Source organism: Planococcus sp. 1R117A, assembly GCF_051417975.1.
Taxonomy (GTDB): Bacteria; Bacillota; Bacilli; order Bacillales_A; family Planococcaceae; genus Planococcus; species Planococcus shenhongbingii.
Window position 1 is genome coordinate 1 of the sequence record NZ_JBPRLO010000007.1, and the last position, 115,343, is coordinate 115,343.

Genomic DNA, 115,343 nt, shown 5'->3' on the forward strand with positions numbered 1-115,343 from the left:
ACCATGAACGCATCAAACAAAAATTGGCCGGCATGAGCCCGGTGAACTACCGGATTCATGCCAGCCAATCAGCTGCATAATTGAAACTCTAACTTTAAGGGGTCACTACCAAATGGGTCACTTTTTTTAAAGTGTCTACCATTTGGGGTTTAGTTCAGAAATCGTCCTACTGTTCTTTTTATTGCCTATCTTTTTTTTTCGGAAGTCATCGTTTAATGAAATCAAAAAAATAATAAAATAGCAAATATATTTAACGGAATAGTTCAAATACTGTTAATTAAAAGGTATAATAGGAAAAAAGAGGAGGGGTTAGCGTGCTTTTAACTGATTTTTTGCAAGCATTTTTGGTTGTCTTGCTGGTCGGAATGGTCGCTAGTATCGGTCTCTATTGGCAGAACAGAGAATTCTATTTGAACAATCGAACACTCATCCGGAAAATCTATTATGTTTCGGTCGTCGTGGGCGGTGTTGCACTATGGTCAGCAAATAATTTCCCATTCAATACCATTAAGGAGTTTACGGCATTGGCAGCAGGGATTGTCATCATCGATTTGTTCGTTTTCCAGACTCCCGATGTTACAAAATTCATGGTAGGCGAGTTTAAGGCGGACGAAATCAAAGAAAATATCAACAAAAAAGCTTTTGCAGTTGAAAAGATAAGCGAAAAGCTGATGAAACTTAATGAATCCTTGGTGTTGCTCCAAAATGATTGGGAATTGGAACGCTTTGATTATAGTTATGAAAAGTACATGCGGAACTTGACTGATTATTTGAAGACGTTTATGGATGAATTCGGTATGGATTTGTACCCCTATCAAATTGATGCGCCTGATGATAGAGCGCAATTGAACAACGCCATTAAAGGTGTCTACCGGAACATCATGAGTGACCTAAATTTCACCATGCGGGATGTGGGAATGAGTGAAAGCCAAGCCGTTGATACCCTGGAAAAAGGAGAGAGCATTGAAGTTTTCCAGAAGGGGGATTCGCATGTGATTTTCCCCTATTTCGGAAAGTACTTCAATATTCTCTTTGTAATATCCTCACGAAACAACGACGAACTGAAAGATGATGGTACACCTTCTGGTACGGTGACAGGAATCGTTAATGGAGCAGATGCTTCCTTACTCTTGAATATGATTTATACGTTCGATTTGTGGCTGGATGGTTTCATTACGGAACAACAAGTCATCCATCCAGAAATGTTCTTAACTATAACGGAACAAAACGATGCCAGAATCAATTAAAACCTTGGACAACAAAATGAATCAAAGAAAAAAGGAGTGTGAAAAAAATGTCACCACGGAAGTCCTCAATTAATTCTGGAAACGGGAATGGCAATACTTCAACTACGAAAATCACGATTCCGCCAGTTAATCCGCACCAGCGACCGACTAAAATTAAGATGAACCGGTCACTTGGTAAAATGAAAGAGGAAGACCGGGACTTGCTAAGGAAATTACGCTAATTCGAATACCAAAAGGGAAGGTGGCAAAAGCGCCTTCCTTTTTGTCATACGAGCAAAGAAATCACCTGTTCTCCTTTGTATCTTAGGGCCACACGATACATAATCGGCAAACGTCATTGGAAGAAGTTTTTTGATTGTGCAGAGAAAGGGGAGAGGCAGGGTGGAAGTGACATGGCAAGCAATGGTCATCCTGGGGATGTTGCTCATCGGTATCCTCGTAAGTATTGGGCTGTATGCATCGAACAGCCTGTTCTATGACAAGCACCAGACTGCCATTCGGAAAATCTACTATGGGGTTATCTTAACAATTGGATATTTGTTATGGGCAACGAAAGCATTTCCCGTCAGTGAGATAGTCGGACTGACGCTGTTGGTCATAAGCATTGTGGTCATTGACCTGTTCGTCTTTCAAACGCCGGTCATCACAAAATTCTTGAGCCAGGAATTCAAGCCGGTGGAAGCGGTGAAGACGATTGAGAATACCGATGAGGTACTTGTTGCAATCCATGAGAGGATTTTGAACGTTAATCAAAAAATGCCAAAAGCAGGTGGGAATCAGAGGACGGCATCAGCTCTTGGTCAGACGGTTTACTTGCCTCAAAACTTTAACTTTGGCTACATGGATTATGAGGACTTTATTATTCTCAACTTAGAGCATTTTTTGGAGGAATTCCACCTCTCAATGCATGCGTACCCGGTAGCCTCTACAAATGATTCGAATGACTTTTTCGAAAACATTAATCGTGCCTATGATGATATTCGTTACGATTTTGAATTCTCTCCCCTTCATGAAGGGGTAAAGACGCATCAGGCAGTTCAAAAGCTTTTGGCTGGAGAAAGTGTCATTAACGTCAAAGACAAGAAATCCTTTATCCTGTTGCCCTTTTGGGGACTTTATTACAACACATTATTTGTTATCTACACACCAGCGGACAAAGAGGAAACAACGCTTCATTTAGCCGATGTCCCACTCATTTTGAATCTTCTCTATGTACTTGAACTGTGGCTCTATTCATATGAATGCTGTTCGAAAGGGGAAGTGGTGATTCCTCAAAATCCAACCAAAAATGAACCGAACGATAATGTGAATTCAGATAGCAAGGACCCGTCAAACATAATAGAAGACCCCTAACAATAGAAGAGTAGGGAACACCTCGTAATGAACGGTGAAATGATAAGTTGCCAAGTGAGCAGGGAAAAATCCAAACAAAGGAGTTGAGGATGGTGAATAAAAAAGAGCAGAAAGAAGCGTCGGAAGAAAGAAAAGAGAGACATTTAACTAGGAAACCTATTAGACACTGGTTAGACATTGTAAACAAGACAAACGCCAAAACCCCTCCCATTGACCCACCTAGAAACCCGAACCGACGATTGACGGCCATTAATATGGAACGTTCCATTGCACGAATGCTGGCAGAACACCGGGAGGTTATCCGTCGGGCGATGCGATAGAAAGAAGGAAAGAGGGGGCGGAAATAGCGCCTTTTCTTTATGTGCAATAATTTGCTTCGTATAACTAAAACTCTAAAACAAGTTTGGGACGGCAAACCGTGCTCCTGAATAGCGACTTGAATCGTAATCAGTTTTACTAAACAACTGCAATGGATAGCCACTCCCAGTGGATTGGGCATGGCATTTCGCCTATGCTCTCTTATAATTAAGAAAAAGTGAGAATGAATGGGAGAAAATCGATAAGTGGATAAAGAGGGTTATCTCACTTCCAGTACATGTACAACTCTCCTTAAAATTAAATAGATAAAGTATTAGTTAGTTTATCATTTCATAGCAGTATTGATTTTAACGGATTTTCGATATGTTTTCGTACCTTCTTATGTTTCTGTATCACAATTGGATGCACATCCAGTGTTTTGAATAAGTGCATGTACTTTTTAAAAGTTGCTGCTGATTTTCTCCTCTTGACTGTGTCGATAGAGCCATTAGTAATATTATCGAGCATAGATTTTAATACTCTCTTTTCCGTGCTTTTTAGTGAAGAGGCACTGATTACCTTTTCTGCTTGTGCAAGTGTGTAAAAGTCAGAAGCAGGAAAAACATCGAGAATATATTGCTGCATGTAGTGTCGATGCATTTCTTTCTTAAAATAAAAATCTAAATGACGTGGTATCTCGTGATTTCGTTCTCTGCCGTAAAGATGAGGTTTCCGAACAGATACCTCAATACGGAGGACGTTTTCTTCATAACTTTCTATTTCCGCATTTGCGCTTTTCCGATCCGCTTCCTTATCGTAAATAATTCCTGATACACCCTTGGAAGAGTGATAACAAGAAGTCTTGAAAGCTCTACGAATTCCATTATCGTCAGTATAATGTGTCTTTTTAATTTGCCTGTTCCGTTTAGATTCGACTTTGTTAAACAAGTCGATGACCAATTGCCGTTCAATGCTATCCGGAATGACTGCGTCATACCGATAATCAATTCTTTGCAAAACATGATTATTGAAATCAGCATTCAATCCAAAATGCTTTTGAACGAACATATTGGAGCGTCTTTTTAAATCGGTTAAATCAGATTCTTCAATAATGTGTTTTCCAAGCAGTTTGATAGCTTCTATATGAAGGGAGACACACCAGCCATGAGTTTCATTATTAAATATCTTGGTCACCTTAATTCCTTTTTCATTTGGCAAAACCAGTGAATCGAAGTCAACTCCATGTTTGTTTTGAAAATGCAACACATTGTGGGTTTTAATCTTTACGAACAAATCAAACGTATGCAACATTGAACATTCCTACTCTAAGCTTGATTGATGGTATCTGCTAGTTCGGGGTGAATAGTTTGGGAGAGCTTAAACTGTTGGTATTGTTGGTTTTTCATAGCTTAACTGTTCTCCAAACTGACCATATTTATTTGTATTTGCACGGAATCGGAATTCCTGCGGTTGATAGTGAAATTTAAATAATTAATCTCCATCCCTCAGACGGAGTGATGGAGATTGTTACTTTACTTGTATTTTTTGATAAAGTCTATTATTGCTTGCGTTAGCACGTCCTGAGTACGGAATTGAGGGAATTTCTCTTTTAGTAATTGTTGGAACTCCTCTAAGGTGCTGTTTTTTATTTTTACTGTTTTGCTGGTAAAGGGACTGTCAGTTTGAAAAATAGAAGAATCGAAGATAATCTGTCTAGAGTTACTCTCTTCAATAACCTCTTCAATAACCTTTTTAATAACTTCAGCATTGGCGAGCAAGTAATCCATGAATTCTTGTGAGTCATCTTTTGAGTTATGCTCTTTTTCTTCCATAGGAATGTATTGTTTCTTAACCCTGGAGTAACTGCAGCCACTTTTTTTCATTAGAGCAGAAATTGAGGAAGAAGAGATTCCTATCTATTTGGCAATTTCTTCGACTTTGCTCCCGGTTTCTTGCAATCTTTGATTTACCCATTGTAATTGTTCGGTACTTGATAAATTCCTGAACTTGACCTCATTCATGCTTGAGCTGTCTTCAATAATATTGTTTTTCATTGCTATCTCCACCTTTCAGAATATGTGATAATATATGATAGACAATAGAAATTATTTTATTCCTAAAAAGTACTTACCTAATTTTTATATTTTTTCGGTGTGGAGAATTTTTTCTTTCAATATTAAAGAGTTACTACTCAGAGACATCAGGTTTTGTTAATGAAACTAAAAGAAAAAATAGAGGGAGTTAATTGCTCATAGTTTGCTCATAGTTTAGCGTTTAAATTTTGATGGACTTTTTGAAATGATATGAAAAAGTTTGCCGTCTTTTAACTAATTGTAAAAAATAGAACCTTTTGACATGTTAATTTGGTAAAAAAAGAGAAGTTTAGATATAATTACTTTTGAAAACTATTGAAAACTTCACTATACAATGGGCGGCATGATGTAATACAGCTCCAAAAGTTTAGAGCGCCAACTCCTTATAAGGAGTTGGCGCTTTTTGTGTATGAGAGTATAAATAGAAGAAAACGACCCTAGGCTGTACATCGAGCAGTCCAGTCTCAGCTAACAGTGAGGTATGACATAACGAATGGGCAAACTCAAGACTTAATTCTGCCATAATCATTTCCCATTCACCGTTTGCCGGTTTCAAATGTTTTTATCTCCATACTTGATCGTTTTATAATACAAAATAAAGATAAGGACTATTTTTTCAATCTCCTATTGGACTGTTTATAGTACAATTCATTGATGCAAGCATAAGAAAATATTGGAGGCAGCACTTTGGATACCATTACGCATACCTTATTCGGACTCACATTGTACGGAACAGTAGATAAAAGTAAAATGGATAAAAATCATAAACGTGCTTATTTAGTGACAGCGGTAGGGGCAAGCTTAATTCCCGATATCGATGTTATTTCCCGATTGTGGGATACTTCAGGGCAATATCAGATGTGGCATAGAGGCATCACACATTCTATTTTCGTGACACCGCTCTGGGCAGCCTTGCTCTTTTTGATTTGCGCTGTCATTTTCAAAACAAAAGATAAAAGGTTATTTTTTCTTGGATGGCTGGCCGTGGTTATTCATGACACTAGTGATCTGTTTAATGCGTGGGGGACCGGTTATCTGGAACCTTTTTTAAATGACCGAATTACCTTCGGAACCATTCCCATTATTGATTTGGTGTTTTGGACCATTATGGGAATCGCTTTTGTTTTATCGAAAAAAAACAAGCAAAATTCGCCTTACTATTTCAAAATGGCTTGGTTATTAATGAGTCTTCACCTCATTATTCAAAGCATTCAAGGGTTCCTCATCTACAATCAATATAATGAAAAATATGATCAGGTCGCTCTATCTGCGGATTTTATTCCTTGGACCTATTCAGTCATTGTGAAAAAAGATGATACCGTGACTATTTTTCAGGACAATTTGTTCCAGGAAGAAAAAGAACGATATGTTTTAGTTTCTGATAAAGGTGCTGATCTTGACTACTTATTCTCCCGACGCCCTGAAGCGAAAACACTTTATGAATGGTCGCCTTTTGTTGTTGTAGTGGATGATGGGAAGAGACTGGGGTTATATGATCCGCGTTTTTACCGTGATGGACAGTCGTTTCTATATGAATATATTGAAAGATAAATCAAGTAGGCTCGCCTAATGATGATTCTATTTCTCAAGTCATTCATAAACAGCGTTCTGTATAAATCAGTCTATATGAATATATAAAAACAGCTGGAATAATAACCACTAAAAGAGAACTCTTAACCCCTGATATGACGGGATTAGAGTTCTTTTTGTTTTTGCTCTCATACCTATTCGCTTGTATTTTGGAAAAGCAGTTATTATGTACGGTGAAAAATGATACACTTACACTATTGGGCAATTTAGTTGAAGAGTCTTACTTTTCTAACTGATATTCAAAAATATATGTAGTTTGTTTAATGTCAAGATCAACCAATTTAAATAAATTATGATAATAATCGAGGTGCTTTATGGCGATCACGTTGCAAGAGTTGCAGATGTATAAAAATTTTGATGAGCTGGCTAGTGATGTGCTGGATCTGGCAAAAGAAATTTTGCCAGATCAATTGATTTATTTAACGTCTTTCAGCGATACCCAGCAAATTATCTTAAAGCTTTCAAATTATGATACAAGGATTCTCTTGACGGAAGGAATGATGATTAACCTTAGCGACACGGTTTGTAATCGGATTGATTTTGAAAACAAACAACCATTAGTCTATGAAGACATTAGGGAACAAACTTGTCCAAGTGACTTAAAAAATACACTTGAGAGTGTCAATGCTAAGTCGTATTTGGGCATTCCTATTTCTTTTATTGATGGAGAGCGGTTCGGGACATTATGTGCAGTGCACCATGAGCAAAGCCGATTTGACGAGAAGAGCATCACCTTGCTTCAAAGAATAGTCAGGATGTTTTCTTACTATTTGGTTCTGGAGCGTGTTGCCTATCGTGATTCTTTAACGGAACTATACAACAGACATTACCTTTCCAGATTTTTTGAAGACCATTCTGAATCGGGGGGAGTGGTATTCTTTCTTGATTTGGATGGATTTAAAAAGGTCAACGATATACACGGCCACGATACCGGAGACCTAGTGTTAAAGGAAGTTGCGTTTAAGCTTGAAAAATTTGCAGATGAGTACAACGATGCTTTTGCGGTCCGGTTAGGGGGAGACGAATTTATCGTTCATTTTCCGCATATATTGAGCAAAGAGGAAATGAGTGAACGGGCGGAACATGTACTCGGCTGTTTAAGTAAATGGGATGCCAACTATCAACTCTCCACAAGCGTTGGAATAGCCTCTTATCCTGGCGGGAGCAAGAATGATTTAAACACCGTTCTTAAAAATGCGGACGAAGCCTTATATCGAGCAAAAAAAGCAGGAAAGAATACGTATAAAATCTATTAATCGGTATCTTTAGACCTCTCTATTTAAAGAAACAGCCAAAAGACCGTTAATCCTTCAGTGGATTAACGGTCTTTTTAATTTTTTCTCCAACTATTGTGAGGTTAAAAAGTAAGTTCAAATCATGTCAGTCCATTTAAAACTTCTTCTATATATGACAGCTGTCACTGGGAGCCTATTCATTTGTCCTGTACGTTATCCATAGAAGAGCCGTTACTGATATGGAGTGGCATTTAAAGGAGAATATTTATGATGAAAATAGCTTGGATTACGGACACAGCTGCCTAACTGGATGAAGCGTTCATTCAACAGCATGATGTGTACGTTCTGCCTCTTAGCGTTGTGTTTCCTGATGGCGTGTACAGAGAGTCGAACGATCTTACCCAGGAACAATTTTATGAGAAATTACGCTTAGCGAAAGTCTCTCCCAAGACCTCGCAGCCTGCAATTGGAGAAATGGTTTCCTTATATGAAAAACTGCAGTCCGAAGGATACGATTTTGCAATTGCATTACACTTATCAAGTGGGCTTTCGGGCACATTTGAAAGCGCACAGGCAGCCGCGAAGATGACAGACTTCAACGTGTATCCGATTGATTCCAAAATCGGTTCTTTTCCAATGGTTAAAATGATTGAAACCGGCACTGAGCTGTTCTCAGAAGGCAAAGAAGTGGAAGAAGTTGTGGCAACGATCAATGAAATGGCTACTAAATCACACTTATCCTTTATTCCCTCAAGTCTGAACCAACTGCATAAAAGTGGGCGTGTTTCCGGAACACAGACATTTTTGAGCAATGTACTGAATATCAAATTGGTCATTACGTTTGAAGAAGGCAAGCCGGTCATGAAAGAGAAAGTCCGTTCAAATAAGCGGGCAAAGAACCACGTCGTTTCTGCACTGCGCACCGGTATGGCTGCAGGAACTGTATCAGAAGTTGCGGTAAATCATTGCAATAATGCAGCTGATGCAGAAATCTGGAAGAACGAGCTCTTGCAGGAGTTTCCTGAACTAAAAGTACAAGTGGTTCCACTAAGTGTTTGTGTAGGCGTGCACGCGGGTGAAGGGACTACGGGATTGAGCTGGGTTGCTTATTAAGCGGATGAAGTGGTAGGCATTCATGGATTAAACCAATTTTCATGAAAATTACGGATCTAAGATTTTGATATGTGCCAACTCTTTTCCCGAGAGTTGGCGCTTTTTGTATAGAAAAAATGGACACAGCCTGCGATAAAGAGAGCTTCTAACCTCCGTCACTTTCCATAAATGGGCGGCTCGTGTAAACTGTATAATGCTAAGAAAAAATGTGATGATTTCCTACTTATAGTTGATATATTTTATTTTCAATATAGATGCACTAAAGATTTTTGGATGAAGAGCTTGCCTTGCATCCTGTAATGAAAGGATTGAAAGTTAAAGATGAAAGAAAATTTTTGGCGCGATTTGCCGCGGCCGTTTTTTATTTTAGCGCCGATGGAAGAGGTCACGAATGTCGTTTTTCGCAAAGTGGTGGCGAAAGCGGCTCGTCCGGACGTGTTTTTTACGGAATTTACAAATACGGAAACTTACTGCAATCCGGAAGGCATCTTTGAAGTAGAAGGACGCCTGACGTTTGAAGAAGATGAACAGCCGATCGTGGCGCATATATGGGGAAATAAACCCGAGCAGTTCCGGGAAATGAGCATCGGCATGGAGAAACAAGGCTTTAAAGGAATCGATATCAATATGGGCTGTCCGGTCCCGAACGTAGCGACCAAAGGAAAAGGCAGCGGCATGATCCGCTTTCCGGATAACGCAGCGGAAGTCATCCAGGCCGCCAAAGCGGGCGGATTGCCCGTCAGTGTAAAGACGCGTCTTGGCTATAGCCATGTAGATGAGTGGAAAGGCTGGCTGTCGCATGTCTTGAAGCAGGACATCGCCAACCTATCGATCCATCTGCGCACGAAAAAAGAATTGAGCGCAGCACCTGCACATTGGGAACTGATTCCGGAAATCAAGGCTTTGCGGGATGAGCTGGCGCCGGATACGCTGTTGACGATCAATGGCGATATCCCGGATTACCAGACAGGCATGGAGCTTGCCGACAGATACGGCATCGATGGCGTCATGATCGGACGCGGAATTTTCCAGAATCCATTTGCCTTTGAAAAAGAGCCGCGTGAGCACAGCACCGAGGAATACCTCGACCTCTTGAAACTGCAGCTGGATCTCCATGATCAATATTCTACAGAAACAGAACCGCTGCCGTTCAGGCCGCTGCGCCGTTTCTTTAAGATCTATGTCAGCGCAATTCCGGACGCCGAGGAATTGAGAAATCAATTGCTGCAGACAGAGTCGACGGATGAAGTGCGGGCTTTGCTTCATGAATTTGAGCAAAGAATCGCAGTTGGTTGAAAAAAGCCAAACCGTTTAAATGAAGCTTCCGAGAAGACCTTTTGCAAGTTCTATGAACTTGCAAAAGGTCTTCTTTTTCACTTTGATGAAGCTGCAGTAATGAGTTGTCCCATCAACTTATATAGCTTAAGAGAAGGGTCAAAAAATGAAGAGCGAGACATGTTTATTGATGAAGATATGGGGGGAATAATGATATTACAAACAGTTTCGCTCCAAAACTGGCGCTTTTTTTGCGTCAAGAAACGAGACGTATTGTTGAATGAATTACAGATTGTGGAGGTAAGAAAAATGAATCAAACAAATCAAATAAAAGCCATGGAAACACGCACAAGAGATAGTCAGGTTGTTTTTTTCAAAAGCCAAGAGGAATTTGCGAAAGCTTTGAGAGAAGGAACAGGAGCAGGCGATGAAATCGGTTTTGCAGAAGAACTAAGAGAAGATGAGTAACGAAGAGAGGAAGCTTCTACAGAAGGAGCTTTTTCATTTTCACAAAAACCATCTTATCAAAAAAAGCCTTCCATCAGTTCGGTGAACTGATGGAAGGCTTTTTTTCTGTTTCATAAGTTTTTAGCGAATGTCTACATTAAATTTCTCGCCTCGGCTCATGAATCAAAAAAAGTATTATAAAGATAGACCGCTAGCTGGACTTTCAGGTAATCCTCATAATCGCTGAAATCCATCTCCAGAATATCCTCAATTTTTTTAATGCGGTGATAAAGCGTATTGGCATGGATATGAAGTTCCTTGGCAGTAGAAGTCATGGAACGATTATTCTGTACATACGCGAAGAGTGTATGCAGCAGGTCGTCCATTTTTTCCTGATCAGTCCATAACAGGGAAAAGGTCTCCCGTAAAAATAAGTTGATTTCTTCAGGGGGATGTTGCAAGAAAAGACGGCTGATTCCAATATCTTGGTAATGAAGCAGGCCTTTTTTATTTTGTTTTTTTAAGTGAAGCAGGGATTTCTCCGCTTTTAAATGATTTTCTTCCGCTTGCCCGGGATAGTAATGTCCAGTGCTGATTCCTGCACGGGCTATTACTGGAAACTGTTCATTCCACCATTTTATGCTGCTTTCGATTGTTTTTGAAATATTTGTTTCACGGCCAGCATCTGGAGCAGAAGAAAAAAAGGTGATTTTGTTATTGTAGCTGAAAAGCAGGCTGTTTTCTAAAGGGAGTTTCTCTTTCAGATATGTTAAAAGAAGCAATGCATCGTTTTCAAGAGAATGCAGGTCAGCATTTCCATCTAATTCAATCAATGCGGTTTGAAGAAAATAATGATGATGGATCCCTAATTCCTTTGCAGCAACCTCAGCCTGCTGAGGATTTCTTGTTTTTAAGAATTGATGATAGGTTTCATAGGTTTTCTTATACATGATTTCAGTCTGTGATCTAAGTTTCATAATCTCAAGGGCAAGGATAGGTACTCCTTGTTCAATAATAAGTTTATCAAGTTGTGATAGAGGAGAGCTTCCTTCGACAGCCAGACAGCCTAAAAAAACGGACCCTGATCTAATCGGATAAATATAGCAGTCAAGCTGAACTGTGTCACAAATGGAGACATACGCCGGCTTCGTTTTACTAGCGAAGAGAAAGAAGAGATCATCTAGACTGTTGCCGAAATGCGGAATGTGTTGTGGAAAATGGCTTCCTTCCAAGTAATCCGCATAGACCAGCTCCTTTTCCATCAGTTTATTCATTTCATTAATAATGGTAGGTAGCCCTTTTTTCTGAATGGATAATTCGGTCAGGTGATTATGGATGCCAGTTCGCTTTTCCAGCAATGCGTTGGTTTCTTTCAGCTTTTGGGATAAATGAGTGACTTCATCCAAACTTTTATGTACTTCTGTGTGAAGCTGGGCATTATGAAGGGCAATAGCTGCTTGGGAAGCAAAGCTTTGTAAGAGAAGGATATCTGTTTCGGTGAGGCCATCTTCGATAGCAAAACAATGGAAGGTCATAACGCCAATCCGTTTTGTTCCGAATGAAACAGGGACGGATAAAACAGACTTAATGTTTTCGTTATTAGAATGTGCCTGATCAATCAAGTCAAAATTCTCTTTACTTAAATCGCTCATATTATTATAAATTTCTTTCCGAGTAGTAATTAACCGGACACAGCCATCTTCGAAAACTTTCCCTGTAATCGACTCCCCGACATTTACTTTAAAGAGGTTAATATTCTCATTAAAGCCGACAGGCGTCTTGATGATTAACTTATTTGAAGCTTCATCATACAGCTGGATATATCCGGCCTCTGCAGTCTCGAGAATATTTAAAGCAAAATGCATGATTTTCTTTAGCACTTCATCCAACTCAAGAGTCGAGTTCATGGCATGAAAGCTTTCCATTAAATTCAGGATGTGATCCTGCGCTTTTTTATTTTCTACACTCAATTGTTGAAAAAAGGATTCTTTGTTCTCCATATCTTACCACCCCCATTGTTGAAACCAACAAATAATGCGCGGGTATTCTGTTGAATTCCACATTGACGCGCATAACTAAAATTATATAGTATTTAATGAATAACGAAAAGTTAAACTATTCAATTTTGGAAACGCTTTCTAATCGAGGGAGGAAAAGAAGTGATGGAACAAACAGCTTACAAGGAATTAGAAAATATATTCGAAGATCTCGTGAATATTAGACGGGATTTACATATGTATCCGGAATTGTCGTTTGAAGAAGAAAGAACGCCGGAAATCGTTGCCAACTATTTGAGGGAATGCGGCCTTGAGGTGAACACGGAAGTAGGGGGACGCGGCGTTACGGCTTTATTAAAAGGCGGGAAACCTGGAAAAACGGTTGCACTCCGTGCTGATTTTGATGCGTTGCCAATTCAGGATGAAAAAGATGTTCCTTATAAATCAAAAGTACCGGGTGTTATGCATGCGTGTGGCCATGACATTCATACTGCGTCATTGCTTGGAGCGGCATTTGCGCTTAGCAAAGTAAAAGACCAACTTCATGGCAATGTGCTGTTTATCCATCAGTTCGCGGAAGAAGTCATTCCTGGCGGTGCAAAAACGATGATTGAGGCGGGGTGCCTTAAGGATGCAGATGTAGTTTACGGCGCTCATGTTTTATCGAACCTTCCGGCAGGGCAGATCCTCTTTAAAGAAGACTATATGATGGCAGCTGGCGATAAGTTTGAAATTATTATAAAGGGAGCCGGCGGACATGGATCCTCGCCGCATCTGGCAATTGATCCAGTCCTTATTGGAAGCCAAATTGTTATGAATATCCAGCACATTGCAGCGAGCCGCATCAATGCGACCGATCCAGCTGTTATAACCGTTTGTTCGTTCGAAGGGACGAGTCAATACAATATTATTCCCGATCAAGTGATTTTATCGGGAACAGTCCGCACCTTTTCCAAGGAAGCACGGGAGCTTGCCGAAAAGAACATCAGAAGAGTGGCGGAGGCTGCTTGCAGCGGTGCAGGTGCAGCGTGCGAAGTGAGCTATGAATATGGCTATCCTTCCGTACGCAACAATTCGGAAGAAGCGCTCCGCGTCAAACGTGTTGCTGAAAAGATTGCAGGAAAAGAAAATGTTTCGGAATCCCCTTTGCAGATGGCGATGGAGGATTTTGCCTACTATGTCCAAGAGAAGCCGGGTGCTTTTTTCAATGTAGGAGGAATGAATCCTGCTATTCAAGCAATCTACCCTCACCATCATCCAAATTTTGATGTAGATGAGCAGTCCATTCTGTTAGCGGGGAAAATGTTCATTTCACTCGTGAATGATTATTTAAACAGTTCACGCTAACCTCTTCAAAAAGAACTTATTTGCTATAAGGATATTCAACAGGAGGATGATTTTATGCAGAATACTGAAGTCAAAAATAAAAAGAGGCATATGATTCTTGCATTGCTGTTTTTAGGATGGATTTTATCTTATCTTGACAGGATGGCCATGAATGTCGGAATTGTGGAAATTGCCAAGGATTTTAATCTCAGCCCGACTGTTATGGGAGTTGTACTGAGCAGTTTTTTTGCGGGCTATGCTTTAATGCAATTGCCGGGCGGCTGGCTTGCGGATAAATTCGGATCCAGAAAAGTCATTGCGATTGCCATTTTGTTATGGTCATTATTTACGGTTTTAACAGGTATGGCCTGGTCTCTTATGTCGATGATACTGATCCGTTTTATGTTCGGTCTTGGAGAAGGGGCATATCCTGCGGCCAGTTCCAAAGCGATATCTGATGTCTTTCCCAAGGAAGAGCGGACGAGCGCCCAGACCATCATGATGTCTTCCAATTCACTTGGCGGAGTGATTGCGCCTTTAATTGCTACACCACTGCTGGTATGGATTGGTTGGCAAAACCTCTTTATGGCCATAGGAATAGTAGGCGTTTTCGTTGCCGCTTTGCTTTGGTATTATTTAAAGCCGGAAAATATGCAGATAGAAGCTGTTAAAGAAGAAGCAGGGCCAAAAGCCACTTTTAAAGATGTTTTGAAGATTCCTACCAGCTGGCAGTTGGCTATTATGTGGTTCGGTGTAAGTACAGTCGTCTGGGGACTCATTTCATGGATGCCTTCTTATCTTGTAAACGTGAGAGGCTTGGATATCATGTCCATGGGGATGCTTTCGGCAATTCCGGCGCTTGCTGGGGCAATCGGTGTTATTATCGGTGGACAATTGATTAAGTCTTTACTGAGCGGAAAAGAAAAATACCTTGCCATCGGAAGCTTTATCATTATGATTGTCTCTCTTTATTTATTATTTAATGCTCCATCTGTTGCCTTAGTTATTACGTATCAAACGATATGTATGTTTTTCCATGGTCCGATTGTGGCTACCATATTCGGCCTTCCGCATAAAGTTTTTTCAAAGAACGTCATCGGGTCCACTTTCGGTATGATCAATCTTGGCGGGATGATTGGGGCATTCCTTGCACCTATGGTTATGGGGTATTTAATTGACGTTTTTGATGGATTATATGTATCTGCCTTCGTTTATATCATTGCTTGTGCTGTTTTGGGCATCATAGCAGCAGCAGGGCTTCATCCGAAGAATGATCTTTTAAGCGAATCTTATGCAGTAGCCAACAACAAAACTGTATAATATCAAAACATAATCTGTATTATTCTTCCCAAATCAGGGTCATTATTTTCGGAAATGTAAGAAACAACTATAAAAAAAGCGTCAATTCCTTAGCTGGAAATGGCGCTTTTTTTTGATTGCTTCATAAGAGGGAAGCCAAAAGGGAAGTACATATATTTCCTTTACACTTCTTAATATGTTATTAATACCCACTTTATAGTCACTGCTTATAATTAGGTTGAACTTAAATAAGGAGTGGTTGAATGAAACGGATGGTTACTATTTTAGCAGTAAGTATGGCGGCGGCATCCTTTACCGGACCTGCACTTGCTGCTGAACACGGAGAAGTGAGCAAGGTGATTTCGAAACAAGAACAGCAAAAAATGGTGAACGTAGCACATCGTGGAGCTTCTGGACATGCACCTGAGAATACGATGGAAGCCTTCCAAAAAGGATTTGAAATGAAGGCGGACTATATTGAAATTGATGTTCAAATGACGAAAGACGGGGAGCTTGTCGTGATTCATGACACCACTGTCGATCGGACAACTAATGGAACTGGCAAAGTGGGCGATTTAACGTTTGAAGAAATCAGACAGTTGGATGCGGGCAGCTGGTTTAGTGAAGACTATGCTGGTGAGAAGGTTCCTACCTTTGAGGAAGTATTAGATGCGTTTCGTGGAAAGGTCGGTATTTTAATCGAGTTGAAGGCACCAGAACTTTATCCAGGAATGGAGGAGAAAGTTGCGGATGCTTTGATTGAAAGAAATATGGATGTATCGAATAACGGGAAAATCATCATCCAATCCTTTAACCATGAATCCATGAAAAAATCTAAAGAACTTTTGCCGAATCTCTCTCATGGCGTTCTGGCAGGAGCGAGCTGGGCCAATGTAACGGAAGAACAATTAGATCAATTCGCTGCTTATGCTGATTATTTCAATCCCACTATGAACATTGTGACGGATGAATTGGTCAGTGATGTTCATGAAGCGGGGATGAAGATTTATCCATACACTTCAAGATCACAAGAACAAGCTTTACGTCTATTCGATTTAGATGTTGATGGAATCATTACAGACTATACGGAGCATGTCTACTATCATCCTGTAAAAAATAAATAATTTAATAGTGGGAAAGCTAAACAGAGAATCCTTGGTTTATGTGAAACGTTTTCGAAAACAGAAAGCATCGGTGCTTTAAACCGATGCTTTTTTTATCATCGAAATAAGTATCTTGTGCCCATCCGTGCTATAATGAGGAACTTAGGATGATGACGGCATTTGCTCCCGATTGAATGGACGGCCAACCGCCTACCAATAAACTATAGAGGTGTAACAGAATGAATAAACGATGGACGATCGATAAAATTAGAGAATTCGTAGAAAAGAATTCAGACAGCACATTGTTATCAACGGAGTACCACGGTTTTTCCCAAAAGCTGCTGTTTAAATGTTCATGCGGCAACAACTTTGAAAAGACTTTCACGAAATTCAATAAGAACAACCAGCGCAAATGCGATGTATGCCAACCGCCAAGAGAATCACGTGAAGCAAAATAAAGGCAGCGAAGCACCAATTTCCATTCCATGGAGATTGGTGCTTTTTATTTCAGCAAAAGAAAAGGCTGTTCTGCAGCAGAACAAACTGCTGGGCGGCCTTTTGCTTAATAATTCAATTTCGCTTTCCACTTCAACGAGAACAAGCTGGAAGAAGCGACCACTATACTGCAGCTTGTAAAAAACGGCCGAGGCGCAGCATTTACACCGGAAACTTCGACTAATTTATATGAAGATAAAATCAAGCATCTTAAAATTATAAATGGAAAGTGTATCCATACAATCGGCTTGCTGAAGCACAAGTATTCCTATCCGACCAAAATTTCGCAGGCGTTTGTCATTCATGCCCATGCTTATTTTCAACAGATGACAGCAGCGAATAAGAAAACGTTTTAAAGGCCTTGTTTTACGGATACTTACTCCTGGTGTAATATTTGATTATGTCCAGGCACACCTTGCAGCGCTGCTTAAGATGCAGGCCAGCAAACCATTTGAGAAAGTAGGAGTCCAATAATGACAAGTTCGATGCCAAAACAAACAATCGACCGCAGTTCACCTATCCCTTTGTACAAGCAAATCAAAGAGATATTGATTAAGGAGCTTCAAGCAGCTTCCGGCGAAACTGGGCGGCCTTTCAGTACCGAGCATGAACTAGTTGAACGGTTTCATGTGAGCCGGGCGCCTGTTCGCCAGGCATTAAAGGAGCTTACAGATGAAGGGTATGTTTACCGGGAACGGGCGAAAGGCACTTTCCCAGTACAGGAAATGCCGGCACGGCCTCCAGGGCTGGAGCTAGGAGGACTGGTTGCTTACCTTCGTAGTCAAGGGTTGGATTGCAAGTCGAAAATATTGAATGTGGACCGTGTAGTGCCGACTCAACAACTTTATAAGATTCTCCGGCTGGATCCGGGTAAAGAGGTATTAAAAATTTCGCGTTTAATCTTGCTTGAAGACAAACCGCTTGTCTGGACACAGACTTATCTGCATGTGCCAGAAAAATTCCACCCAACTACAGAAGAACTGAAAGAAACCAACAGCATTTTTGTGCTTCTCGAAAATGAACAAGGCACTCATATTTCCCGTGAGGACCATCAAATTTACGCTTCCGTTGCATCCGAAATGGAGGCGGAGATTTTGGAGCTAGAAGACAAAGATCCAGTTCTTATTACAGAAACTAAATTATACACACGCACCGACCAATTGATTGGTTGGAGAAAAGCTGTCCATATACCGAACGGATATAAATTATCATTTTCAGTAAATCGCTGATAGAAATAGTAAATGCATAAGAGCAACAGATGCTGGACCAGCATTAAAGCCTTTCATTTTACTTGAAAAAATTAAAAGCCTATAAATAGCTAATAAAAACACCCCGTAAACGCGAGCGCAATGTCTCATGTTTGCGGGGTGTTTTCATTCATCAAGTCTTAACGGAATGCTGCTTTAAACTCACCAGTAACTTCCTGATGGCCATTATTGGAATCGAATGATTGTTGTTGCTCCAACTCAAAGCGATCCATGATTGGAATATCGTTGACTGAGAACAGGTAAGCGTCTTTCGTTGCTTTATGTTCATACCAAGCCCAGTTCGGGATCACAAAGTAATCGCCGGCTTTCCAGTCGAAGCGTACGCCGTTGATGACGGTATAGCCTTCGCCTTTATGTGCATGGTAGACAGTTGAGTGGGTATGGCGCAATGCTTGTGTATGCATACCAGCAGGAAGGTGCTGCATGCGAGTTCCTAAAGTAGGAGCTGCCGATTTTCCTGTTGATGGATTGATGTATTCAAGTGCAAAGCCGTGGTGCTTGTCCGGTTCATATTGCATTAAGCCGTTGATGCCGTCTACTGTGCGGCTCCATTTATAGTTTGCAAGCGGAGCAACCGTATATTTATCGTCTCCTACAGGGCGCATCATGCCGCCGCGGTAGCGAACTTCTGAGAAATTATCTGGAACTTCAGGTTCTTGAAGACCGCCTTCATATGGTTCAAAGAAAGTCCCGCCGATTGAATACAGAGTAGGGATGTCGAGTGCATCCATCCACAGCATCGGTTCTTCGCCTAAATGCTCATGACCGTGCCACAAGTTTTTAGGAGTGGTTAAGAAATCTCCTTCTTCCATGAAAATGCGTTCGCCTTGAACGATTGTGTAAGCGCCTGTCCCTTCAGAAATGAAGCGCAGTGCAGATTGTGAATGGCGGTGAGAAGGTGCTTTTTCACCTGGAAGAAGCATCTGGACAGCGGCATAAATGGTTTGGGAAGTTGAAGCCCAGCCCCAAGGTTTGCGGTAAGTCAAGCCAGGGTTTTGGAAATAAAGCGCACGGCGTTCTCCGCCACGATCAGGGGTGAAGATTTGGCATGCTTCCGCCATTTTTGCATCAATCAATTCTTTTGACCATAAATAAGCTTCAGCTTGTGGCTTCGGTGTTTTGTTCATGATTTCAGGAATTGCTTCCCAAAGAGGCCCTAAGTTGTATTGAGCAATTTCTTTGTTATAGTCTTTCACTGTTTGACTTTTCATAAATTCTGCTACTTCTGGAGATACTCCGGCCATTTTACTTCGACTCCTTCTGTAAGTAGATTGATTTGAAGCTTAGTATAAAATCCCGCAAGATAGCTGTTCTTGCGGGATAATGGAAACCGTTGGCTAATGAATCTCTTATGCGTTAACTAAAGTAGTTGATGCAGTAGCGACTTTGTTTTCAAGTGCGCCGACTTTGTCGATTTCGATGCGTACAACATCTCCGTCTTTCAAGAATTGCTGAGGTTTCATCGCGACGCCGACTCCACCAGGTGTACCTGTCAATACAACATCGCCAGGCTCAAGTGTCATCAGATTAGATAGGAAAGAAACTAATTTCTGAACAGAGAAGACCAGGTTAGCTGTATTTGTTTTCTGGCGAACTTCTCCGTTTACAGTCAAGACAACATCCAAACCAGACGGATCTTTCAATTCGTCCGTAGTAACAAGGTAAGGACCCATTGGTGCAGAGCCGTCTACTGTTTTACCTTGCAGCCACTGCAACGTGCGGCGTTGAATGTCGCGGTAAGTCACATCGTTTGTGATTGTGTAACCGGCTACATAATCCAGCGCGTCTTCTTCAGAAACATTGCGTGCTTGTTTGCCGATAACGAATGTGAATTCTGCTTCGTAATCAAGCTGCTCTGAAATTGGATAGAACGGGATATCGTCTTCCGGACCTAAGATCGTGTTCGCAAATTTCGCGAAAATTACTGGATGAGTCGGCAATTCGCGGCCCATTTCCAGAATGTGTTCACGGTAGTTGTGTCCGACACAAATGATTTTTCCAGGATTGATGACAGGTGCTTCTACTTTTACTTCTTCAAGCTTGTAAACAGCTTTTTGAGCAGATACAGAAGGATTAGCTAAGATGAAATCTACGGCTTCTTGCGCCAATTGAAGCGACTTTTCTCCGCCTTGATATAATTCATCCGTTGTAGATGGCACGTAAGCGTGTGCAATTTCTTTGTAACGATATTCACCAGCTGCTTGCAACTGCGCTTGGTAAGCTAAATTTAAGTCAACCACCTGCTCGTCTACAATTGCACCAGCACGTGTTAAGCCATTATGTGTATAGTTAATTAATTTCATGATAGACCTCCTAATTATCTAAATAGAATACTTAGTTCTCTATTTATAGAAAACATAAACCATTTGTGCATACAATGTCAATACTTTTTATAAATTTTCTGTTTCTTCTGAAAAAATCATGTGGAATAATTGGATAGCTTTTTTGAAAGCGCAAGCATTTTCTGCGCATTCGGGTGGTGATGGTTTTGTGGAATCAGATTTTTATAACCAACAGCTGTAATTGCTGCTACTAATTCCTGTTGATGATTAAATACCGGCACGCTGCAAGATGAAATGTGTTCAATGAGCGGTTCTGTTTTAGCCGCGAACAAATGCTCTTTGACTTGTTCCATTTCTTTCATGATTGCTAATTGTTCATGAACAGATAAAGTTTGACTGGATTGATTGATCCACTTGTTTAACTGCAGCCCTTCTTGGAACGCATAGAAAATATATCCTGTAGATGAAAGAAGCGGCAATGTGGTTCCATGCTGTGCGCCAATATCAATTCCATAAGTAACGCTCCAGATTTCTTTTACCAGCGGACCGTCTATAGAAGGAAGTGCAATTAATGCGGTCAACCCTGTTTCTTCTGCGAAAGCTTTCATATACGAATCAGCGATCTCAATAAATGATGTATCACCTTGGGCCATATTGCCGATTTCAATCAGCCTGTTGCCCAGCGTATATGTATTGGTTGCAGAATCACGATGGAGAAATCCAGCTAGAGAAAGAGTGGTCAAGTATTTATGGATATTGCTTTTGGTCATATTGGACAGCTGTTGAATTTCTGTGAATTTCATTGGCCTGCGTTCTTTCGCAATCATTTCCAGAACATCCAACCCATTCTGAAGCGATTGGATAATTGCCGGCTTTCTTTCTTCCATTTCGTTTTCCTCCTTTCTGTTCAATCCCTTTGCAAGCATAAAAAAGAGAAAGAACTGATCAAAAAGATAGAAAATTTATATTTCTTATTGACAATCATAACAGAAAAGCTTAAAGTTTTCGTTAATAAGAAACTTAGTTCTCTATTTGTGGATTAAATATATTTCGGGAGGTTTTCAAATGGAAAAAGTAAGCGATGTCATTATTGTAGGTGGAGGAATCGGCGGCTTGGCGACAGCGCTTTCAATCGTTCAGCGCACAGACAAGTCTGTAACAGTTATGGAGCAAGCGCCTGAATTTGGCGAAGTGGGAGCAGGAATTCAGTTAGGGGCAAACGCTTTATATGTGTTGGATCAACTTGGTGTAAAAGAAGAAATCGAGAAAGTCTCAGTTTCTCCTAAACGCTTGGTCTTAAAAGACGTTTATACTGCAGAAGAGCTGGCAGTTTTGGATTTGACTGAAGGATTCCAAGAGCGCTTTAAACAGCCATACCTCGTATTGCACCGCTCAGACTTGCACCGTGTGTTATTCGAAGAATGTAAAAAATATGACCGTATCACATTCATGAACAATCAGATCATCCAAACGGTTGAACAAGCAGAAGGTCAAGCAAGCGTCACAAACCAAAATGGCGAAACGTATAACGCGGAAGCTATCATCGGTGTAGATGGCTTGAAATCCAATGTCCGGAAAATGTTCTCTGATGATGAGCCGATTTGCTCTGAATACGTAGCTTATCGCGGAACAATTCCGATTGAAGAAATCACAGCAAAAGGCGATGTCGCTATGGACGATGTCATCATGTGGATCGGGCCGAATCTTCACTTGGTTCAATATCCGGTACGCCGCGGTGAACTTTATAACCAAGTGGTCGTCTTCAAAACATATGATTACAAACCGGATGGCGATTGGGGAACACCAGAAGAAATGGTGGAGCGCTTTAAAGGAGCTCATCCTCTTGTTGAGAAGGCATTGGAGTTTATTTCTACACAGTTCCGCTGGGGAATGTTCGATCGTCTGCCAATTGAAAACTGGACAGAAGGCAACGTGACGTTGCTCGGCGATGCGGCGCACCCAATGCTGCAGTACTTGGCGCAAGGTGCAGCACAGGCACTTGAAGATGCTTTTGTCTTAGGGGAAGCACTGGAAACAGAAGCGACTTATAACGAAGCTTTCACTAAATACCAAGCTGAAAGACTGCCACGCAGTGCTATGGTTCAAACGTCTGCACGCAAATGGGGAGAAATCATCCATGCAGAAGACGAAATCACAACACTCTTACGCAATACGATTTTCAGCCAGCATAAAGCAACTGACTATGAAGTAGCCGATCACTTATACAATTATTTCAATGTCCGTAAAAACGAAGTAAAAGCTTAAAAAAATAAAAAAAGAGAAAGAGGGATCATTCCTCTTTCTCTTTGTATCCATAGATGGCAGACATTTCTTTGCTCATTGAAACAATGCGTTGAATGATTTCTGAATCACTTTCATGAGGGATATCTTCTGAGAAGCCGACGACAGAAAAAGAACCGATCAGTTCACGTTTATAGTTCAGGATTGGAAACCCGAGAGACGATACATGGCGGATAAGTGGTTCGTAGGCGTATGTATACTGGCTATTTCTTATCTGTTTCATCTCATTCTGGAACTTGGAAATGTCGAAGTTTTCGATTGCTTGCTGCTCTTGTTCAATCCAGTTAGTCATTTCCATTGAATGGGCGTAGGCGGCAAAGATTTTGCCGGATGACGAATAAAGTGGCAGTTTGGTTCCTACTTGCGCGCCGATATTCAGCCCGTAATTGGTATTCCAGATATTTGTAATAATCGGTCCCTCATTCACCCAAGTAGCGAAGAGTGTGGTCATACTGGTGATTTTGCTGATTTCTTTAAAATAGGGAGTCAACCTGTCGATGAAATCAGCATTTTGCAAAGCGGCAGTGCCGTATTGCAGGAATTTATAACCAAGAGAATAAGAACCGCGCCTTTGATCCCGGTACAATAAATCCATTTGCGTTAATGTATTTAAGTATTTGTATAGATTGCTTTTGGAAATGCCGGTAACTTCTTGAATATCGGAAAACTTCAATGGAAGATCGCTTTGGGCAACGGCATCAATGATTTGAATTCCCAAAGCTAATGAGCCGATTGTTGAATTGCTGGACATGAAATTCATTCCTCTCTCTTTGTTTAGTTGCAAAGCATTAAAAATAACGGTTTACAACCGGAACTAAGGAGTATTTTACAGTGACTATTGAAAAATTGAAAGAAAGTGCAACAAACATCAAATCAACGATTAGCCAAATGGTCAGCATATTGGAAACGACAGAAACATCTTTATTATATAAGAAGCCTTCTGCAGAAGAATGGTCTGTTATGCAAATTGCCAACCATGTCATTGAAGCAGTAGAATTCTGGGCAGCCGATTTGGAAGCGCTATTGATTGTCCCAGGTGCTAAATGGGGACGTAATCATGAACATGTAAGACGTTTGGCAGCAGTTGAAGAAAAACAGGTTGAGGCTGTTTCCAAAGAAGAAGCCGTTCTCTGGCTGCAATCTCTTGTTCCACTTACAGAAGATGCATTTGAGAAAGTTCAAGAAGAAGACTTAGCGAAAACGGCACCAAGCTATAACCCGAATTTTGACGGCAAACCACTATCGTTCCTGATTGACCATCTGATCGTTAAGCATTTAGAAGGCCATTTAGGCCAGATGGAACGCCACTTAGAAAAAGTGCGAGTACAGGAAGTAAAATAAGTTAATAAATTTCAAGTATAAACACATGCTTTTGCTTCAGGGCTGCCGAGAAAATCTCGGTGGCTTCTTTCATTTTGATGCCTTTTATCAGTGAACAGTTGTTAGGTATTCACCTACGAGCAACAAAAAGAAGAAGCCTGCATCCAATAACAGATGCCGGCTCATTCTTTTTTAAAACTAATTCTTACGGATTAATCACAAGGCCATCTTCAGCAGCCACAATTTCTCCTTTAAAGTTCGCATCTGAAAATGACTTCTTGACGTGTTCAATGTCTATTCCGCCCAAGCCAATATGGGTCAGAACAGCTTTCTTGGCTCCTGCATCTGCTGCCATTTTGGCGAGTTCTTGTGTAGTTGCATGAGATCCTTCTAAGCCGTCCCTTAAGTTTTTAGCTGCTTTTTCGGAAAGAGCTGAAAAAGTCCCGGTCATCATACCATCCAGCACCAGAATATCTGCACCTTTTGCAAACGGTGCAAGATTATCGGTATAAGCTAAATCTCCTGAGATTACGACACTTTGGCCGTCTGCCTCAAAGCGGTACGCATAAGTTGGAGCAGTATGCGGAACGGGAATAGCCGTGATTTTCACGCCATCAAGTTCCAAGCTATGGTGTTCTTCCGTAAAATCAGTGATGTTCACATTCGTCAGTGCCCCGTCTTTTGCCGTGCCTAAACTTGCGCGGTACTCCAAATCTTCTTTGAAGAAATTTATGGTAGTATCATACAGGTCCTGGACTTGCGGCCCGACTAAATTAAGGGCTCTTCGTCCATCGGACCCTTGCCAACCGTCAATGAAGAACGTCCAGAAATCACCGTTATGGTCAACATGCTGATGGGTAAACAGCATATTCGTAATTTTTTCAGCAGGAAGGCCAAGCTCCAATAAAGTGCTGGTTGTATTGGCTCCACAGTCGACTAAGAAATATTTGTCTTTAAACTGAACCAAGGTGCTCGGGGAATTGCGGCCGATTTCCGTTAAGGGATTGCCTGACCCGACCGTCACGACGCGAAAGCCCTCTGGGACTGTTGCAAACGCAGAGGTTTTCCCTTTTTGCTGACCGGCTGAAGAACCATTGCTGCCTTTTTTATCTTTTATTTCCATGGCTTTTTCTTTCAATTGGCCAGTTAGTTGTAAAGCTTTCTCTTTTGCTTGGTCCAACTTTCCGGTGCCATCAGAATTGCCGCCCGAAATTTTTTCTTTTACTGTGCTTTGCAGTTCTTTCCCGCTTTTTGGAGCTGCAAGAAGTGCTGCGGCTGCGCCAACCAGTGCTCCGGTTATTACGCCTGATGTGAAACTGCCGCTTGAGTTGCTTTTGGCAGCGTCCGCTGTTCCGGCGATTTTGCCGGCGCGCTGAAGGCGTTCTTCTACTTCTTCGACAATTTCATTGACGCTGCGCCCACGGGTTTCCACGAGTGAGCCTTCTATACGCGAACCGGCGAAAACATTCTGATTCCGTACAACAATCGCGTCGTAATCGATTGCTTCTATTGTTCGCTTTACCATATGTGCCTGGTATCCTTTTTTCTTCAAGGCACGCTGAACGTCTGTAAAAGGATGTTCAACTGCAATTTTTACCATATTATCAACCTCTTTTTTTATTTTTGTAATTTTATTCTCTACCCTGAAACTGCCTTTTTTAAAACATTTTATCTCAGTGCACGAGGTCCATTCTTAGTACAGGGTTGAAAGTAAACCAAATTGACTTTCCCAATCACAATCTGTATATTAGGTTGCGAAGAAGTTGATGGGAGTGAATCGTTTGAGTTCGAACTCTGAATTACAGAATTTAGATTTGATAGATTTATTGAGTGAACGGCATAGTTTAGTGCGTGGAATCTCGGAGAGAGCCTGGAACAGCCAAAGTGACATTTATATTTCGAACTCGGAATGGTATATCATGGCAAGGATTTATAAAAAGCAGCCGACCATTTCATATATCACAAAAAATGTAGAAATTTCCCGGCAGGCGATACATAAATTCATCAAAAACCTGGAAGCCAAAGGGCTCGTTGAAATTAATAATGTAGAGAACAACAAGAAAGAGAAGTGGATCCAGTTAACAGCATGGGGGGAAGAATGCTATGAAAAGAACGAAGCGCTGAAAGCCCAGCTGGAAAAAAGAATTGCTGATCAGATTGGTGTAGAACAAGTACAAGTCCTTAAAGACATATTAAAATTGGATTGGGGAATTTAATCCGCCATCCATAAAAAGGAAACCCCCGATTTGCCGAGTTATTCGGCAAATCGGGGGTTTTTAAGTTACTAATTTTCATGGATCAGTTTTGTTGCCATTGCATTTATTTCTTCAAATGTCGTATTTAGAGAAATGGCTAATTCCTGAAAGAGGATAGACTGTGCGGTGTTCAGATATTTATGGTCTCGCTCATAAAGGTTCCTGTTTTCCTTTTTGGCTTCAATTTTTTTACGCATCAGCGTATTGACCGCTCTGGCAATTTCTTTTCGGTCACCTGTATTAAGCAAGTCTGTAAAGAAGGCAAGGCGCTGGTTGGAGTTATCATTCCACTCCATCTCGGGCTCTTTAAATGTTTCAATCAGCTGCATCGCTTCATCTTTGTGAAGCATCTCCAGCATCACCACTTTATCATTGTCGACGGGTGTACTGATTGTTACACGCTGGCTATTTTCCAACGGGTGCAATTCGTAATACTGTTTGGTAATGCCTGAAACGGTCTTTTCGTTAATATCGTCAATTCTGCAAATGCCGTGTACGGAATAAATAATCAAATCCCCAATATTAAACATTTGGTCCTCCTAACAAACATTATCAATTCTTTTAGCAATCAATTCTTTTAATGATAACAGAAAATTTTAAAATTGTCAACTAAGTTGATGAAAAACAGAAAAATTAAATATTGTCAACTAGGTTGACATTTAAAGAAAAATTTTGTTATAGTAAACCAATCGCTGATGACACAAAGGTGCATGATGGAAAAATCACGTTGAATCAAGTCATCTGAAAATGAAGAAACTTCCAGTAGCGCTTTTCCGTTTGAAAGCGAGTATTTCATCAGCAAGGCCAATTTGATTAGAGGAGTATGAATAAGTGACTACTACACAAACAGCAACAGGTACGAAAATTAAAGAGCAAATCAAAACAGGCCCAATCATGGCAGCCCTTTTAGTGGCAGGCTTTGTCGGACTTTTTAGCGAAACGGCATTAAATATCGCTTTGGGAGATTTAAGCCAGATATTTGGCGTCAACGCGACAACGGTCCAATGGTTAGCAACAGGTTACTTTTTAACGTTAGGGATATTAGTGCCAGTGTCCGGTATCTTGATGCAAAAATTCACCACACGCCAAATGTTTATTACTTCAGTTGTGCTGCTATTAGGCGGTACAATCATCGCTGCATTAGCACCTGTATTCAGCGTATTACTGATCGGCCGTATTATTCAGGCAGCTGGCTTAGCCATCAACTTGCCTTTAACACAAAATGTGATTTTCACCATCTTCCCGCCAAATAAACGCGGAGCGGCAATGGGGGTCATGGGATTAGTTATGTTGGCTGGACCGGCTCTCGGACCAACAATTGCAGGACTTATTTTAGATACATTATCTTGGGAATGGATTTTCTGGGTGACAACACCGTTCTTATTGTTCTCTCTTATTTTCGGACTTGTTTATCTTCCGAATGTTAATGAAATCCGTAAAGTTTCAATTGATGCATTATCTGTCATCCTTTCGACCATCGGATTCGGTGGAGTGGTGTACGGAGTCAGCATGGCCGGTGAATCCGGCTGGACAAGTGCAACTGTTATGGGGTCAATCATCATCGGGCTTCTGGCAATCGTTCTTTTTGCAGTCCGCCAAATGAAGATGGAAAATCCGATGCTGAACTTAAGAGCATTCCGTTATCCACTTTTCGTCCTTGGAGTGTTCATGAGTTTCATCACGTTCTTTAATATGCTGTCAATGCTTGTGATCTTGCCGATGTATATGCAAATGGCGCTTCTAATGGCTGCTTTTGCAACAGGCTTAGTGCTTCTTCCAGGAAGCTTGCTGAACTGTATACTAGCACCGTTTATCGGACGCTTCTTTGACAAATACGGGCCGCGTGCAATTATCACACCGGGCACGATTTTAGTCGCAATCGGATATGTCCTGTATGCACAATTTGGCACAGCGACGCCTGTTTGGCTGATTGTCGTGACCTTCATCATTATGATGCTTGGAGTCGGGGCCGTTCTTGCTTCTGTTCAGACGAACACGCTGAACTCTCTGCCGAAACGTTTGTACCCGGATGGCATCGCAATCACTCAAACGATCCAGCAAGTAGCTGGAGCAATCGGTATTGCAGTAATGGTCTCGCTTATGGCCGCAAGACAAGGAAGCTTATTGGCAACAACGTCTGCAGCACCCGCTGAAGCCGCAGCCTCAGGATCGTCGCTTGTCTTTACTGTCAGCTTAATCTTTGCCATCATTAATGTTGTGCTGTCGCTATTCCTTAAGAAGCCAAGCGCAACTATTAACTGATTTAAATAGAACTCACAGCTTTCAATTTGTTTGAGAAAGGAAGTAAGAAAAATGGCGAATAATTATCAAAATATTGTCGTAGCAATAGACGGTTCAACAGAATCGGAATATGCTTTCCGCAAATCCATTGACGTGGCAAAACGCAATGCAGGTTCAGTGTTGAACCTGGTCAATGTGGTAGATACAAGAGCCTTCGAAGCTTATGACCGCGCCAGCATTGACAAAGCCCAAAAGATGTCGGAAGAAATGTTGAATGGCTTCAAATCGAAGGTGGAGTTTCAAGGCATTGAAAACGTAAAAGCTGTCATCGAATACGGTTCTCCGAAAACGGTGATCACAAAAGAACTTTCTGATTTAACCGGTGCGGATTTGATCATTTGCGGAGCAACCGGAGTGAGCGGCGTTGAGCGTTTCCTTCTTGGTTCTGTGTCGGAAGCCATCGTCCGTTCAGCTAAATGCGATGTTCTGGTCATTCGCACACCTGAGTGAATGAATTAAAATTAAATTAATCTCTATCAGCCAAACCCACCCGTAAAGTTCCATTTTACGGGTGGGTTTTTTAGTTAGGATGGTATTCACTTTAAGCAAGGAAGTGGCAGTGTTGTGCATTTTGTTGCCGCTTTACTTAATATTGATCATTCCAAGGTTAGAAGCAGTCGCACCTTTCTTGAAGACTAATGAAACCTTCACCAAGCGAGGCGTGCCTAAAGCGTCCGAGCGGCTTTTCTAATCGACAACCTCGTCGCTTACACTGCCCCGCTGGAGTCTCTGGTGCAATGAAAATCAACCGATTCTTTTAGAAAATTATCTATTATAAACAGTTTAAAAGATAAAAAATTACAGTTAATGTTAAAAGAATACTTATGATAGCGCTTACATTAAAATTTAGCGGAATTATACTAAATATGAACTTAACTTTCATAAAAGGAGAGGGGTAAGAAGATGAGAAAGAATTCAAAGGGTTTCTTGTTTTTGATGATTTTGGCTATATTCGCTTTGGTAGCTGCTGGATGTAATGGAGGCGGTGGAAGTGGAGAAGAGGGCTCGGGTTCAAGTTCAGGCGTAGATATCGGAATTGTGCTGCCGACAAAAGATGAACCGCGCTGGGTGCAGGATGAAGAGCGCTTCAAAGCAGCTTTAGCCGACTCGGATTATTCAACGGAGATTCTGTTCAGCCAAGGGTCTTCAGCAAAAGAGAAAGAGAACGTGGAAGCGCTATTGAACAAAGGCATTAAAGTGTTGATTATCACGCCGCATGACGGCGCAGCCGCTGCAGCGGCAGTTGAGGCAGCGAAACAGGATGACGTAACCGTTATCGCTTATGACCGCTTGATCACTGATACGGATGCAGTGGATTATTATGTGACGTTCGATTCATTAGCAGTAGGTGCTGCACAAGCGCAATATTTACTGGACAACGTGGAAGGTACGGGTGTACCGCTTTACTTGTATGCAGGAGCTTCTTCAGATAACAACGCATTCTTATTCTTCCAAGGTGCATGGGAAGTGCTGCAGCCAAAGATTGCAGACGGCACATTTAAAATTGCCAACTCCAGCCAAGCGGAGGCATTAAAAGATACGAAAGAGCTTGACCGTGACCAATTGAGCCAAATCATCGGCCAAGTAACAACCAACTGGGATCCGAACGAATCGAAAAACAAAGCTCAGACCCACCTGACTTCCGTCGGCGACGATATGAAAGGCAATGTAGCAATCTTGGCACCGAATGATGGAACTGCGCGTGCCATTGCGGACGTGTTCGCTTCAGACGCTGCAGTGACTGATTACTTGATTACAGGGCAAGACGCTGAGAAAGCATCAGTCCAGTACATTCTTGATGAAAAACAATCGATGACCGTATTCAAAGATGTCCGTACACTGGTGGAAGACGCAATGGGAATGGCTGTTGAAGTTTTAGACGGCAATACACCTGAAACAACCGGTTCTTACGATAACGGAACAACAGAAGTAAAAGCGAAACAAACACCTGTAATTGTAGTAGATAAAGAAAATGCCAAGGAAGAATTGATTGATTCCGATTACTACAAAGCAGATGAATTTACAGGCTTAGAGTAAAAAATAACATAGGGCGGAAGAAATAGTGATAGAAGCATCTATCACTATTTCTCCATTCCTTGGTGTTTGCGCAAGGGAGGCGAAGAAATGAGCGACTATATTCTGGAGATGAAAAATATATCCAAGTCATTCACCGGTGTAAAAGCTTTGTCAGATGTGAATTTCAAAGTGGAACGGGGAGAAATCCATTGCTTGATCGGAGAGAACGGCGCTGGCAAATCGACGCTCATGAAAGTCTTGAGCGGTGTTTATCCTTATGGCACATATGAAGGCGATATTGTGTTCGAAGGGAAAGTTCAGCAGTTCAATGAAATCAACGACAGCGTTAAAGCCGGTATCGGCATCATTTATCAAGAGCTTGCACTGTTTCCGGATTTGACGGTCTATGAAAATATCTTTGCCGGCAACGAAATCCGGAAAGGCCCTTTTGTGGACTGGAATGAAACGATTGTCCAGTCTACAAAATTACTGCAGAAAGTGAAATTGAAAGTGGATCCGGAAACCTTGATCAAGGAATTAGGTGTAGGAAAACAGCAATTGGTTGAAATCGCCAAATCGCTCAGCAAAGACGTGAAACTGCTGATTCTTGATGAACCGACAGCTGCTTTAAATGAAAACGACAGCGAAAACTTATTGGAATTATTGAAGGAACTGAAAAGCCAGGGAATCACGTGCATCATGATTTCCCATAAATTGAAGGAAGTTATTTCAATCGCTGACAAGGCGACAATTTTGCGTGATGGCAAAACCATTATCACTTTGGACGCCCATAAAGGAGAGCTTTCGGAAAGCATCATCATTAAAAACATGGTAGGCCGTGAAATTGAAGATATCTTTCCAAAACGGCCAGACAAGAAAATAGGAGAGACTGTTCTTCAAGTAAAAGACTGGTCGGCGTATGATCCGGAACTCGCACGCCAAGTGGTGAAACACGCCAATCTGGAAGTGAAAAAAGGGGAAATCATCGGCATTGCAGGATTAATGGGATCTGGCCGCACAGAGCTTGCATTGAGCATTTTCGGCAATCCGAAAAACTATAGGCTGCAAGGCGAGCTTCAGGTCTTCGGGAAACAGCGAACACTGAAACATACAAGCGATGCGATTAAGGCGGGAATTGCTTATGTCACCGAGGACCGTAAAGGAAATGGGCTGTTTCTGATCAAAGACATCAAGAACAATGTCACGGCAGCGCATCTGAAAGGAATTTCGACAAGAGGCGTTCTCAATTTGAATGAGGAAGTGAAAGTTGGGACAGACTATAAAAACTCACTGCGCATCAAAGCGAATTCGCTTGAGCAGGCGGTTGGAAAACTGAGTGGAGGCAATCAGCAAAAAGTATCGCTCGGCAAATGGTTGTTTACCGGACCTAAGATTTTGATCTTGGATGAACCGACGCGCGGAATTGATGTCGGCGCGAAGTTTGAGATTTATACCATTATGAATCAGCTGATCAAAGAAGGATTGAGCATCATCATGATCTCATCAGAATTGAATGAAATCATCGGCATGAGCGACCGCGTCTATGTCATGGCGGAAGGAGCCATAAAAGGTGAATTAACAATAGAAGAAACGACTCAGGAAGCTATTATGGAACTTGCGACGCAATAGGGGGTAGGAATAATGGGGTTTTTAGCAGAAGCAAAACACCTGATCAAAGCGAATATCCGCGATTACGGCATGTATATCGCATTGCTGGTTATTATACTGACGTTCACTTTTATGACAGACGGTTTGTTCATGTCTTCACGGAACATCAGTAATTTATTGGATTCAACAGGGTATATTGCAGTTCTGGCAGTGGGAATGACGCTGGTCATTGTAATCCGGCACATCGACTTGTCGGTCGGATTTCTAGCAGGATTCTTGGGTGCAGTCGCCGCAATTTTCCTTTCGCAGATGGGAATGTCCGTATTTCTGGTGATTCCGCTCGTATTGCTATTTGGCGTAATTATCGGCTTGTTCAATGGATTTTTAATTGCAAAAGTCGGCATTCCAGCCTTTGTGGCAACACTCGCCGGGATGCTGTTTTTCCGCGGCGCGTTATTGAATGTCACTGAAGGCACCGGGACGATCATCGTCAATGACGAGGGCTTTAATGCACTTGGCAATGGATTTATTCCGTCGCTCATGGAAATCAACGAACTGCACCTATTATCGTTGTTGGTGGGACTTGCAGGGATTTTGCTGTATATCTACAGCGAGATTTCCAACCGCCGCAACAAAGCGAAGTATGGGTTCGAAGTGGTTTCCTTTAAGATTTTCATCGTGAAGCTGGTTTTTGTATCATTTATTATCGGTTACATTACCTGGATTCTTGCCGGTTATAACGGTTTTTCCTGGACGGTCGTCATCATGCTGCTGGTCGTTGTCGTGTATCATTTCCTGGCGACAAAAACAGTGCTTGGACGTAATATTTACGCCGTCGGGAGCAATCCGGAAGCCGCCCATTTGAGCGGCATCAACGTCACGAAAATCACCCTCTTCGTTTTTGCTTCAATGGGGATGCTTGCCGCTCTTTCTGGCATCCTGTTCACTTCGCGGCTGCAATCGGCAACGACTACAGCGGGCACACTGTTTGAGCTGGATGCCATTGCCGCAGCTTATGTCGGCGGGGTTTCTTCAGCAGGCGGTGTCGGGAAAGTGACCGGTGCCATTATCGGGGCCATCGTCATGGCTTCACTATCGAGTGGCATGAACTTGCTCGGAACGGGGATTTCCTATCAATACATGATCCGTGGCGGCGTTTTAGCTTTGGCTGTAATTTTCGATGTACTGACAAGAAAGCAGCGGGCTTAAGTTTAATAACTTTAAAAAACTGAGAGCATCTCATGGTGTAGATGCTCTTTTTATATGCCGGTTAAGTATTGTGAATTTTCTGTCAAGTGATATGATGAAAGCAATTAGCATGTTGAAAAGGAGCTGCACAACATGAGAAAAAAAGTCATAGTTGTCCTTTGTATGCTCTGTGCGGTTTTAGGTTTTTTTACTTTTATGTCAGCTGGAAAAGCATTCCGTTCGGATTGGCAATTGCCTGCTGCTGTTCCTGAAAATCAGGAAAGTTATCGCCTGGTTTTGGTCACCCAGGAATTGAAAACGCCGTTCTGGAATCAAGTGGGTGCAGGAGCAGCCGAACAAGCCGGAAAAGAAGGCGTTAGTTTGGAAGTGTGGGGAAGTTACGGCAATGATTCCGATGAATTTTTAAAGCAGATTGAAATTGCACTTCATTCAAAAGTGGATGGTGTGGTCGTTCAAGGACTTGATACAGCGGAATTCAAAGAACTGACGAAAATCAAAGCGGCATTCTACGGAATACCGGTAATTACGATAGCTAACGACGTGCCAGTCGCGGAAAGTTTGCGGAAAACGTATGTGGGATCTGACCATTACCAGGCAGGAAAACTGCTTGCTGAGCAATTGGTAAAAGATATGGGAAGTGAAGGGCAGGCCATCCTATTGAGCGATGTCGAACAAGCTTATAGCCAACAGCAGCGCATGCGCGGAATGGATGAAGTATTGAAGGGTTATCCCAGCATATCCACAGTTATGGTAAAAAGCGGAAATTCAGATGAAGAAGTGATTGAAGCGACTCAAAATGTGCTCAACCAAGTGCCGGAAGCGGATGCTTTCATTGCGCTCAACGCCAACCATGTCGGCACGATGATGCAGGAAATCAGCCGGCGTGCCAAGCTTGAACCGTTTCATATTTATTCGTTCGATGACGGTGCCGATATTTCCGCCTTGCTCAGACATGGAGGCTTGGATGCCGTTATTGGCCAGTCACCGGAAAAAATGGGTCAACTGAGCGTCGAGCTGATGATGAAATGGATAAAAAACGAGGAAGTCCCGTTAAATCCCGATGGTTATTTCACGGATATACGGATTCTGGAAGGGGTGCGTGAACGCCCATGAATACGATCCAGAAAAAGATTTGGGTGCTCGCTTCCGTAGTTCTTGCCATCATGGTCGCCATCTGGCTGACACTGACTTTTTACAATCAAAAAATGCAGACGCAGTACAACGACATTTTGCAGCGTTATTTGCAAATGAATGAAGTGACCAGTGCCAGCCAGGAAATAGTGGCAGACTTAAACCGTTATTTGATGATCCCAACCGATGGCAATAAAGCACAGCTTGAAGAAAGCCGGGAACGCCTGCTCACGGTCCAGTCGACGGTATATGACCTCCGCAATGTGGAAAACGAATTAACACTGACCAATTATAGCCACTTGATTGACAGTTTTATTGAAACGGTGGACCGTTCGGTGATGTTCCAAGAGCAAGAGGAAGCTGAATCGGCACTCGCTGAATTTGCGGAAGCTACCAGCATTTCGATGTATATTTCGGAAATGACGCTGACGATTTTTGATACCGAATTGAAAACATATGAACGTTTTTACCGCGGCATCATCGACCAGTCAACAGAGCTGGAAAAACTGGGTTTCTGGCTGCTGTTATTGATTACTGCCTGTTTGCTGCTGTTTACGTATTTGTTTTCCATCAGCATCACCAGACCGGTGCAGCAATTGACAAAAGCGGCCAATGAGTTGGCGAAAGGCCATTTTGACCAGCCTATCAAAGTTGATTCGAACGATGAAATTTCATTTTTGGCCAAGACCTTTGACCATATGCGCGGCAATATCAATACATTGATTTTGGAAATCCAGAAAAAAGCGCAACTTGAACGGGAACTGCAGGAAAGTAAATTATTGCTTCAAGAAAGCCAGCTGCGAAACCTGCAAAACCAGATCAACCCGCATTTTCTATTCAATACCTTAAATACGCTATCGAAAAAGGCTTATTTGGATGGAGCGGAAGAAACGAGCGATTTGCTGGTCAGTGTTGCCGGGCTGCTCCGCTACAATTTAAAACGGATGGACCGGGCAGTTTCTCTATACGAGGAAGTTTATGTGCTGCAGCAATACATCGACATCCAAAAAGCACGCTACAGCGACCGGTTGCAGTTTCACGCGGAAATAGAGGAATCTTCGCTGGGTTTCCAGATTCCGGGTCTGACGCTTCAGCCATTAATTGAAAATGCCGTGATCCATGCCATCGAGCCGGAAGAAGACGGCGGCCAAATCTGGTTCCGCATCCAGGAAGTCGAAGATGAAATCTGGATTGAAATCGCAGATGACGGACAGGGCATGGACGAAGAAAAACAGCGCCAGCTGCTTGAACAAGCTGTTGTGTCGAAAGAAGGGCATTCGACTGGCATCGGTTTCAGCAATGTGCTAAAAAGGCTTCAGCTTTTCTACGGCCGTGAAAACCTGGTGGAAATTGACAGCGGTATTGGAAAAGGGACAAAAATCACGTTAAAACTACCAAAAGTAAAAGGGGCACAAAATCATGGTCAAACTTCTCATAGTGGATGACGAACCGATTGAACGTGATGGAATGCAGGCGATTCTGCAAAAAACCTATCCCGATTTCGAGTTCAGGCAAGCGAAAAATGGAAAATCGGCAATTGAAATAGCTGAAACCTGGCAGCCGGATTGGGTATTTATGGATATCATGATGCCTGGCATGACGGGGCTGGAGGCGATAGAACAGATTCAGCAAAGCCGCCAGGACATCCAGTTCGTCATGGTCACGGCTTTTGATATGTTCGATTATGCACGCCAAGCCATCAAACTGGGCGTCAAAGACTATTTGCTGAAGCCGAGCAAAGCCAGTGAAATTGTGGCGACAGTGGGCAAGCTGCTTGAACAGCAGCAGCAAAAAGAACAGGATACTGCAGCGCGCCAGCAGGAACAGGATGCTTTCCAGCGGGCATTGAGCATAGTCGAAACGGATGTCGTGACTCAATTGCTTTTTGACCATGTCCATGAAGTGCATATCGATATGCTGGTGGAAATGCTCGAAATTAAAGCGGCCAATGAAAAGTTCGTCATGACCGTGCTGATTCCAGAAGGCTGTGAAAGTTCGTATTCGACGATTAAAGAGCATATCCGGCAAAAGGGCAACGCCTGGGTCGGGGCATTATACGGCCGCCAGCTGCCGATTATCGTATTTCGAGAAAAGGGAACGTCATTCCGCTTGCAGGCGATTCGGCTGGCTAAAGACATTTTATCGATTTCAGTAGAGTGCCAGCCGGAAGACTGGTTTATAGGCATCGGCATCGAATGCGATTCGTTGGAAGACATCCGGAATTCCTATCAAAAATCGCTGATAGCGACAATGGATTTGGCTATCCCTTCAAGATACCGGTTTTATTCCGATGTGCTGGTCCTTGATACAGTAAGCGATTCCGCTTTTATCAAACAGCAGGAAAAGAAACTGTTCGATTATGTCCGGTTAGGAGAATGGGAGTGCATAGATCAAATCGTATACGACTTGATCCGGCGTTTCGAACAGCAAGGTGCGAATGTCGTTCTTGCCCAGCAGCGGGTACTTGAAGTGCTGTGGATTACTTCCCGCGTCATGGAAGAAATGGGCGTGGAGGCGGCAGCGCCTTTTTACTCGGTCCAGGCTCAGGATTACCGCCAATTGTGTGGCGATACAAAGCAATTGCTGGAAGGGATGAAGCAGTTGTATATGGGCCATTGCGGGCGGCTCGAAGTGGACAAAATCCATCAGATCAAACAATGGATCCGGGAGCATTCCGATGAAGACATCTCCTTGGATACTTTAGCGAGAAAAGTCGATTTAAGCCCGATTTACATCAGCAAGATGTTCAAAGAAAAACTGGGGGTCAATTATATTGAGTTCCTGACAGCCTGCCGGATGGAGCGGGCAAAAAAGCTGCTGTCCGATCCCGAAAAAAGCTTGAAGGAGATTTCAATTGAAATCGGCTATCATGAACCGAATTATTTCAGCAAGGTATTTAAAAAAATGTACGATGTTTCACCGAAAGAATACCGCAAAACGCTTTTGGGCATCAAGGAAGAGTAGGGAGGAAAAGCCCATGGAGCCTATCTGGTCCCGAATGGTCAAATTGCTGGGTGTCTTATTCGCTGCATGTTTGCTGGCAGCTTGTAACGGCGGTGAACCGGAAGCGCAGAAAGAAACGCTGGTTCCCTCGGAGACAGAAAAAGAAGGTCCAATCAAAATCGGATTCTCAATGGACACATTAAAAGAAGAACGCTGGCTGAAAGACCGGGACTTGTTCCGGAAAGCGGCTGAGGCTCGTGGGGCGGAAGTGGAGATTGTGGCGGCGAACGGCAATGACGCTCTTCAAATCTCCCAGGCAGAAACGCTGATTCAAGGAGGCATCGATGTACTGGTAATTGTGCCGCACAATGCTGAAGCTACAGCAGCTATCGTCCATAAAGCGCATAAGGCAGGCATCAAAGTCATCGCCTACGACCGCCTGGTGAAAAACGCCGCCATTGATTTATATGTATCATTCGACAATGAACAAGTAGGGAAGCTGCAGGCACAGGCAATTTTAGAAGCCGTGCCGAAAGGGAATTATGTCTATATCGGAGGCGCCCCGACAGACAATAACGTCCATTTGATCAAGAAAGGCGTTCTTGATGTACTCCAGCCGGCTATCGACCGGGGAGATATTAAAATCGTCTATGATCAATGGACCGAAGATTGGGCACCTAAAAACGCCTTGAACAATATGGCCGAAGCACTCAAAGCCAATAACAATCAAATCGACGCAGTGATTGCCGCTAATGATGCAACTGCCGGCGGCGTTATCAAAGCTTTGGAAGCGCAAGGATTGAGCGGGGAAATTCCAGTCGCAGGCCAGGACGCTGAACTGGCGGCGGTACAGCGCATTGTCACCGGCACGCAGACCATGACCGTTTACAAACCGATTCAGAACCTGACCACACAAGTGGCGGAGCTCGCAATCCAGCTGGCCAAAGGCGAAGAAGTCATGACATCGGTCAGCGTCAATAACGGAAAAACCGAAGTGCCGTCGATTTTGCTGGCGCCTACGGCAGTAGATGCCGGTAACTTGGTCGATACGGTCATCGCAGATGGCTTTCATTCGAAAGAAGAGGTTTATCAAGAAGCAGGAAAGTGATTAGCAAAAAGAGCCTTTCATCAGTTAAGCCCTTTGATGAAAGGCTTTTTATGCTATTATTAGGGGTGGATATAGGGTATAGGTTGAATGAAAAAAGGATACTTTTAGATGCCGCTTCGGCCGCAGGACTTTAATGATGAGCCATCGGCCTTAAAACATATGCTCCTGCATCGCTACGCTAGCTTCGTCGCAAAACCATTGGCCTCACAACCCTCGGCCAATGGCTTCGCAGCTAAAATAGTTGGTTCAACTTATATGGATAGAAATTTGGGAAGTACGCAATAGGAGGATTTTAAATGGATAATAATGACTTACTGATTAGATTAAGGTACGCCCTTGATATAAAAAACAGCGATATGGTGGAGATTTTCAAACTTGGCGGTGTTGAGCTGACGAAAGAAGAAGTGCTGAAAGTGCTGACGAAAACGCCGGAAGAAGAGGATGTTAAAGAAAGTGAAGATCATATCCCTTTGGATAATGCCATGCTGGAGTCTTTTTTAAACGGCTTGATCGTCCACAAAAGGGGCAGACAGGAACCAAAACCGGGACAGCCTGAACAGCCGCCGTTGACAAACGAACCTTCCAATAACCTGCTGTTGAAAAAAGTGAAAATCGCTTTGCAGCTGACAAGTGATGACATGCTCGACATCTTGAAACTTGCCGGCGTCACTGTTTCCAAAAGCGAAATGGGTGGAATCCTGAGAAAGCAGGGGCATAAAAATTACAGCATCTGCGGCGACCGCTATGCACGGAATTTCCTGAAAGGGCTGGCTTTGAAATATAGAAAATAATTGCATCATAAATCTCATCTAACTGACAAGCAGCGATTTGGTGAGAAGAAAAGAGTTGCTGAATGTGTTTATTCAGCAACTCTTTTTTATTTTGCCAGGCTGGCAGAACCATTAAATGATTTCATCAATGCCGTTCCAGAATTCCTCTGATTCTTTAGACCGCGATAAAGGCGGCATGGATGGTCTTCCCGGAATATTTTATAGACTCCTTCTTGATTGCTCATTATAATTAGAAAAGTGGAAATTTTCATTATTTTCGTATAAACACAAGGAGTTAGTTGGGGTAAGGTTAAAAAATGCTTAAACGTTAATAAGTTTGTCTAATAAGGAAAGATGTTAACTAAAGGAGATCAATGATATGAAATGGCTGCCTACACGCAAAAACAAAATTGAAGCTTTTTGGAGATGGTTCGAGAAGAACGAAGAGACCTATTTTGAATTGGCTGAAGAAAATCGGGAAGAGCTGTTTGATGAACTGCAGCAAAAGCTTCAGAAAGTGAATAAGCACCTCGTTTTTGAGTTCAGTGCAGAGCCGGAAAACGGAAAACGCGAATTCATTATCAGTGCAGACGGTATGGTCGAGGCTTTTGATGCTGTGTTTGATTTGCAGGAAGCAGCGCCGGAACTTGAGCGTTTCGAAATCATTGCGTTCAGGCAGCCTTCACTGGAAGAATTCAGCGTCCATTACGGAAACAAGGAATTGACGTGGGAAGATGTTTATTACACCGCTCTACAGGATATAGAGCAGGAAGAAGTCAATATGATGCTGTATATCAAAGGGCTGACAGAGGAAAATGAAGAGGAAATTATTCCGCTCGTCTTCATCCTTTTAGACTCGGTGATTGGAGAATACAATACGGGGGTGCATGTGGGAAGAGTTGAGTTCCATCCGTTTGAAGCGCATCCGAATGCCCGGCCGCTTCATACGTTAAAAGAATTCTTTCCGGTGGAGAGCAGTTGAAATCCAGTAAATGATCAGGACATAAAAGCCCTAGGAAGGACTGAAGTGGAGAAATCAAATGCTTTGGATGAAATAACTCGCGTAAAGCTTTTTTACTGACAGGAAAATCATGCCCGATGTCGTATATAAGGTAGTAATGCAAAAATGGAGGTGCTGTAAGATGAGGAAGAGAGTGGCGATTTCACTTTCCGTCGTTGCTGTGGCCGCGTTATATAAAGGGGCGCTGTGGAATTTCAGCAGCCAGAGCAAGAAACAAATTGAGCAGCAGCTGGCAAAAGTGCCGGATGCAGAGCCGCAAAAAGTTACAGAAGAGATGCTGAAGCAGCTTCCGGCACCTGTGCAAAAATGGCTGGCAAATGCAGGGATCGTAGGAAAGGACCAAATCCGCACTGTATTTCTAAGGCAAACTGGCTGGATGAGGTTGAAGCCGGAACAGCAGGAGTGGACAAAAGCTGAAGCTGAACAGACCATTACAACTGATCCGCCGTCATTCACTTGGACAGTGAAGATGAACATGCTGCCTTTTATCCAAATCGTGGGCCGGGACAGTTTCGAATCTGGAAAATCTGAATTGCTCATTAAAGCGGCGGGGCTATTTCCAGTCGCCCGAGAAGCGGATAATGATAAAACCGATCAATCGGCATTGCAGCGTTATTTAATGGAAGTGTCCTGGTATCCGACCGCCGCCATCAGCCCTTATATTACATGGGAAGAAATTGATGGAAACACGGCTAGGGCGACAATGGATTATCAAGGGGTATCAGGTTCAGCGACCTATCATTTTAAGGAAGACGGCGAGCTGGAAAAAATTATCGCTCTTCGGTATAAGGACAGCAGCCCAGAGGCGCCTCTTGTACCTTGTGTTGCCGAAATCAAAGAACATCACAGCGCGGGCGGGATTAAAGTTCCTTCTAAAATCGAAATCACGTGGCAATTGGAAGAAGGAGATTTTACTTGGTACAAATTCGAAGTTCATGCAGCAGAGTTTGATCCAATACAAGCGGCAAAAAATACACCGCTTTGAGAAAGTTAACACTTCAACACAGAAAGTTCTTTCTTTTTCGACAAATCAACTTGACCTGAGGCCTGGATACAGTTACGATTTAAAGATATAAATTGAAAATTCAATCAGATGGACTCCAACTGCCTGTTAAAATGGAATAACAACTGAATAGTGAATTCTTATCGAGAGAAGTCGAGGGACTGGCCCTATGAAGCTTCAGCAACCAGCCATGAATGGTCAGGTGCTAATTCCAGCAGGCATGCAAATGTCTGGCAGATGAAAAGGAACGAGTTTATTAATCGTAAAGCCTTCTTTTTCAAAGATGGCTTTTTTTGTATATTTAGGAGGCGAAAGCATGGGTTTATTAGATGAGCTAAAGACGAGAATATTGACGGCAGACGGAGCAATGGGAACGTTATTATATTCATACGGCATTGAATACTGCAACGAGGAATTGAATTTGCAGCGGCCGGAAATCATCGAAAAGATCCATCAGGAATACATTCAGGCCGGTGCAGATATCATCCAGACCAATACGTATGGCGGCAATGCCTTGAAACTTGCGCGTTATGGGCTGGAGCATCAAGTGAAAGAAATCAACGAATCGGCAATCCGCATTGCAAAACGGGCGGCCGCTCCGGGCGGGCAATTTGTCTTTGGGACAATCGGCGGCATCCGGGGCATCCGGAAAAGCGATGCGACTTTGCAGGAAATCATCACGATGGTGGACCAGCAAGCAAGCTATTTGCTGGCAGGAGACCCGGATGCCTTGTTACTTGAGACATATTATGATTTTGAAGAACTGGCTGAAACCGTTACCCATCTACGGAAAGTGACCAATGTGCCGTTGATTGCCCAAGTGTCCATGCACGAGCCGGGCATCTTGCAAAACGGCCTGGCTTTGAATGACGCCTTGCATCAACTGGAAGAATTAGGTGCAGATATTGTCGGCGTCAATTGCCGGTTGGGGCCTCACCATACGATTCAGGCGCTGGAAGAAGTGGCGTTGCCGAAAAAAGCTTACCTTTCGGCTTATCCGAACGCCAGCTTATTGGATCTTGAAAATGGCCGGGTGGTTTATGAATCGGAAGCAGATTATTTCGGACGCGCAGGTTTATTATTAAGAGAAGAAGGGGCACGCTTGATCGGCGGCTGTTGCGGCACGACGCCAAAACACATCGAAGCGCTAAAAAAACGCATCGGCAATTTAAAACCGATTACTGAAAAAGAAGTAGTTAGGAAAAAGCCGATTGTCATTCGCGAAGCAGAAGCACTTGAAGAGGCTCAGCTTCATGAAAAAGCGAAAACGGAGCGTACCATTATTGTGGAATTGGATACGCCGAAACATTTGGATATTACAAAATTCATCGAAGGGTCAAAAGCGCTGAGTGCAGCAGGAGTAGACGCAGTTACGATGGCGGACAATTCACTTGCCTCTCCAAGGGTCAGCAATTTGGCGATGGGCGCCATTTTGAAACACCAGGAACAAATCCGTCCGCTTGCACACATAACATGCCGTGATCGGAACTTGATCGGCTTGCAGTCGCATTTGATGGGACTGGATGCCCTCGGAATCCATGACATCCTGGCAGTAACGGGAGATCCGACAAAAGTGGGCGATTTTCCTGGAGCGACCAGTGTTTATGATGTCTCGAGCCTGGAATTGATCCAGTTGATCAAAAAGCTGAATGAGGGCATTTCATTTTCGGGGAAACCGCTGCGCAAAAAAGCGAACTTCTCCGTCGCCGCTGCGTTCAACCCGAATGTCCGGGTGCTTGACCGGGCAGTGTCGCGTTTGGAGAAGAAAATTGAAAGCGGCGCGGATTATTTCATTTCGCAGCCGGTTTATACGAAAGAGAAAATCATTGAAATTTATGAAGCGACCAAGCATCTGGATACGCCGATTTTCCTCGGAGTAATGCCTTTGACGAGCATCCGCAGTGCCGAATTCCTGCATAATGAAGTGCCGGGCATCAAGTTATCGGAAGACGCGCTCGAGCGGATGCGCGCTTGCGGCGATGATAAAGACTGGGCCAGCGCAGAAGGCATCCAAATCGCCAAAGAACTGATTGATACAGCAGCGAAATTATTCAATGGCATTTACTTGATCACGCCATTTTTCCGCTATGATATGTCTTTGGAATTGATCGATTATATCCGCCAACTTGATAGACAGAAAGAGAGCGATCGCAGCCATGTCCAAACAGCTAATTGAACAACTTGAAAAAAGAATTTTAATTATTGACGGAGCTATGGGAACGATGATTCAGAATGCTGATTTATCAGCAGAAGATTTCGGCGGAGAGCAGCTCGACGGCTGCAACGAGTATTTGAATATCGTCCGTCCGGATGTGATCGAAAGCGTCCACTATGCTTATTTAGAAGCGGGCGCGGATATTATCTGTACGAACACATTTGGCGGCACACCGATCGTGCTGGATGAATACGATCTCGGCAGCCGGGCAGCGGAAATCAATCGCCGGGCGGTGGAAATTGCGAAACGCAGCACAGCCGCTTTTTCAACTCCGGAATGGCCGCGTTTTGTGGCAGGTGCAATCGGCCCGACGACAAAAACCTTATCCGTGACGGGCGGCGTAACATTTGATGAAATGCTGGACAATTTCTATGTGCAAGCGAAAGCGCTCGTCGAAGGAGGCGCAGATTTGATTCTTTTGGAAACGAGCCAGGATATGCTGAATGTCAAAGCGGCAACGATCGGTATCAAGAAAGCGTTTGAAGAAACCGGCATCGAGCTTCCGATTATGGTGTCCGGAACCATCGAGCCGATGGGGACGACGCTTGCCGGGCAGAGCATCGAAGCGTTCTATATTTCAATTGAACACGTCAAGCCGCTGTCAGTCGGTTTGAACTGCGCGACGGGCCCTGAGTTTATGACGGACCATATCCGTTCTTTAGCTGAACTGTCGGATGGCTATGTCAGCTGTTATCCGAACGCCGGGCTTCCGGATGAAGAAGGCCATTACCACGAGACGCCGGAATCTTTGTCGAAAAAACTGCGCGGATTTGCCGAAAAAGGCTGGCTCAATGTAGTCGGCGGCTGTTGCGGAACAACGCCGGCCCATATTAAAGCCGTCAGGGAAGCTATGGAAGGGTTAGCACCAAGAAAGCCGGAAGCAGCCGGACATGGCCATGTGATTTCTGGCATCGAGCCGCTGCAATACGATGAATCGATGCGCCCGTTGTTTATCGGTGAACGCACGAATGTCATCGGTTCCCGTAAATTCAAGCGGCTGATTATCGATGGCCGATTTGAGGAAGCTTCTGAAATTGCCCGGGCACAAGTGAAGAACGGAGCGCATGTCATCGATATTTGTTTGGCAAACCCGGACCGCGATGAGCTCGAAGATATGACAAACTTTATGAAGGAAGTTGTCAAAAAAGTGAAAGTCCCGCTTGTTATTGATTCCACGGATGAAGCCGTCATCGAAGCGGCCTTGAAATACTCACAAGGAAAAGCAATCATCAATTCGATCAATCTGGAAGACGGAGAAGAACGGTTTGATGCCGTTATGCCGCTCGTGAAAAAATACGGCGCGGCCGTTGTGGTCGGGACAATTGACGAACCGGGCATGGCTGTCACGCGCGAACGGAAGCTTGAAGTTGCTGAACGATCATATGATTTATTGGTCAATAAATGGGGGCTTGCGCCGGAAGACATCATTTTCGATCCGCTTGTATTTCCGGTCGGAACAGGGGATCAGCAATACATCGGTTCCGCGGTGGAGACCATTGAAGGAATCCGCCTGATCAAGCAGAAATTTCCGCGCTGTCTGACAGTTCTCGGCATCAGCAACGTATCGTTCGGCTTGCCACCGGTCGGCCGCGAAGTGCTGAATGCGGTTTACTTGTACCATTGCACGCAGGCTGGGCTTGACTACGCCATCGTCAACACGGAAAAACTGGAGCGTTACGCTTCAATTCCGCAAAAAGAAATTGAAATGGCCAATGAATTGCTGTTTACGACGACGGATAAGACCTTAGCCGATTTTACGGTGTTTTACCGTGATAAGAAAAAGGAAAAGACCGAAGACGATATTCCGAAAACAGTTCCTGAACGGCTTGCCTATTATATTTTGGAAGGCACGAAAGAAGGGCTCATTCCGGATTTGGAAAAAGCGCTCGAGCTGTACGATACACCGCTTGACATCATCAACGGTCCGCTAATGGAAGGCATGGCTGAAGTGGGCCGCCTGTTCAATGACAACCAATTGATTGTGGCGGAAGTGCTGCAAAGCGCCGGCGTCATGAAAGCGGCGGTTTCCTTCCTGGAAGGGTTTATGGAGAAAAAAGAAGACGATTCCGGCAAAGGCAAAATTGTCCTGGCAACAGTTAAAGGCGATGTTCACGACATCGGTAAAAACCTGGTGGATATCATTCTCAGCAATAATGGCTATAAAGTCATCGATGTCGGCATTAAAGTGACGCCAGCGACGTTGATCGAAGTGATCCGGAAAGAAAAGCCGGATATGATCGGCTTATCCGGGCTTCTCGTCAAATCGGCCAAGCAGATGGTCATCACAGCACAGGACTTCAAGGAAGCAGGCATTGATGTGCCGATTCTGGTTGGAGGAGCAGCATTGTCACGGCGCTTTACTGAAACCAAAATCGCCGCTGAATATGACGGACCGGTCATTTACGCAAAAGATGCGATGCAAGGCTTGGACCTTGCCAACCGTTTGCAAAGCGAAGCCGGGAAAGAAGTGCTGTTGGAAGAGCTGGACGCCCAGCAGGAAAAACGCAAAGTGTCGGAAGCCGCAAGAGAATCGAAACAGGCAGTGGCGGTAGCAGTCCGTCCGGTCAAAACGGTCCGGGAAGATGTGCCGGTCTACGAGCCGAACGATTTGCGCCGGCATGTGCTGAAGGATTATTCAGTGGCCCATCTGTATCCGTACGTCAATATGCGAACATTAATCGGCCACCATCTCGGTTTGAAAGGCTTCAGTGAAAAATCGCTTGCGCAAGGCGACCAGCGGGCAGTGGAACTGCATGAACTGGCGACCGGATTCTTGCAAGCCGGATTGTTAAAGCCATCCGGCATGTATCAGTTTTTCCCGGCACAAAGTGATGGCGACGACGTCATTATTTATAGCCCAGCGGATGCCAAGACTGAAATTGAACGCTTCACCTTCCCGCGCCAGTCAGCTGAGCCGTTTCTATGCCTCGCGGATTATTTGAAATCCGTCGACAGCGGCGAAATGGATTATGTCGCGTTTATGCAAGTGACGGCAGGGCACGGTGTACGTGATGAAGCGGCTCGTTTGAAAGAAGCCGGCAAATTCCTTGAAAGCCATGCGCTGCAAGCGACAGCACTGGAGCTGGCAGAAGGTTTTGCAGAGCGCATCCATCAGGAAATCCGCGATCAATGGGGCTTCCCGGATGCCACTGACTTCTCGATGCGAGACCGTTTCGCGGCGAAATACCAAGGACAGCGTTTCTCATTCGGCTACCCGGCTTGTCCGAATCTGGAAGACCAAGCGAAATTATTCGGCTTGATCAAGCCGGAAGACATCGGTGTCCAGTTGACGGAAGAATATATGATGGACCCGGAAGCTTCTGTGTCGGCGATGGTTTTTGCCCATCCGGACGCACGGTATTTCGTGGTGGATTAATGGAACAATGAAAAGAGGATGGTTTGTCTGCTGGATTGCGGATAAGCCATCCTTTTTATGGTTTTTTTGTGCCAGTTGGGCATAAAGTGGCCGAGGATGGGCATAACTCTCATAGAGTTGGGCATAAACTTAGTAAAGTTGGGCATAAACAGGGTGTACTTAGGCATAAAAGTGAAATTCGAGACATTTACTGCGACACTGGTTCGTTTTCCAAACAAAATACAGCTTACTATGCTTCGGCCGATTGCTAAGGCAGGGGGTAGGCCTGTAATTGTCGAAGTGAACGAGTAAGAGGGAAAACGAGCAAGTGATCGAGCCTTGTTGCCAAGCGAGTCTCACTGAGGGGGCATGTCCTATAACTTTGAAAGGCAGTGAAGCAAAATGGAAGTGGAACAGCGTTTATTCGGCTATAAGGAAAGGCGTCCGGTGACCTTGTACACCATGAGGAACGCCATTGGTTTTGAAGTGTCATGCATGGACTGGGGCTGCATCATTACAAAGATTATTGCACCTGATCAAAGGGGGAACTTGGAGAATGTGGTGCTGGGTTTTGACACATTGGAGGAATACGGCGACAATCCGCATTTTTTAGGAGCAGTGGCTGGACGTTTTGCCGGCAGGATCAAAGGCGGCGCATTTACACTTGAAGGCCAGGACTATAAACTTGCCGCCAATGCCAACGGCCATCATTTGCACGGAGGGAATCAAGGTTTCAGCCATAAGTTATGGAAGTCGGAGTTGATGCGAAATGAAAGCGAAGCCGCCATCGAGTTTTCCTATTTGAGCCCGGACGGGGAAGAAGGCTATCCTGGGAACCTTGAACTGAAAGTTACATACACGATCCGCGATGATGCCAATGATTTGATCATTTCTTATTCGGCCGTTTGTGATAAAACGACTTTATTGAATGTGACCAATCACAGTTATTTTAATTTGAGTGGAGATTTGAAACAGGATATCTTCAATCATGAACTGACAATAAATAGCAATAAATTCCTTGAGTTGGATGCTGAAAAAATTCCAACAGGCGAATGCTTGCCGGTCGACGACTCGGTATTTGATTTCCGAGATGGCAGGAAGCTGCAAGACGGAATTGATCCGCAGAGTCCGTTGGCTGGCGGCGGATATGATCATCCATTTCTATTGGACAGCAGCCAGCGAAAAGAAATTGTGCTGGTGGACAAAGAAAGCGGGCGCCAACTCGTTGTCGAAACGACAGAACCGGCCGTTGTCCTTTATACAGGCAACCGCTTGGGGCTTTGCCTCGAAACGCAAGGATTGCCGGATTCAATCCATCACCCGCATTTCCCTTCAGCGATATTGAAGAAAGGTGAGCGGTTTAACAGCGAAACCCGATATTCATTTGGAGTCATCAACCGGCAGCCGTGATTGCCGGAGAAAAGCGTCAACTTCTGCTGCTGAAGTTGGCGCTTTTTTGTTTTATTGGATATGTTAGAAGCAGGAAAAGCGCGTTAGGAGGAAACAATGTGCTACATGAACTAGACAACTTTGACCGTCTCGCGGATTTTGACAATGTCCTTGTCGTAGATGAAGACGGCAAAACCCTTTATTATGATTTGGCTGATTTGAATGTATTGGCAAAACTGGGGCACCGGCCTGAAGATTTCTTGGGAAAGAAAATCACTTCTTTTTATACCAATCTGACTGATGACAATAGCACTGTAATGAATGTGCTTAAAAAAGGCACCGCTGTGACAGGTGTCTCACAAAAAATGATGACAAAGACGGGGAGCATGTTCATTTCCAAAAGCTCGACATACCCGATAAGCGAAAATGGCAGAGTGGTAGGAGCAGTAGAGTTTTCGAAACATTATTATTCCAAAGAAGATATGCAATATCTTGACCAATACAACAGCCATAAAGTATACCGGAAAAACAATACCGGCTATACGATTGACGATATCATCACTAGAAATCATAAAATGCTGAAGATTAAAGATAAAATGGTCCGGATTGCCAAGCACAATTCAACTGTCCTGATTTATGGCGAAACTGGAACAGGTAAGGCAGTGATCGCACAAGCGATCCATAATCTCAGCAACCGTTTTGCCAAACCCTTTATCTCCGTTCACTGCGGAGCCCTTCCGGAGCATTTAGTGGAAAGGGAATTCTGGGGAACAGAAAAGAATGAAGCTGCTGGCATTGAAGAAAGTATCGGTTTTTTTGAGCAGGCAGAAGGAGGGACGCTGTTTCTCGATGAAATTCATTCTTTGGATCCGCATTTGCAGGCCAAGCTGCTGAATGCCATTGAACAAAAAAGCATCCGCAAAATTGGAGGCGCAACAGATGTCCAATTGGATATCCGCATCATTTCCGCGACCAATGAAAATCCGGATCTGCTGATTGAACAAAAGCGGATGCGTGAAGATTTGTACTATCGCCTCGGGGTCATTCAATTAGAGCTGCCGGAACTGAAAGATAGGAAAGATGACCTTGATATGCTGGTTTCCCGTTTTATCGCATTTTACAATGAGCGGATGGATATGAATGTTGAAGGCATTGAGCCGGAAGTGCTGGAGTATTTCCGGACTTATAATTGGCCGGGCAATATCCGGGAACTTAAAAATGCCATTGAAACAGCCTTCAATACAGCAGAGGATAAGCTCATCACATTAGAGGATATTCCGCCAAGAATTCGCAAAGCTAATCATTTTTCAGGATCAACGGAGAATAAAAGGGCTAATATGGATTTGAAAGAAGTCGTCGATGATTACGAAAAATCGATTATCTTAACGGAATTGCAAAAATCGAATGGCGTTATAGCGGAAGCGGCACGAAGATTAGGCGTTTCAAAACAAACTTTAAAATACAAATTAAGCAAGTACGAATTGCGGTAAAAATTTTTTTACGAAAGAGGGGAAAAAACTTCCCCTCTTTTTTTCTTTGTACAGGATTGTATATAGTTAAGTTCACAGACAATAGCGATAGTTTAATTGGCTGAATTTATGTGGGAAATTGATTTTATTGAAAGCGATTTCAGCTGGAAAATACAACATAGAGGATGTGTTTAGCATGAGCAAGACAATTCAGCACAGTATCATTCTTGGATTTGCGTTATTCGCTTTATATTTTGGAGCGGGAAATCTGATTTTCCCACCTTCTATCGGCTTGGCCAGCGGAAGTGAATGGCTGCCTGCTTTAATCGGATTTGCAGTAACAGGGATTGTACTCCCGCTTCTTGCAGTCATCGCAATTCTAAATGCAGGCGGGGATTTTGAGAAATTGACGAAACCGATTAGTTCGTGGTTTTATATTGCCTTTAATCTTTTATTGATGGTCGGCATTGGATTGTTTGTGACGCTGCCGCGGATGGCTGCAACCACTCACGAGCTGGGAATAGCTGTTCAGTTCCCCTCACTTCCGCCAGTGGTAACCATCGTGCTGTTCTTTGCAATCAGTTTTTATTTTGCGATGGATCAGTCACATGTCATTGAGAAAATCGGAAAATTTTTGACCCCGCTGCTCGTCATTATTTTGCTGCTCATCATAGGCAAAGGGCTGTTCTCTCCGCTGGGCACACCGGTAGTGACAGGGGCGGAAACGCCATTCTCAAATGCCTTTATCAGTGCTTATCAGACAGGCGATGTTATTACGGGAATTTTATGTGCACCGATTTTCATTGCCGCCATTGCCGGCTTTGGTTATCAGGGTAAACAAGCCCGCAAAATAGCATTGACGGGTACATCCATTGCAGGGGCAGGGTTGCTGGTTGTATATGGCGGCCTCTTGTATATCGGAGCAGGGGCCAGCGAGGCATTCCCTTCCGGAATCTCTGATACGGTCCTTGTTTCTCAAATCGTCGAATCTCTTTTAGGTGATGTCGGTACAACTGCGTTAGCTATTGTAGTTGCACTTGCATGTCTGACATCGAGCATCGGCGTAATAGCGGTAATAGCAGAATTCCTGGCTAAACTAACTGAAAACACAATCAGTTACAGGCTTTGGGTGCTAATAATTGCTGTAATAGGCACGGGAATTGGGTTGCTTGGCGTGGAGAGAATAATCGACTATACCATGCCGATTTTCACGGCGCTTTATCCGGTGGCAATTGTTCTTGTATTTCTCGGAGTCTTTAACAAATTCATCCCGCATGCAGGAGGATATCGTGGGGCAATTTTACTTACATTCATTGTTAGTTTTGCTGAAACTTTAGTGTCCATCGGTTTCCAAGTTCCGCTGCTTGAACAGCTGGTCAGTATGCTGCCATACAGTACGCATGGCTTTGCTTGGCTAGTACCGGCAATTGTCGGGTTTATCTTAGGAATTCTAATACCGGCCTTTATCCAAAATAATGCCGCAAAGCGAGCAGAACCAGTAGAAGATGCAGAAGCAGAATAATAGAGCGAATCTTGATTCGTCGGGAGGTTCTTGGCCTTTTACTTTCGCTTAGAACGAAAAAGAACAAGCAGATTCGAAAGGGGAAATTACATGTCCAGTCAGCAGCAAGTCATCTATGAAAACGGAAAAATATTTACTGCAGATCCGATGCAACCATATGCGGAAGCAATGGTGGTGGAAAATGGAAAGATTCAATGGATCGGTTCGCAAACCGACAGTGAACACGTGGAAGGGCAGCGGGTTGATTTAAAAGGGCAGCGGGTCATTCCTGGAATCGTTGATGCACATTTGCATCCGGTATACCTGGCGAGTGCAGCAAAAGAAATTCCATGCACGGCTCCTGTCGTCAATTCCATTGCGGATCTGCAAAATGAAATCCGAAAACAGCGGGAACTTCAAAAGCCAGGTGAATGGATTCGAGGCTGGGGCTATGATGAAGGGAAACTGGCGGATGGCCGTTCTCCAGTAAGAGAAGATCTGGACGAGGCAGTAAGCGATTCTCCGGTAATCATTACTCGGACTTGTGCGCATATCATAGTCGTCAACAGTAAAGCGCTTGAAGTGGCTGGAATCACAAAAGATACGCCGAATCCACCGGGGGGACAGATTGACCGCGATGAAAACGGAGAACCGACAGGCACGTTCCGGGAAAGCGCACGATTTTTGGTCATGAACAAAATGCCTCAAATGCCTGGTGCGGGACATGCGGAAGCAGTTGCCGAAATAACTCCGTTCCTGTTTGAGCATGGCATTACATCCATTACGGAAATGATGGCCCTGGCTTCTCCGATGGATTATCTGGATATGTATAAAGAAGCACGTTCCAATGGCTTTGCTCAACGGATTTCCATCTATTATACGTTTGAGGAGCTATTGAAAATACAGCGGCTATCAAAAGAAACTACAGACCGAACACAGCCGGTTTATATTGGAGGCATTAAGCTGTTTGCCGACGGCAGTGTTTCCGGCCGGACCGCCTGGGTCAATCCGGAATTTCTGGGAGCAGATGAAAGTTATGGCCTCTCGACCATTTCGAAAGAAGAGCTTTTAGCTGCAGCAGCGATGGCGAAAGAATACGGAGTCCAGCTTGCGGTCCATGCGATGGGAGAGCAAGCGATTGACCAAATTGTCGATGTGTTTGCGGGAGTTGACAATTGGATAGAAGACGGCCCGTCTGTGCGCATCGAACATGCCGCATTGCCCACACCCCATGCGATTCGAGTGGCGGCTAAAAAAGGAATCGCGTTTGTGCCGCAGCCGATTTTCCTTTTCGCCGAAATTGAAAGCTATGTAAACAATTTAGGAACAGAGCGCACAAAGACAGCTTATCCGGTAAAATCCATGCTTGAAGCAGGGATTTCGGTAGGATTTTCTTCTGACGCACCGGCAACGGCATGGACAGATCCGGTTGATCCATTTATCGCCATCCAGGCCGCTGTTACACGAAGCTCATATAACGGTGCTGATAACGGGCAAGATGAAAGAATCTCTGCTGAAAAGGCGGTCGAGCTTTATACGCGAGGCGCGGCTGAAGTGGCCCGATTTCTTGAAGTTGGGCAATTGAAAATTGGCTATTTTGCTGACTTTTTGGTCCTGGACCGAGACATTTTTGATGTGGCTCCTGAAGAAATCGGTGAAGTGAAAGTCGAGCAAACGTATTCAAATGGGCAACTTGTATATCAAAAAAAGGGAAATGCTGTTCTTTCTAATTAAAAAACTGGAGGTCTTCCAATGGTGAAAATCAATCTACAAAAATCTTTCGAGAATGTGAAAGTGCAAGTAATCGAATGGAGACGTTATCTGCATCAATACCCTGAACTGTCATTTAAAGAAAAAGAAACTTCGCAGTTTGTTTATGATACGCTGCAATCTTTCGGCAATCTTGAAATTACGCGCCCGACAGAAACAAGTGTTATGGCAAGATTGATTGGTGCACACCCAGGTAAGACATTGGCAATCCGGGCGGATATGGATGCCTTGCCCCTCCAGGAAGAAACCGGTTTGGAATTCCGTTCTAAAAGAGATGGCGTCATGCATGCTTGCGGGCATGACGGCCATACTGCAATGCTGCTGGGAGCAGCAAAAATCCTTTCAGGCATGAAGGAGGATATTAAGGGAGAAGTCCGTTTCCTGTTCCAGCACGCGGAAGAACAATTTCCCGGAGGCGCCATTCAAATGGTGGAAGCCAGTGCCATGGAAGGAGTCGACTGGGTGATTGGGGCGCATTTAATGTCGACAGATGAAATTGGCAAAATCGGTTTGGCGAATGGCCCCATGATGGCTTCAACCCATGCCTTCTGGATTACCGTCAATGGCCAAGGCGGCCATGGAGGCATGCCACACGATACGATTGACAGCATTGCTATCGGGTCACAAGTCGTGACCAATCTTCAGCATATCGTTTCACGCAATTCTGATCCGCTTGATCCAGTTGTATTATCAATCGGGAAATTCAGTGGCGGCGAAGCGGGCAATGTTATTGCCAACTCAGTGGAAATCGTTGGAACCATTCGTGTCTTTGCTGATAAATACCGCGATATCATGCCAAAGCTTGTCGAACGTGTCGTAAAAGGGGTTACGGAAGCGCACGGTGCCAGTTACAGGCTGAAGTATGAAATCGGCTATTTGCCGGTAGTCAATGATGAGGAAGTGACGGCGGTCATTGAAGAAACGGTTCACGACCTTTATGGCAAAGAAGCTGTAGAATACTGCAAACCGAGAATGGGAGCGGAAGATTTTTCTGCTTTTCAGCAAGAAGCGGCTAGCTCGTTTTACACGATTGGAGCCGGCAATAAAGAAAAAGGAATTGTTTACCCGCACCACCATCCGCGTTTTACCTTTGATGAAGACGCAATGGAATATGGCGTTAACATTTTCGTAAACGCTGTTTTTAAGTTCTTAGTTTAATCAAGGCGACCGAGATCTGAATGAGATTCGGATCTCGGTAAAAATTTACATAGATAGTTCAGAATTTTCGTTATTCGATTGTTAGGAGCAAAGGGGAGAATGGGATGGCAATTAACACGGAGTCGGCAGAAAAATACAAATTAAAGGAAAAGAAAGCTTATAAGCTTCCTCATGTTTACGTGATTTTATTCATTATGATGTTATTGGCTTTTGTGGCAACGTATTTGATACCAAGTGGCGCTTTTGAGAGGACAGCCACCGAAACCGGTGCTCAAATCTTAGTCCCGGACACCTTCAAGTATACAGACGCAAAAAGTGTAGGTTTTTTTGATTTTCTTCATTCCATTCCAAATGGGATGGTTCAAGCGGGAGCTATAATCTTTGGCGGTTTAATGATGGGTGGGTTAACGGCGGTTTTGGATAGAACAGGATTGCTGCCATTATTAATTGGCAAGATCAGCTCAGTATTAAAGTCGAAAACCATTCTTGTAGTGCCTGTGTTGATGATTCCGATTGCTGTTTTTACAACTATAACCGGAGCCTTGGAATTGATTTTAATTTACATTCCGATCATCGTGCCGATGGTCATAAAGATGGGATTTGACCGCTTTACTGGAGTCGCCATTCCGATAGTTGCAGCAACAGCCGGTTTTTCCACCGCTATTACGGCTCCCGCGACATTAGGGCTTTCCCAGCAACTGACGGAATTGCCTCTTTATTCAGGTTCTGGATACCGTTTGATCATTTTTATCATCATGACAGGAATCGGTATTGTTTACGTGTGGCGCTATGCCAGCAGAGTGCAGAAAAAGCCGGAGCTTGGCCTGACGTATGGTGATGGAATGGATGAACAATTTAAAAATGCGGATACCGAAGAACTGCCAAAAACTATGACGAAGCGCCAAAAAGCAGCTGTAGCAGTATTGGCAGCCGGTTTTGTCGTCATGCTCTACGGATTGCTGCAATGGAAATGGTATTTCATTGAATTGGGCGGCTGGTATGCTTTTCTGGGAATAGCAATTGGGTTGATATGCGGCTTCTCGCCAAGCCGCATCGCCGAGTTTTTCCATGAAGGATTCAAAATGATGTTAATGGGCACTTTGCTTATCGGGTTGGCCCGTTCAATTTCAATCATTCTTGAACAAGGTGAAATTTTGGATACGGTTGTCCATTTTACCACTCAGCTTGTAGGCTTTATGCCAGCAGAAATTGCTGCTATTTCCATGTTGATTGTACAAGGCCTATTCAATTTCCTTGTGGGTTCAGGAAGCGGACAGGCAATGATTATGATGCCGATCATGAGCGGCTTATCGGATGTTCTGGATGTCACACGGCAAACTGCAGTTCTGGCTTTTCAATTCGGTGACGGGTTTACGAATGTCCTATATCCGACTTCCGGGGTTCTGTTGGCTACGCTTGCATTAGCACATGTATCTTACGGAAAATGGCTCAAATTCATTATTCCGCTAATGTGTCTGTGGCTTGCGTTAAGTGCTGTCTTCCTCGTCATCGCCCAAACGATTGGCTGGGGCGCAAATTTGCAATGAACAATCGATTTCCGTGCAGCTTTTTTCAGGAGTTCAATGGTTTTCTAAAGCAATTGTTTCTAAGGAGAATCTCCCGCATGTTAAACTACTAGCAACTAGTTAAAAAAGGCGGGAGTCAAATGATTGCGTTAAACATTTTGGATTATTCACCGATTGATGAAGGCGGGACAGCCCGCGAAGCTTTGCTGCAGACGACTGAACTGGCAAAGCTTGCGGAACAGCTTGGCTATAAACGGTTTTGGGTTTCAGAGCACCATAAAGTGATGTCGGTTGCAGGAAGCACGCCGGAAATGCTGATGATGCATCTGGCAGCTTCAACGTCTTCAATCCGGATCGGTTCAGGCGGTGTCATGCTGCCCCATTACAGCGCCTATAAAGTCGCTGAGAATTTCCGCATGCTTGAAGCGCTCTATCCGAACCGGATTGATCTTGGAGTCGGACGCTCGCGCAGCTATCTTAAAGTCAATCAGGCGCTGAACGGCAATAAGCGCATTCCGTATGATCAGCAAATAGAAGACTTGCAGCAATATTTGACTGATGCGAATGAATTGATTGCCACACCGGTTACTGAGACTGCGCCTGAGATGTGGGTGCTCGGGACTGGAACAGGCAGTGCCGAACTCGCCGCAGCAAATGGAACGGCATATTCCTACGCTCATTTTGCGCGGCCTTTTGCATCAAGTGTGGACGTGGTGGAAACATATCGCAAAAGATTCCAGCCATCAAAACTGCTGGAACAACCAAAAGTGATCATTGCCGTGTTTGCCGTCGTCGCGGAAACAGCGGAGCAAGCGGAAGACATTGCGAAAGCTTTTGATTTGTGGCTGTTATTTGTGGAATCGGATATGCCGCCTCCTTATTACCCGTCCATTGAAACTGCGAAAGCCCGGGGCTTCAGTGCGGGCGAGCAGGAAAAAGCAATGAAAAACCGGAAGCGCATGATTATCGGTGATGCCGAAACGGTGAAGGCGGAAATTGAACGCATTGCGGGATTATATGATGCGGATGAAGTGATGATCATCCCGAATGTCTCAGGAGTGGAGAATCGGATGAAGGGGATCAAGTTGCTGGCCGAGGCTTTCGGACTCACTGCGAAATGAAACCATTTTTCTATAGCTGCGTATTATGAGTTAAACCGGTAAAGGGGAGATGGCTGGTGAAAAAGAAAGAGAAGAAGGACCGCTGGTGGATATGGGATGTGTTCGAGTTCTTTATCGGTGTTTTAGAGATTTTTTTGTATATTCCCCGGCTCGTCATTCGTATCGTGCGGGAGCTGTGAGAAATTAAAAAAGCGTTCAAAGCGGCAACCCGCTTTGAATGCTTTTTCTTTTCTCAAAATCAAGACTTACGCAGAAAAACTCATAGCGAAAAACAATAAAATATTGCAGATTTAATTAGTATTTCAAAATAAAACAATTGGTTGATGTCTACCGAAACGTCTGCAAATATAACTTTTGCGTTTAAAAGCAATGAATAATTTAATGTTTTTTCTATATAGGTTTTAAATTTTAAATCAGCAGCCAGCACTCAAAAGAAGGCAAAAAATTTTTTCTTTAGCGAGGCAAAGGCGAGGCAGTAAAAGCTATGCTGTTTCTGGAATAAGCCAGGAAATTGCCACTTCAAAGGAGATTCTTCTGCCATCACGGCTTTTACCCGGATTCTTTAAAGATAAATTCTATAGAAATCCTATTCCTCGTTGTCGAGCAAAAATGAAATATAAGGAAAAACATAAGAAGAATAATTCTTGAATTTTTCCATGTGTAAAAAAGACTTAATTTCACGATAATAATATTCAAAAATAAATTAAGAATATTCCTAAAATTAAAAAAGTCAATATTGACAAGGTTATGCTCCTTATATACTATACAAGGAAGCGCTTACAGTATTATTTTGCGATGAAACGAGGGAAATCGTAATGGGAAAAATTCTGGAGATAGAAGGATTGCATTTACAGTTTGGTGGAGTAAAAGCATTAGATAATGTCAGTTACCACATTGAAGAAGGAGAAATTTTCTCGCTTATTGGACCTAACGGAGCTGGAAAAACCAGTATGCTTAACTGCATTAGCGGACTTTATCAGCCAACTGAAGGATCGATCCTTTTTAAAGGACAGGCATTGACCAGCCTAAAACCATACAAACGGACATCCCTTGGAATAGCCCGTGCTTTCCAAAATATTGCCTTATTTGCCCATATGTCAGTCCTCGACAATATCAAATTAGGCCGGCATGCCTTAATGGATTCAGGATTATTCAGCGGTGGATTATATTTCGGGAAAGCTTCAAAGGAAGAAATTGTTCATCGGGAAAAAGTGGAGGAAGTGATCGAGTTTTTAGAGCTTCAAGATATTCGGAATGTACCGGTAGGAAAACTGCCTTATGGAATGCAAAAACGAGTTGAAGTAGGAAGAGCGCTCGCTCTCGAGCCGGAACTTATTCTTCTCGATGAACCGATGGCTGGGATGAACAGTTCCGAAAAAGACATGATGGCGCGAATGATTCTCGATATGCATGAACTAAAAGGCATGACGGTTGTGCTGATTGAACATGATTTAGGAGTAGTCATGAATTTGTCCCATCATATTGCCGTATTGGATTTTGGGAAGCAGATTGGTTTTGGGACGCCAGAAGAAATTCAAAAAAATCCGGCGGTCATAAAAGCCTATATCGGAGAAGAAGCCATTTAGGAAGGAGGCAGATGTGAAATGACATTGCCAAAGCTATTAGCAAAGCGCGCTGCTGAAATGAAAAATGGAGTGGCTCTCAGACAAAAACATCTTGGAATCTGGAACGAAGTCAGCTGGGGGGAATACCAGAAAAACGTAGAAATGCTGGCAATTGCCTTATCCACGGAGTTTAAATTTAAACGAGGCGAAACACTGGCGTTGATTGGCGAAAACCGCCCGCATTGGCTTTATTCACAAATAGCGGCCCAAGCACTCGGCGGGGTTTCGGCAGGCATCTATCAAGACTCTCTTCCGGCACAATTAATTTATTATTTAAATGACTGCCAAGCGCGGATAGCGATTGTAGAAGATCAGGAGCAAGTTGATAAACTGCTGGAAATCAAAAATGACCTTCCTTATTTAGAGCATATTATTTTTTGCAATGGACAAGGCTTGCGGCATTACAAAAATGACTGGTTAACCAGTTTTGATGCATTGCTGGAAAAAGGTGCAGTGTTTATTCAGGAAGCACCAGCATTTTATAGCAGCGAACTTGAGTTTTCCAAGCCTGAAGATACAGCCATTATTGCTTATAGCGCCTCTGCTACCGGCCATCCTAAAGGTGTTAAATTGTCCCACAGCAATTTGATTGCAGCTGCACAGAATTTGGACTCTGTAGACAAAATGAAGGGGAAAGATGATTATTTTTCGTTTTTGCCGCTTTCCTGGATCCACGAACAGGTAATTAGCATAGTGGCTCCGCTATTGACTGGAATGGCAGTAAACTTCCCGGAAAAACCGCATACCGTCCTTACGGATTTAAGGGAAATTGGTCCGCAGACTTTATTGGCGCCTCCCCGGGTTTACCAAACCTTATTGTCGAATTTTACCATACGTATTCAAGGAAGCAGCTGGCTCAAAAAGAAAGTATATCTGACTTTTAAAAAGTATGGCGATAAGGTGATTAAAGCCAAACTTCAACATCAAAAAGTGTCAGCAGCCGATAAACTGATGTATGGAATTGGTGATTGGCTGGTTTTCAGTGCCATTAGAGATCATATGGGATTTGGGCGCGTCAAACGGGCTTACATAGCAGGAGCGACTCTTGAACCGGAAACCTATTGTTTTTTCCACAGCATCGGAGTGAACGTGAAACAGACATACGGTGCAACGGAACTTGCCGGCATTGCCTTTGTCCAGCGAGATGAAGATCTCCAGTTGAATAGTGTAGGCAAACCGCTCCCGCATACGGAAATGAAAGTTAGTGAAAAAGGCGATATCTTTGTTCGGAATGCAGAGGCTTTTGCGAAAAGCGAAAGTTCAATGCAACAGGATGGCTGGATTTCACTTGGTGATTGCGGCAGATTGGACGATTCAGGGCATTTATACGTATTGGACCGGAAAGAAGACATTATCACATTAGCGAATGGCGAACTTGTTTATCCAAGCATGGTCGAAAATAAACTCAAAGCCAGCCCATATATCCAGGAAGCAGTATGTTTTGGCGAAGGCAAGCCATACATTACAGCAATTTTAAACATCGATTTGAATAGCGTTGGGAAATGGGCGGATAAAAACCGCCTTGTTTATACGGATTACTCAGACCTGGCACAAAACCCCGAAGTTATTGAATTTATCAGCAAAGAAGTCAGTGAACTGGGCAAAGAACTTGAGGGCGGAGCAGCCGTGAAGAAGTTTGCCATCCTCCACAAGCAGCTTAGCGCAAATGATGATGAAATGACGCGGACGCTGAAAATCAGAAGAAACTATATAAAGCAGAAATACGGTTCACTCATCGAAAGTTTTTACGGGGACAGCGTAGAGGCGGGAACCGGCAAAAACACGTCAGAAGATGATAGCAGCTTGACTGGCACAATCCGTCATCAGGTTGTGCAATAGGAGCTTAAGTGGGGGTGGAGAAATGACGTTTTTTATTCAGATGCTTATAACCGGAATTGTAGTAGGAAGTATTTACGGGCTCGTCGCTTTGGGCTTTGTGTTAATTTATCGTGCAAGTGATGCTTTGAATTTAGCGAACGGGGAGTTTGTCATTATTGGCGCTTATATCTGCTTGACGCTTATGACGGCGTATCAAGTTCCGTTTATCATCGCATTGGCGATTACTTTGGTGTTCAGCATGCTGCTGGGGCTGCTTGTCGAACGGCTGGTCATCCGGCCGCTCCAGAACGCCCCGGTCATTTCCGTCATTATGGCGACCATTGGGTTGTCGAGCTTGCTGGCAGGGCTCGTGCACATGATTTGGGGGCACCAGACGAAGAAATTCCCGCTGATCTTTCCGGCAACGCCGCTGGAAGTGGGCGGAGTCATTATTACGCCGGTTTACCTGTGGTCTTTCATTATCGTAATCACTTTGCTCATTCTGTTCTCTGTATTCTTCAAGTTTTCGAAAATGGGAATCGCGATGCGAGCGGTGGCGGATGATAAGCAAGCGGCTTCTTCAATGGGAATCAGCGTCAAGAAAGTGTACGCCATTACCTGGGCGATTGCCGCAGTTGTCGCAGCTGTAGGCGGAGTGCTGCTCGGTAATATTAACGGAGTCAGCCCGACAATGGCAACCATCGGTTTGACTGTGCTGCCCGTGGTTATCCTTGGCGGGCTCGACAGCATTCTTGGAGCCATTGTCGGTGGGTTCATCATCGGAATTTTGCAAAGTATGGCGGGGGGATACTTAGACCCGTTAATTGGCGGAGGACTGAAAGAAGTAGCGCCCTTTATCGTCGTTCTTCTTATATTAATGATCAAGCCGTACGGGTTATTTGGCCGGGGCGGAACAGAAAGGGTGTAACGCGATGCGAAATCCGTTTGTCAATGAAAGCGGTAATTATAAAACAAGCTATGCCAAAGACATGAAATTATTCGGATCGAAAAGCGCTGCATTAAGAATGTTTGCGCTAATTGCACTTGCACTGCTGGTTCCGCTGTTTACGTCAAATTATGTTATAGGATTGCTGACGCTTTGCACAATTGCTTCAATCGGCGCAATCGGACTTAATATCCTGACGGGCTTTACCGGACAGATTTCTATCGGCACTGGAGCATTCTTAGGAGTAGGCGGCTATACTTCGGCGATTCTAACCTCCACTTACGGACTGAGCTTCTGGGTTGCGCTTCCTCTTGCCGGTTTAGTAACGGCGGTTGTCGGCGGTTTGTTCGGGATTCCATCGCTTCGTTTGAAGGGATTGTATCTGGCGATTGCAACGCTCGCTGCGCAGTTTATCATCATCTTCATCATCAGCCGCTGGACCAGCGTCACTGGCGGAACAGGAGGGATGTCGCTTAGCCGCCCGACGGCTGGACTGTTCTCCTTGTCGAGCAATACAAGCTACTATTATTTATGCATCGTTATCTTGATGCTGACCGCGCTGTATGCGACCAATTTGGTCCGGACGCGTACTGGACGTGCTTTCCTGGCAGTGCGGGATCGTGATGTAGCTGCGCAAATCATGGGCATCAACTTATTTAAGTATAAAGTCATGGGCTTTGCCATCAGCTCTTTCTTTGTCGGAATCGCCGGTTCTTTGTTGGCTCATTACACGATGATTGTCAGTCCGGAGTTCTACGGCATCAGTGTTTCAATCGAATACTTGGCAATGATTTTGATCGGCGGGCTCGGCAGTGTCATGGGTTCCATTTTGGGAGCCGTCTTTATCACTCTCTTGCCGGTAGGCTTGACGATGATTATCGACTTCATGGTGCTGTATTTGCCAAGTCTGGGACAAATTTTGTCTTCATTCCGGGAATTCGTCTTTGGCATAGTTATCATCCTGTTCTTAATTTTTGAGCCTGGGGGGCTCGCCTCCATGTGGACCAATTTAAAAAATTATTTCAAGTTATGGCCGTTTTCTCATTAACAAAGGTTTTTCTGAAACTGCAATGTCCATCATGCCGTTTCGTCCACATAGCTATATAAACACAAAGGGGGAAGTAAATTGAAAAATAACAGAATGAAAGCGATCAGTGTATTACTCGGATTATCATTGGTTCTTGGAGCTTGCGGTGAAGAAGCTGCGACAAGCGGAGGCGGCGCAAAAGAAGGGGAAAGAACGGTAACGATCGGTTCGTTCTATGACATTACCGGTGGAACCAGCGATACAGGAACTCCATATTCTGAAGGTCAGGAAGACTTCTTCGCAAATTTAGAAAAAACGGGCGGCATTGAAGGCCTTCATATCGAACATAAAGGAGAAGATTACGCCTACGAAATTAGCGAAGCGCAGCGCCTTTATCAGACTTATCGAGATCGCGATGGCGTATCGGCAATCCTTGGATGGGGAACAGGCGATACGGAAGCCCTTCGCAAGCAGGTAGCAACTGATAAAATTCCTTTCATGTCCGCTTCGTACTCTGAAAGCTTGAAGGATTTAAAAGAAAGCCCGTACAACTTTTTCGTAGCTGCTTCTTATTCGGATCAAGGCCGTATGGTGTTGAACTGGATCAAAGAAAATCATAAAGGAGACAATCCAACGGTTGCTTTGCTTTACAGCGATACAGGGTTCGGACGCTCTCCAATTGAAGACATCAAAAAATACGGCGAGGAAATCGGCGTTGAAATTGTAGACGAGCAAGTCATCGAATTATCAGCAACAGAAGCTCAGTCTCAATTATTGAACATGGAAAAGAAAAATCCGGACTATGCGATTATCCAGCAAACATGGGGAGCGACTTCAACCATTCTGCGTGATGCAAAAACGCTTAAAATCGATACGCAGTTTATCGGCTTGAACCAGGCGGCAGGCGAAGGTTTGGTTGAGCAAGCCGGTGAAGTATCAGAAGGCTTTATGGCAGTACTTACACATTCCCTTCCATATGAAGACGTAGAAGGGATGAAAGAGTACAAAACCTTCTTGGAAGGCGATGGCCGATCAATCGAAGACATCAACATGCAGCATGTGGCAGGCTGGGTAGCTGCAAAAGTAATGGTAGAAGGCATCAAAGAAGCGGCTGAACTGAAAGCGGAAGGCGATATTACCGGAGAAGATGTTCTAGCGGGTCTTGAATCCCTTGATAACCTCGACCTTGGTGGATTAGCTGCACCGGTAACGTTTAGTGAAGAAAGCCACGCCGGCACAAACCAAGCACGCCTCGGCAAAGTGGTTGACGGTAAATGGGAACCAATGAGCGATTACTTAAGCGCTGAAAAATAAAATACCTATAAGGAGAGTATCTAGGTACTCTCCTTATCTGTTTTCATTAAAGGAAGGGGGAGTTGGATGCTTCGGGTAAATAATATAGAAGCTGTTTATTCCAAGATGATTCTTGCGCTTAAAGGGGTTTCCCTCGAAGTGCCGGAAGGAAAAATTGTAGCGCTGCTTGGCAGCAACGGCGCCGGCAAATCAACGACGTTAAAGTCGATTTCAGGGCTGCTTGCCGGAGAAGATGGACTGATCACGGACGGGACGATTGAATTCAAAGGACAGAAAATCAACGGAATGGCCCCGGATGCCATTGTGAAAAGTGGAATTTTTCAATGCATAGAAGGCCGGCGCGTCTTTAAAGATTTAACGGTTGAAGAAAACCTCATGGCCGGCGCCTATACTCGGAAAGACCGTAAAAACATAAAAGGGGATATTGAGAAGATCTATGAATACTTCCCGAAATTAAAAGCGCTTCAAAGCCGGAAAGCGGGTTTTCTGTCAGGCGGCGAACAGCAAATGCTGGCAATTGGCCGAGGCATCATGGCGAAGCCAAAGCTGCTGCTGCTGGATGAACCATCACTTGGAATCGCACCGTTACTAGTGGAGGAGATTTTCAAGAACATCAAAAAGATCAACCAGGAAGAAGGCATGTCCATTTTGGTTGTAGAACAAAATGCCACGGTAGCTTTATCGATTGCCGACTACGGCTACATTATGGAAGGCGGCCGTGTGGTCATGGAAGGCGCAGTGGAAAACCTTTTGGCGAATGAAGAAATCCGGGAACATTATTTGGGGATCGGCAAAGAAGGCGAAAATAATTTCAAAGAAGATAAGATGTACAAACGGCGCCAGAAAATGGTTTGGTAATAACAAGAAAAACACTCAGCGGAGTTTGAATCCAGTGAGTGTTTTTTGTTTTGGAGAATTTGGTTTTCGCTGCTTAAATCAGTTAAATTCAGGATCAGCAACTTTCACCAGCATTTTGCCGATATTGGCGCCTTCAAAAAGCCCGATAAAGGCGTCCGGCGTATTGTCGAAGCCTTCGACAATCGTTTCTTCAAATTTCAATTTGCCTTCCTGCAGCCACTTGGCCATATCAGCAGAGCCTTTTTCAAATCCCGCTGCATAATTGCCGACTGTATAACCCTGGATCAACGAGCTTGTTTTGATCAGTGCAGGCTGGATGCGCGGACCCACATCTTCTTCTTTATTATAGGAAGAAATGGCGCCGCATAAAGGGATGCGCGCATTCTTATTCAGTAAGTTGATGACGGCATCTGATACCTCACCGCCGACATTGTCAAAGTAAACATCGACGCCATCAGGCAAAGCCGCTTTTAAGTCATCCTGGAAGCTGTCTTTTTTGTAGTTGACCGCATGGTCGAAGCCCAGTTCATTTATCAGGAAATCGATTTTTTCATCAGAGCCTGCGATGCCCACCACTTTGGTTCCTCTGATTTTAGCAATCTGGCCAACAGCCGAACCGACGGCTCCTGCTGCGCCGGACACCACGACCGTTTCACCGGCCTGCGGCTTGCCGATATCGAGCAAACCGAAATAAGCGGTCAGCCCGGTCATTCCCAGAATCCCGAGGTACGCAGTGACAGGGGCGATAGAAGTATCGACTTTACGGATTTTCTCCTCTTTCACCATACTGTACTCTGCCCATTTCATGTAGCCGGTTACGACATCTCCTGGTTTGAAAAGTTCGGACCTGGATTCCACTACTTCAGCAACCGCTCCGCCGATAAGGGCTTTATTTAATGGAAAAGGTGCAATATACGATTTGGTATCCCGCATGCGCCCGCGCATATAAGGGTCAACGGATAAATACAATGTTCGCACCAGCACCTGATTTTCTTCCGGTGACGGCATATCCAGTTCCACAAACTCAAAATCTTCTTTTGATGGCAAACCTTCCGGACGGTTGGCTAAATGAATTTCTCGTTGCTTAGATGGGATCACGGCAATTCCTCCTTCATTTTCTGAATGGAATGTATTGGCAAAATCGTAACACTCCCGTTGGGATGGGGTCAAAGATTTTGGTACAAGAGCAGCGTTTTGATGCATGGAATTTACGGGTAGAGTAAAAGATGTAATAAATCATCTTTTTTAGCTTAGGCAGCGGATTTTTGTTCATCAAACAGAAATGGAGATGAGTGGAGCGTGGAAAACATGAAAACAGCCATCATTACAGGTGCAAGCAGCGGGATTGGGCAAGCCACAGCAAAAGAAATGGCAGCGAAAGGATTTGCGGTCATGCTGGCGGCAAGAAGGGAAGACCGGCTGGTGGAACTGAAAAATGAAATCGAAAAAGCTGGCGGACGGGCGGAATATCAAGTGACCGATGTCAGTTCAAGAATTGAAATGCAGTCGCTGGCAGATGCCACGCTTGCCCAGTTCGGCCAAATAGATGTCTTGGTCAACAATGCCGGCTTGATGCCATTGTCTTATTTGAATAAACTGAAGGTCGACGAATGGGATAGAATGGTCGATGTCAATATCAAGGGCGTGCTTTACGGCATTGCGGCGGTTCTTCCTTATATGGAAGAACGAAAAAAAGGGCATATTATTAATGTCGCATCCGTGGCGGGGCATGTCGTTTCACCGGGAAGTGCTGTTTACAGTGGAACAAAGTTTGCGGTACGTGCCATCACGGAAGGGCTGCGCAAAGAAATCGATCCTTCCCATGAAATCCGGGCGACGATCATTTCTCCGGGAGCGGTAGCGACGGAATTAAGAAATACGATCACGGACGAAGATGTTCTGACCAATTTTAAAAGCAGAAGCGGCGTAGAACCGCTGCAGTCAATAGATATTGCCCGCGCTATCGTCTACGCAGTCGACCAGCCGCCGCATGTCGACGTTAACGAGGTGTTGATCCGGCCGAGGCAGCAGCCGAATTGATAGTAAATAAATTTCTGTTTGGCATCTAATGCGGGACTAAGTTTAGGGAGCGGTTTTCAGGTGAATGAACGGTGAACGCAGATAAACGATTTTGAGCGCAGATAAAAACATGCTGAACGCTGATAAATCGATTTGAACGCAGATAAACTTTTCTAAGCGCAGATAAAGCCTCACGCACCCCGAAAATCAAATGCAGGACATTTGATTAAATGACAGTTTACAGCCCGTTGCAACAAGTTTAAAGTTTTAGAAGGCAGTAAAATAATGATTCGAGCGGAAATGGAGCGGTAAACACAATGGCAACAACGAAATCAGCAATTATCACAGGCGCGAGCAGTGGAATCGGGCAAGCGACGGCAAAAGAATTAGCATCAAGAGGATTTGCTGTTATGCTGGCGGCACGGCGCGAAGAACGTCTGGTTGAATTGAAAAACGAAATTGAAGAAGCAGGCGGCCAGGCTGCATACAAAGTGACGGATGTCACTTCAGCTGAAGACATGAAAGCGTTAGCGGAAGCAGCCATTGAACAATTCGGCCAAATTGACGTGATGGTCAATAATGCAGGCTTGATGCCGCTGTCTTATATGAACAAACTGAAAATCGAAGAATGGGACCGGATGGTCGATGTCAACATCAAAGGCGTACTGTATGGCATCGCTGCTGTACTGCCGTATATGGAAGAGCGCGAAGAAGGGCATATTATCAATATTTCTTCGGTTGCAGGACATGATATTACGCCGGGCAGCGCGGTGTACAGCGGAACGAAATTTGCGGTCCGCGCCATTACCGAAGGGCTGCGCCAGGAATTGAGTCCGGCGATGAACATCAGAGCGACCATCGTCTCGCCGGGCGCAGTCGCAACTGAATTGTCTGATACGATTACCGATCAAGATATCCTGGACGGATTCGCAAGCGGAAGTCCAATGAAGTTTTTGGAAGCGGAAGACATTGCCCGAGCCATCGGCTATGCAGTCGAACAGCCGAATTATGTGGACGTAAACGAAATATTGATCCGGCCAAGACAGCAGAAATAACAACAGCTTACTTATGAAGGCACGAATTTTCTAATGAAACTAGAAAATTTCGTGCTTTCTTTTTTTATATAATTTGCAGTAAAAAGCCTGTTGCTCTGCTTTTGGTGAATCTATTTCATATTACTCATTTTTCTCAATATTTTAAGAGTGCTTGATTTTGAAAGCACTTTCACATATAATTCTACTAAACCGATTTACTAAACCGATTTATCAAATCTTCATTTCAATATAAAGTGTGTGAGAGGGGTAATTGAGTTGTCGAAGACTTTTAGTGTTTTTACATTGGGTGATGCGCTGATCACGTTCAATCCCTCTGAGACTGGACCATTGCGGTATGTTTCTGCTTTTACCCGCAAAGTGGGCGGAGCAGAATTGAACTTTGCCATTGGGTGCGCACGTTTAGGCTTGCATACCAAATGGACAAGCCGTTTAGGCGGAGATGAATTCGGCCGTGTCATTTATAATTTTGCACGCGGCGAAGGCGTCGATATGGCGAATGTCGAGTTTGTCGAAAACTACCCGACATCATTGAATTTCAAGGAAATCCGTGAAGACGGATCCGGAAAAACGTTTTATTACCGTTACCAGTCGCCGATTTTGACGATGGAACCGGAAGATATTACAGAAGCGATGTTCGAAGAAATCGATTTGATTCACTTGACCGGCGTTTTCCTGGCAATCGATCCGAAAAACCTGGCCATTGTCAAACGGGTGCTGGAAATTGCGAATGAAAAAGAAATTAAAGTATCGTTCGATCCGAATATCCGATTGAAGCTGTGGACGCTTGAACAAGCAAAAGCGGCGTACCAGGAAATCTTCCCGTATGTCGATATTTTATTGACCGGGCTGGATGAAATCGAAATGATTATCGGTGATGCTTCTGAAGCAGCGCTGGAGCAATGCGCGATCGACTTCAATATTGGCCAGCTTGTCATCAAAGACGGCGGCAACGGAGCACGGCTTTACCAAGGTCAAACCTGGTATACGAAAGAAGCGTTTAAAGTCTCGCCAATCGATACCGTCGGAGCGGGAGACGGCTTTGATGCCGGCTATATCTACGCTATGCTTCACGGCTACTCGCCGGAAGATACGCTTGAGTTCGCAAACGGTGTGGGTGCGCTTGTGACAACCGTATCAGGAGATAACGAAGGACTGCCTTACCTTCAGGAAGTAAAGGCTTTAATCAGTAAAGAAAAAATCATTGAACGTTAAATAAAGGAGGAATCCCGATATGTTGAAACACGCTATCCTATCCCGGCTGACAGAAACGAAAGTGGTCGCAGTCATCCGCGGCAGCAGTGCAGAAGAAGCGATCGAGTTGTCGAAAGCGGCAGTGCAAGGCGGCATTCCAGCCATTGAATTGACTTATACAACTCCTCAAGTGCAGAAAGTTTTTGAAGCTTTGGGTGAAGAAGACGTTTTGCTTGGGGCAGGATCGGTACTTGATCCGGAAACAGCGCGACACGCAATTTTAGCAGGAGCGAAGTTTGTGGTCAGCCCGCATTTCAACGAAGAAATTGCGACTGTCTGCAACCGTTACGGCGTTCCGTATTTGCCGGGCTGCATGACCATCCGTGAAATGGTCAAAGCTTTGGAATCCGGGAGCGATATCATCAAATTATTCCCGGCGAACAATTTCGAACCTTCCTTTATTAAATCGGTCAATGGACCACTTCCGCATGTGCGGATCATGCCGACAGGCGGCATCAATTTAAACAACATCCAGGACTGGCTTTCAGCAGGAGCAGTCGCAGTCGGAATCGGCAGTGATCTGAACAAAGCATATGCAGCAGGCGGATTTGAAGCAGCTGTAGAACTGAGTCAAAAATACATGCAGCAAAGCGTGCAGTAAAAGGAGTGGCAACGATGAATATGACATTTCGCTGGTACGGCAGAGGCAACGACACCGTAACTTTAGAACATATCAAACAGATTCCGGGTGTAAAAGGAATTGTCTGGGCACTTCATGACAAACCCGCAGGAGCAGTCTGGGAAAAAGAAGACATCAAAGCTGAAGTGGAATACATTGAATCCCACGGCTTCCATATAGATGTAGTAGAAAGCGTCAACGTCCATGAGTCCATTAAATTGGGCAATGCAGAACGCGACCAATACATCGAAAACTACAAACAATCAATCCGCAACTTATCGGAATTCGGCGTTAAAGTGATTTGCTATAATTTCATGCCGATTTTCGACTGGACACGCACTGAAATGTTCCACCCGCTTGAAGACGGTTCAACAGCACTGTTCTTTGAAAAAGCGAAAGTGGACAGCATCGACCCGAAAGAACTGGTCCGCCAAGTCAGCGAAGCGTCCGATTTGACGCTGCCAGGCTGGGAACCGGAAAAGCTGGACCGCATCACGGAATTGTTTGATGCCTATAAAGAAATCGACGAAGCGAAGCTTTGGGAGAACTTAGCGTTTTTCCTTAAAGAAATCATTCCGGTTGCAGAACAAGCCGGCATTAAAATGGCGATTCATCCGGATGATCCGCCGTTTTCAATCTTTGGTCTGCCGCGCATTATCACAGGCGCAGAAAGCTATGAAAAATTGATTGAAATTTCGGATTCACCATCTAATGCTTTCACAATGTGCACAGGTTCCATGGGAGCGAGCACCAAAAATAATATGGTTGAAATTGCGAAGAAATACGCAAACCGCTCACCATTTGCCCATATCCGCAACGTGAAAATCTACGACAACGGCGATTTCACGGAAACGTCTCATTACACACAAGACGGATCAATTGATGTCAAAGGTGTTGTCAAAGAATTGCATGACCAGAATTACACAGGGTATGTCCGACCGGACCATGGCCGCCACATCTGGGGCGAAGTTTGCCGCCCGGGCTACGGTTTATATGACCGGGCGCTCGGTATTATGTATTTGCTTGGTTTATGGGATGCTTACGAAACCAAAAGAATGGAAGGTGCAAAATGATTCCAATTCATGAAAATCTTCAAGGCCGAGTAGCAGTCATCACTGGCGGAAGCGGCGTATTGTGTTCAGAAATGGCGCGTGAACTGGCGCGCCAAGGCGTCAAAGTCGCCATTGTCAACCGAACGGCTGAAAAAGGCGACGCGGTTGCTAAAGAAATCACGGAAGCTGGAGGAGCTGCTTTGGCCATCCAGGCAGACGTCTTAAACCGCAGTGACTTGGAAAAAGCGAAAGACGCCGTACTCAACGAGTTTGGCAAAATTGATATTTTGATCAACGGAGCAGGCGGGAACCACTCGGATGCCATCACTGGACCTGAACTGCACGATGAACAAGCGGCAGGAAAATCTTTCTTCGACTTGGAAGAAAGCGGTTTTACCAATGTGTTTTCTCTGAATTTCACTGGCACATTTTTAGCTTGCCAAGTGTTCGGCAAAGAATTGCTGAAAAGCGAAGCTCCAGCCATCGTCAATTTATCATCAATGAGTTCGTATGCACCTTTGACAAAAATTCCAGCGTACAGCGCAGCCAAAGCATCGGTCAATAATTTCACAATGTGGATGGCGGTTCATTTCGCTGAAACCGGTTTACGCGTCAACGCCATTGCACCTGGCTTTTTCAAGACTACCCAGAACAAAGATTTGCTGGTGGACCAGGATGGCAATCTGACTGCACGATCACAAAAAATCCTTGCTGCTACACCAATGAAGAAATTCGGTCAGCCTGAAGATTTGCTTGGAGCGCTCCTGTTCCTGGTGGATGAATCGTATTCTTCCTTTGTAACCGGTACAACATTAGCGGTTGACGGCGGCTTTATGGCTTATTCAGGAGTCTAGGCTTATGGCGAGAAATGTAACCATAGCTCAAGTAGCTGAACAAGCGAAAGTTTCGAAAAGCACCGTCTCCCAATTTTTGAATAAACGCTATGAGTACATGAGTGAGAGCACGCGCCAAAGAATTGAAGCGGCAATTGAAGAGCTCAACTACCACCCGAATATTATTGCGAGAAGCTTGAAGCAGAAATCGACGTATACGGTAGGGGTCATTGTCGCCAATATTCTTCATTCGTTTTCAACGCAGATCTTGCGTGCCATTGAAAATAATTTCAATGACAACGGCTTCCACATCATCATCTGCAACGCTGATGATGAGCCGGAAAAAGAACGGAATTACATCGAGATGCTGTTGGCGAAACAAGTCGACGGGCTCATCATTTTTCCGACCGGCGGCAACCTTGATCTCTATGAACAAATGAAGCAGCGGAATTTTCCGGTCGTTTTCATGGACCGGAAAATTGACGGGTTAGAAATTGATACCGTCATGCTTGATAACCACCAAGCTGCGAAACTGGCGGTTGATGCTTTTGTTGAAAGCGATTACAAGCAGATTTCCATTATTACAACATCGATTATCCGCAACACAAGCCCGCGTGTCGAACGTATTGAAGGCTATAAACTGGCGCTCGAAGAACATGGTCTTCCGGTGCGGCCGGAATACATCCGGACAGCGGATGCCGAACAGATCCAAGGGGTATTGAAAGAGCTGTTCGCGTTACAGGAACCGCCTGAAGCCATACTTGCCGGAAACGATATTGTACTAATTGAAGTGCTGAAATACATGAAAGACCATCAATTGAAGATTCCCGAAGACGTCGCTGTCATCGGCATCGATGAAGTATCTTTCGCGAGCTTTTACTCACCGCCGCTGACGGTGGTGACACAGCCGACAATTGACATGGCCAACAAAGCCACTGAATTGCTGCTGGCACAGATTAACTCAAAAAACAAAACAGCCAGAACTGCCATACATCGCTTGCATCCTAGTTTAATAAAGAGAAGTTCTTGTTAACGTGCTTGGAAATGGGTTTTTTGGTTAAAGAATAGGTGGAAAAAGGAATGGATTGGATTATTGATTCGCTGCCGATTATCTCGGTAGCACTAGGCGTAGCCTTGCTGTTGTTCTTGAATATGAAAGTGAAACTGAACAGTTTTCTTGCGTTACTGATTTCTGCAATTTTTGTCGGGATTTTAAACGGCTTAAGATTGCCTCATATTGTTGAATCTATAAAAGACGGTTTCGGCAGCACACTCGGAAGCTTAGCGCTGATTATCGGGTTGGGGGCTGTTCTTGGTAAATTGATGGTCGATTCAGGAGCTGCTCAGCGTGTAGCTTCGACTTTATTGAATAAATTCGGTGTGAAAAATATTGAATGGGCGATTCTGATTGTCGGCGGAATCTTCGGGATTTCCGTATTCTATGAAGTGGCTTTCATTATTTTAGCCCCGCTTGTCATCAGTATTGCCATTGAAGCAAAAGTTTCGTATATGCGCCTTGGGATGACTATGGTTGCCGCTGCTACAATGGCGCACAGTTTGTTCCCGCCACAGCCAGGCCCAACCGCACTTGTCGCTGCGTATGGTGCGGACATGGGTATGGTTTACATACTTGGAGTAGTAGTATTTGTGCCTGCAGTTATTGCGGCAGGAATCATCTTGCCGAGATTGCTGCGCAATCTGGATAAACCGGTTCCGCCTCTTTTGAAAAAACCGAAAGAATTTGCGGACGATGAAATGCCTGGCTTTGCTATCAGTATTTTGGTGCCATTATTGCCGGCTATCATTATCACAAGTGCTACAATCATCAACTATTTTATTGAAGAAGGAACGCTGATCCACGATATCGTCAACTTCTTCGGAAGCGCCGAAATCTCAATGCTTCTTGCTGTATTGGTTGCTATTTATGTCTTCGGCCTTCGCCGCGGACGCAAAATGCATGAAGTCATGGATTCGTTCTCAGGGGCAATCTCAAGCATCGCCATGATCATCTTGATTGTCGGTGCCGGTGGTGCCTTCAAACAAATCATTTTGGATTCTGGTGTCGGCGATTACATCGCGACGATGATGCAGAACACAAGCGTTTCACCATTGATCATGGCTTGGGTTATTACAGCCATCCTGCGTATTGCAACCGGTACAGGCGTTGTATCAGCTATTACCGCTGCAGGTATCGTAGGTCCGATGATAGATACATTTGACGTTAACCCTGTGTTGATGGTGCTTGCAACTGCTGCAGGAAGTAACACGATCACTCACGTGAACGATGCGTCGTTCTGGCTGTTCAAAGAGTACTTTAACTTGTCGATCAAAGAGACATTCAGAACTTGGGGTCTTCTTCTATTGACCACTTCTCTTGTGGGTCTTGGAGTTGTCCTGCTTCTCAGCTTGTTTATCTAATCGAAAAATGTCCGTCCTGCTTTTTGCAGGGCGGGCTTTTTATATGGTTTGGAACTCGATTCCTTTAATAGCTTGAAATCGTTGGCAAGAAGAATTAATAGAGTTCACAAAAGGGGAAAGGTGACTGGCAGTCTAAAGGAATAAATTGAAATAAAAAAGCTTCACTTTCTTCAGTCAACATTGAAGAAAGTGAAGCTTTTTTACTTCTCATTAAGGTGTGGCTTCTAAAATTTTAGGATAATAACGCATAGCCTAAGAAACCCTAAGTTAAGAAAAAAATAGAGGAAGCGGCTTATCTTCTTCTCTAGAAAAGAGTGGAGGCTTTCAAAAGAAGAAGTTTAGCAGCTTCAAAGATAGCAATGCCGGTAATTAAGCTTGAAAGTTTGAGAACTTTTATAATTAGTCGGAATTTGGCATAAGAATTGCAATATGTGTAGTAAGGAATTTAATGAAAGGAGGAAAAGTTTTCTTCAAGGATAAGGATGGCACTGATAACAAAAGAAACTTATTAAAGGAGGATTTATTTTGCAGACAACAGAAAAACTATCGGCATTTGAAAATGAACTGCGGGCAGATGTTTCAAAAAAAGGCCTCATGGAGTTTACAAAAGAAATTGCGAAAGAAGTTCGACTTTCAGGATCTGAAGAAGAACTAAGAGCATTTGAATATGCAAAAAGCCAATTAGAAAGTTTTGGGCTGCAAACGGAATTGCTGTTCAGCGATGCTTACATCTCAATTCCGTTGAGCGCTTCGCTTCATGTTAACGGTAAGGAATTTGACTGTATCACTCATGCAATGTCGAAACCCATCAAGGACTTAGTAGCTGAAATTGTTGATCTAGGCAATGGTTCGGATGAATTATATCAGTCAAATAACGTTAAAGGAAAAGTTGCTCTGATCGATGGATTAGCAACTCCGGCAGGCGTTCAAAAAGCAGCTTCATATGGTGTAGCAGCCGTACTTTTTGTGAATGCCAGATATACGCATGAAATGATTGTGTCTCCCGTTTGGGGTACTCCGGTTCCAAAAACATTTTCCTATTTGCCAAATACTCCAGTGGTTTCCGTAAATTTTGAGAATGGACAATCTATCCGAAAAGAGATTCAAGATAAAAGAAGTGAATGCAGAATTTCAACAGAAGTAGATACCGGTTTCCGTTCTATTCCAACGTTGACAGCCGAAATCAAAGGAAGCGAAGAGCCGGAAAAATTTGTCATGTTCAGCGGCCATATTGATTCCTGGCATTACGGGGTTATGGACAACGGGACTGCCAATGCAGTGATGTTAGAAGTAGCCAGAATCCTTTCCCAGCATCCAGAAAAATTGAAGCGCACACTCCGGCTGGCATTTTGGTCCGGGCATTCTCATGGGCGTTATGCAGGCTCGGCCTGGTATTGCGACACTCATTGGGAAGAGCTGCATGAAAACTGCGTTCTTCATGTCAATGTGGATTCGGTAGGCGCAAAGGATGCCGTTGTTTTAACGGAAGCGAATTGCATGAAGGAAACGCAAGGTTTTGCAAAAGAAGTGATAGGCACATTAACTGGAGAAGAATATGAAGGTTCCCGGTTTGGGCGTGCAGGCGATCAATCATTTTGGGGAACCGGTACACCTTCAATTTTCATGGGGCTATCTGAACAAGTACCTTCTGATGAACCGGCGGCTGCAGCTTTTAAGAACTTATTCGGCGGAGGAAAAGCAGGCGGCTTTGGCTGGTGGTGGCATACCACTGAAGATACGATCGATAAAATTGATCCAGACTTCTTAAAACGGGATTGTGAAGTTTATTTGATACTGGTTTATCGGGCTTTAACCAATCCATTAATTCCGGTCAACATACTGGAAGGCGTAAAAGAGATCGAAGAGGGGTTAAAAGAATGGCAACAAAAAGCACAGGGAAGATTCGATTTGTCTGTTGCTGTTGAACGGGCACAGCAATTGAAAAAGGCAACTGAGAAATTCCAGCAATCAATAGCTGGATTGGAGAACGAAGACAAAGAACGCATTTCGTTGGCAAATGAAACCATAATGGAACTTTCCCGAATTCTGGTCCCTTTAAATTATGTAAAAGGAAACGTTTTTGATCACGATTTTGCACTTAAACAGCCGATCATTCCAAAACTTGCTGAGTTGGATCAATTGCTTCAAGCAGACAAGGATTCGAATGAGTTTCAGTTCCTGTATACCTCTTTGCTTCGGAGCAGAAATGAAGTGAATTTTGCTTTAAAGAAGGCAAGCCAGGCTGTGGAACAAGCGCTTGAGCAAATAGTCTAGGGGATAGCCGGAAGGATCTTAGTATTTATGCAGAAAGCAGTGATGAGATGCTGATAAAGAAAGTTGAAGTAAAGCTGATCACAACCCCTTTCAATGTGAAGTTTCGGACAAGCTATGGGGCTATGCCGACCAGCCAGTCCCATATCATAGTCAGAATTACTGATGAGGATGGGGCGATAGGGATTGGTGAAGCGTCCCCGCTTCCTTTTTTCACAGGCGAAAGCGCTCAAATGATGAAACTGGCAATTGAAAGGGAACTTGGTCCTGCAATCATCGGAGAAAATGTGTTTTCAGTTGAAAAAATCCATCAAAAAATGAATGCGGTGTTATATCCGGCGACTGGAGCGAAATCTGCTGTCGATATGGCGCTGTGGGATTTGAAAGGCAAAAAACTGAATGCCCCTGTTTATCAATTGTTAGGCGGTGAACAGAAATCCGTTCCTGTCGCCTATGCTTTAGGGGAAGACGTTCCTGAACAAATGGAAAGGATGGCCCAGCAAAAAGCCAAGGAAGGATTTCGGACGATCAAAGTAAAAGTGGGTCTGAATCCTGAAAAGGATATTAAAACGATTAAAAATATCCGTCAATCTGTAGGAGAGGAAGTGCAGATCCGGGTAGATGCAAATCAAGGTTATACCGTAAAAGAATCATTAACCGTATTAGAAGAAATTCAAGACCTTGCAATTGAATACATGGAGCAGCCGGTTCCTTACTGGAATACCGATGGCCTTGCTGAGGTGCGGAAATATTCAACTATCCCGATTATGGCTGATGAAAGTATTCATTCCATTCATCAGGCAATGGAGTTAAGTAAAAAAGGGGCTGTCGATCTTTTTGGCATAAAGCTGATCAAGTGTGCCGGCATCACGAATGCTTTGAAAATTGCTCATATAGCAGAAGCAGCGGGAATCGATTGCGTATTAATCAGTCCTTGGGATACACAGCTTGGCACTCATGCAGGAGGGCATCTTTCCATGATCTTTTCTAACAAATATGCCCAAGAGCTTGTCGGGCCTCATTACCTGACGGATGACCCATTTGCTTCAGATGTTAAAAAAACCAGTTATGCACCAACTAATCTCCCAGGGTTTGGCGTAGCGGATACTTTCACGCATTTGATGGAAGAGTATTGAACAGATGAAGACCTATCAATGGGTGGTTGTCGTCTTTGTCAGCATGGTGCATTTTTCAGCTTTCACGCAAAGGATGGATATTGTTCCGTTCCTTGTAGACTTAAGAGATGTCTATGATGTTGGATATGCGGAAGTGGGAGGACTTGCTTCAGCCTTTTTACTTGGATATGCTCTTTTTCAAATTCCTGCAGGCATGCTAGCGGACCGTTACTCACCGAAACTGCTTATCTTTATCGGGGTCTCTGTCATGTTTGCAGCGTCTCTGCTATTTGCGGTTCTTGAGGTGTTTTGGCTAGCGCTTGTTCTTAGGTTCATCATGGGCCTGTCTTCGGCGATGTTATTTTCACCGGGAATAAAACTGGTGTCCACTTTTACTCCAAGTGATAAAAGAGGCGTTAGCATCGGGATCATGGAAGGCGGAGCAGGGCTAGGGATGTTAATGACCTTAACCGTGTTGCCGATTTTGTCTTTGTATGTTGATTTTCGGATTTTATTTATTTTTTTATCATTTCTGCTGCTTGTGCTTTTGATCTCGTTCCTGTTTTTGCCTGCATATAACAAGAAAGAAGTTGAGGCGGAAAAGCAAAGTGAGGGATCCCGCTTAAAACGTTTGAGCCTTATTGAATTGATAAAAAAGCCAATTGTTCTGAGATTGGTCGGCATTTCATTTTTCGGTCTTTTTGGCCTTCATGGGTTTATAACGTGGTTGCCGACTTACTTGGAAACGCTTGGCGGATTTTCCAAGAATCAAGTGGGTGGGATCATGGCAGTTACGATGATCAGTCAAATTATTATGGGACCAGTATCGGGAAAAGTATCCGATTGGATGGGGGAAAGGAGAACGACATTAATTGCCGGTTCCATCATGATGGCTGTCAGTTCAGTTTGGTTATTGGCATTCAAAGATTCAGGGATTTACTTTGCTGCTGTTTTGATAGGAGCAGGGATTTCCTGGGCGATGGCTCCGATGTTGACGATTGCGTCAGAACTGATAAAAGAAAGCGAAGGAGCAGTAATTAGCATCATCAATACAGTTGGCCAAAGTGCTTCCGCAATATCTGGTTATGTGTACGGTTTAATCTTTGAGTGGACTGGCCATTTTCAATGGATTTGGTTTTCGTGTTTGCTGATGTTCACCATACGTATTCTTCTTTCTTTAGGAAAACTAGAGGAAAAGGGCAGTGGAACTTCCAGGGAAGAGACGGAAAATGCGTAGATTATCCACTAAACAATCTTCATCAATCGAATCAGTAAGGGGAGGAACGGAATGAAGAAAATAATAGCAATGACCTTGCTGTTTTTAAGTACTTTTACTATACCTGCATTCGCGGCTGAAGCACCGCCAATATTGGAAAAAGGCATTATTGAAGTTACTGTCGGTTCAGAGGGAAGTGACGTAACTGAGCAACTAACACTTACAAACTTGGCAGGTTTTCCAGATGGCACTGTCGAGCATGTATTCACCAATTTAGGATCAACTTCTGACTTAACAATTACAGCAGAGGGGGAAGAGTTGGATTTCGAAGTGGTTGAAGATGAAATTATAAATAAGGTGATTGTAACCCTTCCGGAAGGAGCTGGGGATGGATTTAGTTACAATATTTCTTACTCCTATACAGGATCAGAAAACCGGATTCCAATAGTCATACCTGCTGCGAGTACAGATGGCAATGGGAACGATGTTTTACTGCGGGTAACGATTCCGGAAGGCCAATATTTGCAAAGCTCCTTTCCGATAATTGATGTGGGAGAAACAGGAACTTTAGAAGAGTACATGATGAATATTCCGAATTTTGTCAATCTGGAAATAAGTTCTTCTCCTCCGGGATTTTTAAATCCTATTAACTTATGGACGATATTTGGCTTAGTGATTATTTTGGGCTTTATTGGAGCTATGGCATATAGCCTGTTTAAACCGGCTAAAAAGACAGGGGGGTCAGTCAATGCTTGATTTTGGGCTACCATTTGCATTCTTTTTGGTATATGCAGTGCTTTTTATAGGCGGATATTTCATTTGGGCAATTCGGAGCGAAGAATAAAAGGGAAATGAGGGATGGCAATGTTTGATGTCAGTACAACATTTTATGTCGTTTTGGTCATTTATTTCATTGTAATTCTTGGGATTGGCTATATCTCTTTCCGAAAAAATAAAGATACGGAAGATTTTTTGGTAGCTGGCCGATCGATCGGTCCGGTTGTTGGCGGAGCCGCATTTGCAGCTACCCAGATGAGTGCTGGTACATTTGTGGGAACTTTAGGGATCCATTATCTAACCGGTTCCAGCTATATATGGATTTGGCTTGGCATGTGGACAGGATGGCTGATTGCAGCTACAGTCGTCGGCCCTAAATTTCAGGCGTTTAAAGGAAAGACCGTACCGGATTATGTGGGAAAACGATATAACAGCAAAACGGCTCGTGGAATTTCGGCTCTTTTGATTGTTACAGCATACACCATTTATTTGACTGCACAATATCAAGCCGGCGGGAATGTTTTTCAAACGGTATTCGGGCTTCCGTTCTTTTGGGGTGTGTTCATCACGATTGGTGTGACATTAATCTACACGATGTTCGGTGGTATGAGAGCGACAGCTTATAGTGATTTTGTTCAAGCGATCGTCATGGCAGGCTGCTTTTTTGCTGCCATTCCTATTTTGCTCATCCAAGCGGGAGGAACTGAATTTGTCGGTGACTTTTTAGGTACGTTCAGCCCTAATATGCTGACATGGCATTATGGCTTTATCGATTTGCTTGGGTTTGGAGCGGCATTCGGTTTATCAATATGTGTGGCTCCGTATGAGTTGGCAAGAATGTATACGTTACGCAGCCCTAAAACGGTAAGACTGGCAGTCGGTGTTTCGATGGTGTTTCAAGCAATTATTGCGGTGTCAGTTACAATTGCGGGAATGACTATTCGGGCAATGTACCCGTATATGAGCACTCCAGATATAGCTTCTACAATAATGGCCATCAATATTTTACCGCCAATTGTCGGTTCGTTAATCATTTTAGCCATTATCTCAGCTATTATGAGTACGGTGTCGGGAATTATGATCGTATCGGCTTCTGCAATTTCCCATGATTTTTATGCAACCATGCTCAAGCCGCATGCATCTGAAAAAGAATTATTGCGGGTGAACAGATTAGCGGTATTGGTCCTGGGAATCATTCCTGTATTTTTAGCTTTAAGGCAGATTGATTTGGTTCAATTTATTGTTATTTTGCAAGCCTCGCTTTCGGCCAGCTTCTTTTTTGCTACAGTGCTTTTTGGATTAAACTGGAAGCGCGGGACAGCAGCTGGCGCTATTGTTTCCATGGTGGGTGGTTTTACTACAGCGTTGTCCTGGTATATCGCAGGCAGCCCGTTTGGAGTGAATGAAGTTATTCCTGGTGTAATTGTCAGCAGTATTTTATACGTAACCGTTAGTTTGTTTACAAAACCTGTGCCACAAGAATCGCTGCGGCCTTTCTTTAAAGATATAACTTAATATTATTAATAACATAAAGTGAGGGATTTTATGGGAAACGGTGTAGTGCAAACTGTTGAAAACTTAAAATCGGAACTTGTCGAGTTTTTACAGCAAATGGTTCAAATTCCTTCTGAAAACCCGGAAGGCAGTTATGTAGAAATCAGCCAATTTCTAAAAGATAGGTTAACGCAATGGGGATTTAAAGTAGAGGTCATTGAAGTGCCGGAGGAAGAAGTGAAAAATTCAGGCTTACAAAAACCAAGAAAGAATATTATAGCTACGATTGAAGGGAAACAGGAAGGGCCCCATATATTGTTTAATGCGCATTTGGACACTGTGCCAGCAGGAGATCCGTCTTATTGGACCTATCCGCCATTTTCCGGAGAAATTGTTGAAGGAAAATTGTATGGGAGAGGAGCCACAGATTCTAAAGGTCGATTGGCGGCATACACGATGGCGGCATTGGCACTGAAAAAATCAAATATTCCTTTTAATGGAAAAGTCTCGATTGTAGCAACTTGCGATGAAGAAACAGGAGGTGCTTTGGGAGCCGGGTATGTAACAAATAATAAACTGATTGAAGGCGACATGGTCGTTGTGGAAGGATACAGCAATCAAATCGTCCGGGCAATGGCCGGGGTGCTGCAATTGAAAATTGAAACAGAAGGCATCCCGGCACACGCAGCATTCAAATGGAAAGGCAAAAATGCGATAGAGAAAATGGCGAAAATCATTCTAGAATTGGAAAAGCTCCAACAAAACCTGGAGAAAGAACTTTCTTCCATCACTGGTATGAGGCATACGACCGTGAACATTGGTGTTATTGAAGGCGGAACCAAGATAAACGTGGTTCCTGGAACTTGTCAAATAGAAGTGGATTTCCGGGTCATTCCTGAACATACTTTGGATGAAATTTATAATAGAGTACTGGCAATCATTGAGAAACTTCAAAATGAAGATCCGGAACTGAAAGCGAAAGTGACTCGAATTTCAAGTTTTGAAACAGATCCAACCGTAACAAGTGAAGATTCCCCATTGATCAACCAAATTCAAGAGGCCAACAAAGAAGTAAACGGAAAGAGTTTGCCGGTTGTTGGTATGCTGGGCCAATCGGATTCCCGGTGGTTTATCCAAAACGGAATTCCGGCAATCAATTTTGGTCCTGGAACAAACGATAACAACTTGCATGGCTACGATGAATTTATGGATATCGACGACTTGGTTCAAACGACAAAAGTGCTGGCTGTATTAATCAAAAATTATGTTGGCAGAAACTCTTTTGCAGAAAAAAGGCACTGACTTCGATTCCTTGATCTGAATTTGAAACTTACAGGAGGAGAAAGAATGGCTTCAAACCAGTACGAAAGTTTTAGCAAAGAAAGTGAAGTCCCAGCAACAATGCGTGCAGTTGTTATACGAGAGCATGGCGGTCCTGAAAAACTTTCTATTGAAAACGTACCAACGCCAGTGCCAAACCAGGGAGAAGTTTTGATAAAAGTAGAAGCAACTGCCTTGAATCATTTAGATGTTTTTGTAAGGGAAGGCTTGAAAGGACCTGGCGTCCATCCCATCCATCTGCCCCATGTGTCAGGAGTGGATATCGTTGGGCGTATCGTTAAATACGGCAAGGACAAACCAATGCATAGGGAATTGCCCGAAATAGGCGATCGAGTAGTGATCAATCCTGCGATTGGCTGCAATGAATGCCGGTGGTGCCGAATGGGAGAACCGAGCATGTGCCCGAATTACACCATATTGGGAGAGCATAGTTGGGGTGGTCTGGCAGAATATGTAGCAGCTCCTGCCCGGAATATTATGAAAGTCCCTGATCATATCTCTTCAGAACTTGCGGCAGCGGTGCCAGTAGCCTACACGACTGCTTGGAGAGGAGTGATGACAGTAGCCGGTGTCAAACCTTCCGACCGTGTATTGGTAGTAGGAGCGTCCGGTGGACTGGGATCGGCGCAAGTCGAAATTGCGAAAGCTGCCGGGGCAACTGTCATTGGAATTGCCAGTACAGAAGAGAAACGCAGGAAAGTAATTGAAAAAGGTGCAGACGAAGTGTTTGACTCTACCGGTGATTGGCAAGCGGATGTCATGAAATGGACAGATGGAAGAGGAGTCAGCATCGTTTTTGACTCGGTTGGCGCTCCTACAATGAGACAGAGCCTCAATACATTGGAGATGAATGGCAAACTGGTTCTTTCAGGTGCCACAGGTGGGGACAATCCGGATCTCAGTATTCGTGAGATCTATCAATGGCATAGAAAAATACTGGGAGCGCCTTTAGGAAATTGGGAAGATTTCTTACAAGTGACGGAATTGGTTTGGAAAGGGAAATTAAAGCCCAGCATTCATTCGGTCTACCCGCTGGATGAAATTGCAGAAGCCCAGATTGCTTTGGAAAAAAGGCGACACTTTGGAAAAATCGTTATCAAAGTAAGCCCTAATTAAAAAACGTGGTCTTAAAAGGTTTCTTTCAAGAACCTTTTAATGGCCGCGTTTTTTTAATTAAGTAAATCTAGGTATACCAGCGTTACGTTGACTATAAACGTCGTATAGTTTAAAATATTCAGTGAATTATGGACGGAAGGAGGAGATAGCTTTGAAACGACCTAAATTATTATTAGTCACTAAATCTAGACAAACGTTTGAAGTTTTTCATCAGCAATTGACCGAGTATTTTAAAGACGATGATTTGCAGATTGTTTCCTTGAACGAGGAAAACTGCCGCGACAGCGACCTCATACTGCTTTCGTCAGAAAAATTGATGGACACTCAAAAATTTCCTGCTGAAAAAACAATCGTTTCAAGACGAGGACTGGATATTTCAAAGCTTGAAGACTTGGTTAAATTGCCTTCTGATTCCGAATGCATTGTGGTGAATAATTTGCTAGAAAATACGGATGAAATCATAGATTTGTTGAAAAGCCTGGGGTTTGAATTCAATATGCATCCCTATTATCCAGGCTCCAATCAAAAAATAGAAGGAATAGATACTGCTATTGTGCCCTCAGTCATTGAACTTGTTCCCCCTTATATAAAAAATATCATTGATATTGGCATTCGCCCCCTGGATTTTTCCACTATTATAGAAGTTTCAATAAGACTAGGTTTAGATAGCGAAAAAGTGAATTCGCAATCGACTCGCTATGTAAAAGAAATTATCTCATTAAGCCAGAAGCTATCTTCTTCATTGGATATCGTGAAGAACTTGAATCACGAATTGGAAGCGATTTTTAATACCGTTCATGATGGCTTAATAGCGACAGATGACCATGGCCATATTCTTAAAATAAATAAAGCAGCAAAAGATATTCTAAATTATTCGAATCCGGAATCGATCCTTGGAAAAAATGCACCATTACTGTTTCCAAGGCTTTTTATTGAAAACAAAAAGAGTAAGGACCTTAAAGAAACAGCAATAGTAAATGTCAATGAGAAAAAATTGGTGGTAAATAAAAGTGAAATAGTCGTTAATAATAAAAAAATTGGCGAACTGACAGCATTTCAAGATGTCACACGGATTCAGTATTTAGAGAAAAGCATCCGGAAGGATATGCAGAAAATCGGCTTTTCTTCAAGATATACAAGCGAAGACATATTGGGAAGCAGCAGAAAAATCAAAGAAATAATGAATGTAGTCGAGAAAATAGCGAAAACCGATCATACAGTTATGATTCTCGGAGAAAATGGAACAGGCAAGGAATTATTTGCGCATTCCATCCATGATTTATCAGCGCGGGGTGATGGCCCACTGATTCCGGTGAATTTTGCTGGCTTGCCTCAATCATTAGCCGAAAGTGAACTTTTTGGTTATGAAGATGGAACATTCACTGGCGCAAAAAAAGGCGGGAAACAAGGGCTTTTCGAAATCGCCCATAACGGGACAATCTTTTTGGATGAAATCGGAGATGCTCCTCTACACATACAAACTTTATTGCTGCGGGTGCTGCAGGAAAAACAAGTGATGCGCGTAGGTGGAAGGAATTTAATACCTGTTAATGTCAGGGTAATTGCGGCAACAAACAAAGACCTCAAGCAATTGGTGAAAGAAGGAAAGTTCCGGGAAGATCTTTATTATCGGCTGTTTGTTCTGCCGATTCGTGTCCCTCCTTTAAGAGAGCGAAAAGAAGACATTCTCGATTTGCTCCATTATTTCATTGAAAACAATTCAACAGCAACTCCAGAAATTTCTCCTGCAGTGATAAAAGAATTGCTCGACTACGATTGGCCGGGCAATGTGCGGGAGCTGATAGGAGTCGTGCAATATATGACAGCAGTAATGGAAGATAATTGCATAACGCTAAACGATCTGCCTGAACAATTTAAAGAAAAGATGGATAAGGAAGAACGGCAAGAGAACGATCTATTGACCGCGCTGCAAAAAGAAGGGGATTTAAAAGAATTCTATGTGATTTTATCGAGTTTAAGCCAAGCGAAAAAACAGATGAAGAATATCGGCAGAGGAAAAGTTGTCGAGAACGTGATGACCGAAGGCTATAATCTCACAGAACAAAAAGTGCGAAAACGAATGGCGATACTGCGTGACCATGGGTTAATCTACTGCGGAGTTAAAGGGAAAGGAAGTAAAATCTCAGAAACTGGGGAAGCGTTATTAAAAATGCTGGAACCTACTTTGAAAGTATAATCTTGAATCATAGAAGACCAGTGCAAATCATTTTGCACTGGTTTTTGTTTTGGCCTAAACAGGTCTTTCCCAGGGAGTGCATAAGTTCAGAACACCCTAAGAAAACCTAACAAACCTAATTTAAACCATAAAGCATTCATGAACAGCTTCGGAAGCTCTTATTTCACAGAAAATGCTTTGGCATAGTTTTTGCATATTTTATAGAAGTAAAGGAGGTAGAACGGGATGCCCGCCTTATTAAAAGAACAAGAAAAGCTTTTCCTGGAAGAAATTAATCTGAATGTGCCAGGAACTGTCTTAAACAAATTTCTTACGCTAATCAGAGAATCAGGCAGTGTAGACGAGAAACTTGCAGTCGATTTTTTTACCAGCTATTTAGAAGAGTGGCAAGTCACTTATGAAGTGTACGAACCGGAACTGTATGTCAGTATCCCGGAAAGAGCGTATTTAAAAACCACTTCTCCATTTGCGAAAGAATTTAACGCTAAGACGCCTTCTTTTTCTGCGATTACCGGCCATCAAACCGTGTCAGGGGAACTGGCCTATATGGCTAAGGATTTTATGGTCGTGGAAGAACAAAATATTTCAAAGAAAATCGTCCTGACTGAAGGATATCCTACACCTGAAAAGGTTCAACAGTTTACTGATTTAGGAGCAAGAGCTCTTGTTTTCATTAATCCGGGTGAAACGATTCATGAAGGGATATGCACGCCAATCTGGGGAGCTCCTGATCTAGACAATGATGACACCGAACCAACCATAGCTGTGCTGGCTGTCAACAAATCCGATGGAGAGGAATTAAAAGAATGGGTTGCGAAAGGCAATGTGACAGCTGATTGCCAGACACATCTTGAGCAAGGTTGGAAAGCATGTCCAATAGTTGACGCATTTATCGAAGGTACAGAAGAGCCTGATAAATACGTCCTGCTCCATGGCCATTTGGATTCCTGGCATGAAGGGATAGGAGATAATGCAACGGGCAATGCAGCGCTGCTGGAAATGATCCGGATCTTTCAAAAAAATAAAGACAAGCTAAAGCGAAGCATCCGAGTGGCTATTTGGACTGGGCACTCAACTGGCAGCTATGGGGGCTCGACATGGTTTGCGGACCAATTTGGACTTGAGATTGAACAAAACTGCATTGCACAAATCAATTGCGAATCGCCTGGATGCCGGTGGGCGACGTCTTATGAATGCATGACATGGACCAGTGAAGCGGAAGATTTCTGCAAAGAAGTCATCAAAGATGCTGTTGGCCAAAAAAGCAAAGGCTCAAGACCGCTTCGTGCAGGAGATTATTCATTCAACAATATCGGAGTTACTTCCTATTTCATGCTTTCCTCGGCTATCCCGAAAGAAGTAGTGCGAGATAAAGGCTATTATTCGGTAGGCGGATGTGGAGGCAACATCGAGTGGCATACGGAGCAAGATTTGATGCATGTGACTGATTTGGATATCTTAACGAAAGACATCAAAGTTTACCTAGTCGGAGTATTAAGAGCAGTCAATTCCTCCATTCATCCATTTAATTTTGCAGCTACTGCGAAAGAATTTAAAGACACACTTCAGTTTTATCAAAGACAGGCAGGGAAGCATTTTGATTTTGGCCTATCGATGCAGGAAGCCGGCAATTTAGAGCAAGAATTGCTTGTGTTTTATAAAGAAGTGGAACGATTAAGGGAATTGCCCGCAACAGCTTCTGAAGTTCAAAGAGCCAACGCAAAATTAAGAAAGTTAGCAAGAATACTCATTCCGATTAACTTTTCCAGAATGGGCAAGTATCGGCATGACCCTGCTTTAAATGTTCCGGCATTGCCCGACTTAGCTCCTGCGGGGGAATTCGAACAACTTCAAGAAGGTTCCCACGAACATACAGTATTGAAAACACATTTGAAGCGAGGAGAGAATCGGGTGGCATCGGCAATTCGGGAAGCAAGGGAACTTGTAAACCGGCCGTAGGAAAATAACAGTGCAGGAGGTGAAAAGATGGATAAAAGAGTCGCGGTTATAACCGGTGCAGCTTCCGGCATTGGAAAAGGCATTGCCGAAAGGTTTGCTTCTGGCGGAGATCATCTCTTATTGGTGGACATCAATGAAACTGCGCTTGATCAAACAAGAAGAAAATTGTTACAGGAGTATCCCGAGGTAAAGGTCCAAGTTGCCTCAGGGGATTTAACATCACCGGAATTTGTCGAACAAATTGTCGAGCAATGCAAAGAATCATTCGGAACAGTAACGGTATTAGTGAATTGTGCCGGGATTTTTCCGAGTACACCTTTTTTGCGGATTTCCCGGAAAGAATGGAGTGGTGTAATTGATTTGAATTTGTCCGCAAGCTTTTTTTTAACGCAAGCGATTACCAGACTGATGATTGAAAGAAAGCCGGAGAATGCCAATATCATCAACATAACTTCTGCTGCCAGTGAAGTGGCGCGCCCAGGGGTAGCACATTATTGTTCTTCAAAAGCTGGATTGAAGATGCTGACACAAGTACTGGCATTGGAACTTGCCCCTCACCAAATAAGAGTCAATGCGGTAGGGCCAGGCCTTGTCGAAACGGAAGCCTTGCTCAATACGCTGATCACTGAAAAAGCCATTGAAGAGCACAAAGAAAAAGTGTCTTTTGCACCGTTGAACCGAACCGCACAGCTTTCAGAAATTGCAGCTGCCGTCTATTTTATTTCGAGCAAGGAAGCTTCTTATATAACGGGGCAAAATTTATTGGTGGACGGCGGTTATTCGGCCGGAAGGGTTTTTAAAAGCTTTGCAGCAAAGGGAGATGAAATGTCATGAAAAAAGTTAAGTATGCCGTTTTGCAAGCTGTTGCGGCACACATTGAAAAAAACCACAATCAAATGCTTCACTACTTACAGACGATTGTTGAACACGAATCTTTTTCTGCAGATAAAGAAAAGCTGGATCAATTGGCTCTTTGGCTTTCAGAGACTTTTGAAGAACTAGTTGGCGGAACATCAGAAATCATTGAGGTACAAACGTACGGAAATCACGTGAGATGTGAATGGGGACAAGGAGAAGGGCAAGTATTGATTCTTGCTCATTTTGATACCGTTTGGCCAATCGGGACATTAAACGAAATGCCATTCCGCATCGAGGGAAACCGAGTAAGCGGACCAGGTGTATTTGATATGAAAGGTGGGCTGATCCAGGGCTTGTTTGCATTAAAAGCGCTTAAAGATACGGGCATCAGCCTCGATAAAAAAGTGGTGGTCTTTTTTGATTCGGATGAAGAAATCGGCAATCCAAGTTCCCGTCCTTATATAGAAGAAGAAGCAAAGAAAAGCGATTACGTCTTTGTGCTTGAACCCGGCATGACGCTTGAAGGAGCATTAAAGACTTCTCGGAAAGGCGTAGGGATTTACCGATTGGAAGTGACGGGAATTCCTTCCCATGCCGGAGTGGACCCGGATAAAGGAGTCAGTGCAATCGATGAATTAGCCAGACAAATCCTAAAACTGCATGGAGAAACCGATTTTTCAACGGGCACAACAATAAGTGTCGGAAAAATTTCAGGAGGAACAGCCACCAATGTCATAGCAGAAAAAGCGGTGGCCGAAATTGATGTCAGAGGGAAAACAGCGGAAGAATTGGAAAGAGTCCACAAAATGCTCCTCAATTTAGAGCCGTTAAAAGAAAAGACCAAGCTGAAAATGACAGGTGGAATCAACCGGATGCCTTTGGAGCGAACAGAAAAAGTGCAGGAAATGTTTGAAACAGCCAAGCGCATTGCGAAAGAACAGCTCAGCTTTGAGTTGATGGAAAAAGAAACAGGAGGCGGAAGCGACGGCAATCTCACCGCCCCGTTTGCAGCTACTCTCGATGGACTTGGCGCTGTAGGAGACGGAGCGCATGCCAATCATGAACACTTGCTGCTCGACCGGATGAACGAACGCTGCGCTTTGCTGGCGGGCCTTCTGATCCACTATGCGGGAATACGGGAAAAGAGCTGAATATCTGTTATTGCAAAAGGAGAAAGGAGGCAAGTGATGACCATCACAATCATTGGAGCAGGAGCAATTGGCGGTGTCATCGGAGCCTATTTGATTCGCTCGGGGGAAGAAGTAGTGTTTATAGACCGGGATAAAGTTCACGTCGATGCGATGAATAAAAAAGGGCTGACCATCCAAATGAAAGATGATTCTTTTACGGTGGAAGCAAAAGCCTATACCGTTGAAGAGTTTTTGGCGGCAAAGTTGCCGGTGGAAACGATATTTTTAGCAGTCAAAGCACAGCACACAAAAGAAGCTATAGAACCTTTCAAACCGTTGATGAAGCCTGATTCTTATGTAGTGAGTTTTCAAAATGGGTTATGTGAATACGATATAGCAGAAGTGGTAGGGGCGGATCGGACCGTCGGCTGTTTCATTAATCTATTCGCAGATTATATGGAGCCGGGAAAAATTGAATACGGGGGTGTGGGAAGTTTATATATTGGCGAAATGGATGGAACGGTAAGTGAGCGGGTGCTAGATTTGAAAGAGCGGCTGCAAGGCTGGGGGGAAGCGAAAGCGACGGACAATATTTTCGGTTATTTATGGAGCAAACTTGCTTACGGAGCCATGCTCACTGCTACAGCCACTACGAATGAAGAAATAGCGGATTTTTTTGCCGATGCAGAACTGCATCCCGTTTTGAATGCCATTGGAACGGAAGTGTTAAGAGTTGCGGAGAAGCAAGGGATAACGGCAGAGCCATTCGACAATTGGAATCCGGCCTTGCTGTATCCCCATAAAAAAGAACGGGAATTGCAAACCAGTTATTTTCAGTTAGCTGAACGCTTGAGGAGTTATACGAAAACGAGGACAGGGATTTGGAGGGATTTAGCGGTTCGCAAGCGAAAAACCGAAGTGCCGCAGCAGTTGAATCCGGTAATCCGAATCGGGGAAGAGCACGGGCTTGCGATGCCGCTTACACGTAAACTTCTTTCGCTTATCCAGGAAATCGAAAACGGGGATAGAGAGATGAGCATGGGCAATATAAGGGAATTAGAAGCGGTGATGCAAGAAAGCGGGATTTATTAGGCAGTAAAATAGATTCTCTATTTATATAGAGTGAACCGATCATCTTCTTTGCCGACATTCCGCAAAACAGCTTCGCTTGCCGCGGGCGAGCGCCAAGCCTCCTCAGTCGCTTCGCGCCTTGCGGGGTCTCGGCTGTCTCGCTATCCCGCAGGCAAGACATTAGCCGAAGCCTGCGAGGCTAATGTCTTTGCGACGAAGCAGCGAAGCGATGCAGGAGCAGTATGTTTTCCTCCGCTGGTTTGCTCCATATCTAAGTGAGCAATCATCAAAAAGCAATCTGAGTGATCATCTCTCTTCTAGAAAGCTTATCCAGCGCAGGCGCGTCCACGGGCGAGGCGGAGCAATAAGACGAGTGCTCTTCTCGGCTTATTGTGTGAGCCATGCCCAAAGCGACCGAAGCGGTATGTACAAGTTGTTTTCTTTTTTCAACCTATATAGGGTGTTTTAATAACCTATTAAACCACAAAAACACCCTAAAGCAGTTGGACGCTATTATTCGTTTGCAGTTTCTTTAAGATTTTTTTGGCACGTTACTTGCAATGATATTTAACGAACAAGCTTAAAAAAGGAAGGGGAAGTTATTGAATGGCTAATCTAGCGAATACTGAACAGGAGAAAGGTTTATTGGACGAAATCAATCTGGAAGCACCAAAAGCGATTTTAGAAAGGTTTAGTACGTTGATCCGTGAATCTGGAAGTGAAGATGAAAAGATTGCCGCTGATTTCTTAACCGATTTTTTAAAAAAATGGGAAATCCCGCATCAGGTTCATAACCCGGAATTGTATTTAAGTATTCCCAAAAAATCGTATTTAAAAGTAACAGCTCCTACTGAAAAAGAATACCGGGTCAAATCACCTTCTTTTTCTGTCATTACTGGAGATGAAGCAGTCAGTGGTGAGCTTCTTTACATTTCGACCGGTTATGCGAAAGGGATCAATGATATTTTCGGAACAAAAGTGCAGGGAGACCTGGGTGATTTAAAAGGAAAAATCGTTTTGACCGAAGGGTATCCAATGCCAGGAAAAGTACAGGAATTTGCCGATATGGGAGCTACGGCCATCATGTTCATCAGCCCAGGAAACAATATTCACGAAGGGATCTGCACCACGATTTGGGGAGCTCCTGATCTCGATAATGTGAAGAATGAGCCGAAGATTCCCGTGCTTGCAATCAATAAGCCTGATGGCGGTGAGCTGATTGAGTTAAGCAAGAGCGAAAAGGTGACGCTGGAGTTTAAGACGTTTTTGGAGAAAGGATGGTTCAACTGCCCAGTTATCGATATTTTTATCGAGGGAACAGAAGAACCGGAAAAATATGTTCTTTTGCATGGCCATTTGGATTCCTGGCATGAAGGAATCGGGGATAATGCTACAGGAAATGCGGCATTGATTGAAATGGCCCGTATCCTATATAAAAACCGAAGCAAATTAAAAAGAAGTGTTCGCATTGCTGTCTGGACAGGGCATTCAACCGGGCGTTATGCAGGGTCGACATGGTTTGTGGATCAATTCGGATTGGATTTAGAAAAGAATTGCATAGCGTCTGTGAACTGTGACTCTCCAGGATGCCGCTGGGCAACTTCCTACGAATACATGATGTGGATGAGCGAAGTTGACGAATTCTGCAAAGATGTAGTGAAAGATGCAGTCGATCAGCCTTCAGCGGGCAAGAGACCTTTGCGCGCCGGTGATTACTCATTCAATAATATCGGCATCACTTCATTTTTCATGCTGTCTTCGAGTATTCCGGAAGATATGCTGAAAGAAAAAGGATATTATCCGGTCGGAGGCTGTGGCGGAAATATTGAGTGGCATACAGAAGAAGATTTAATGCATGTGGCTGATTTGGATATTTTGGTGAAAGATATCAAAGTCTACCTGACAGGGGTAATGCGTGCTGCTAATGCAACCATTCATCCTTTCGATTTTACACGCACAGCTGATGAGTTCACAGAAACCATTCAATCTTATCAAGACGCAGCAGGGACTCATTTTGATTTCACGTCAGCTTTGGACGAAGTTGCTAAGCTGCGGGAAGATCTGGCAGTTTTTTATCAAAAAATCTCCAAATTGCAGGAATCAGATATTTCTAATCCAGAAGTGAAACAAGCGAATAAAGTTATTGGAAAATTAGCGAGAATTTTAATTCCAATCAATTTTACAAAAAGAGGCAAGTTCTGGCACGATTCGGCATTGAATGTGCCGGCTCTTCCAGATATTGCACCTGCGCTTACCTTCGGACAAACACAAGAAGGTACACATCAATATAAAGTATTGAAAACCCATTTGATGCGAGGGCAAAATCGGGTGATTTGGGCACTTCAAGAAGCTAGGGAAGTTCTTTCTTATTCACAATTATAAAACGATTAAGGCTCATCAAAATGAGGTGAGGAAGAATGGCAGGGACAGGCGAAGAAGAACTGGTGTTTAAATCGATTACGGAAATCGGGGACTTATACCGCAGCAAAAAAGTCTCGCCGGTTGAAGTGACGAATGCCGCGTTGAAGCGGCTGGATGAACTCAATCCAAAATTGAATGCGTTCATTACAGTTATAGCAGAAAAAGCTCTTCAAAAAGCGCATGAAGCGGAAGATGTTTTTATGAAAGGTGAAACAGCAGGAAAACTATACGGAATTCCGATTTCAATTAAAGATATTTTTCGGACAAAAGGGATTAAGACAACGGCCGGTTCCCGCATCTTGAAAGATTATATTCCAGATGAGGATTCCGCGCTTTATAACACCTTGAATGATGCTGGGGCAATTGTTTTTGGCAAAAATCATATGCTTGAATTTGCGTATGGTTTTGTCCATCCCGATTATGGACAATGCAATAACCCATGGGATTTTAACAGGACTGCTGGAGGATCGAGTACGGGATCTGCATCGGCGGTCGCAGCGGGAATAGGCTTTGCATCAATCGGTACAGACACAGGCGGTTCAATCCGCCTGCCATCTTCTTTTTGCGGAATTGTTGGCTTGAAACCGACGTATGAAACTGTTTCAAGAAATGGCTTGTTGCATCTTTCGCATTCTTTGGACCATATTGGCCCGCTGACGAGAACGGTCAAAGACAACGCCATCGTATTGGAAAGCATTGCTTCGAAAAAAGTAAATTACGACGCAGTTTTTAGCGGCTCCATCAAAGGGCTGAAAATTGGTGTGATTCGTTCTTTAACGGATTCCCGCGCTCATCCGGAAGTCTCGACTTTAGTAAATGCCGCATTTCAGCAGCTTGGCGAATTAGGCGCTGAAATGATGGATATTGAAATACCCGGAATCGATGCAGTAATGGAGATTGCCTTTCCAATCCTGTTATCTGAAGCATCTTTCTACCATAAAGGCTGGTATCCGGAACGGGCGTCTGATTATGCGGTAGGAACAGCTGGGAACTTAAAAGAAGGATTCAACGTGCCGGCAGTAAGTTATTTAGAAGCTTTGGCACAAAAACGGGCTTTTGCAGAAAAAGTGAATGCCGTATTTGACGATTTTGATATTCTGGTTTGTCCAACGTCACCGAGTCCAGCAACCGAGCGTGACCCTACTTTTGAAGATACAACGTACGATTACACACAGCGGACATTGCCATTTAATGTTTCAGGCCATCCGGCAATCACGGTACCGGCAGGAGTAACGCCTTCACAAAATTTGCCGGTAGGCATTCAATTTATTGGCCGCTATTTTGATGAAGCGACGATTTATCGTGCAGCCGATGTTTTCCAGACAGTGAATGGAGGCTATAAAATCCCTTATCCGCTGGCAGTCGGAAAATGAAATCAATGATCATAAAGTTGGCATGGAATTTGCATATATAAAAGAGTAAAGGAGGTGTTTTCTTGAAAATCGTTTATGTCATACCAGGGCCGCTCAGCCGAACGGAAAAAGGGCGTTTAGAAATGGCCAGAAGGCTCGATGTATTGAAATCATATGCTGCTCCTGGCACTCATGTCGATATCGTCGACATTGAAGAAGGCCCTGCATCGATAGAATCATTGTATGAAGAATACCTAAGCATTCCGAATACAGTCAGTTGTATGCATGAAATGGAAAAGCAGGGTTATGATGCGGCTATTTTAGGGTGTTATGGAGACCCAGGGCTGGATGCCGTCAGGGAAGTGACTGAAAAAATGGTGGTGGTTGGCCCGGGGGAAGCCGGTGTAATGGCAGCAGCCATGAGCGGCTATCGCTTTTCGATTATCACCGTTACCAATAGCATGGTCAATCCGCTATATCATTTAGTGGAGAAAGCTGGAGTCGGCAAAAAGCTGGCTTCTGTCCGGGCGATTGAAGTGCCAGTATTAGAACTTGCAGAAGAAAAAGAGAACACAGTGAGGAAGCTTGTGGCAGAAGGCAGAAAAGCGATTGAAGAAGACAGGGCAGATACCTTGATTCTAGGGTGCATGTCGATGGGATTTTTAAACGTGGCGGAAGAAATGTCGAACGAATTAGGGGTGCCTGTTATCAATCCGGGCCGTATCGCCCTTAAAATGGCTGAAGCTTTAGCCGGAGCGGAAGTAACCCATTCAAAACGGGCTTATCCCTCGCCTCCGAAAATTTCTTCAGGAACGGTCAGCTCTGCCAAAGACTTGATGGTCAAAAAAGAAATATTGATGGAGCAAAAAAATCCAGGAATGTTTTGATATAAACATAGAAAAAAGGTAGTCCAAATGCCAACCGGAAGCAGTCGTTAAATGCTAAGCCTTATCAATGAAAATAAAAATTGAGGTGGAAATTATGCAGGAGATAATGGGGTTGTCAATTTCTAACTGGGCGATTTGGGTGACTATGGCTGTTTTTATCATCGCATATTTTGCATTAACAGAATTCCTCAGTAAAAAGGAGGAGAAGAAGTAATGGTTATCGCGATCCTTGTAGTTTATATGGTTTCTGTTATAGCGATCGGCTGGTATATGAAGTCCCGCGTCCACAATGAAACAGATTATTTAGCAGCTGGAGGAAAGCTTGGCGTTTGGGTTGGGGGAGCGACTTTGGCGGCGACTCAGATGAGTGCAGGTACCGCAATTGGTTCCGTAGGTTTTCATTATCAAGTAGGATACAACTACTCCTGGATCTGGATATCCATTTGGGCTTCTTGGGTAATTATGGCATTATTTATCGCCCCTAAGATGAAATCCTTTTTTAATACGCATCGTGCATTGACCATTCCCGACCTGCTTGGAACACGTTTTGAAAGCAATGCCATCCGAATTATCTCGGTGGTTATTTTAATCATTTGTTTTGGGATGACGATTGTAGCGGAACTGGTCGGAGGCTCTTATTTATTGAACGTAGTATTTGGACTGCCGGAAACTATAGGAGTTCTGATTCTGGCAGGGGTTTTCATTCTTTATACGGTATTAGGCGGTCTTTTTGCGATTGCTTATACGGATTTTCTTCAGATGATGGTATTTGCCGTCGGCTTTTTGGTCGCTGTTCCGTTTGCCATATCGGCAGCTGGCGGGTTCGGTGTGATGAATGAGAAGCTGGCAGCTATTGATCCAAATATTGTAGCTAATGGCATGCCGCCGGGAACTTTGACGGCCGTTTGTATTTCGTTCTTCATCATGATGATCGGTTATCCGATTATCGCGATCCGTTTTTATTCAATCAAAGACAATAAAACAATCAGACGCGCGGTCGGGGTTTCTTTTATCTTCCAAGCGATTATTGCAGTTTCCGTTAGCCTTCTTGGTGTCAGTGCGCGAATTCTTTATCCTAATTTAGCAACACCTGACTTGGCCAGTTCAACAATTGCAATGGATTTATTGCCTGCTGTACTCGGTGGTCTCCTATTAGCGGCAATTCTTGCAGCCATCCAATCGACGGTCAGTGCCATCTTGCTTATGTTAGGAAGCGGAATTTCCCATGACATCATGAAAGTGGTTATGAAAAGAAAAATGTCTGAGAAGCAGCAATTAAAAGTGACGAGAATTGTAGTGCTGATTATGGGCTTATTGCCGATTCCATTCGCTTTAAACCCTGTTCCATTAATTCAGCAAATCTGGATTAATGCTGCAGCCATGATCGGATCTTCTTTCGCAGTCTCTATCCTTTTTGGCCTCTATTGGAAGAGAGCTACCACTGCAGGAGCGATTACATCGATGGTAGGCGGTATAGTAAGTGCGGTTATCTGGTTATGGTTAGGAAATCCTTTCGGAATTGAGGCAGTATACATTAGCGTGCCAATCAGTTTGTTAGGAATGATTATCGTCAGCTTGCTGACCAAGCCGGTGTCCAAAAAAGCGTTGGAGCCATTTTTCAAGGATGTTGGAAGTACACCTGGCAACGAGACAGTCATGAACTATTCGAAAAAGCCATTATGAAAAGTTGAAGAGGAGGGATTCTCTTGCCCATCAACAATATAAAAGATTTATTATTTGAATCAATCGAAGAAATTGGCACACTTTATAGAAAAAAAGAAGTTTCTCCAGTAGAAGTGACAGAAGTGACTTTAGAGCGGCTGCATGCATTAGAACCTAAGTTGAATGCGTTCATCACGGTACTAGCCGACCAGGCGATGGCGCAAGCCAAAGCGGCGGAGGGTGTTTTTGCGAGCGGCGGAGAAGCGGGGAGACTGGTCGGCATTCCCGTATCGGTCAAAGACATCTTTATGACAAAAGGAATCCGGACTTCTGTCGGTTCCCGGATTCTGAAAGACCATGTTCCCGATGAAGATGCCTTTGTTTATACAGCCTTGCTAGAAGCGGGGGCTGTCATCATCGGCAAGAATAATTTGCTTGAATTTGCATATGGATCCGTTCACCCGGATTACGGTCAATGCAATAATCCGTGGGACGTCAACCGTACGGCAGGCGGTTCAAGTACTGGCTCTGCTGCTTCAGTCGGAGCTGGAATCGGTTTTGCCTCTATCGGAACAGATACAGGCGGATCAATCCGGGTCCCGGCTTCTTTTTGCGGGATTGTCGGATTAAAGCCGACTTATGGTACAGTGCCATCACAAGGATTATTCCCTTTATCCCAGTCGATGGACCATATCGGACCGTTAACAAGGACAGTACGCGATAATGCGGCTGTTTTAGAATACATTTCTTCCATGACATTCGATTTCAATTCCACATTTTCTGGAGACATTAAAGGCGTCAAAGTAGGCGTCATCCGAGCTTTGATGGACACGGTCACCAATCCGGAAGTCTTGTCGTTAACAGCTGAAGCAATTGAGCGTTTAAGAGATTTGGGAGCTGACATTCTAGAAGCGGATATCCCGGGGATTGAGAATATTGAAAGCGCAGCATTAGTGCTCGTTTTAGCGGAAGCATCAGCCATCCATAAAGAATGGTATGACACAAGAGAAGCTGATTATAATCCTGCCACTTACGCCAATTTAAAAGCCGGTTTTGGCATATCAGCGGTGAGTTATTTAGAAACACTGGAGAAACAGAAGCAATTCAAGAAACTGGTTGATGAAGCTTTAAAACAGGCAGATGTCTTGGTATGCCCAACCATGGCCTACCCAGCTACGGAGAAAGATCCCTCTTTTGAAAATGGAGATATCGATGTGTCGCGGCGTACCATTCCTTTTAATTTTTCAGGACACCCTGCTATATCGGTACCTGCAGGAAATACAGCATCAGAAAATTTGCCTGTGGGTCTTCAAATCATCGGCCGTTACCACGACGAGGGCACTGTTTACAAAGTAGCCGATGCTTTTCAGCAAGCGGCTGGCGGATACAAGCTACCGCCCCTCTGAATTTTAAAAGCTACGCAGAAGCCTAGAGCTTTTGCGTAGCTTTTTTTGATGTTTGGTAATAAAATTAGAATATTGAGACTATATTGTAGGGGTGTGTTACAAAATACCCTTTGAAAAATCCTGGAAAGTTATTTTAGGAATATTGTACTCGACGAGGAGGCTTGCTATGGAACTTGTTCTTCATCAAAAACAAGAGCTTAACCTGATTATGACATATAAGTTAAGGCAAGCTATTGAACTTTTACAGTATTCAACTTATGATCTTTATCAGTATTTGATGGAACAAGAAATGGAGAATCCTTTAATCGAATTGAAAGAGCAAAAAAGTTCTGATCTATACGAAAGGACCTTAAATAGAAGTTCAATCACTAGAAGTACTTCGGCTTCAGCAATTGAAATGAAACAAAGCAAAGAAGTGTGTATGAGAGATAAATTGATGCAGCAAGCCAAGATTTTCTATAGAAATGTACAGGACCTCAAAGTGATTGAATACATTATTTACAATATGGATGACAATGGGTACTTGGATTTTGCTGGAAATGAACAAGAACTTTCAGCATTATTCAATGAAAACGAAATCAGCAGAGGAATTCAACTTCTGCAGGCGGTCGGTCCAGCGGGAATCGGAGCAAGAAATCTAAAGGAGTGTTTGCTGCTTCAGGTAAATGATGAATTTCTTGATAAAGAATTAATAGAATGTCTCATTGAGAATTTTTTGGAGTTACTGGCCAATAAGAAATGGGAAGACATTGCAGCCCGGATGGGTATACCTTTAGGGAAAGTGAAAGAAATCCATGAATTGATGCTGACTCTTAATCCTCGGCCATGTTCGTTTATTTCAGATTTTTCAATTCAATACGTAAATCCTGATATTATTGTGCAGCATAATGGTAAAAGCCTTGCTTTTTATCTGAACGATGGTTATTTGCCTGAAATCCATTTTAACGATCAGTATTCAAACTTGTTAGGCAAGGACGATGAAACAGCCAAGTATCTTCAAGAAAAATATAAAAGCTATCAATGGTTATTAAGCAGCATCGACAAACGGCGCCAGACAATCAATAAGATCATGCAAGTGCTCATAAAAAAGCAAGAACGATTTTTTGTGGAAGGTTTTATTGCATTGGCTCCTTTGACATTAAAGGAAGTTGCGGAAGAAATCGAAATGCATGAGTCTACAGTGTGCAGAGTAACGATGAACAAATTTATTCAAACGCCTAAAGGAACTTTTGAACTTCGGGCATTATTCACTTCTAAATTAGAAACTTTGGACGGAAGTTCTATCGCTCAAACAAAAGTGAAAATGCTTTTAAAAAGCTTAATAGAAGGAGAGAATAAATGCCAACCTTTATCCGATCAAAAAATTACGGATTATTTTAATGAGGAAAAAGGCATAAAGGTAGCAAGACGTACGATCAGCAAGTATCGGGAAGAATTGAACATCCCTTCTTCAAGCAGAAGAAAGGAGCTAACTATAAAGTGAGGATTTATCTGAATAATGAACACCTTCTGACTCGAATTGATTTACATCTATTCGATGGACTTCAGGAGGTGTTTTTTATGGGGCCTAAAGGAGCCTCATGAGTTATTCAGATTCCTTCAAAGCTTCTTCTGTAAAAGGCGAAAAAGAAAACGCATACATTTTTTCGTCATAAGCTCGGATTGGTATAGACATCTATACATATTAACTTTATAGTAAAAATTAAGACTAAGAAAAAAGAGGTGGATTTACTTGTTCAGTTTTTTGCAGAAAATCGGGAAATCATTGATGTTCCCAATCGCAACATTGCCGGCAGCAGCCTTGCTTTTGCGCTTTGGCCAGGATGACTTGCTCGGCATTCCGTTCTTATCAGCAGCGGGAGCGGGAATCATTGATAATTTGGCCATCATTTTTGCCATCGGGATCGCTTTCGGGCTTGCCCATGACAGCAACGGCGGCGCGGCGCTTGCGGGTGCGATTGCTTACCTGGTATTGACGTCCGCTATTGTAACAATCAACGAATCGATCAATATGGGTGTATTTGCCGGGATTCTTTCCGGAATCATCGGGGGGCTTTTATACAATAAATTCTATAACGTAAAATTCCCGGCGTGGCTGGCATTCTTTGGAGGCCGGCGATTTGTCCCGATTATAACAGCGGCGACAATGACTGTATTGGCAGGAATATTAGGTTATGCATGGCCGCCGGTCCAGGAAATGATTGACGGCGCGGGCGACTGGATTTTAAACGCCGGCATGTTTGGAGTGGGGGCATATGGCTTCTTTAACCGCCTGCTTTTGCCTACTGGCTTGCACCATGTCATCAACACAATTGTGTGGTTTGATTTTGGAACCTTTACAGATGCAACGGGAGAAGTTGTGCGCGGTGAGATCAACCGTTTCTTAAAAGGAGACCCGACAGCAGGGCCGTTCCTTTCCGGCTTCTTCCCAATCATGATGTTCGGGCTTCCGGCAGCTTGTCTGGCGATGTATGCAGCGGCTAAAAAAGAACGCAAAGCAATCATCGGCGGGATGCTGTTCAGTATCGGTTTTACTTCTTTCCTGACAGGAATTACTGAACCGATTGAGTTTTCGTTCATGTTCTTATCGCCATTATTATACGTAGTCCACGCTTTATTGACAGGTGTTTCGATGATGGTCGCATATGCACTGGATGTCCATCACGGTTTCGGATTCTCAGCGGGAGCCATCGACTTTGTCCTAAACTACGGACTGGCGACGAATCCACTTGTTTTATTAGTGATGGGCCTTGGAACCGGCGTTATTTACTTTGCAATTTTCTACTTCCTGATTGTGAAACTGGATTTGAAAACGCCTGGGCGTGAAGACGAAGACGCTGAAGACGGCAATGCAGATACAGGCAATAAAGGAATCGATATCAGAGCTTATCACACGATTGAAGCACTAGGCGGCAGCGACAATATCGCGGCAGTCGACTACTGCACCACTCGTTTGCGCATGACCGTAAAAGATGCGGATAAAGTAAACGAGAAAGACTTGAAGCGCCACGGCGCAATGGGGCTGATGAAAATCAATAAAACGAATGTCCAAGTGGTCATCGGGACAGCTGTTGAGTTCTTGGCGGATGCTATGAAGAACCGTTTGGCAAATGGCAACCCGACACCAGAAAGTCTGGAGGTGCCGGTTGAAGAACTGTCAACAGAGGCGGAGCTGGTCAAAGAAATCCGCGCAGAAGATTTTGGCATGCCGATTGACGGAGAAATCATTCCATTGAGTGAAGTGCCGGATGAAGTATTTGCGAAAGAAATGATGGGACCGGGGTTTGGCATCATTCCATCAGGAAACACGCTTTATTCACCGGTGGACGGCCGGGTTGTCACTGTGTTCCCGACCAAACATGCCATTGGCATTGTGACAGACACGGGAGTCGAAATCTTGATCCATGTGGGTCTGGATACGGTGAAACTGAACGGCGAAGGCTTTGAGACATTAGTGGAACAAGGCCAGCTTGTCCAGCGCGGCGATGCGTTGCTGAAACTGAATCTTACCTATCTTGGGGAAAATGCACCTTCTGTTGTAACTCCGGTCATTTTTACAAACTTAACGGGCCAGGAACTTGAAGTGTTGAAAACAGGTCTACAGACACAAGGAACAGTTTCCATCCTGAAAATTCAATAATGATCGAGAGAAACTTTGAATTGAGGAGCTTTATTCCGCTATTTAAAGTAAATCCAATCAGACAAAACAAAACCAGGAATGTCATCCGTGATTTTCCTGGTTTTTCGTAAGGAGAGGCATTTTAATGAAGAAAATCATTTTAATTTCCAATATTACCATTGCCGATTCGGTGGAAAAAAGCTTTCTCGGAGACATTTTGCTGGAAGATGGGAAAATCACCGAAGCAGCCTCGTCGCTCCCAAAAAATGCTGATATCCACATAGATGCATCCGGCAAGAACTGGACAGTGGTCCCAGGGTTTATTGATGTGCATATCCACGGGGCTGCGGGATTTGATGTGATGGATGCGACAAAAGAAGCACTCAGCGGCATGGCCAGTGCATTGCCGCGAGAAGGTACGACGTGCTTTTTAGCGACAACGATGACACAATCAAAGGAGGCAATCTCAAAAGCATTGCAAAACGCCAGCTTTTTTCAAGCGGAAGAAACGCAGGCAGAAATGGTGGGCATTCATCTGGAAGGGCCTTTTATTTCAGAGAAACAACCCGGTGCACAGCCGGTTGAACATATTACACCACCTTCTGAAGCGCTTTTTCAGAAATGGCAGAAGTTGAGCGGAAACCGCATTAAACTGGTGACGATGGCTCCGGAAACGGAAGGCGGCATCCATTTTATTGAACAAGTGACAGCAGATGGCGTGCTGGTGTCTATCGGACATTCAGATGGCACTTGGCAGGAGATGCAGCAGGCGCTTCAAGCAGGAGCAAGCCATGTAACACATCTCTACAATCAAATGAGTCCGTTTCATCACCGGGACCCGGGAGTCGTTGGAACAGCTCTGACAGAGGATCGCTTATCAGTGGAAATCATTGCTGATTTTATCCATAGCCATCCGAAGTCAGTTGAGCTGGCTTTTCGGCAGAAAGGGGCAGAACGCCTCATTTTAATCACCGATGCGATGCGGGCAAAAGGGCTTGAACCCGGTATATATGATTTGGCAGGGCAAGACGTTCTGGTAACCGAAACCGATGCCCGCCTTAAAAGCGGAGCTTTGGCCGGAAGCATTTTAACGATGGACACAGCATTGAGGAACGTCCAGTCATGCACGGGCTGTTCGATTTCAGAACTCGTGGCGATGACATCTGCGAATGCGGCAAAAGAGCTGGGCTTATCCAATAAAGGCAGCATCAGAGCAGGAAAAGATGCGGATCTTGTCATTTTAGATGAAAGTCTGAATGTTCAAATGACTATTTGCCGGGGGACGATTGCATACATCAAGGAGGGACATCATGAATATAGAAATAGTTGAAAATTACGATGAAATGAGCAAGCTCGCTGCTGAAATAGTGGAAAAGCAGGTCGTGAAAAATCCACGTTCAATTTTAGGGCTGGCTACCGGTTCTACACCGATGGGGCTTTATAGCAATATGATAGAGGGATTCAAGAACCGCGGAATCTCGTACAAGCAAGTGCGAACCATCAATTTGGACGAATACCTGGGGCTGAACCGCAATCATCCGAACAGCTACCACAGCTTCATGCATGAAAATTTATTCAAGCACTTGGATATTCAGATGCGCAATACATATTTGCCGGAAGGGCAGGCTGCTTCTGTAGATGAAGAATGCATGCGCTACGAAGCGCTCCTCGATCGGATCGGGCCTGTGCATCTGCAGATTCTTGGTATGGGAACGAACGGCCATATCGGCTTTAACGAACCGGGGACTCCTGAAGACAGCCTGACGCATTGCATCGAGCTGGATGAATCGACCCGAAACAGCAATGCACGCTTTTTTGATTCATTGGATGAAGTGCCAACCCATGCCATCACGATGGGAATTGAATCTATTTTGAAAAGCGATAAAATCCTTTTGCTGGTATCCGGAAAGGAAAAAGCACAAGCTGTAAAAATGTTGATGGAAGAGCCGATAAGTGAAGATTTTCCAGCCTCGTTTTTGTGGAAACACGAAGACGTAACGTTTATTGTTGACCAGGATGCTTATCATCTGGTGGAAACAGAAAGGCAGTGAATGCGGTGCTAGACAAACAGTCGCACATACCGATGTATGTCCAAATTGAAGAAGAGCTGAAGCGCCGGATCGAACGGGGCGAATTTCCTATTGGGACAGCCATCCCATCGGAACGTGAATTAACAGAGCTGTTTGGCGTTAGCCGCATGACTGTGCGCCAGTCTGTCACCAATTTGGTGAACGAAGGTTTACTGTATCGGGAAAAAGGCCGTGGCACGTTCGTGGCTTCGCCTAAAGTCGAGCAGCCTTTAAATGGTTTGACCAGTTTTACCGAGGACATGAAAGCGCGGGGATTGACACCGAGAAACAAAGTCATTAATTTTAAAAAAGGGTCGCCCGAGCCGGATATTGCCAAGGAACTCCAGTTAGGGCATGGCGAGGAAGTCTATACAGTCGAACGGATCCGCTATGCCAATGAAAAACCGATGGCGATTGAACGGACGTATCTTCCAGTCAAGCTGTTCCCACAGCTCAGTGAGGAAGCGCTTGCCGGATCGCTGTATTCCCTTATTGAACAGGAGCAGAAACTGGCCATCAGCCACGCTTCGCAGCGGATGGAAGCGGCGCTCGTTAAACAGGAAGAAGCAGAACTGCTGCAAATCGGCATGCCGGCAGCCATATTGATCATCGAAAGAGTCAGTTATTTGGCAAGCGGCGTGCCTTTTGAAGTGGTCCGCAGCACATACCGGGCGGACCGCTATAAATTCATTACCGAAATTCAACGTTAAAAAAGACGAAAAGGAGAATGAACATGATTGAGAAAAACTATACCATTACCAGCGAAGAAGGGCTTCATGCACGTCCGGCTTCTCGGCTTGTCCAAGTCGTGTCACCTTTCACTTCTGAAGTGAAACTTGAATTCAAAGACAAGCAAGTAAACATGAAATCAATTATGGGCGTTATGTCGCTCGGCATTTCAAAAGGCAAGGAAATCAAAATTGTGGCAGACGGCAAAGATGAAGAAAGATTAATGGCCGCTGTCGATGAATTGATTGTCGGCGAAGGTCTGGGAGTTTAAACAGCTATGCTGAATTCGTATTTTGAGAAGGTACGGGAAAGGCTCGCGCTTGTTGAAGAGCAGGAAAAAGCGGTCATGATGGAAGCTGCCGGGAAAGTGGCAGCTGCTATTCAACACGGCGGCATCATCCAGCTGTTCGGCTGCGGCCATTCCCATATCCTGGCCGAGGAAGTTTTCTACCGGGCAGGCGGGCTCGTACCGGTCAAACCGATTTTCATCGAACCGCTGATGCTCCATGAAGGAGCCGTCCGCTCATCTCGATTGGAGCGGAGCAGCGATTACGCAGAAGATCTGCTCGAACAACAGGATTTCCGGCCGGAAGATGTGGTCTTTGTGATGTCCACCTCCGGGCGTAATCCCGTACCGATCGATTTTGCGCTGGCGGCCCGTGACAAAGGTGCCTTTGTCATCGGTCTCACATCACTCGAATACGCAAACAGCCAGCCTTCAAGGCACCAAAGCGGCAAGCATTTGCATGACGCGGTAAACCTCGCTATTGATAACCATTCAGTAACAGGCGACGCTGTCCTCAAAGCGGAAAATGTCAAAGTCCCTTTTGGTCCGACTTCGACTGTAGTAGGGAGCGTCATCTTAAACGCCATCTTTGCAGAGGCCATTCAGCAAATGGCAGACAACCATTTTGAGCCGCCCGTGTTCCTCAGCGGCAATATCGACGGCACCGACGATCACAACAACCGGCTGATTGAAAAATACCGGGAGCGGATAGCAGTGTTGTCTTAAAATAAAATAGCCGGTTTCAAGTGAAAACTTGAAACCGGCTATTTTTTATTTACCAGCATGAGAAAAGAAGTTTTTGTTAAAATTACTGAATTTATTAAAAATACAGAATTTTCGTTGTATTAAAAGGGAGTCTAAACTATACTTTTGATATATACAATTAATGAAACGTCGTTTCATTAATTGAAACGAAATTGAAAGCGCTTTATCACTTGAATTAAAATCTAACGAAAGACGGTGAAGAAATGATTGAAACCCGCATAACGGAAATGTTTGGCATTGAGTACCCAATCATTCAAGGCGGTCTTCAGGGACTGGGTACTTCTAGACTCGTTTCAGCAGTATCTGAAGCTGGAGGATTAGGTTTGATTACTGCTGGAAGCTACGCGAATAAGAAAGACATGCTGAAGGATATTGAAAAGGCAAGATCGCTTACTTCTAAACCTTTTGGCATGAATGCAGCAATCGGCATTCGCCGGCCGATGGATGAGTTTATCGAAGGGGCGATTGAAGCAAAGGTTCCAGTGGTATTTACATCAGGCAACAATCCACATCAATACGTGGAGCAGCTGAAGAACAACGGCATCAAGATAGTGCATGTCGTCCCATCTGTCCGCTTTGCTAAAAAGGCGGAGTCAATTGGATGTGATGCGGTTGTCGTAGTCGGCTATGAATGTGGCGGGCACCCAGGACAGGATGATATCACGACGATGATGCTGACACAACGGGCTGTGCAGGAACTGTCGATTCCCGTCATTGCGGCTGGTGGCATTTCGACGGGAAAAGCGGCATTGGCAGCCTTTGCTTTAGGAGCTCAAGGAATTCAAATGGGCACACGGTTTTTAACATCTAAAGAAGTTGGCCTTCACCCACTTGTGAAGGAACAAATTTTGAAGTTGCAGGAAACAGACACCGTCCTCGTGAAAAAGTCTATCAGGAAAACGGCCCGGGTTATGAAAACAGAAAATGCCCTTGCTTTGTTGGCCCTTGAAGAAAGCGGTGCACCACTTGAGGAGATTATGCCATTTATCAGCGGTGACTCATACCAGCAATTAATCTATGAAGGGAAACTTGATAAAGGGGTAATGGCTCTTGGCCAATCAATCGGATTAGTTAATGAGTTAAAAACGGTCAATGAGATTTTTGAAGAGATTATCACCGAATACAATGAACAGTTGGATTTTTTATACGGGGCACGAAAATCACCACTGAAAACAGTTTTTTAGGGAGAAGGGATGAGATGCCCAGATTTACTTTGCTGCTGAGCATGTGTTTTTTATATATCCTCAGTTCTTTTGTGGCGAGCAGTATGCTTCAAAACCTTTACGTCCTGTTGGCGGTAACTGTATTTATCTTATTTTGGCTGCTGCTTGATAAAAATCCGAAAATCTTTACGGCCGTTTTATTACTATTTGGGATGGGCATCCATTATTCAACTAGTGGAGGAGGCATGGTGTTGTTTCAAGGGATTACGCAAAACATGCCGCTGCTGTCCATCCTAATCTTGGCTCCGCTTTTGTCAGTTCCATTAAAAAGAGAAGGGGTCATCGGCAGCACTGTATCCTATCTGGATAAACTGAAAAGTAATCAACGCAACTTCTTTTATGGCCTGTCAACGGTTACCGCTGTAGTTTCACCTATCTTAAATATGGGGGCTTTGCGGATTGTCCATGGCTTTGTAGAAAATATCAAAGTCGCTCCAAAAACTTTGTCGAAATCTTATTACATCGGATTTGCACCTGCAGTCATCTGGTCTCCTTTTTTTGCCTCTGTGGGGATTGTGATTTTTTATCTGGATATTACATATGTATCGTATTTGCCGGTCGGTATTGCATTTGCTTTACTTCAGATGATTTGCGGAATTCTCTTGTTTGGACCCCACGCCTCTAAACAAGTGGAAACAGAAATAATCGGCTCTTCCGAATCAAGAACTGAACAGAAAAAGCATGTGTTTATGTTGCTGAGCTATGTCATCTTCTTAATTGTCCTGTTGATCGGTATGGAGCAGCTATTGCACAAATCGATGCTGCTGCTTGTGTGCATCGTCTGCCTGATTGTGCCAGTGTCTTGGTTTATGCTCCGAGGTACAGTGCAGATTTTTAAGAAAGAACTGTGTTTGTATAAAGATAAAATGCTGACTCAGACAAAAACGGAAATCTGTCTGTTTTTGAGCGCTGGGGTCTTTGGAAATGCCATCTCGCATACTCCTGTCAAATCAGGAATCGAACAGGTGATGCAATGGGCTACTTTGCAGTCGGTTGGAATTTTATTTTTGTTGATCGTTGCTTGTGTGACGTTGTTTGCCATGCTGGGTGTGCATCAAATTATCACTGTACCACTTATTTTAACCTCATTGATTTCTGGTGATATTTATATCCACCCTTCATTGATCGCTTTCATGTGTATCTTCTCTTGGATGCTGTCATCCGCGCTCAGCCCTTTAAATGCACTGAACATTATTGTTGCTGCCAGTGTGAAACGAAATGGAATGATGATCGCCTATAAATGGAATGGAGCTTATTTGTTGTTTATTTCTTTGTTGGGGCTCACATACGTTTATATTTTAAATTATGTGCTAAGCAACTAAAGTGATTTGGCAAAAAGAAAAGGGAGTGAAACGATGAGAAATTTCTCAGTGATCGGTTCAGGAATTATGGGAAGGGGCATCGCATATACGGCAGCTTTGAGCGGATTTGACGTTATTCTTCACGATATCAAGGAATCAGCCCTTGAAAACGCCAAACAATACATCCAGGAGGAGATGAAGAAAAGTGCTGAACGCGGATACATCAAATCTGGAGACGCAGAAGCAGCATTAAAAAGAATCACCTACACAGAAAGTTTTGAAAAAGCCTCTCAGCAAGCAGATGTTGTAATCGAAGCAGTTCTTGAAAAAATAGAATTGAAGATTGATGTTTTCAAGCGTTTAGACCAGCACTGTCCACCTCATGCATTATTAGCTACCAATACCTCCACGATGAGTCCGACAGAAATCGGCGCTCAAATATCCCGCCCAGAAAAGCTTGTAGCTATGCACTTTTTCAACCCTGTCCACAAAATGAAATTAATCGAGATCATCAGAGGGTTAGAAACCTCTGATGACACTGTTGCCTTGGCAAAAAAAGTCGGTGAAAAACTAGGGAAGGAAACAGTCGAAGTCAATGAGTTTCCTGGTTTTGTCACCAGTCGCATGAATTGCCTGATCGGCAACGAAGCGATGAATATGCTCCAAGAAGGTGTAGCTTCAGCAGAAGATATTGATAAAGCCTTGAAGTTGGGGCTGAATCATCCAATGGGTCCGCTTGAATTAGCCGACCTGGTGGGACTTGATACACGGCTGCGCAATATGGAATACCTCTATCACACTTTAGGGGAAAAATATCGCCCTTGTCCATTATTGATTAAATACGTCAAAGCAGGCAGGCTTGGCAGAAAGTCAGGTTCCGGTTTTTATGATTATGGAACAAGGCAAGGAGGATGACCATGTTTCACAATATCTTGCTTGATTTTAACGAAACCTATGCTTTGATCACTATTAACCGGCCTGAAGTCAGAAATGCTTTAAACGCAGAGACATTGAAGGAAATTGAAGAAGCAGTGGACCTTTGTGAAAGCAATCCGACAGTGAGTGTCATTGTATTTAGAGGAGCCGGGGATAAATCATTTGCTGCTGGAGCGGATATCGGCCAATTGAGAGAGCGTAAAATGCTGGATGCTTTAGCACCGGGCATGCAAGCTACGTACAAGAAAATTGAAAACTGCAGTAAGGCAACGATTGCAGCCATCAATGGCTTTGCTCTTGGCGGCGGTTGCGAGCTGGCACTGGCATGTGATTTACGTGTAGCAGCGGAAACTGCAAGAATCGGGTTGCCGGAACTGAACTTAGGAATTATTCCAGGCGCTGGAGGGACACAACGGCTTTCGCGCATTGTCGGCAAAGGGATTGCTCTTGATATGATTTTAACAGGAAGAATTATCAGTGGAGAGGAAGCTGAACGCATCGGATTGGTGTCAGAAGCCGTTCCTCTCGAAAAATTGGATTATCTTGTTGAACAAAAAGCGAAGGCAATTCATGCAAAAGGACCGATTGCGGTGAAATTGACAAAAATGGTCGTGAACCGTGGGTATGATATCGACCTGGAAACAACTTTGCTGATTGAAAAGATGGCGCAGACGATCGCTTTTGGCACAGAGGACAAAGTGGAGGGAACTGCCGCTTTTATGGAAAAAAGAGTTGCGCAATTTAAAAACCAGTAAGAAGCAATACAAATTTAAGAGGCGATGTACGGACTGCCTCACCATTTATAAGAAAAGGAGTGAAGTGATTTGAACAATCCGGTGATTATTGCATCTACACGAACAGCTATCGGAAAAATGGGTGGTGCCTTAAAAGATGAACTTGTAGATTTTTTAGCTGCAAAAGTAATTGATGAGGTAGTGAAACGTGGATCCTTCGATAAGCAAGCCATTGATGAAGTCATTATTGGCCAAGCAAAACAAAGTGCGGATTCTTCCAATTTGGCTCGTCTTGCTCTTTTGCGCGCGGAACTTCCAATTGAAACGACGGGATATACAGTGCACCGGCAATGTGGTTCCGGCTTGCAGGCCATTAACAATGCCGACCAGCAAATCCGATTGGGCCTGTCGGATGTCGTTGTGGCAGGCGGAGCGGAAAGCATGAGCACGGCACCCTATTACATGCGGAACGCCCGGTATGGATATGGTGCTGGAAATGCAATGTTGGTTGATCCGAATACAGAAAGCCAGCCTCGTTCCCAACCGATGGAAGTATATGGCGATTTGACGATGGGCTTAACGGCTGAAAACTTGGCGGTCCAATATGGTATCAGCCGTATGGAGCAAGACGAGTTTGCTTTTCGGAGCCAGGAGTTGGCTGAAAAAGCGATTCTTTCAGGATATTTTGTGGAAGAAATTGTGCCCTACGAAATCAAAGCGAGAAAAGAAGTGATAATTTTTGATCGAGACGAACATCCAAGAAAAACGTCAGTCGGGAAAATGGCGAATTTAAAAGCAGTTTTTAAAGAAGAGGGAACTGTTACGGCAGCTAATGCCAGCGGAAGAAATGACGCAGCCTCTGCTGTATTGATGATGTCGGAACAAAAGGCGCATGAATACGGACTAAAGCCTAAAGCGCGGATCGTTGCCCAGGCAGTGTCGGGTGTATCACCGGAAATTATGGGAATTGGACCTGTGCCCTCTACCTTGAAGGCATTAAAAATGGCAAATTTAAATTTGGATGATATTGGCTTGATTGAATTAAACGAAGCTTTTGCGGCGCAATCGCTTGCCGTTATTAAAGAACTTAATTTGGATATTGGCCGTGTCAATGTAAACGGGGGAGCCATTGCACTTGGCCATCCAATTGGTGCATCCGGCAGCATCCTGATGACAAAACTGCTGCATGACATGGAGAGAAAAGGTGAAAAATACGGTCTCGTCACTTTATGCATGGGTGGCGGGCAAGGCATAACAACGATTGTCGAGAATCTACAGGTATAGCTGAAACGAAGAATGAAATGATTGAATTCAAATTTATGGCATCACGAATACTTGGAGGAAAAAAGATGAATCAAAGTGTAATCAAAGCCCTGCAGTTAATGGAATATTTTAAAGAGCATCCTGAACTGACGCTGGCCGAATTGGCCGAATTGGACAAGATGCCAAAACCAACAGCTTACCGCCTAATTTCTTCTTTGGAAGCAAGTGGATTTTTGGTGAAAACGAAGAACTCCAGCCATGATGTTAAATACCGTCTGGGACTGAAACTTTTAGAACTGGGAACTTATGTTGCTGAGTACATGGATTATAGAAAAATTGCATTGCCTTACATGGAGCAATTGAATCGTGAATTAAATGAAGCTGTCCATTTGGCGATCCTTGACGGCGAAGAAGCAACATATGTAGAAAAAGTGGAAGGACAGAATTACATTCGGCTCAACAGCAAAGTGGGTGGAAGACTGCCGCTGTATGCAGGCTCCGCGCCAAAATTACTATTGGCTTTTCTAGATCAAGCGAGAATCGATGAAATTTTGGAGAACCGCGAGCTTCGGAAGTTTACAGAAAATACGGTAACTGACAAGAAAAAACTGTTGAAAGAGTTGGAGGACATACGTAAGCAAGGTTATTCCTACAGCCAAGCGGAATATTATGCCGACATTGCCGGATTTTCTTTTCCTATCCGCAATCACCGGGGCGACGTGATTGCAGCGCTAGTTGTCAGTGCTCCAATCCATAAGTTTACAAAAGAAAATAAGATTCGGATAAAAGAAAAAATGAAAGAGGCAGCTTCCAGTATTTCAATTGAATTGGGTTATAGAGAAGAGGAGATTACCATGCCCTCTAAAAAAGATATTTCTTATGAATAACCGAAAGTTACAGGAACCTGCTCAATTACGACTCCCGATAAGATAGCCTGATAACTATATAAGTTGAACTTAAAAATCATCATTTCATACATCGCTTCGGCCGCTTTGGGCAGGACTCCCGCCATGAGCCGAGAAGACCACTCGTCTCATAGCTAAAAACCTCCTGCACCTGCAGTACTGCGCTAGCTTCGTCGCAAAGAAAATGACCCAAACTACTTTTGGATCATTTCCTTGCCTAGCCCCTGGATGCGCCGGCGCTGGGTAAGCTCATTGAGAATAGGAAACTCCATCCGTTTCTGCAGTGCTAGCTAAGATATGGAGCAAAACAGCGGAGACGCCCGCGGCAAGCGCAGCTGGTTTGCGGAATATCGATAGTGAAAGGTTATTAGTTCAACTTATATAGCTATTCTTCGAGCTTTTCTTCTTTAAGCACCCACCACTTAGAAAAATCTCTCTTAATGCCTCTAATATTAAGAATTCATTAATAAATAATAAAATATTCAGAAAATTGTTTACTTATTCTTTTCACCCATGTAAAGTAGTGTTTAATAATAAGTATATAAGTTTATTAAATGCATGTTTTAAAGGTTTTAAGTTTTTCTTATATGAAAAGAATATTTTATTTAATGTTTCGATTTTGAAGTTTTTCGTTAATGTAAACGGATACATTTTATGAATGGAGGCTATTCAATGCTAGAAGCAAAAGAAAATAAGATTGGAAAGAAGTTTGACGAGTTCACTTACCGGCTTGAAGCAGGAAAAGTAAAAGAATTAGCACTTGCTATTGGAGATGACAATCCTGATTACCTGACTGGTAAAAAGTTGCTGCCTACTATTGCTACAGTAATCGATTTTTGGGGTGGAGGAATTCCATATGGCCAGCTGCTCGGATTGAATTTAAAAAAAGTTCTTCATGGAGAACAAAGATATGAATACTACACAGGCTTCCAAATTGGAGAAGAAATTACAGTGTCCACGGAAATTTTAGATATACAGAAAAAGAAAGGAATGGACCTTTATACCGTGAAAAGAGAGTACCGGAACCAAAACAATGAAATTGCCCTAATCGGCTACGCCACAATTATCGAGAAACATTAAGGAGGAATGTGAATGCAAATCGGATATGAATTTCCCCCATTGGAGAAAGAAGAGATTACCCATACGCAGCTTGTAAAATACGCTGGAGCTTCAGGCGATTTCAATCCTATTCATACAGTAGTCCCTTTTGCTGAAGAAGCTGGGTTAAACGGAGCAATTGCACACGGAATGCTGATTATGGGCTTTATAGGTCAGGCAATTGGCGCTTGGTTTCCTGAACAAGACTTAGCGGAACTCTCTGTCCGGTTCAAAGCGATGACACGCCCTGGAGAAGCGATCACCATAACGGGCGAGATTGTAGAGGAACATCCAGTTTATTGGTCTTGTGTTGCATACGCCAAAAGCGGAGAAGAAGTTAAAGTTACAGCGAAATTTCAGGTGAAAAAGAAATAAGGATTAATTTTTCAGAAGAAAAGGAGGGGGTTCGTTTGGAGCCTTGCATCAAATACGAAAAACAAAACAATATAGCCATTTTGGAACTCAGCAATCCTAAAGAGCTGAATGCGATGACCACAGGAATGCGAAAACAGTTCTTGGAGCTTCTTCAAACAGTCGAACAAGATGCTGATATCAAAGTGATTGTCGTAAAAGGAGAAAACGGCAATTTCTGTACTGGGAGCAGCGTCAACGGAATGGGCATTCGAACAGCCATTGAAACTTACGACCATATGGATTTATTCGCAACGTTAATCTTGAAAATCCATAACATGAAAAAGATTGTCATCTCTATGGTTGAAGGATATTCAGTGGGGGCAGGGTTCAGTTTGGCTTTAGCTGCGGATATGGTCTACGCTTCACCGGACGCCAAGTTCGGACTCGCTTTCAATAAGTTGGGCCTTATACCGGACTGTGGGTTAAACTACTTTCTTCCCGAACGTGTAGGTCCATATAAAGCAAAAGAATGGATTTTGAGCGCCGCAATGATTGGAGCGGAAGAAGCTAAAGAAAACCGTCTGATCAATGGAATCTTTCCGAAAGAAGAATTATTTGCAGCAGTCCTGGAAAAAGCAGAAAGCATTGCGGCGGGACCGTATTACACAAATATGATGACCAAAGAAATGATTAACAAATCAAGCCATAGGACATTGGAAGAAACGCTAGAAGCAGAACGCTTTGCTCAAACCATTCTCCAGCAGACTGATGATCATAAAGAAGGAATAAATGCTTTCCGCAATAAACAAAAACCGGTTTTCACCGGAAAATAGCCCTTTAGAAAACAATCATCTTTATCACTAAAACTTGGAAAGAAGGTTTTGACAATGGATTTAACCGGAAAAATTGCGCTAGTTACAGGAAGCGGCCAAGGGATTGGCCGGGATACAGCATTGGAACTTGCCAAACATGGGGCCCATATCGTAGTGGCGGACATGAATTTAGAAGCCGCAGAGAAAGTGAAACGTGAAGTGGAAGCATTGGGTAAAAAGGCGATTGCCTGTCAAGTGAATGTAGCTGATAAAAATGATGTCGAGAAAATGATGGAGGCAACGCTCGAAGCGTTCGGTGATCTTGATATCCTTGTGAACAATGCCGGCATTACCCGTGACGCCATGATGCATAAAATGACGGAAGAACATTTTGATCAGGTCATCCAGGTACATATGAAGGGAACTTTCTTATGCATGCAGGCAGCTGCGCTTCATATGCGAAAAAAAGAAAAAGGAAAGATTATCAACATCTCTTCTATCTCAGGGAAGATCGGAAATATGGGACAAGTCAATTACGCAGGAGCAAAAGCTGGAATTGTGGCAATGACGAAAGTCGCGGCAAGAGAATCGGCCAGATACCAGATTAACGTCAATGCCATCCAACCTGGATTTATTGATTCTGAAATGACTCGGGCGATGCCTGAAGAAATCCGGCAGGCCAGAATCGAAGAGATTCCGCTGCAGCGTCCAGGACAGCCAAAAGATATTGCCAATGCAGTGATTTTCCTGGCTTCAGAATACTCGAATTATATTACGGGAACCGTTATCGAAGTAGCTGGCGGCCGCTCGATGTAAGCGTTAATAAAAAACGGTCAAACAACTAATAATAGAGGAGTGAGATGACATGATAAAAAAGCAGACAGGTCTTTTGGTGATGTTGGTCTTCGTATTGATTTTAGGAGCATGCAGCGGCACAAGTGAAGGCAGCACAGAAAGCGGGAAATCTTCAGGCAACAGCGGTTCTCTTGAAAATCTTCCGGATCAAATGGTGTGGAGTGTTTATGACGTCGGATCAGGCGGCTATACGGAAGCAACGGCCATTGCCAATGAAATATCGAAAAGCTATGGCACTCAAATTCGTCTATTGCCTTCGTCCGGCGGGGTTGGCAGAATGCAGCCGATGAAAAACGGCATGGCGGGCATTGGCCGCCTTGGAGATGAATATCAATTTGCTTTTGAAGGAAATGATGAATTTGCTACGCAGGACTGG

The 115,343-nt window shown here is 43.8% G+C and carries 97 protein-coding genes and 1 riboswitch (1 of these 98 running past the window's edge); of the genes, 86 read left to right on the forward strand and 11 right to left on the reverse strand.

What is annotated here, in order from left to right:
• The first annotated feature begins 314 nt into the window (after positions 1 to 314).
• Together ACSFXN_RS17400 and ACSFXN_RS17405 are read left to right on the forward strand one after the other, a co-directional pair.
• Positions 315 to 1,247, forward strand: a complete 933-nt coding sequence (locus tag ACSFXN_RS17400; protein WP_437151411.1) for a type II toxin-antitoxin system SpoIISA family toxin — start codon at positions 315 to 317, stop codon at positions 1,245 to 1,247.
• Positions 1,248 to 1,628: 381 nt separating this feature from the next.
• On the forward strand, positions 1,629 to 2,600 hold the full coding sequence (locus tag ACSFXN_RS17405; RefSeq protein ID WP_437151413.1) for a type II toxin-antitoxin system SpoIISA family toxin: 972 nt from the start codon (positions 1,629 to 1,631) through the stop codon (positions 2,598 to 2,600).
• 648 nt (positions 2,601 to 3,248) lie between these two features.
• Here ACSFXN_RS17405 and ACSFXN_RS17410 read toward each other — a convergent pair.
• The 3 genes from ACSFXN_RS17410 to ACSFXN_RS17420 form a co-directional block, all read right to left on the reverse strand.
• Entirely contained in the window at positions 3,249 to 4,208 is a 960-nt protein-coding gene (locus ACSFXN_RS17410; protein WP_437151414.1) for a hypothetical protein, read from the reverse strand.
• A 221-nt stretch (positions 4,209 to 4,429) separates the two neighbouring features.
• Positions 4,430 to 4,729 (reverse strand): hypothetical protein, encoded by a 300-nt coding sequence (locus ACSFXN_RS17415; protein WP_437151416.1) that lies wholly within the window; start codon positions 4,727 to 4,729, stop codon positions 4,430 to 4,432.
• 84 nt (positions 4,730 to 4,813) lie between these two features.
• The gene (locus ACSFXN_RS17420) at positions 4,814 to 4,951 is read right to left on the reverse strand and encodes a hypothetical protein (protein ID WP_437151418.1); all 138 of its coding nucleotides are present in this window, start codon (positions 4,949 to 4,951) and stop codon (positions 4,814 to 4,816) included.
• 726 nt (positions 4,952 to 5,677) lie between these two features.
• Here ACSFXN_RS17420 and ACSFXN_RS17425 point away from each other — a divergent pair.
• The 5 genes from ACSFXN_RS17425 (at position 5,678) to ACSFXN_RS17445 (ending at position 10,671) form a co-directional block, all read left to right on the forward strand.
• Positions 5,678 to 6,541 carry a metal-dependent hydrolase gene (locus ACSFXN_RS17425; RefSeq protein WP_437151419.1) on the forward strand — a complete coding sequence of 288 codons (864 nt, stop codon included), beginning with the start codon at positions 5,678 to 5,680 and terminating at the stop codon, positions 6,539 to 6,541.
• 353 nt (positions 6,542 to 6,894) lie between these two features.
• Positions 6,895 to 7,836: a sensor domain-containing diguanylate cyclase gene (locus tag ACSFXN_RS17430; RefSeq protein ID WP_437151420.1), complete on the forward strand. Its 942-nt coding sequence runs from the start codon at positions 6,895 to 6,897 to the stop codon at positions 7,834 to 7,836.
• A gap of 285 nt (positions 7,837 to 8,121) precedes the next feature.
• Positions 8,122 to 8,928: a DegV family protein gene (locus ACSFXN_RS17435; protein ID WP_437151590.1), complete on the forward strand. Its 807-nt coding sequence runs from the start codon at positions 8,122 to 8,124 to the stop codon at positions 8,926 to 8,928.
• Between the two features lie 321 nt (positions 8,929 to 9,249).
• Positions 9,250 to 10,224 carry a tRNA dihydrouridine synthase gene (locus ACSFXN_RS17440; RefSeq protein ID WP_437151422.1) on the forward strand — a complete coding sequence of 325 codons (975 nt, stop codon included), beginning with the start codon at positions 9,250 to 9,252 and terminating at the stop codon, positions 10,222 to 10,224.
• Positions 10,225 to 10,383: 159 nt separating this feature from the next.
• Positions 10,384 to 10,671: a hypothetical protein gene (locus tag ACSFXN_RS17445; RefSeq protein ID WP_437151423.1), complete on the forward strand. Its 288-nt coding sequence runs from the start codon at positions 10,384 to 10,386 to the stop codon at positions 10,669 to 10,671.
• A 155-nt stretch (positions 10,672 to 10,826) separates the two neighbouring features.
• On the opposite strand, the gene ACSFXN_RS17450 is transcribed toward ACSFXN_RS17445, so the two are convergent.
• Positions 10,827 to 12,650 carry a helix-turn-helix domain-containing protein gene (locus ACSFXN_RS17450; protein ID WP_437151424.1) on the reverse strand — a complete coding sequence of 608 codons (1,824 nt, stop codon included), beginning with the start codon at positions 12,648 to 12,650 and terminating at the stop codon, positions 10,827 to 10,829.
• A 162-nt stretch (positions 12,651 to 12,812) separates the two neighbouring features.
• Here ACSFXN_RS17450 and ACSFXN_RS17455 point away from each other — a divergent pair, with 162 nt between their 5' ends.
• From ACSFXN_RS17455 to ACSFXN_RS17475, 5 genes are all read left to right on the forward strand, one after another.
• The gene (locus tag ACSFXN_RS17455) at positions 12,813 to 13,994 is read left to right on the forward strand and encodes an amidohydrolase (RefSeq protein WP_437151592.1); all 1,182 of its coding nucleotides are present in this window, start codon (positions 12,813 to 12,815) and stop codon (positions 13,992 to 13,994) included.
• A 54-nt stretch (positions 13,995 to 14,048) separates the two neighbouring features.
• Complete coding sequence (locus ACSFXN_RS17460; RefSeq protein ID WP_437151425.1) at positions 14,049 to 15,293, forward strand: MFS transporter; 1,245 nt, start codon at positions 14,049 to 14,051, stop codon at positions 15,291 to 15,293.
• 242 nt (positions 15,294 to 15,535) lie between these two features.
• Complete coding sequence (locus ACSFXN_RS17465; protein WP_437151426.1) at positions 15,536 to 16,396, forward strand: glycerophosphodiester phosphodiesterase; 861 nt, start codon at positions 15,536 to 15,538, stop codon at positions 16,394 to 16,396.
• 218 nt (positions 16,397 to 16,614) lie between these two features.
• A complete protein-coding gene (locus ACSFXN_RS17470) occupies positions 16,615 to 16,833 on the forward strand; it encodes a hypothetical protein (RefSeq protein WP_300991356.1) in 219 nt (72 codons plus the stop codon).
• A gap of 510 nt (positions 16,834 to 17,343) precedes the next feature.
• Positions 17,344 to 18,099 (forward strand): GntR family transcriptional regulator, encoded by a 756-nt coding sequence (locus tag ACSFXN_RS17475; RefSeq protein WP_437151427.1) that lies wholly within the window; start codon positions 17,344 to 17,346, stop codon positions 18,097 to 18,099.
• A gap of 158 nt (positions 18,100 to 18,257) precedes the next feature.
• Here ACSFXN_RS17475 and ACSFXN_RS17480 read toward each other — a convergent pair whose 3' ends face one another.
• From ACSFXN_RS17480 to ACSFXN_RS17490, 3 genes are all read right to left on the reverse strand, one after another.
• A complete protein-coding gene (locus tag ACSFXN_RS17480) occupies positions 18,258 to 19,382 on the reverse strand; it encodes a cupin domain-containing protein (RefSeq protein ID WP_437151428.1) in 1,125 nt (374 codons plus the stop codon).
• A gap of 105 nt (positions 19,383 to 19,487) precedes the next feature.
• A complete protein-coding gene (locus ACSFXN_RS17485) occupies positions 19,488 to 20,441 on the reverse strand; it encodes a fumarylacetoacetate hydrolase family protein (RefSeq protein ID WP_437151429.1) in 954 nt (317 codons plus the stop codon).
• 116 nt (positions 20,442 to 20,557) lie between these two features.
• Positions 20,558 to 21,307: an IclR family transcriptional regulator gene (locus ACSFXN_RS17490; RefSeq protein WP_437151431.1), complete on the reverse strand. Its 750-nt coding sequence runs from the start codon at positions 21,305 to 21,307 to the stop codon at positions 20,558 to 20,560.
• A 178-nt stretch (positions 21,308 to 21,485) separates the two neighbouring features.
• On the opposite strand from ACSFXN_RS17490, the gene ACSFXN_RS17495 reads away from it, so the two are divergent.
• A complete protein-coding gene (locus tag ACSFXN_RS17495; protein WP_437151432.1) occupies positions 21,486 to 22,685 on the forward strand; it encodes an FAD-dependent monooxygenase in 1,200 nt (399 codons plus the stop codon).
• A 25-nt stretch (positions 22,686 to 22,710) separates the two neighbouring features.
• Here the strand turns inward: ACSFXN_RS17495 and ACSFXN_RS17500 are convergent, their stop codons facing one another.
• A complete protein-coding gene (locus ACSFXN_RS17500) occupies positions 22,711 to 23,472 on the reverse strand; it encodes an IclR family transcriptional regulator (protein WP_437151434.1) in 762 nt (253 codons plus the stop codon).
• A gap of 80 nt (positions 23,473 to 23,552) precedes the next feature.
• Between ACSFXN_RS17500 and ACSFXN_RS17505 the strand changes: the two genes are divergently transcribed.
• Positions 23,553 to 24,062: a DinB family protein gene (locus ACSFXN_RS17505; RefSeq protein ID WP_437151436.1), complete on the forward strand. Its 510-nt coding sequence runs from the start codon at positions 23,553 to 23,555 to the stop codon at positions 24,060 to 24,062.
• 184 nt (positions 24,063 to 24,246) lie between these two features.
• On the opposite strand, the gene ACSFXN_RS17510 is transcribed toward ACSFXN_RS17505, so the two are convergent.
• On the reverse strand, positions 24,247 to 25,641 hold the full coding sequence (locus ACSFXN_RS17510; RefSeq protein WP_437151437.1) for a YkuS family protein: 1,395 nt from the start codon (positions 25,639 to 25,641) through the stop codon (positions 24,247 to 24,249).
• Positions 25,642 to 25,807: 166 nt separating this feature from the next.
• Between ACSFXN_RS17510 and ACSFXN_RS17515 the strand changes: the two genes are divergently transcribed.
• Positions 25,808 to 26,257 (forward strand): MarR family winged helix-turn-helix transcriptional regulator, encoded by a 450-nt coding sequence (locus ACSFXN_RS17515; RefSeq protein ID WP_437151594.1) that lies wholly within the window; start codon positions 25,808 to 25,810, stop codon positions 26,255 to 26,257.
• Positions 26,258 to 26,325: 68 nt separating this feature from the next.
• On the opposite strand, the gene ACSFXN_RS17520 is transcribed toward ACSFXN_RS17515, so the two are convergent.
• A complete protein-coding gene (locus ACSFXN_RS17520) occupies positions 26,326 to 26,826 on the reverse strand; it encodes a CarD family transcriptional regulator (RefSeq protein ID WP_437151438.1) in 501 nt (166 codons plus the stop codon).
• A 364-nt stretch (positions 26,827 to 27,190) separates the two neighbouring features.
• Between ACSFXN_RS17520 and ACSFXN_RS17525 the strand changes: the two genes are divergently transcribed.
• From ACSFXN_RS17525 to ACSFXN_RS17660, 28 genes are all read left to right on the forward strand, one after another.
• Positions 27,191 to 28,558, forward strand: coding sequence for a DHA2 family efflux MFS transporter permease subunit (locus tag ACSFXN_RS17525; RefSeq protein WP_437151595.1), 1,368 nt, complete (start codon positions 27,191 to 27,193; stop codon positions 28,556 to 28,558).
• A 51-nt stretch (positions 28,559 to 28,609) separates the two neighbouring features.
• Positions 28,610 to 29,047 carry a universal stress protein gene (locus ACSFXN_RS17530; RefSeq protein WP_437151440.1) on the forward strand — a complete coding sequence of 146 codons (438 nt, stop codon included), beginning with the start codon at positions 28,610 to 28,612 and terminating at the stop codon, positions 29,045 to 29,047.
• A gap of 453 nt (positions 29,048 to 29,500) precedes the next feature.
• On the forward strand, positions 29,501 to 30,634 hold the full coding sequence (locus tag ACSFXN_RS17535) for a sugar ABC transporter substrate-binding protein (protein WP_301856728.1): 1,134 nt from the start codon (positions 29,501 to 29,503) through the stop codon (positions 30,632 to 30,634).
• 87 nt (positions 30,635 to 30,721) lie between these two features.
• Positions 30,722 to 32,242, forward strand: coding sequence for a sugar ABC transporter ATP-binding protein (locus ACSFXN_RS17540; RefSeq protein ID WP_300991372.1), 1,521 nt, complete (start codon positions 30,722 to 30,724; stop codon positions 32,240 to 32,242).
• A gap of 12 nt (positions 32,243 to 32,254) precedes the next feature.
• A complete protein-coding gene (locus ACSFXN_RS17545) occupies positions 32,255 to 33,430 on the forward strand; it encodes a sugar ABC transporter permease (protein WP_437151441.1) in 1,176 nt (391 codons plus the stop codon).
• 132 nt (positions 33,431 to 33,562) lie between these two features.
• On the forward strand, positions 33,563 to 34,543 hold the full coding sequence (locus ACSFXN_RS17550) for a sugar ABC transporter substrate-binding protein (RefSeq protein WP_437151442.1): 981 nt from the start codon (positions 33,563 to 33,565) through the stop codon (positions 34,541 to 34,543).
• Positions 34,540 to 36,006 carry a sensor histidine kinase gene (locus ACSFXN_RS17555; RefSeq protein ID WP_437151444.1) on the forward strand — a complete coding sequence of 489 codons (1,467 nt, stop codon included), beginning with the start codon at positions 34,540 to 34,542 and terminating at the stop codon, positions 36,004 to 36,006. Before ACSFXN_RS17550 ends, ACSFXN_RS17555 begins: the two co-directional genes overlap by 4 nt.
• Positions 35,981 to 37,525, forward strand: a complete 1,545-nt coding sequence (locus tag ACSFXN_RS17560; protein WP_437151446.1) for a response regulator — start codon at positions 35,981 to 35,983, stop codon at positions 37,523 to 37,525. The genes ACSFXN_RS17555 and ACSFXN_RS17560 overlap by 26 nt, the downstream gene beginning before the upstream one ends.
• A gap of 13 nt (positions 37,526 to 37,538) precedes the next feature.
• Complete coding sequence (gene xylF, locus ACSFXN_RS17565) at positions 37,539 to 38,612, forward strand: D-xylose ABC transporter substrate-binding protein (RefSeq protein ID WP_437151447.1); 1,074 nt, start codon at positions 37,539 to 37,541, stop codon at positions 38,610 to 38,612.
• Positions 38,613 to 38,908: 296 nt separating this feature from the next.
• Positions 38,909 to 39,403, forward strand: coding sequence for a DUF1456 family protein (locus ACSFXN_RS17570; RefSeq protein WP_437151448.1), 495 nt, complete (start codon positions 38,909 to 38,911; stop codon positions 39,401 to 39,403).
• Positions 39,404 to 39,761: 358 nt separating this feature from the next.
• Entirely contained in the window at positions 39,762 to 40,364 is a 603-nt protein-coding gene (locus ACSFXN_RS17575; protein WP_437151449.1) for a hypothetical protein, read from the forward strand.
• Between the two features lie 160 nt (positions 40,365 to 40,524).
• Positions 40,525 to 41,388 (forward strand): DUF6920 family protein, encoded by an 864-nt coding sequence (locus tag ACSFXN_RS17580; RefSeq protein ID WP_437151450.1) that lies wholly within the window; start codon positions 40,525 to 40,527, stop codon positions 41,386 to 41,388.
• 155 nt (positions 41,389 to 41,543) lie between these two features.
• Positions 41,544 to 41,650, forward strand: a riboswitch (SAM riboswitch).
• A 72-nt stretch (positions 41,651 to 41,722) separates the two neighbouring features.
• Positions 41,723 to 43,582, forward strand: a complete 1,860-nt coding sequence (locus ACSFXN_RS17585) for a bifunctional homocysteine S-methyltransferase/methylenetetrahydrofolate reductase (protein ID WP_437151452.1) — start codon at positions 41,723 to 41,725, stop codon at positions 43,580 to 43,582.
• Positions 43,563 to 46,997: a methionine synthase gene (gene metH, locus ACSFXN_RS17590; protein WP_437151453.1), complete on the forward strand. Its 3,435-nt coding sequence runs from the start codon at positions 43,563 to 43,565 to the stop codon at positions 46,995 to 46,997. Before ACSFXN_RS17585 ends, metH begins: the two co-directional genes overlap by 20 nt.
• 381 nt (positions 46,998 to 47,378) lie before the next feature.
• Positions 47,379 to 48,386 carry an aldose epimerase family protein gene (locus tag ACSFXN_RS17595; RefSeq protein WP_437151455.1) on the forward strand — a complete coding sequence of 336 codons (1,008 nt, stop codon included), beginning with the start codon at positions 47,379 to 47,381 and terminating at the stop codon, positions 48,384 to 48,386.
• Between the two features lie 98 nt (positions 48,387 to 48,484).
• The gene (locus tag ACSFXN_RS17600; protein WP_437151456.1) at positions 48,485 to 49,855 is read left to right on the forward strand and encodes a sigma-54 interaction domain-containing protein; all 1,371 of its coding nucleotides are present in this window, start codon (positions 48,485 to 48,487) and stop codon (positions 49,853 to 49,855) included.
• 175 nt (positions 49,856 to 50,030) lie between these two features.
• Positions 50,031 to 51,356 (forward strand): branched-chain amino acid transport system II carrier protein, encoded by a 1,326-nt coding sequence (gene brnQ, locus ACSFXN_RS17605; RefSeq protein ID WP_437151457.1) that lies wholly within the window; start codon positions 50,031 to 50,033, stop codon positions 51,354 to 51,356.
• A 90-nt stretch (positions 51,357 to 51,446) separates the two neighbouring features.
• Positions 51,447 to 53,069 (forward strand): amidohydrolase, encoded by a 1,623-nt coding sequence (locus ACSFXN_RS17610; protein ID WP_437151458.1) that lies wholly within the window; start codon positions 51,447 to 51,449, stop codon positions 53,067 to 53,069.
• Between the two features lie 18 nt (positions 53,070 to 53,087).
• Entirely contained in the window at positions 53,088 to 54,263 is a 1,176-nt protein-coding gene (locus tag ACSFXN_RS17615) for an amidohydrolase (RefSeq protein WP_437151459.1), read from the forward strand.
• 104 nt (positions 54,264 to 54,367) lie between these two features.
• Positions 54,368 to 55,810: a YfcC family protein gene (locus ACSFXN_RS17620; RefSeq protein WP_437151461.1), complete on the forward strand. Its 1,443-nt coding sequence runs from the start codon at positions 54,368 to 54,370 to the stop codon at positions 55,808 to 55,810.
• A 119-nt stretch (positions 55,811 to 55,929) separates the two neighbouring features.
• Positions 55,930 to 56,910 (forward strand): LLM class flavin-dependent oxidoreductase, encoded by a 981-nt coding sequence (locus tag ACSFXN_RS17625; RefSeq protein ID WP_437151463.1) that lies wholly within the window; start codon positions 55,930 to 55,932, stop codon positions 56,908 to 56,910.
• 56 nt (positions 56,911 to 56,966) lie between these two features.
• Entirely contained in the window at positions 56,967 to 57,089 is a 123-nt protein-coding gene (locus ACSFXN_RS17630; RefSeq protein ID WP_437151464.1) for a hypothetical protein, read from the forward strand.
• Positions 57,090 to 57,725: 636 nt separating this feature from the next.
• The gene (locus ACSFXN_RS17635; protein WP_437151465.1) at positions 57,726 to 58,496 is read left to right on the forward strand and encodes an ABC transporter ATP-binding protein; all 771 of its coding nucleotides are present in this window, start codon (positions 57,726 to 57,728) and stop codon (positions 58,494 to 58,496) included.
• Between the two features lie 18 nt (positions 58,497 to 58,514).
• Positions 58,515 to 60,374 (forward strand): AMP-dependent synthetase/ligase, encoded by a 1,860-nt coding sequence (locus tag ACSFXN_RS17640; RefSeq protein WP_437151466.1) that lies wholly within the window; start codon positions 58,515 to 58,517, stop codon positions 60,372 to 60,374.
• Positions 60,375 to 60,396: 22 nt separating this feature from the next.
• On the forward strand, positions 60,397 to 61,281 hold the full coding sequence (locus tag ACSFXN_RS17645; RefSeq protein WP_437151467.1) for a branched-chain amino acid ABC transporter permease: 885 nt from the start codon (positions 60,397 to 60,399) through the stop codon (positions 61,279 to 61,281).
• Positions 61,282 to 61,285: 4 nt separating this feature from the next.
• Complete coding sequence (locus ACSFXN_RS17650) at positions 61,286 to 62,347, forward strand: branched-chain amino acid ABC transporter permease (protein ID WP_437151468.1); 1,062 nt, start codon at positions 61,286 to 61,288, stop codon at positions 62,345 to 62,347.
• A 78-nt stretch (positions 62,348 to 62,425) separates the two neighbouring features.
• Positions 62,426 to 63,640, forward strand: a complete 1,215-nt coding sequence (locus tag ACSFXN_RS17655) for an ABC transporter substrate-binding protein (protein ID WP_300991394.1) — start codon at positions 62,426 to 62,428, stop codon at positions 63,638 to 63,640.
• 66 nt (positions 63,641 to 63,706) lie between these two features.
• Positions 63,707 to 64,498 carry an ABC transporter ATP-binding protein gene (locus ACSFXN_RS17660; protein ID WP_437151470.1) on the forward strand — a complete coding sequence of 264 codons (792 nt, stop codon included), beginning with the start codon at positions 63,707 to 63,709 and terminating at the stop codon, positions 64,496 to 64,498.
• Between the two features lie 78 nt (positions 64,499 to 64,576).
• Here ACSFXN_RS17660 and ACSFXN_RS17665 read toward each other — a convergent pair whose 3' ends face one another.
• Complete coding sequence (locus ACSFXN_RS17665; protein ID WP_437151597.1) at positions 64,577 to 65,593, reverse strand: NADP-dependent oxidoreductase; 1,017 nt, start codon at positions 65,591 to 65,593, stop codon at positions 64,577 to 64,579.
• Between the two features lie 213 nt (positions 65,594 to 65,806).
• Between ACSFXN_RS17665 and ACSFXN_RS17670 the strand changes: the two genes are divergently transcribed.
• From ACSFXN_RS17670 to ACSFXN_RS17880, 43 genes are all read left to right on the forward strand, one after another.
• Positions 65,807 to 66,538: an SDR family oxidoreductase gene (locus tag ACSFXN_RS17670; protein WP_437151598.1), complete on the forward strand. Its 732-nt coding sequence runs from the start codon at positions 65,807 to 65,809 to the stop codon at positions 66,536 to 66,538.
• 296 nt (positions 66,539 to 66,834) lie between these two features.
• Positions 66,835 to 67,572: an SDR family oxidoreductase gene (locus ACSFXN_RS17675; protein WP_437151472.1), complete on the forward strand. Its 738-nt coding sequence runs from the start codon at positions 66,835 to 66,837 to the stop codon at positions 67,570 to 67,572.
• Positions 67,573 to 67,827: 255 nt separating this feature from the next.
• Positions 67,828 to 68,784, forward strand: a complete 957-nt coding sequence (locus ACSFXN_RS17680) for a sugar kinase (RefSeq protein WP_437151473.1) — start codon at positions 67,828 to 67,830, stop codon at positions 68,782 to 68,784.
• Between the two features lie 19 nt (positions 68,785 to 68,803).
• On the forward strand, positions 68,804 to 69,424 hold the full coding sequence (locus ACSFXN_RS17685; RefSeq protein WP_437151475.1) for a bifunctional 2-keto-4-hydroxyglutarate aldolase/2-keto-3-deoxy-6-phosphogluconate aldolase: 621 nt from the start codon (positions 68,804 to 68,806) through the stop codon (positions 69,422 to 69,424).
• Positions 69,425 to 69,438: 14 nt separating this feature from the next.
• Entirely contained in the window at positions 69,439 to 70,515 is a 1,077-nt protein-coding gene (uxuA, locus tag ACSFXN_RS17690; RefSeq protein ID WP_437151476.1) for a mannonate dehydratase, read from the forward strand.
• Positions 70,512 to 71,348, forward strand: coding sequence for an SDR family oxidoreductase (locus ACSFXN_RS17695; RefSeq protein ID WP_437151477.1), 837 nt, complete (start codon positions 70,512 to 70,514; stop codon positions 71,346 to 71,348). Before uxuA ends, ACSFXN_RS17695 begins: the two co-directional genes overlap by 4 nt.
• A gap of 4 nt (positions 71,349 to 71,352) precedes the next feature.
• A complete protein-coding gene (locus ACSFXN_RS17700; protein WP_437151479.1) occupies positions 71,353 to 72,360 on the forward strand; it encodes a LacI family DNA-binding transcriptional regulator in 1,008 nt (335 codons plus the stop codon).
• Between the two features lie 47 nt (positions 72,361 to 72,407).
• Positions 72,408 to 73,745, forward strand: coding sequence for a gluconate:H+ symporter (locus ACSFXN_RS17705; RefSeq protein ID WP_437151480.1), 1,338 nt, complete (start codon positions 72,408 to 72,410; stop codon positions 73,743 to 73,745).
• A gap of 525 nt (positions 73,746 to 74,270) precedes the next feature.
• Positions 74,271 to 76,019, forward strand: coding sequence for a M28 family peptidase (locus tag ACSFXN_RS17710; protein ID WP_437151481.1), 1,749 nt, complete (start codon positions 74,271 to 74,273; stop codon positions 76,017 to 76,019).
• 47 nt (positions 76,020 to 76,066) lie between these two features.
• Complete coding sequence (locus ACSFXN_RS17715) at positions 76,067 to 77,152, forward strand: mandelate racemase/muconate lactonizing enzyme family protein (RefSeq protein WP_437151482.1); 1,086 nt, start codon at positions 76,067 to 76,069, stop codon at positions 77,150 to 77,152.
• A 4-nt stretch (positions 77,153 to 77,156) separates the two neighbouring features.
• Positions 77,157 to 78,368 (forward strand): MFS transporter, encoded by a 1,212-nt coding sequence (locus ACSFXN_RS17720; RefSeq protein WP_437151483.1) that lies wholly within the window; start codon positions 77,157 to 77,159, stop codon positions 78,366 to 78,368.
• A 51-nt stretch (positions 78,369 to 78,419) separates the two neighbouring features.
• Positions 78,420 to 79,103, forward strand: a complete 684-nt coding sequence (locus ACSFXN_RS17725) for a hypothetical protein (RefSeq protein WP_437151485.1) — start codon at positions 78,420 to 78,422, stop codon at positions 79,101 to 79,103.
• 108 nt (positions 79,104 to 79,211) lie between these two features.
• Positions 79,212 to 80,639, forward strand: a complete 1,428-nt coding sequence (locus tag ACSFXN_RS17730) for a sodium:solute symporter family transporter (protein WP_300991408.1) — start codon at positions 79,212 to 79,214, stop codon at positions 80,637 to 80,639.
• A gap of 30 nt (positions 80,640 to 80,669) precedes the next feature.
• Positions 80,670 to 81,920 (forward strand): M20 family metallopeptidase, encoded by a 1,251-nt coding sequence (locus ACSFXN_RS17735; RefSeq protein ID WP_437151487.1) that lies wholly within the window; start codon positions 80,670 to 80,672, stop codon positions 81,918 to 81,920.
• 45 nt (positions 81,921 to 81,965) lie between these two features.
• On the forward strand, positions 81,966 to 83,075 hold the full coding sequence (locus tag ACSFXN_RS17740) for a zinc-binding dehydrogenase (protein ID WP_437151489.1): 1,110 nt from the start codon (positions 81,966 to 81,968) through the stop codon (positions 83,073 to 83,075).
• 151 nt (positions 83,076 to 83,226) lie between these two features.
• On the forward strand, positions 83,227 to 85,272 hold the full coding sequence (locus ACSFXN_RS17745) for a sigma-54 interaction domain-containing protein (RefSeq protein ID WP_437151490.1): 2,046 nt from the start codon (positions 83,227 to 83,229) through the stop codon (positions 85,270 to 85,272).
• Positions 85,273 to 85,497: 225 nt separating this feature from the next.
• Positions 85,498 to 87,231, forward strand: coding sequence for a M28 family peptidase (locus ACSFXN_RS17750; protein ID WP_437151491.1), 1,734 nt, complete (start codon positions 85,498 to 85,500; stop codon positions 87,229 to 87,231).
• Positions 87,232 to 87,258: 27 nt separating this feature from the next.
• A complete protein-coding gene (locus ACSFXN_RS17755; protein ID WP_437151493.1) occupies positions 87,259 to 88,065 on the forward strand; it encodes an SDR family NAD(P)-dependent oxidoreductase in 807 nt (268 codons plus the stop codon).
• Complete coding sequence (locus tag ACSFXN_RS17760) at positions 88,062 to 89,240, forward strand: M20 family metallopeptidase (protein ID WP_437151494.1); 1,179 nt, start codon at positions 88,062 to 88,064, stop codon at positions 89,238 to 89,240. Before ACSFXN_RS17755 ends, ACSFXN_RS17760 begins: the two co-directional genes overlap by 4 nt.
• Before the next feature lie 36 nt (positions 89,241 to 89,276).
• A complete protein-coding gene (locus ACSFXN_RS17765) occupies positions 89,277 to 90,311 on the forward strand; it encodes a ketopantoate reductase family protein (protein WP_437151496.1) in 1,035 nt (344 codons plus the stop codon).
• A 585-nt stretch (positions 90,312 to 90,896) separates the two neighbouring features.
• Positions 90,897 to 92,672, forward strand: a complete 1,776-nt coding sequence (locus ACSFXN_RS17770) for a M28 family peptidase (RefSeq protein ID WP_437151497.1) — start codon at positions 90,897 to 90,899, stop codon at positions 92,670 to 92,672.
• A 35-nt stretch (positions 92,673 to 92,707) separates the two neighbouring features.
• Positions 92,708 to 94,084, forward strand: a complete 1,377-nt coding sequence (locus ACSFXN_RS17775; RefSeq protein ID WP_437151498.1) for an amidase — start codon at positions 92,708 to 92,710, stop codon at positions 94,082 to 94,084.
• 62 nt (positions 94,085 to 94,146) lie between these two features.
• Positions 94,147 to 94,950, forward strand: a complete 804-nt coding sequence (locus ACSFXN_RS17780; RefSeq protein ID WP_437151499.1) for an aspartate/glutamate racemase family protein — start codon at positions 94,147 to 94,149, stop codon at positions 94,948 to 94,950.
• 213 nt (positions 94,951 to 95,163) lie between these two features.
• A complete protein-coding gene (locus tag ACSFXN_RS17785; RefSeq protein ID WP_437151500.1) occupies positions 95,164 to 96,633 on the forward strand; it encodes a sodium:solute symporter family protein in 1,470 nt (489 codons plus the stop codon).
• 23 nt (positions 96,634 to 96,656) lie between these two features.
• Complete coding sequence (locus tag ACSFXN_RS17790) at positions 96,657 to 98,018, forward strand: amidase (RefSeq protein WP_437151502.1); 1,362 nt, start codon at positions 96,657 to 96,659, stop codon at positions 98,016 to 98,018.
• Between the two features lie 166 nt (positions 98,019 to 98,184).
• Positions 98,185 to 99,501 carry an RNA polymerase factor sigma-54 gene (gene rpoN / locus ACSFXN_RS17795; protein WP_437151504.1) on the forward strand — a complete coding sequence of 439 codons (1,317 nt, stop codon included), beginning with the start codon at positions 98,185 to 98,187 and terminating at the stop codon, positions 99,499 to 99,501.
• A gap of 249 nt (positions 99,502 to 99,750) precedes the next feature.
• Positions 99,751 to 101,658 (forward strand): N-acetylglucosamine-specific PTS transporter subunit IIBC, encoded by a 1,908-nt coding sequence (gene nagE, locus ACSFXN_RS17800; protein ID WP_437151505.1) that lies wholly within the window; start codon positions 99,751 to 99,753, stop codon positions 101,656 to 101,658.
• Between the two features lie 124 nt (positions 101,659 to 101,782).
• Positions 101,783 to 102,967 carry an N-acetylglucosamine-6-phosphate deacetylase gene (gene nagA, locus ACSFXN_RS17805; RefSeq protein ID WP_437151506.1) on the forward strand — a complete coding sequence of 395 codons (1,185 nt, stop codon included), beginning with the start codon at positions 101,783 to 101,785 and terminating at the stop codon, positions 102,965 to 102,967.
• The gene (gene nagB / locus ACSFXN_RS17810; RefSeq protein ID WP_300991424.1) at positions 102,948 to 103,688 is read left to right on the forward strand and encodes a glucosamine-6-phosphate deaminase; all 741 of its coding nucleotides are present in this window, start codon (positions 102,948 to 102,950) and stop codon (positions 103,686 to 103,688) included. The genes nagA and nagB overlap by 20 nt, the downstream gene beginning before the upstream one ends.
• Before the next feature lie 5 nt (positions 103,689 to 103,693).
• On the forward strand, positions 103,694 to 104,416 hold the full coding sequence (locus ACSFXN_RS17815; RefSeq protein WP_437151507.1) for a GntR family transcriptional regulator: 723 nt from the start codon (positions 103,694 to 103,696) through the stop codon (positions 104,414 to 104,416).
• A 23-nt stretch (positions 104,417 to 104,439) separates the two neighbouring features.
• The gene (locus tag ACSFXN_RS17820; protein ID WP_437151508.1) at positions 104,440 to 104,706 is read left to right on the forward strand and encodes a phosphocarrier protein HPr; all 267 of its coding nucleotides are present in this window, start codon (positions 104,440 to 104,442) and stop codon (positions 104,704 to 104,706) included.
• A 6-nt stretch (positions 104,707 to 104,712) separates the two neighbouring features.
• Positions 104,713 to 105,447, forward strand: coding sequence for an SIS domain-containing protein (locus tag ACSFXN_RS17825; RefSeq protein ID WP_437151510.1), 735 nt, complete (start codon positions 104,713 to 104,715; stop codon positions 105,445 to 105,447).
• Between the two features lie 242 nt (positions 105,448 to 105,689).
• Entirely contained in the window at positions 105,690 to 106,670 is a 981-nt protein-coding gene (locus ACSFXN_RS17830; RefSeq protein ID WP_437151511.1) for an NAD(P)H-dependent flavin oxidoreductase, read from the forward strand.
• A 14-nt stretch (positions 106,671 to 106,684) separates the two neighbouring features.
• Complete coding sequence (locus tag ACSFXN_RS17835; RefSeq protein ID WP_437151512.1) at positions 106,685 to 108,031, forward strand: hypothetical protein; 1,347 nt, start codon at positions 106,685 to 106,687, stop codon at positions 108,029 to 108,031.
• A 33-nt stretch (positions 108,032 to 108,064) separates the two neighbouring features.
• Positions 108,065 to 108,925 carry a 3-hydroxyacyl-CoA dehydrogenase gene (locus ACSFXN_RS17840; RefSeq protein WP_437151513.1) on the forward strand — a complete coding sequence of 287 codons (861 nt, stop codon included), beginning with the start codon at positions 108,065 to 108,067 and terminating at the stop codon, positions 108,923 to 108,925.
• Positions 108,922 to 109,701 (forward strand): enoyl-CoA hydratase/isomerase family protein, encoded by a 780-nt coding sequence (locus ACSFXN_RS17845; RefSeq protein WP_437151514.1) that lies wholly within the window; start codon positions 108,922 to 108,924, stop codon positions 109,699 to 109,701. The genes ACSFXN_RS17840 and ACSFXN_RS17845 overlap by 4 nt, the downstream gene beginning before the upstream one ends.
• Positions 109,702 to 109,770: 69 nt before the next feature.
• Positions 109,771 to 110,964, forward strand: coding sequence for a thiolase family protein (locus ACSFXN_RS17850; RefSeq protein WP_437151515.1), 1,194 nt, complete (start codon positions 109,771 to 109,773; stop codon positions 110,962 to 110,964).
• A gap of 65 nt (positions 110,965 to 111,029) precedes the next feature.
• Positions 111,030 to 111,830 carry an IclR family transcriptional regulator gene (locus ACSFXN_RS17855; protein WP_437151516.1) on the forward strand — a complete coding sequence of 267 codons (801 nt, stop codon included), beginning with the start codon at positions 111,030 to 111,032 and terminating at the stop codon, positions 111,828 to 111,830.
• Between the two features lie 690 nt (positions 111,831 to 112,520).
• Positions 112,521 to 112,928 (forward strand): FAS1-like dehydratase domain-containing protein, encoded by a 408-nt coding sequence (locus ACSFXN_RS17860; protein WP_437151518.1) that lies wholly within the window; start codon positions 112,521 to 112,523, stop codon positions 112,926 to 112,928.
• Between the two features lie 12 nt (positions 112,929 to 112,940).
• Positions 112,941 to 113,321, forward strand: a complete 381-nt coding sequence (locus ACSFXN_RS17865; protein WP_437151520.1) for a MaoC/PaaZ C-terminal domain-containing protein — start codon at positions 112,941 to 112,943, stop codon at positions 113,319 to 113,321.
• A gap of 35 nt (positions 113,322 to 113,356) precedes the next feature.
• Entirely contained in the window at positions 113,357 to 114,133 is a 777-nt protein-coding gene (locus ACSFXN_RS17870; RefSeq protein WP_437151521.1) for an enoyl-CoA hydratase/isomerase family protein, read from the forward strand.
• 54 nt (positions 114,134 to 114,187) lie between these two features.
• Positions 114,188 to 114,928, forward strand: a complete 741-nt coding sequence (gene fabG / locus ACSFXN_RS17875) for a 3-oxoacyl-ACP reductase FabG (protein ID WP_437151522.1) — start codon at positions 114,188 to 114,190, stop codon at positions 114,926 to 114,928.
• 49 nt (positions 114,929 to 114,977) lie between these two features.
• Positions 114,978 to 115,343, forward strand: the 5' portion of a protein-coding gene (locus tag ACSFXN_RS17880) for a TAXI family TRAP transporter solute-binding subunit (RefSeq protein ID WP_437151524.1). It continues 807 nt past the right edge of the window; 366 of the gene's 1,173 nt are visible here — the first part of the coding sequence; it begins with the start codon at positions 114,978 to 114,980; its stop codon lies beyond the right edge, outside the window.

What these genes read in the sequence shown, in the direction of transcription:
- ACSFXN_RS17410 (WP_437151414.1), bottom strand. Translation starts at nt 4,208, where the DNA reads ATGTTGCATACGTTTGATTTGTTCGTAAAGATTAAAACCCACAATGTG.
- ACSFXN_RS17415 (WP_437151416.1), bottom strand. Translation starts at nt 4,729, where the DNA reads ATGGAAGAAAAAGAGCATAACTCAAAAGATGACTCACAAGAATTCATG.
- ACSFXN_RS17420 (WP_437151418.1), bottom strand. Translation starts at nt 4,951, where the DNA reads ATGAAAAACAATATTATTGAAGACAGCTCAAGCATGAATGAGGTCAAG.
- ACSFXN_RS17430 (WP_437151420.1), top strand. Translation starts at nt 6,895, where the DNA reads ATGGCGATCACGTTGCAAGAGTTGCAGATGTATAAAAATTTTGATGAG.
- ACSFXN_RS17440 (WP_437151422.1), top strand. Translation starts at nt 9,250, where the DNA reads ATGAAAGAAAATTTTTGGCGCGATTTGCCGCGGCCGTTTTTTATTTTA.
- ACSFXN_RS17445 (WP_437151423.1), top strand. Translation starts at nt 10,384, where the DNA reads ATGTTTATTGATGAAGATATGGGGGGAATAATGATATTACAAACAGTT.
- ACSFXN_RS17450 (WP_437151424.1), bottom strand. Translation starts at nt 12,650, where the DNA reads ATGGAGAACAAAGAATCCTTTTTTCAACAATTGAGTGTAGAAAATAAA.
- ACSFXN_RS17455 (WP_437151592.1), top strand. Translation starts at nt 12,813, where the DNA reads ATGGAACAAACAGCTTACAAGGAATTAGAAAATATATTCGAAGATCTC.
- ACSFXN_RS17460 (WP_437151425.1), top strand. Translation starts at nt 14,049, where the DNA reads ATGCAGAATACTGAAGTCAAAAATAAAAAGAGGCATATGATTCTTGCA.
- ACSFXN_RS17465 (WP_437151426.1), top strand. Translation starts at nt 15,536, where the DNA reads ATGAAACGGATGGTTACTATTTTAGCAGTAAGTATGGCGGCGGCATCC.
- ACSFXN_RS17470 (WP_300991356.1), top strand. Translation starts at nt 16,615, where the DNA reads ATGAATAAACGATGGACGATCGATAAAATTAGAGAATTCGTAGAAAAG.
- ACSFXN_RS17475 (WP_437151427.1), top strand. Translation starts at nt 17,344, where the DNA reads ATGACAAGTTCGATGCCAAAACAAACAATCGACCGCAGTTCACCTATC.
- ACSFXN_RS17480 (WP_437151428.1), bottom strand. Translation starts at nt 19,382, where the DNA reads ATGGCCGGAGTATCTCCAGAAGTAGCAGAATTTATGAAAAGTCAAACA.
- ACSFXN_RS17485 (WP_437151429.1), bottom strand. Translation starts at nt 20,441, where the DNA reads ATGAAATTAATTAACTATACACATAATGGCTTAACACGTGCTGGTGCA.
- ACSFXN_RS17490 (WP_437151431.1), bottom strand. Translation starts at nt 21,307, where the DNA reads ATGGAAGAAAGAAAGCCGGCAATTATCCAATCGCTTCAGAATGGGTTG.
- ACSFXN_RS17495 (WP_437151432.1), top strand. Translation starts at nt 21,486, where the DNA reads ATGGAAAAAGTAAGCGATGTCATTATTGTAGGTGGAGGAATCGGCGGC.
- ACSFXN_RS17500 (WP_437151434.1), bottom strand. Translation starts at nt 23,472, where the DNA reads ATGTCCAGCAATTCAACAATCGGCTCATTAGCTTTGGGAATTCAAATC.
- ACSFXN_RS17510 (WP_437151437.1), bottom strand. Translation starts at nt 25,641, where the DNA reads ATGGTAAAAATTGCAGTTGAACATCCTTTTACAGACGTTCAGCGTGCC.
- ACSFXN_RS17515 (WP_437151594.1), top strand. Translation starts at nt 25,808, where the DNA reads ATGGGAGTGAATCGTTTGAGTTCGAACTCTGAATTACAGAATTTAGAT.
- ACSFXN_RS17520 (WP_437151438.1), bottom strand. Translation starts at nt 26,826, where the DNA reads ATGTTTAATATTGGGGATTTGATTATTTATTCCGTACACGGCATTTGC.
- ACSFXN_RS17525 (WP_437151595.1), top strand. Translation starts at nt 27,191, where the DNA reads ATGGCAGCCCTTTTAGTGGCAGGCTTTGTCGGACTTTTTAGCGAAACG.
- ACSFXN_RS17530 (WP_437151440.1), top strand. Translation starts at nt 28,610, where the DNA reads ATGGCGAATAATTATCAAAATATTGTCGTAGCAATAGACGGTTCAACA.
- ACSFXN_RS17535 (WP_301856728.1), top strand. Translation starts at nt 29,501, where the DNA reads ATGAGAAAGAATTCAAAGGGTTTCTTGTTTTTGATGATTTTGGCTATA.
- ACSFXN_RS17540 (WP_300991372.1), top strand. Translation starts at nt 30,722, where the DNA reads ATGAGCGACTATATTCTGGAGATGAAAAATATATCCAAGTCATTCACC.
- ACSFXN_RS17545 (WP_437151441.1), top strand. Translation starts at nt 32,255, where the DNA reads ATGGGGTTTTTAGCAGAAGCAAAACACCTGATCAAAGCGAATATCCGC.
- ACSFXN_RS17550 (WP_437151442.1), top strand. Translation starts at nt 33,563, where the DNA reads ATGAGAAAAAAAGTCATAGTTGTCCTTTGTATGCTCTGTGCGGTTTTA.
- ACSFXN_RS17555 (WP_437151444.1), top strand. Translation starts at nt 34,540, where the DNA reads ATGAATACGATCCAGAAAAAGATTTGGGTGCTCGCTTCCGTAGTTCTT.
- ACSFXN_RS17560 (WP_437151446.1), top strand. Translation starts at nt 35,981, where the DNA reads ATGGTCAAACTTCTCATAGTGGATGACGAACCGATTGAACGTGATGGA.
- xylF (WP_437151447.1), top strand. Translation starts at nt 37,539, where the DNA reads ATGGAGCCTATCTGGTCCCGAATGGTCAAATTGCTGGGTGTCTTATTC.
- ACSFXN_RS17570 (WP_437151448.1), top strand. Translation starts at nt 38,909, where the DNA reads ATGGATAATAATGACTTACTGATTAGATTAAGGTACGCCCTTGATATA.
- ACSFXN_RS17575 (WP_437151449.1), top strand. Translation starts at nt 39,762, where the DNA reads ATGAAATGGCTGCCTACACGCAAAAACAAAATTGAAGCTTTTTGGAGA.
- ACSFXN_RS17580 (WP_437151450.1), top strand. Translation starts at nt 40,525, where the DNA reads ATGAGGAAGAGAGTGGCGATTTCACTTTCCGTCGTTGCTGTGGCCGCG.
- ACSFXN_RS17585 (WP_437151452.1), top strand. Translation starts at nt 41,723, where the DNA reads ATGGGTTTATTAGATGAGCTAAAGACGAGAATATTGACGGCAGACGGA.
- metH (WP_437151453.1), top strand. Translation starts at nt 43,563, where the DNA reads ATGTCCAAACAGCTAATTGAACAACTTGAAAAAAGAATTTTAATTATT.
- ACSFXN_RS17595 (WP_437151455.1), top strand. Translation starts at nt 47,379, where the DNA reads ATGGAAGTGGAACAGCGTTTATTCGGCTATAAGGAAAGGCGTCCGGTG.
- brnQ (WP_437151457.1), top strand. Translation starts at nt 50,031, where the DNA reads ATGAGCAAGACAATTCAGCACAGTATCATTCTTGGATTTGCGTTATTC.
- ACSFXN_RS17610 (WP_437151458.1), top strand. Translation starts at nt 51,447, where the DNA reads ATGTCCAGTCAGCAGCAAGTCATCTATGAAAACGGAAAAATATTTACT.
- ACSFXN_RS17615 (WP_437151459.1), top strand. Translation starts at nt 53,088, where the DNA reads ATGGTGAAAATCAATCTACAAAAATCTTTCGAGAATGTGAAAGTGCAA.
- ACSFXN_RS17620 (WP_437151461.1), top strand. Translation starts at nt 54,368, where the DNA reads ATGGCAATTAACACGGAGTCGGCAGAAAAATACAAATTAAAGGAAAAG.
- ACSFXN_RS17625 (WP_437151463.1), top strand. Translation starts at nt 55,930, where the DNA reads ATGATTGCGTTAAACATTTTGGATTATTCACCGATTGATGAAGGCGGG.
- ACSFXN_RS17635 (WP_437151465.1), top strand. Translation starts at nt 57,726, where the DNA reads ATGGGAAAAATTCTGGAGATAGAAGGATTGCATTTACAGTTTGGTGGA.
- ACSFXN_RS17640 (WP_437151466.1), top strand. Translation starts at nt 58,515, where the DNA reads ATGACATTGCCAAAGCTATTAGCAAAGCGCGCTGCTGAAATGAAAAAT.
- ACSFXN_RS17645 (WP_437151467.1), top strand. Translation starts at nt 60,397, where the DNA reads ATGACGTTTTTTATTCAGATGCTTATAACCGGAATTGTAGTAGGAAGT.
- ACSFXN_RS17650 (WP_437151468.1), top strand. Translation starts at nt 61,286, where the DNA reads ATGCGAAATCCGTTTGTCAATGAAAGCGGTAATTATAAAACAAGCTAT.
- ACSFXN_RS17660 (WP_437151470.1), top strand. Translation starts at nt 63,707, where the DNA reads ATGCTTCGGGTAAATAATATAGAAGCTGTTTATTCCAAGATGATTCTT.
- ACSFXN_RS17670 (WP_437151598.1), top strand. Translation starts at nt 65,807, where the DNA reads ATGAAAACAGCCATCATTACAGGTGCAAGCAGCGGGATTGGGCAAGCC.
- ACSFXN_RS17675 (WP_437151472.1), top strand. Translation starts at nt 66,835, where the DNA reads ATGGCAACAACGAAATCAGCAATTATCACAGGCGCGAGCAGTGGAATC.
- ACSFXN_RS17685 (WP_437151475.1), top strand. Translation starts at nt 68,804, where the DNA reads ATGTTGAAACACGCTATCCTATCCCGGCTGACAGAAACGAAAGTGGTC.
- uxuA (WP_437151476.1), top strand. Translation starts at nt 69,439, where the DNA reads ATGAATATGACATTTCGCTGGTACGGCAGAGGCAACGACACCGTAACT.
- ACSFXN_RS17695 (WP_437151477.1), top strand. Translation starts at nt 70,512, where the DNA reads ATGATTCCAATTCATGAAAATCTTCAAGGCCGAGTAGCAGTCATCACT.
- ACSFXN_RS17700 (WP_437151479.1), top strand. Translation starts at nt 71,353, where the DNA reads ATGGCGAGAAATGTAACCATAGCTCAAGTAGCTGAACAAGCGAAAGTT.
- ACSFXN_RS17705 (WP_437151480.1), top strand. Translation starts at nt 72,408, where the DNA reads ATGGATTGGATTATTGATTCGCTGCCGATTATCTCGGTAGCACTAGGC.
- ACSFXN_RS17715 (WP_437151482.1), top strand. Translation starts at nt 76,067, where the DNA reads ATGCTGATAAAGAAAGTTGAAGTAAAGCTGATCACAACCCCTTTCAAT.
- ACSFXN_RS17720 (WP_437151483.1), top strand. Translation starts at nt 77,157, where the DNA reads ATGAAGACCTATCAATGGGTGGTTGTCGTCTTTGTCAGCATGGTGCAT.
- ACSFXN_RS17725 (WP_437151485.1), top strand. Translation starts at nt 78,420, where the DNA reads ATGAAGAAAATAATAGCAATGACCTTGCTGTTTTTAAGTACTTTTACT.
- ACSFXN_RS17730 (WP_300991408.1), top strand. Translation starts at nt 79,212, where the DNA reads ATGTTTGATGTCAGTACAACATTTTATGTCGTTTTGGTCATTTATTTC.
- ACSFXN_RS17735 (WP_437151487.1), top strand. Translation starts at nt 80,670, where the DNA reads ATGGGAAACGGTGTAGTGCAAACTGTTGAAAACTTAAAATCGGAACTT.
- ACSFXN_RS17740 (WP_437151489.1), top strand. Translation starts at nt 81,966, where the DNA reads ATGGCTTCAAACCAGTACGAAAGTTTTAGCAAAGAAAGTGAAGTCCCA.
- ACSFXN_RS17750 (WP_437151491.1), top strand. Translation starts at nt 85,498, where the DNA reads ATGCCCGCCTTATTAAAAGAACAAGAAAAGCTTTTCCTGGAAGAAATT.
- ACSFXN_RS17755 (WP_437151493.1), top strand. Translation starts at nt 87,259, where the DNA reads ATGGATAAAAGAGTCGCGGTTATAACCGGTGCAGCTTCCGGCATTGGA.
- ACSFXN_RS17760 (WP_437151494.1), top strand. Translation starts at nt 88,062, where the DNA reads ATGAAAAAAGTTAAGTATGCCGTTTTGCAAGCTGTTGCGGCACACATT.
- ACSFXN_RS17765 (WP_437151496.1), top strand. Translation starts at nt 89,277, where the DNA reads ATGACCATCACAATCATTGGAGCAGGAGCAATTGGCGGTGTCATCGGA.
- ACSFXN_RS17770 (WP_437151497.1), top strand. Translation starts at nt 90,897, where the DNA reads ATGGCTAATCTAGCGAATACTGAACAGGAGAAAGGTTTATTGGACGAA.
- ACSFXN_RS17775 (WP_437151498.1), top strand. Translation starts at nt 92,708, where the DNA reads ATGGCAGGGACAGGCGAAGAAGAACTGGTGTTTAAATCGATTACGGAA.
- ACSFXN_RS17785 (WP_437151500.1), top strand. Translation starts at nt 95,164, where the DNA reads ATGGTTATCGCGATCCTTGTAGTTTATATGGTTTCTGTTATAGCGATC.
- rpoN (WP_437151504.1), top strand. Translation starts at nt 98,185, where the DNA reads ATGGAACTTGTTCTTCATCAAAAACAAGAGCTTAACCTGATTATGACA.
- nagA (WP_437151506.1), top strand. Translation starts at nt 101,783, where the DNA reads ATGAAGAAAATCATTTTAATTTCCAATATTACCATTGCCGATTCGGTG.
- nagB (WP_300991424.1), top strand. Translation starts at nt 102,948, where the DNA reads ATGAATATAGAAATAGTTGAAAATTACGATGAAATGAGCAAGCTCGCT.
- ACSFXN_RS17820 (WP_437151508.1), top strand. Translation starts at nt 104,440, where the DNA reads ATGATTGAGAAAAACTATACCATTACCAGCGAAGAAGGGCTTCATGCA.
- ACSFXN_RS17825 (WP_437151510.1), top strand. Translation starts at nt 104,713, where the DNA reads ATGCTGAATTCGTATTTTGAGAAGGTACGGGAAAGGCTCGCGCTTGTT.
- ACSFXN_RS17830 (WP_437151511.1), top strand. Translation starts at nt 105,690, where the DNA reads ATGATTGAAACCCGCATAACGGAAATGTTTGGCATTGAGTACCCAATC.
- ACSFXN_RS17835 (WP_437151512.1), top strand. Translation starts at nt 106,685, where the DNA reads ATGCCCAGATTTACTTTGCTGCTGAGCATGTGTTTTTTATATATCCTC.
- ACSFXN_RS17840 (WP_437151513.1), top strand. Translation starts at nt 108,065, where the DNA reads ATGAGAAATTTCTCAGTGATCGGTTCAGGAATTATGGGAAGGGGCATC.
- ACSFXN_RS17845 (WP_437151514.1), top strand. Translation starts at nt 108,922, where the DNA reads ATGACCATGTTTCACAATATCTTGCTTGATTTTAACGAAACCTATGCT.
- ACSFXN_RS17855 (WP_437151516.1), top strand. Translation starts at nt 111,030, where the DNA reads ATGAATCAAAGTGTAATCAAAGCCCTGCAGTTAATGGAATATTTTAAA.
- ACSFXN_RS17860 (WP_437151518.1), top strand. Translation starts at nt 112,521, where the DNA reads ATGCTAGAAGCAAAAGAAAATAAGATTGGAAAGAAGTTTGACGAGTTC.
- ACSFXN_RS17865 (WP_437151520.1), top strand. Translation starts at nt 112,941, where the DNA reads ATGCAAATCGGATATGAATTTCCCCCATTGGAGAAAGAAGAGATTACC.
- fabG (WP_437151522.1), top strand. Translation starts at nt 114,188, where the DNA reads ATGGATTTAACCGGAAAAATTGCGCTAGTTACAGGAAGCGGCCAAGGG.